Origin of the sequence: Microbacterium sp. HMH0099, assembly GCF_049384025.1 — a bacterium.
GTDB lineage: Bacteria > Actinomycetota > Actinomycetes > Actinomycetales > Microbacteriaceae > Microbacterium.
In genome coordinates this window covers 380,492-493,003 of the sequence record NZ_JBMRJR010000002.1, presented here as the reverse complement: position 1 = coordinate 493,003, position 112,512 = coordinate 380,492, and the positions used below count along the sequence as shown (strand labels likewise).

Sequence of the window (112,512 nt, the reverse complement as noted above, 5' to 3'; positions counted from 1 at the left end):
AGTCCGTCGCCGAGAGCCGCGACCGCGTGGTGTTCTCGCTCGGGTTCGGCCTCACCCGGCACGGGCGCGTCCTCAGCGACTTCGGCGACCTGTCCACCCCGGACGGCGAGCGACTGCTCACGGTCGGCATGACCCGCGCGCGGCGGTCGATGGTCATCGTCTCCTCTATCCGGCCGTCCGCGTTCGACGACGGTCGCCTGGAGCACGGCGCCGCGACGCTGATGGGCATCCTCGGCAACGTCGCGGCCCGCGGTCGCGAGAGCCGCCTCGAGGACCTCGCGGACCCGCTCACCCGCGCCCTCGCGCGCGAGCTGCGGCACCTCGGCGTGACCGTCGACGTCGACTACCGCGGTCTGCTCCCGCTCGTCGCGCGGTACAAGGGCAAGGCGGTCGTCGCCGAGAGCGATCCGGAGACGATCGGCGAGTCGCTGCGCGAGACCCTGCGCCTGCGCCCGCAGATCCTGCGCCGCCTGGGATGGCACTACGTGCGCGTCCACGCGTTCGACCTGTACAGCGACCCCGCGGGCGTCGCGGCCCGCATCGCGGAGCTCCTCGGCGTCGTCTCGGACGAGCCGCCGACGGGCGCGACGACCGAGCAGCTCGACCTCCCCGACTGAGGGACGATGAACGAGACTCCGGATGCCGCCCACCCGGGCGCTCCGTCCACGGCCGAGCCGAGCGCGTCCCCGTCCGACGCCGCGACGAGCGATCCCGTCCCCGGCGTCCCCGCCGCGCCCGACGACGCGTCGACGACCCCGCAGGGGCCGCGGCAGCGCGTCGTGAAGGTCGGGGGAGCGCGGCGTGCCCGCCTCCTCCCGGCACCCGGGACCAGCGCGGAGCCGGCACCGGCGGACGATCGCACGCGGGGGCGGCCGGTCACGCCCGTGGCATCCGGTCCCAACGACGACCGCTTGCGGCAGGACGTCCCCCCGCACTATTGATCGAGGGCCGCCCCGGGGATCCGATCCCGGGGCGGCCCTCGTCACCTCATGCGCGGGGCTGTCGCTCCAGCAGGTCGCGGATCTGCACGAGCAGCTCCTGCTCGGTGGGGAGCTTCGGCTCCTCCGCCTCCTTCTGCACGCCGGCGCGGGCGGCCGCGCGGGCCTTCCACCGGTTCATCGGGTAGACGAACACGAAGTAGACCACCAGGGCCACGGCGAAGAAGCTGACGATCGCCGACAGGAGCGCCGGCAGGGGGAACGTGACCTGCTGGCCGTAGATCCCCGTGATGGTCGGCCCGAGCGAGCCGTCCTCCGCCGGACGGTAGAACACCTCGATGAGTGGGGTGATGATGGAGCTGACGATGGCGTTGACGACGGCGGTGAACGCCGCGCCGATCACCACCGCGACCGCGAGGTCGATGACGTTCCCGCGGAGGATGAACTCCTTGAATCCCTTGATCATGCGCTGCACCCTTTCGTGCCGCGCCGACCGGGGCTCAGGATGCCGAGGACGACGCGGACGTCTTCGATTCCGACTTCGATGATGTCGAAGATGCGCTGCCGCTGCCACTGCTGCTGCTCAAGCCGGCGGCATCCGTCGTCTTCGATCCGCCGCGCGAGTCGGTGCGGTAGAAGCCCGAGCCGTTGAAGGTGACGCCGATCGAGCCGTATTGCTTGCGCAGCTCGCCCCCGCACTCGGGGCACTCGACGAGGGCGGCGTCGGAGAAGGACTGGACCGCGTCGAAGCGGTGACCGCACTGCTTGCAGGCGTAGGCGTACGTGGGCATCGGGTGATCCTTCGGGTGTTTTCAGGACGCGGCGTCGAGGGACATCGTGCGGGTGGGGGTCACGACGCCCGAGACGGGCTGGTCGTGCACATCGCGGGGGACGTCGTCCACGAGCTCCGAGTCGAAGATGACGGCGTAGACGGGCGGGCACTTCTCCATCGATCCGATGGTCTTGTCGAAGTAGCCGCGACCCCAGCCGAGCCGCATCCCGTGGCGGTCGACGGCGGCGGCGGGGATGACGAGGAGGTCGACGTCGTTGACGGCGATGGGTCCGAGCACGTCGCCGACCGGCTCGGGCACTCCGAAGAGCCCCTCGCCCACCTCGGAGTCGGGGGTCGCGACGGTCCAGTCGAGCAGGCCGTCCTCGCGGGTGATGGGCAGGAGGACCCGGATGCCGCGGGCGACGGCCCCCGTGATGAAGGCGCGGGTGCTCGGCTCGGTGGTCGTCGAGAGGTAGCAGGAGATGCTGCGGGCGCCGAGGCGATCCACGAGCGCGTCGAGCTGGGCGGTGATCCCCGCCTCGGCCGTCTCCCGCGCCTGCGCCGAGACGGTGTGGCGTCGTTCGCGCAGATCCGCGCGCAGCGCGCGCTTGGCCTGCTCGATGCTGTCCGGCATGGAGGTAAGTGTAATTGCGCGTCCCGACACCGCGGTGTCATACGGCAGCGCTAGGGTATCGCCATGCCCAACAAGCCCTTCAAGGCCGTGATTCCGGCCGCAGGACTCGGTACTCGCTTCCTTCCCGCCACCAAGGCGATGCCGAAAGAGATGCTCCCCGTCGTCGACAAGCCCGCCATCCAGTACGTCGTCGAGGAGGCGACCGGCGCCGGCATCGAGGACGTGCTGATCATCATCGGCCGCAACAAGAACAACATCGCGAACCACTTCGACTCCATGCCGGAGCTGGAGGCCAAGCTGCGCGAGAAGGGCGACAGTGACAAGCTCGCCAAGGTCGAGCACTCGTCCGACCTCGCCGACATCCACATGGTCCGGCAGGGTGAGCCCAAGGGCCTCGGCCACGCCGTCCTCCGCGCCCGCAGCCACGTGGGAGACCACCCGTTCGCCGTCCTGCTGGGCGACGACCTCATCGACGAGCGCGACCCGCTGCTGACGAAGATGATGTCGGAGTACGACAAGCGCGGCGCGACCGTCATCGCCCTCATGGAGGTCGACCCCGAGCACATCCACCTGTACGGCGTCGCCGCGGTCGAGGCGACCGAGGTGGACGACGTGGTCAAGGTCACGCAGCTCGTCGAGAAGCCCAAGGCCGAGGACGCCCCCTCGAACCTCGCCATCATCGGTCGCTACGTGCTCGGACCCGACGTGTTCGACATCCTCGAGCACACCGAGCCGGGCAAGGGTGGCGAGATCCAGCTGACCGACGCGCTCGAGGAGCTGGCGACGGGCGGCGGCGACGGCGGCGGCGTGTACGGCGTTGTCTTCCGCGGCCGGCGCTACGACACCGGCGACCGCGTCGACTACATCAAGGCGATCGTGCAGCTCGCGGCCGACCGCGACGACCTCGGTGCCGAGCTCCGTCCCTGGTTCAAGGAGTTCGCGGCGGGTCTCTGATCCGGCCCCGACGTTATGGATCTCTCCGTTCCGCGACGGCACGGTGAGGTGTCGATCCGCCTCATCCGCAACCGCGACGCCCGCATCCTGCAGCAGGAGCTGATCGACAACCGTGCGTGGCTCAAACGGTGGGAGGCGACGAACCCCGACGGGCCCGTGTCGTTCGACATGCGCCTCGGCGTCAAGCGCCTGCTGCAGCAGTTCCGCGACGGCCTCGGCGTCCCCCTCGTCATGGAGTGGGGCGACGAGGTCGCCGGGCAGCTGAACGTGTGGGGCGTCGCGCGCGGGTCGCTGTCGTCCGCGACGGTCGGGTACTGGGTCAGCGAGCGCTTCGCCGGTCGCAACATCACGACGATCGGCGTGGCCATGGCCACGGACATGTGCTTCACCGAGCTCAACCTGCACCGCATCGAGGTGTGCATCCGGCCCGAGAACCACGCCAGCCTGCGCGTCGTCGAGAAGCTCGGCTTCCGGTACGAAGGGCTCCGCCGCCGGTACATCCACATCGACGGCGACTGGCGCGACCACTACTCCTTCGCGCTCGTCCGCGAAGAGGTGCCGAACGGCGTGCTCGACCGGTGGGTGCGCGGGCAGGTGCCGCCCGACGCGGCGCGCGTGCCCCCGTCCGACCGCGTGTCCTGAGGCCTCGCGCGCGTCGGCCGGCGTTCCCCGCGCCGACAGGCGGCTTCGCGGCGGATTCGGCGGCGACACGCGGAGGGATGCCGAATGGTGACCCTCGCGTGACCTAACGTGGTGCCATGGGTGGGCAGGTTCTCGGCGGTGGGGTGATCGTCCTCGTCGCGGTCGCGCTGTGGTTGGTGTACCTCCTGCCGTCCTGGCAGAGCCGTCACCGGTTCACCTCCGCGGAGCGGAACGCCGTGCGACTCGGGCAGGCGCTGCGCGTCCTGGCGGAGACGTCCGAGACGCCCCGCGAGATCCACCTCGAGCTCACCGCCCGCACCGCCCACCAGCAGCAGAAGCTCGCGAAGCAGATCCAGGCGCAGAAGGCCGCGACCGAGCTCGCGGAGGCCAAGGCGCGCCTGGAGATCGCGCGGGTCGAGAGCGCCCGCGACCGCGACCTCGTCAAGGAGCAGCGCGCCGCCGACCTGGCCCTCGCGAAGGCGGAGCGTCAGGCCGCCGTCGAGTTGGCAAAGGCCGAGCGCGCCGCCGCGGCGGAGATCGCGAAGGTCGAGCGGGAGGCCGCCGTCGAGATCGCGAAGGCCGAGCGCGCCGCCGCCGCCGAGACGGCCAAGGCCGAGCGCGCCGCCGCCGTGGCCCACAAGCGCGCGGAGCACGCTCTCGCGGTGCAGCGTGCGCGCCGGGAGCGCGAGGCCGCCGCGGGCGGGCCCGAGACGCGCCGTGCTCGTGCCCGTCGCCGATTCCGTCTGACCCTCAGCACTCTCGCACTCGCGGGCGCCGTCGCCCTCGGCGTCGGGGTGACACTGAACGTCGCGGCCCTGATCCTCGTCGGTGGCGCCGTCGTCGTGGCATCCGGAAGCCTTCTCCAGCGCCTGTCGCGCGTCGCCCGCCGCACGGACGTCCGGCCCGTCGCGGTGGCCGCGCCGCGAGTCGCGACCCCCGTGCCGGACTTCGCCGTCGTCGCCACCCCCAAGCCCACGTGGACGCCGCGCGAGCTGCCGCGGCCCCTCGTGGCGTCGGCCGGGTCGCGCGCCGCTGCCGTGCTGGACGAGCAGGCCGCCCGCGAGGCCCTGCGCGCGGCTGCGCGCGAGCAGGCGGTCGCCCGGGACATCGCCGCCGCCGCGCCCACGCCGATCGAGACCGCGCGTCCGGCCGCCGCGTCGCCGTACGCGGGCATGGGCTACGTCGACGACGCCGAGATCGAGGACCACGTCCGCCGGCTGCTCGAGCGACGCGCCGCCACCGCCTGAGTGCCGCTGGGGCCGCGTCCGTCCGCGCTCCCGATCTCGCAGTTCTGCACGGTTCTCGCAGAATGCGCGGCTGACTCTGCGAGGTCTGCCTCTTTCTCCGAGTTCCGTGCGACGCCGGACCGCGGCACGCCCGGGGGGTGAACCGGTTGGGGGACGTCCCGCGGCCCGTGATAGTGTTGCGGGGTTGTCAGGGCCTGTGGCGCAGTTGGTAGCGCGCTTCGTTCGCAATGAAGAGGTCAGGGGTTCGAATCCCCTCAGGTCCACCAAATTGGTCTCTTTAGAACAAGTGACCTTGTAAGAGCCATTTGTTCGCGGCGCTTCTCCGTTAGGAGAGGCGCCGCTAGTGTTTTGGGTCGCAGTCACGATCGTGGCGAACGGCTCAGCTAGCTCGCCCTCCGCTCCCTCGTCGCGAGTGATGAGGATGCGCTTGAAGAAAGCTTGATTGAAGGTGCGCCGTAGAGAGTCTGGGGCGCGCACGTAGGCCTCATAGCAATTCTCAATCAGTGCCATCGCGTCATCGAGATTCTGTTCCAGCGCGTGAAACTCGGTTTGCAGGGCGTCGAGTCGATCGCTGATGACTGCCATCTCACGGTTGATGCGTTCCTGTTCATCCCGGTAGAGCTGGCTTGGGATTGTGCTCTCGAGGTGACCGTCGAGTAGCTTTTTGCTGCGCTCCATCAGGCGAGCCTGCTGGTTCAGAAGCTCTCTCTGGGTCCGCTTCGCTGCTTCGGATCCCTCTTCCAAGACGGTGCGTAGATGAGTCTCTGTTCGCTCTGCCGCCTCGGGGGTCAGCACGACGAGCTTGTACAGGGTCTCAATCTGTCGCTCGACCTCGTGGATGTTGACGGCGGACATCGTGCACTCGGTCCGCTTCTGGTGTCGACCGACGCAGACGAAGTACGGGTAGGTCGCACCAGAGCGGTTCGTCGAGTAGTGAATGATCAGACGGCTCTGGCACGGCCCACAGAAAACCGAACTCTTCAAGTAGTGGTTGTGAATGCGGGCCTTCTCGCCAGTCGATCGTGACTCGAGCATCTGCTGGCACTTCTGCCATGTCTTCTCATCGGTAAGCGGCTGGTGCCGCCCCGGATAGCTGACACCCTGGAACTTCACGATGCCCATGTAGTACGGGTTGGTGAGGATGTTGTAAAGCTGGCCTGGGGTGAGTGGGTGCGCAGCGCGCTTCGGCGTTGGGGGAGTGGCGAGCCCACGAGCGGTGAGTTCGTCCACGAGCTGCGTGATGGTGAAGTCTCCGGACGCGTAGGCGGTGAAGGCCCATCGCAGAAGCGGGGCACGGTCATCGTCGATGACTACGGTTCGGACTTCGCGACCCTCATCGTTGATCACCGCGCGGTTCTTGTATCCGATGGGCGCCTTGCCAGTGGTGCCACCCGTCTTTGCCTTCTGGCTCATGCCTTTGACGACTTCGTTGGCGAGGTTCCGAGAGTAGAACTCGGCGATCGAGCTCATGATGCCGTGAAGAAGCATTCCTGAGGGTGTCTCGTCGATGTTCTCGCTGACGGAAACGAGGCGCGCCTTTGCTTTCTGGATGGCCAGGTTGATCGCGACATCGTCCGCTCGACTCCGGGCGAGTCGGTCGACCTTGTGGACGATGACGAAGTCCACTTGGTGCTCAGCGATGAACGTCAACATTCTCTGCAGATCTGGGCGATCGGCGGACCTCGCGGACTCGCCGCGGTCGACAAACTCCTCGACGATCTCGGCGCCAAGTGAACCAGCCTTGCGTCGGTTCGCTTCTCGCTGTGCGGGCAGGCTGTACCCCTCGGGGTCGCCATCTCGTTCGGCTTGCTGACTCGTCGAAACCCGGAGATAGGACACGGCGGTGAGTTTTGTTGTATAGTGGCCCCGGGCGGGGCTGCGGTGTCGTACATGACTGCTCCTTTCTGGCCGCCAGTTGAGCGGACGCGGCCTCTTGATTTACGCTCACTTCACCTATTAAGTCGAGATGTGTGGCGATGTGGTTTTGTCATCGCTGACCTGCGAAAACCTTGACCATCCGAGGGCGCGCTCCGTCCTCGGGCGATGGAGCGTGGGGCCAGGCGGCTGGCTGCGCGTCTGGCCCCACGTGGTGACCTCACTGCTCCTCGAGTAGGAGAGTGGTGCCGTGTCGTTCGAGCACGCGTTGGTGCTTTCTGATGGCGGTCTTCTTGAATCCACGGTACGAGGGGCTCGGTACGATGAGGGTGTGTGCCGGGTGCTCCTTGAGGCAGTCGAGGATGTTGGCCAGGCGTGTTCGCTGGTCGCGGGGCGGGATGTCGCACAGGGTGATGAGCCGTCGAAGATGCAGGCCGTGGCGCTGGGCTTCGGCTTCTGCCATCTCGCACTGCTTATCGACCGTGAGGTATCCGTACCGTGCCGGCGATCGTCTGGTCGTCATGTTCTCGATGAGGATCAAGGCGGCGACCGCGCCGTCCCTCCTTTCTGAACCTGTCTCGTTGGTGTTGGTGATGCGCATGGTCGCCTCCTTTCATGAGGTCGGCCGGGGCCGCTGGGGCGTCTCCGGGTTGTTGTGTTGTTTCTCACCTGGGTGGGTGAGCTTGTGCCCGACCGCGCAGAGGGTCGGAAGTGTTACTTGTAGAAGATGTGCCACCAGCCGTCGAGGCGTATGGCGTCGTAGGTGGCGGCGATGCGTTCGTCGACCACGGCGTGGTTCCAGCGGAGGTGGTCGTCGGGGATGCCTTGCTCGTCCATCACGTTCTTGATGGCGTCGAGCCAGCCCAGGCCGTCGAGGACGTCGCGGCGAAATTCGGCGAAGTGTTCCCAGGCGTCGACGTAGGCGTCGTGGAAGGTCTCGTCGAGGTTGGCTGCGGCGATGTTGGTGTCGGGCAGCAGGAGGTATGCGGCGGCGCCTGCCCCGCTCTCTTTGACGAGGGCGAGGACGCGGAGGGCGTCGTCGGGGTCGCGGAGCGTGCCCAGCGAGCGGTCGACGGAGGCCTGGGCTTCTGGACCGAACCGGTCGTCGCCCCATTCCTGTTTCTCTGGTCTCTGGTCGGGTGGCGGTGGTGTTTCGGGGCTCATGGTTCCTCCTTTCGTGATTCGGTTGATGCGGTGTCGGCGATGGGGTCGATAGTGGTGGTGAGCTGGTCTGGGGTGATGATGGTAAACAGCTTGTGCGGCAGCTTCAGGTCAGCGTGGATCGCGCTTTGGAGGCGCTGTACGCGCCGCTGTTTGGGCACGACCCACAGCACCCGCGGGAACACGCCGTGCTCGGCTTGGGCGCGGCCGGTGGCCTTGTAGGCGGCGTAGACACGGCACTTGGCGAGGAGCACGGGCGTGCTTTCGGTGCCGCGGTCGATCTCGATGTACCAGTGGTCTTCAAACTCGGACGTGGCCAGGGTGGCAAACAGGTCGGGTTTGAGCATGGCGGTGGTGCCGTGGCTGGTGAGGAAGGTCCGCCAGGCTTCCGTCTCGACGAGCACAGCGGCGAGTTCGAGGTCGATGTTTCGGCTGAGCTCGTGGAGGGTGACGACGGTCTCGGTGACCTGGAGGTGGTGGTCGAGGAAGGCCGTTGTCGGGTCGCCGACGTGTCGGCGGGGAGCGCCGCGGGGCCTGGTGAGGCGTTCGCCGGCGACGTCGAGGTGCCAGATGAATCCGGCGGAGCCGTGGCGGATGCCGCCGATGCGTCGGTCGAGGCGAGCGACGAGGCGGCGCTCGAGGAGCCGGTCGAGGACGCGGAGGCAGGCCCTTGTGGCAGCGCTGCTGGTGGCATGAGCGGTGAAGTGCATGCGGCAGAGGTGTGTAGTGCTGGCGAACTTATGCGTGGAGAGGAAGCGGAGGATGGTCCAGTCCCTGGCGCTGAGGCTGCCTGCGATGTCCTGCAGGGCGCGTCGTCCAATGCCGCTCATGCTCGTGCCCTCCGCGGTACAGGGGATCCCGCCAGGGGCGGGATAGTCCGCAGCCGCAAGGTACCAACAGGGGCGGAACTACGCGGGACGAGGGTTTGTCTCGGCAACGTGACCGGACGGGCGACCCGACAGGCAGGCTTCTCTTCCAGGCGGGTCATTGCGGGCCTCGTTTCCGGCGTCCGAGGGGTTCGTCCTCGCTCTCTTCGTTGTTTGACGTGGTGATGTCGGGGTCGTCGAAGATGAGTGGAACTGCGCCGTTGGGCGCTTCGTCGGGTGCTTCGGGGTGTGGGCGGCCATAGCGGGCTTCGGCTTCGGCGGTGACTGCCTTGACAGAAGAGACGGCTTTGGGAGGTGGGAGGACTTGGGCGGAGAACCAGCCGGTGCGGGTGCCACCTGATTGCAGGCTGGTGTAGATCTCGTAGGGCGGGAGCTGGGTGAAGTCCTCGGCGTCGAGGCCGGTGATGCGAGCAGCCGAGCGGGCGTCGTCGTCCTCGAGGCCGAAGATGATCTTGTTCCTCGCGTTGTTGTCGATGGTGCGCATCAGCTTCTCCGGCATTTGCGACCGGTTTTGGTGTGCGAGGTGCCAGGCCGCGCCCAGGGAGCGGGATTGCTCAAGGGCTTCGCCGAGGTCGCCGATGTGGAGGAAGTGCTGGGCTTCGTCGATGTAGATCGACACGGGGGTGCGCTTCTCGAGCGGGACGGCTGCGCGGCCCAGGATGAGCTGCCAGAGCTGTGCGACGACGAGGGATCCGAGCAGGCTGGCGGCCTGCGTGCCCAGGAGCCCCTTGTTGAGGCTGACGACGAGGATGCGGGGCTTGACGAACAGGTCCGCGAGGTCGAACGCGGGACGGGTTTGTTCCAGCACCGCCCGCACACCGGGGCGGAGCAGGAATTGCCGGAGCCGGGTCATGACGGGTCCGACCGCGGCGGCTTGTTGGCCGGGGCTCTTGGCGTCGTACTGCGCCCAGAAGGACTGCAGCGTCGGGTCCGAGATCTGCGCGACGACCTTTCGTCGATAGACCGGGTCGGTCAGGAGCGTCGGCAGCACGGCCAGGCTCGCCTCGGGCGCGTACGTCAGAGTGATGAATGAGGCGTGCAGGGTATCTGCGGTCAGCGGGCCAAAGGCGCTCGGGAACAGACCGCGGAACAGATCGAGCATGATCTCCGCGACGAGCGGGCGCCGGTCCTCCATGCCGTGGCGGTCGAACCCGGCAAACGGGTTGATCCCGGCCGGGCGCTTCAACAGTGGGTCGATGATCGCGACGTGCCCAGTCCGCTTCTCCGGGACGACGCTGAGCACGTCCTGAGCGAGGTCGCGCTTGGGGTCGATGACGACAACTGAGCGACCGGCGTCGAGGTCGTTTCTGATCAGGTGGACGAATAGCGTGCTCTTCCCGGATCCAGTAGGCCCGTAGACGTGGGTGTGACGGAGCGCGTCGGACATGTCGATGCCGACGGCAGCGGTCGTGCCGGGGGCGGTCGAGACCGCGAACCTGCGACTTTTCGGCGCTCGGTAGGTCGCGGGCGGGGCGATGAGCTTCGGATGCCGACTCGGCAGACCGGGCAGGTCGTTGTCGCCGATCGGCCAGCCCAGCAGCGGCAGGAGTTCGTCGGGCGTCAGGCGAAGCGGTTGGCGCAGCGGGACTGTGCCGTCGTTGAGGCGGTCGGGGTTCTTGCTCGTGAGTGTCACGGTCGTGCCGCTGGACTGCATCGTCCGAAGCGCCGCGAGCAGGCCCAGCACGAGCAGGCGCCGCCGCACCGGTGACGGGGTAGTGACACCGATGCGGACGACTGCACGGAAACGGTACTGAGCCAGCTTGTCCTGCATCCGGCCCCGGATACCGGTCGGTGCGGGGCGCGCGCCCGTCAGGAGGAGGTCGGTGACGGTGAGCGTGGGGTCCACCGCCGAGGGGGACACCAGCTCGGGCGGGAGGGCGCGGCCGAGTACTACCTGCAGTACGAGGACGTCGCCGCGGTCTTTCGCTCCCGACAGTGCTCCCAGGATGGCCCGTAGCGTCTCAGTAGTGGCGTCGACGGAAAGACCGAGGTTGCGTTGTCGGATGCTGACCCGCCCGGCCCGGTCGATCACCGCCCGCGGGGTGACCGTCTCTGTGATGGCGACCCCGGGGACGAGGCGACGCAGCAGGCTCGCCGCGGAGGAGAGATCGACCCCTTCCCCACCGAGGAGGTATCGGGTCACGCCGGCCTCCGTTCTCACCTCAAACAGCAGCGGTCGTCGTGACTGGTCCGCGGCGAGGGCACGAAGAAACCCGGTCATGACGGCAGCGTCCAACGGGCGCGTCCAGTGCACTTCCCTCCACTCGATCAGCGGCTTCATGAACGCGCCTCCTCGTCCTCGACGGTTTCAGCGGGAGGCGACTTCGTCTCGTCATCGGTCTCCGCGGTCGTCGCGCGGGCCTGCATGGCGGCGTGCTCGAGGAGCGCGCGGGCGAGCTTGTTGTAGTCCGGCTGCTCGAGACGTTCACCGACCACGCGGATGCGGTATTCCCGTCTCGGGCGGCCACGCCCACGGCGGGGTTGCGAGGAGCGGCTCATGAGCGACCCCCTACCGAAGCCACCGGTCGCGCCGCCACCGCACCACCAGGACGGCGAACCAAATGATGATGGCGGCTGCGGCCAAGCCGATCAGCCACCAGACGATCTGCTGGAAGATCCAGACCGCCGCCCACAGCAGGATGCAGGCGAGTAACACTGCCCACGCGGCGGACACGAACCGGGCGACCGGTCCCTTCTCGGGCGACGACATGAACGAGCTCCTTCGCGGTGGTCGACGTGACGGGGATGATGATGTGCGCGAACTCAGGCATCGAGCGCCTCCTCGGCAGCGGCGAGGTTCTTCGCGTGTAGTCGGTCGCTCGGAACGGGATACCCGGGGACTCTGATGTCGGAGTCGACTTGATTGCCCCAGACATTCCACCCGGGAAACGGGCGGCGAGCGAACAATTCCAGATACGGGCCAGGACTCATGCGCATCACCATCTGATGCACTTCTTCCGGCTTATGGCTGTGCGCTTGACGTGGCAACATTGCGAATGACCGCTGCCCACGAAATTTGACCGGGAGCTTGCCCTTGACGCCGATGAGCAGCGTCTCGTGAGCGTGGCGGAAGTATTGACCGAGGCCCATTCGATCTTTACCCCAGACAAATTCGTCCTTGTATTCGAATCCCCAGGCGCGCATGACGTCCTCCGCGATGTACCGGGTGGCGGGGTAGCACCACAGGTAGAGATGGGCGTTGTCGGCGGCGAGGTTCTTCACTGGCATGGCCATGATGCGCTCCAGGCTCATCAGGTTGTAGTGCCCCTGAGCGCCGTGCTTTCCGAGTTGACCCGCCTGCCACGGCGGGTCGGCGATGATGCACGAGAACTTCTCGCCGGAGGAGACGAGGCCGGGCGGCGCGTTCTCCGAGGTGGTCGTGTTGATGTTGGTTGTGTTCATGGAAACCCTCCTTTCCAGCAGCCGAAGTGAAGAATGCGGGCACGCCGAACGTCGCTCCTAATGAGGACGTTTGAGGCGATCCGCGGGGGCTGCTGTCCATACTTATGACGGACGCGAATCGATTCGTAAAGCGTCCGGTCGGTCTGACTTGTGTTCCGTAAAGACGGATCTAAGAATTTGCCTGCGTTCAGGCGGTTTGGCCTCTTTTGTGAAGAGAACTCCAGGGCGGCGGAGACGGATGTCTCCGTCGCCCCGGGCTTCCCTCCCGTCGGGCTATTGGGGGAGCTCCCCGCGGTGCAGATAGGACTCGCGGATCATGGCTTTTCGTGCTTCGTGCGCGTCGGCACCGAGTTCAGCGGCGAGTTGCAGGATGGTCGCGCGGAGTTCTGCCTGCGTCCGGTCGAGTTCGGCCTCGATGCGGGCGCGCTTGGCATCTCGGCGGCGTTCGATCTGCTCGCCGATCCACCCGATCATGTCGGGCACCTTGTCGAGGAGGGCGAAGAATGCGAGGAGCGGTAGGCCGGCGAGAACCACGAGACCGAGGACCATGTCACGAGAACCTCGTGATCGTCCGCGCGGCGCCCATGGCGTAGGCGTCGACGATGTGCTTGTAGCGAGCCTCGCCGAGAGGGGCGACCTGGATGAGGTGGGTCTCCAGCGCCGACAGGCTCCCGACTTCGTTCAGTGCCAGCTCGGCAATGAATCCGCGGCCTTGCTCGACCATTGCCGCCACCACTGCGCGGGAGCGGACCTGGTCGATCTCGCGTCCCGTCTGGCGCTGGACCCGAGCGTTCATCTGCGCGAGGCCTGCGGCGGTGAATCCGGATCCCAGGGCGGACAACTCTTTGCTCGTTTCGAACATCAATGTCTCCTTCTGCTCCGACTCGGAGCATCTCGATCCCGATCGGAGGCGAGCCCGTCGCTGCCTCTCAAGGTCGGTACGTCGATTCGAGCAGACCTCAAATCCTTCGCAACACTTCGACCAGGTTGTTTTTGAGGAAAAGGAAAAACCCCGATGCCGTGCGGAATCGGGGGGAGGGTTGGCCGTGAGAATTACTCGATGGTTGTGGTGCGTGAGGTCACGAAGGTCTGGTGCGAAACGCCGCGAGAGCTTCGTGGTCGCCCCAGTGAGCGAGGGATCGTTCGATCCTGGCTGCTTCGTATGTGCCTTGAGCGAAGGCGGGATGCTCTATCACCGTGACGTGGGAGTCGAGTCGCGTGACGAACTCCAGCACAACACCGTATTCGCCAGCGCGCGGGTCGGGCTCGCGGCGAGGGAAGGCGCTGCCCGGCTCGGCGTACAGCTCATCGATGCCTTGCTGCTTGTTCTCCCCGTTCCACAACGCCACCGTGCAGATCACCACTCGGAGATAGATATCGTAAGTGGGGCAGTAGCGGGTTGCGTCGCCGTACGTAAGCCATGCAAGCAGCAGGTCCGCCAGGCACCGCACGAGACCTTCGTCGATGAGGGCATGCGCATAGTGCTCAGCGAATGCTTTCAGCGATGAGCACGCGTCTAGCTCTGTACCGGGATAGTGCATGAGGTACCCGTACATGTCGACAAAGTCACCGGCAATTTCGTCGCCATCGTTCTTGTCGTTGTGTTCTTCGGCCATGGGAGGCCTCCCTTCATTGGGGGCCAACCCAGCGCTATTTATATACGATTGAATGCATATTGTCAACTCCGCTGCGATACAATGCGCGAGTGCCAGACAACTCTTCGGTGTTCGACCCAGACGCCCTCGCGACAAGTTTCGGTGAATGGGTAAGTAATTTTCCGGATACCCCACTTTTTGTGACCGATCCAATCGTGGAGCATGCAGCAACGAAGTGGGGATTAAGTTCAGTCGCCGCGCGAGAAGTGTTACTGAACGAGCTATCCAAGATACTGAAGGGACCTGAACTCGAGAGTGCACACCTTCTCGCAGCGGGGTGGCTGCTTAACATGCGTGAAAGATCAATCGCGCAAATCCATCGCGATACAAATGGTGCTCTGTATTCCGGGCAAGAAGAAAAACTAGTGGAACAGCTCGCGAAGGGCAACAAGGGTGCGAGTCGCACGGTGGCGTACTACGTACTAAAGGCTCGAACTCAGCGCTGGGCGGGCAAGAATTTGAGGCACCCTCATACGGCTTTTCTATATAAACAAGGTGAAAGGCTAACTCCGCGCGCGCAAGAAGTTGCGGACTCGCTCCTGGTCGCTCTGTTAGCAGCGATTGATCAGCACGCAGAATCCAGGACCAAATCGGTGAGCACATCGAGCGGTGACGACCCCAAGCCGCGCGCGAGCAATTCTGCCCTCAGCGACCACGCTTCCCCGCCAGGCGAGCTCAGGACCTCAGATAGTCGGTCTGTCGATGAAGTCGACTCAGCGGCACCGGCTGCGAGCGAGTCGCCAATCTCGTTCAACTGGCGGCCCCTGACAAGATGGGTCGCCCCTGCCCTCACCGTGACCGCTGTGCTCACTAGCGGCTATGTAGCGTACGTCGGCGCCATGAATTCCCCTGGCTCTCAGATTGCTCTTCAGCCGGGAGCAACGTCTACGAGCATTCACACGTTCATCCCTGGTGCCGAGTACGCGCAGAGATTTGCGGAGACCCCGCAAGATCAAAGCATCTCAACATGCTGGAGTCGCTCCTACGTTTCCGCGCGACGGGATGCGCGACTGTGCGCGTACGGCGGCTCGTCTGGTGGCATCGTGCGCGACCCGTGTTTCACCTACCGAGACCAGGGCGTCGTCTGTGTCGACCCGCGGGATGTGTACGACCCTGCGGAGTCCACGCCAGGAGTCGTAGCCCGCGAACCCAACATCGTCGACGGACCCGCCTACCTCAAAGGAGGAGAGATCGTCGGAGCGGAGCAGGCCGATCAAACGGAGTACCCGTGGTCAATGAAGATCAGGGTCGGTGCGATTCCCGTCGACTACATCTGCGTTCCACTGCTTAGCCCCAATGCAAGTTTTTCCCGCGTCACGTTCACGTGCGAGGCCGGTGGGCCGGATCGTCCCATCGTCAGCATCGGCGACGATGAGTTCCGGTCGGGTCGTTGGTTGGTGGTCTCACCCCCGGGAGCAGTGCATGCCACCGCGCTCGACAGGAGCGCGCCGACCTGGACTGTAGAAGTCGCGGATCCGGGCACGAACACACTCACGACCGCCCCGGTGTTGGAGGCTTGGTTCTAGCTCTGATTCGGCAAGTCTCTTTGGGTCTTGGGTAGGGCAATTTGCTCAGCTCGAATCCCGTCTATACGAACGAAACTTGGACTGTTGAGCTCTCAGATCCGGCTACCGATTAGATCGCGACTGCCAACCTTGCGAACGCTTAGTTCTGGTGGTGTACGGCCCCGATGCCGGTGGGATGGACGAGTCGGGAACCCTGGCGTGTCAGCCGTCGCGGCGAAGGCTCATGTACAACATCAAGCACCCTGGGTGGGTGAGTGTTTGGAATGTGTAGGACTACGCGAAATCGCAACTCCATTTCGAGCGCGGATGGCTCGAAGTCGAGCAGGGAGTACACATGAAGCGCCGCCGCGTTGCCTACTCGGGCGGAGTGGTTAAGCGGCTTTCGCTCAGTAAGTCAGCTGGACACAGACCTAGGTCCGCCGCCAGACGCTCGACGGATCGGAGACTTAGGTTCCGTAGCCCCTGCTCGATTCCGCCGATATAGGTGCGGTGGTAACCCAGCTTCTCGGCGAACTGCTCCTGGCTGAGACCGAGCTTCTGTCGGTGGGCGCGTAGATTGCGTCCAAGCGTTCGTTGCAGGTCACCTTCCACTCTCCCAGCACAGTCTGATGCTACTTATCCATCTACAGACTTATAAGTCTCGCTCACGTGAGCTAGCCGCGCCGCCGCGCATCGCTGGCGACCTCAGACATCGCCGCCGCAAGCCGATCCGCGCTCTCGAGCGTGAGGCAGAAAGTTCGAGCCTGTTCAGCGCCGACGCCGATCAGGACGTAGGTGGTCTTGGCGCCCCAAGGGCGCTCAAGGCACACGTCGAAGGGTAGGGAAACTTCGACTCTCGGCCCCTCCGATTCGACGGGGCCGGCTAGCTCGCTGAGTTGCAGCTCGTGGCACGTGCTGAAGTGCCAGCGCTGGTGATCATCGCCCTGATGTTCGTGCTCAGCGACGCACCACGAGGGGCAGTGCTCCTCGTTCTCGCGCCCATGGCCGCGATCGTTCCCTGTCATGCGTGATCCCTCTCTCAACGCGGCCCGACGACGCATCGGTGCGGTCTCGAAATGTATTGCCGGAGCCGATCGCGGGGGAAGTCATCTGTCGAGGCGGATCTCATGGAGGCCGGGTCGATAGTCGACGGCCGCGCCCACCACGTGGAGTCGTCAGACCCGCGCGAGGCGCAGAAAGTGACGTCGCCGCAGATGTGGAGGGTGGCCGCTTGGTGTGCTACTTATAAGTAGCGCCTCGGCGCATCCGCAGCAATGACATATCCGATGGGACTTCTGATGCTCAAAAGCACGAGACGCGGGGGCCGTCTCCGCCCGCTCAATACCAATCCCGAAGGGAACAGCGGGCACCGCAACCTTCCAAGCCGTCGAGGTTCGAGGTGGGCAGCACGGCTTGCAGTGATTGCTGGCGGAGCGCTCCTCTTGGCGGGGTGTTCCGCGCCTGAGTCGGCGCCAGTTGACGATGGGTCCGTGGCGACACCGATCAGCTACCCCGTGCCGGATGGCTGCCCCAGCGGCAAGGAGCTTGGCCAAGCGTATGTCGATGACCCGGCATGGGCACGGGCCGTCAACGCAGACCTCCTCAGCGGGGAGCTTCGATCACCACTTCCTGCCGGCGGATGCGCCTACTTCGTCGGTGATGTCGGTGCGGCGAAGAACGGCGTCGACACGTATCAGCGGGTGATTGTGGCGTACTTCAATCTCGACACGCCTGGTCGGCTGACCCCGGGCGACCTCCGCGCGTGGGGTCTACAAGCTGGCGGTGTGCCGACTGAGCAAACAGACGCCGAAGGAAACCCCACAGGTGAGACCTCGGACACCAGCCTGACGCTGCCCGACAACTTCACCTACTTCAACAACGCGGGGGTGGGCTGGGTCGACGGCGTCACGACCATGCGCTATCGGGAGACACCGATTCCGGCTTTCACGCAGGGCTCCAGTGGCCAGGTCGAGTTCTACCTCAAAGCCGACCGCGCCAAGGCCATCGAAGAAGCATCGGTCACCGGTGGAACCGTCTCCGACGCCATGTCAGGCATCATCGCCATAGATACCTCGGCAACCGCTGTCACACTGACCGCCATCGACCCGACGACAGGGGCCACGACGGCGACTCGCACGTTCGAAGGCACGCAACCGGTGACGCCGCGCGTGAACATGGCGTCGTCGTACATCGCGCAGTAGGGCTTCTCACCCGACTTGACACGTGTTGCGGCCACCACGACCATCGCCGCCGACGACTCCACCCACGTCGGTTGGATTACGCAGGGTGGTCAGTTCGTCGACGTCACCCAGGCTGTGAGCGGCACTCAGTCCGATTTCTCGGACACCCTTCGGCACTCGTCGCCCGTGTTCGGCGCAGACGGCGCGTTCTACTACCTCGACGACGGCAGCGAAGAGGTCAAACGCATTCCCGCTAGCGCAACGTCCGCCGACGCACTCGCAGCCAGCGCACCCGAAACCGTCATGTCCGGTGTCGATGAGTCATTCTTCGTCTGGCCGAGCGGCACCGTCACTCCATGTAGCGCAACGTGCGCACCGCACAGTGAAGGGACACAGCCCGGGCCATTCGGACAAGGCGCGACCGTCAACGACTGGCTCGACCCGAACACCCTCATCTGCACCACGAACACGCTCACCGAGATCGATCTGTACGCCCCATACCCCGCGGGGTCGGACCCCATGTACAAGGGACGCTGGGCCTGCGGAGCCGAAGGTACCGACTTGAGCTTGCTTCCTGAGACGGAACGCGAGAACTGGAGTCCCGTCGGATCGTCCGATGGACAGACGGTCGCGTTCATCTCCTCGCCCGAGCCCGGGTCGGGAGCACCCGAACTGTTCACCATCGGGCGAGGGGGTGGCGATCCGAAGAAGCTCATCACCGACAAGTCCTTCGCTCGCACCGAGACCGGCTGGTTCGGATCGATCAACCGCGTCCAGCTACTCGACTGGCGGTGACGACGGGCACCCCGACCCGCTGACCAGCCACCACAACGACCCGAGGATCGTTTCCGATGAAGACAGATGAACTTGAACTCACCATCCCCAGGACGTTGAACGACGTTCGGGGCGCGCTGCAGCAGTCGCTGCAGCGCGTCCGTGCGAAGTCGATCGAGACGCTCGACTTCGGGAGCGACCCACTGGCCGCGCCCACCGAAGCCGCTGACATCCAGCTCGTCGTTTCCGGCCAGGGTCTCGTCGGCGGTGCATGGGGCATCCAGATTTTTGTCGTCGCCGATGACGCCGAATGCGACGTCCTGCTGATCGCACTCGGCGACGACGCGTTCACCCGCATCGTCAAGAGCGGCTTGCGGTACAGCTACTCGCTCAGCAAGAGCATTCAGATCCGAAACACCATCGCCGCGCACCTCCATTGAGACAAGGAACATCACCATGGACGACAAGTACGACAAGGTTCTTTTCAAGGCCGAACTCAGCGGCATCTCGAAGCTTACCGCCAACGAGCTTCATACCCTCAAGGTGCTCCTCAAAGAAGGCAGCGCAAGAGGCAACCGAGCCCGTCAACTTCTCAACGGCTAAGACATGTCCGCTCGGTGCAACTCCGTGAGGCAAGGTAAGTCATCAGCGTCCCACGGGCTTCTCGATCGAGTTCGGCGGTAGCGCTCATTTCTCATCGGACTGACCGGTCAGCCGGTAGAGAAACTGATAATTCACACGACATGGGCGAGATGCTGAGCAGGATAACCCATCTCCCAGAAAATCGATGAATTTCCGTGTACGATTTTCCCATCATGGCAATCAAGCACATCGCACAGATCACCGACGACCTCGACGGCACCGTTCTCGAGCAGGGTGAGGGAAAGCAGATCACCTTCTCCGTCGACGGCCGAGCCTACGAGATTGATCTCTCTGAGAGCAACGCAGACTCGTTCTATAAGGCGCTCGCGCCGTATATAGACGCTGCTCGTGTTACCAGCCACTCCAACTCGCGAGGAGGGCGTCAGCCGTCCCGTGCCAAGAGTGATGTGGATCTTGCGGCCGTCCGCGAGTGGGCGCGCGCGAATGGCCACACAGTGAGCGACCGCGGGCGCGTTCCGGCGACGATTGTGGAGGCTTACAAGTTAGCCACCGCCTGACGAAGACGCGTACAGAACGCCCCCTGCCTCATGAGCGGGGGTGTTCCGTATACGTGCCGAAATGAAGCTAGCCGCCGCTGAGGACTAGCCGGTTCTCGGCCATAAGAGAGGATCCTCGTTGGGTCTTCGGAGCAACCCACAGGGGGCGGCAACTCTCCACGAGGCAAGGTGCACAGCTCTGAGTGTCTGGGGTCGCAGTTACGGTCGATGAATGCAAACCTCAACATCACGAAAAAACCTTCGCTCTGTCTACGTTCCGTGGAATGGCCAAGTGCCGGTCGACCGCCGATCGTCGCAAGTGTTCGCCGTCGCCCGGGACTTGGCGTCCAAAGAGCGTCTGCCCGTGATGGGTATCGCGGCAACCAAGGATCAGTTGCCGGACGGATGGGGGAAGCTCCCGTACCGAACGCGGAAGTCCTCGGTGGCTGCACTCGACGGACCTGCAGTCCGGATTTACTTCTGGCCGTCGCTTGATGATCTCGCGTCGATGGCCCCGGCAAGCGCCGGCTTCGTGATCGTTCTCGAGTGGGAGGCAGGGGAGCTGGCCGGGTGGGCGAGACACAACCAAGCGCTGAACTTCGACACGCGCGAGGAACTCGTTCCCGCCCGGTCAGGCGGGGCGATGGAGCTTTACGAACGCATCGCTTGGAGCGGGAACAATGGATGGCGCGACGACTGGGGCAAGAGGGACGCCGTCAGCGACATGCGCAAGCTTCGTGACATGGACGAGTTCGACGCTCTCGATCTCGCCGGCTACATGATCGGACGGCGGGGAAACCGAGCGATCCGGCAGCTTCTGCATCTCGCTCGGGGTGTGTAAGGCGCGTTTGTCAGTGCAACGCTGAGGCCTAAAACCAGCTCATCACGTCGTCATCAGGCGCATTACGAAAGTAGTGACGTTCGAACGGCTGAGGCATCAGTGCTGCAGGCGACACGGGATCTTGCCTCGAACTGTTGAGCTGCGCGGGGCGCCACGCGCTTGCATTGCCTTCTACTGGTTCGACTGCGGTTCCGCCCATAATCACTCGATGTTCCTCGACGGCGCCGACCCATCCGGGAAACCTGTAGCTCATGCTGAAGATGACGACCTCATAAGGACCTTCGACCGAAGTGTCTCCCTGCGCCCACCCCGCGAGCTCCACCCATCGCCCCACTGTTTCAGTGCGGGAGACTTCAATTGTTCGCGACTCTCCTGGGGGAACGGCAAGGTCGAGTGGGCGTGTTGAGGGATCCGAATCGGACCGGTACTGCGCCTCCATAAATCTCGGGCCGTCGTTGATTACAGTGACCGTTCCCTTTGCCCGAAGAAGCTTCGAGGAGTCCCGTGGGAGCACATACTCGGTCTGAGTCACAAGGTCTCTGCTTCGGTCCTCAACAAAAATGGATGCGGGCGATTCGGCAGGGTCAAGGACTTCGGCATGGAGATACGCGGTGACCGTTACGCGTGGCATCTCGGCATCGATGTGCGCCTTCAGTGCATCGTCGCGGAGCGCTTCACCTTGACTCAACTCCGCACGGGCGACATCGACGGCGTCGATAGCCGCGCGGGTGCTCTGTCGGGTTTGCACCGCTTGCCACGCGACCACGGCCGCGCTGACCGCAGAGATGGCTGCGGCGATGATCGAGACGATGACCGATGCGCCTTCTAATGAGGTGCTGTTCACCCGCTAAGTCTGCCCGATAGTGCGTGGATGGCCCGGCCTAGCAGCAAGACTTTCCTTAGCTGCTTCGCTCGGCTTGGTCTCGTTGAGTCTTGTTGTTCGCTTCGTCTGCGGAATCGGTCGTCGCGTGGCGAGCGATCATGGTCTCCGTTGTGTCAGTAGGCTCGGTGAAATGGGGCTTCTGTGGTTTGTAGGCGCGGGAACTGTTGTGATGGGCATCGTGTGGGAAGCGCGCGTTATCAGAAAACACTTTGACTCGGACGTGAACGTCAGGCTCATGAAACCCGTTGGCTGGACCTTCGCGATAGCCGGCGCGGTCGCGAACGCCCTCGCCGCCTTCCTACCTCTTCCCGCCGCTGTTGTCTTCGGATTCACCCTCATCGGCGCATTCGTTGGTCTGTTTGGCTCTGGGCTGCTTGCTGTGCGAGGCGTCGCCGTAGTAAGTCGGAAGAAGCAGAGCAGGCCGACATGGTCTGTGGTCTTCGGCTTCGCGCTGAGCGCTGCGGGATTCATTGTGATGACCTACGACAACCTCGCGCCTTACATGTGACCTAGGCGACGGCTTCGCAGTGCGATCGGACGGTTGGCATTCCAAGCGTGTCGTCGTTCACTGGATACAGCGGGTGCTGCAGTTCAGTCCTGGTTCCCGCTCCACGGCTTCGTTGCCGGTATGCGGTCTTGGAGAGAACCATCCGAGTTCTCGGGCCGCACCCGTCAAGGAAGGTGACCCGCCCATGAGCGAGCCCAACACCACCACCCCACCCGCCTCAGCTGCGTCCGCGAACGGACTCGGCTACGGCCCGATCAAACCCCTTGCGGTCAGACTCAACGAGTCGACCCGCACCCAGCTGGACATCATCGCCCAGCTCAACGACCGGACCGTCACCGACGAAGTCCGCCTCGCCATCGAAGCCTGGATCGACAAGACCAAAGCCGACCCAGCCATCCAACGCCGCGCGAAAGATGTCCGCGACGAAATCGAACGCGAGGCAGCGGGCAAGCGCGACGCCATCGCCGCCATCTTCGACGCCACACCGGCGCCGAAGTCGCCGCGAACGCCGCCAAAGCCCCGGGACAGCTGACAGTTCCACCTCACCCGGGCGGCCGGCTCGAGCGACGTCCCACCCGAACGCTTGCTCGCCGGCCGCCCCGCACCCACTCGGCCGCGCCGCTTGCCCGACCTCGTTTGTGCTCTGCGATCCCACGAGAACCATCCCGGTTCCCGGTCGCACGCACAAAGGAGAAACACCACCATGGTGCAGGGCATCATCATTCCGGCAGACAACACCGCACCGCTCAAGACCGCCACGTTGGATTCTCTCCAGGACTACCAGCAGGCTGTCGGCGGCTGGACCGAAGCGGTCGACATCCCTGATCTCGGCGTCACGATGTACGTCAACGAAGAGGGACTCATCCGCGACCTGCCGTTCAACCGGCGCGCCACGTTCCTGTGGCGGTTCCACGTTCCGCAGGCCCGCGACGCACGTCTTGTCGGCGACGTCGCGGTCGTTGGTCTGACCAATGATGAGGGCGAGAACACGGAGCTACCGAGCGAACTCGCGCGCCGACTGCTCGAGCCTGGTGTCTACCGAGTCCGGACTCGCGAACGCGGCGAGAACCGGTGGCACGAGGAACCGATTGACCGTGACGACTACCTCGAGACGGTGGTCTGGGCGACGCTCCTGCGGGAGATGTCACCAGCTCTAGAAGTGCGGATCGAGCGCGTCGGCCGTGTCGAAAGCGAGAGCAATCATCCTTGACGAAGGGCGTGGTCATCATTGATGGCTGCCGCCCCTCTGCGTCGCCCCTCACAGACGTCGGTCCCATCGAACTCGGTGCGTCGATGGCGGTGGGCGCGTCACCGCTCTGAGTTGGGCGGCGTGTCTTCACCATGGTGTGAACTTCCCGTGATTTCATTCATTCATGCAGATCGAAGATCACGGCCCCGAGGCTACGATCGGCCGACTCGCGAACACTCTGGAGCTCTGTTTCCACGCGCTGTCGGAGGGAATCGCGCTCGCGGAGGAGGTTCACGCGCAGAACGGTTGGGATTCTCGCGCCGATCCGCAGATGTTCTCGCACCTCGTTCGGCGCGAGGCGTTGGACATCATCAAGGGTCAGAACCCGGAGGCCCGCGATGAGGACAATCTGGGTGCTGCTATGAGCGGTCTGCATCTGACGATCGGCGAGACCGACCAACTTCGAATTTGGCACGGATCGGGAGGGGAAGTGCGCGTACCCTCGACCGAGACCGGTCGCAGCTTCCTCAAGCAGGCTTCAAGCTCCGCCTTATACGTTCCCATTTTCGGGGTTCCGGAGATGCCATCGGAGTGTCACACGATCTTGCTGTGGGAACACAAGAACGGCACATTGAGTCGGTTCACACTGATCCGTCCGCTTGATGCGGAATCAGGTCATGTGGTCGCCGACTGGCGCGAGCCGTTGCTGCTCAGATTCAGTCACCACGTCGAAGACCTGGCCTACCGTCCTCGTCCGGCGGTTGGGCGGAAGGAGCTCCAAGGTTCATGATTTACGGGGCCAGATTGCGACAAGCGCGAGAGATGGCCCTGATGACGCAGGCGGAACTCGCCCGTGAAACGCAGATCGCTCAAGCGCACTTGTCGCGTGCTGAGCGAGACTCGTACGACCTGGGGCCGGACCGGCTGACGTTGTTGGCTGCGCATCTTGAGTTTCCGACGTCCTTCTTTTCAACGCCACAGGTGGTCGACTTCGGCCAACGACCAGTCCATTTCCGGTCGCAGGCAGGCATGTCGATGAAGCAGGCTGATCAGGCAACGCGCACAGGGGAGGTCGTAGCCGAAGCGGTGTGGCGGCTTGAGACTCAATTTGTAGGCCCACCGCTTCGGATGCCTATTGCTCAGCAGGATCCCGTCAGCGCGGCAGCTTCGGCGCGGTTGGCTCTTGGTCTCGGACAGGACGAGCCCGTCGGCGGGCTCCCGATTTTGCTCGAACGCATGGGTGTGACCGTCATCGGATTGCCTCTGCGCGCGATGCGTCGAGACGCCTTTTCGCTGTGGGTTGGGGACAAGCCCGTCATCGCACTTCTTCACACCGACGCGGGAGACAGGCAGCTCTGGTCAACCGCTCATGAGGTGGGACACCTCCTGCTCCACCGCGGTCTACCCGCAAATCGCGACATCGAATCATCCGCAGACGAATTCGCGCTTCAATTCCTCACCCCACCGAGCGTGTTGGATTCGGAGATGCCGGCTCATCCCACGATGAGTGATTTCGCCCTGCTCAAAAGGCGATGGGGCGTCTCAATCGCAGCCTTGATCCGCCTTGCGCGGCGTTTGGACCGGCTGACGCCAGAGCAGTACACCAGCCTGTTCAAACAGATGAGTGCGCGGGGCGAGCGCTTGCGCGAGCGAACATTCATTCCGCCGGTCAAGCCGCGGGGGTTGCGAGCTATGGCAGAACTCGCATACGGCGTTGCCCCGGCGTCGGGCCTGGCTGAGGAGAACCAGTGGTCGCTTCGGTTCACAGAGCGAGTACTCGAGCGGCACGCTCGAGCAGACGAGTTGCCCCTGAAGAAGCTGCCGGCGCGCCACGTGCGCGGGAATGTCACCAACATCAACGCGGCGAGGCGGGCACGGGCGAACCGTCATTCGGTCTGAGCGACCGCGGGTCTCTGCTGCGGCGTGGTCTTCGGGAGACGGGCATCGCTTGAGCCGGACCGCGGATCGACTCGCGAGCGGAACATACCGATCGTATGCACGCCTTGGACTTGCGTGGTGAGGAAGTCCGAGGCTTAGGCGCGCGGCTTAGGTAGCGTGGGGGTGTGACCTCACAGCCTGCCCGCGATGTGTTGATCGGCCAGCTCATCAAACGCGATCCGGTTCGCACGGAAGCGGACATCCAGGCCGACATCTATGGGCTACTCACTGTCGGCGACCTGAACATTGGCCTTGATCAGGCGCACATGGAGGCGCCCTCCGCGGACGGCACTCGGCGTCGTATTGATGTCGAGGTCGGGCAAGTAGCGATCGAAGTCAAGAAGGATCTTCGCAACCAAACGGTGCGGGCCGATGGCGAGTCTCAGCTGGAGGGTTACATCACGACACGAACCGAGCAGTCAGGCGCCCACTACTCAGGTGTCCTCACCGACGGCGTTCTCTGGCTGCTGTTCAATGTCGGTGCCGAGGGGCGTCGACTCGTCGCCGAACTGGACATGACGGGCAAGGAACCGCCTGTTCTCGTGGGATGGCTCGAAGCTGTCCTATCGACGCAGACACAGGTGAAGCCCACACCAGCTGAAATCGTCCGGCGACTCGGAGCCAACTCCCCGGCCCACCTCGTCGATGTCGCCGCATTCCGAGACCTCTATCAAGCGAATGCAGGCAACACAGAAGTTGCACTCAAGCGCGAACTATGGGCCAAGCTCCTTCGCACCGCTTTCGGGTCCGCGTTCGAAGACGACGAGGCCCTCTTCATCAACCACACCCTGCTCGTTCTCACCGCGGAGATCATCGCTCACGCCGCCCTCGGGTTCGACGTGAGTGCAAAGGGCGGAATCAGCGCCAAGCAGCTCAGCCTTGGCACTGAGTTCTCGAACGCACAGATCGTCGGTGTCGTGCAAGCGGACTTCTTCGACTGGCTCCTCGACGTCAAGGGCGGCGAAGAGCTCATCGCAAACGTCGCCCGACGGATAGCCCAGTTCAGCTGGGATCATGTCGAGCACGACGTACTGAAGCTCCTCTACGAATCCGTGATCGACACGAGTGACCGAAAGGCGCTGGGCGAGTATTACACGCCCGACTGGATGGCTCAAGCCATCGTCGACGCAAACGTAGACGCTCCTCTGACTCAACGTGTTGCAGATGTGGCATGCGGTTCGGGTACGTTCCTGTTCCACGCCATTCGCCGGTACCTCGCCGCAGCGGAGCAAGCCGGCATGTCGAACGGTGAGGCAATCAGCGGGGTGACGTCGCACGTCACCGGCATGGACGTCCATCCAGTGGCGGTCACCATTGCCCGCGTCACGTATTTGCTCGCCATCGGCGTGGAACGGCTCACCGCCGACGACCGTGGGCCACTCGTCGTGCCTGTTTACCTCGGTGACTCTCTGCAATGGGAACAGCAGGCAGACATCTTCGCCTCCGAAGAGCAGCTCACCATCGCAACATCAGGCGCCGACCTTGTGGAGGCTGGTGCGGCGCTCTTCCACGACGATCTCGTCTTCCCGAAGTCGGTCCTCCGGGACGCGACAAACTTCGATCGGCTCGTCAACGCGATGTCAGACAAGGCATCCGACACAAGCAACCGGACCAGTAAGACGGTGATCTCGCCGACACTTCGCCAGTTCGGCATCCCCGAGCAGGACATGGATGTCCTCGTCGCCACCTACGACACCATGCGCAGACTGCACGCCGATGGACGCGACAGCATCTGGGGCTACTACGTTCGTAATCTCGTTCGTCCCACATGGCTGTCCACGGACGACAACAAGGTTGATGTCCTAGTCGGCAACCCGCCCTGGTTGCGGTACGGGGCGATGACCGGCCCGATGCAGACGCGCTTCACCGCAATGCTCAAAGCTCGCGGCCTCATCACCGGCAGAGCTGGCGCCACCGGCAGGGACCTCGCGCCGCTGTTCGTTGTGCGGGCCACTGAGCTTTACCTGCGAGCAGGTGGCAGGTTTGCGATGATCGTTCCCCACGGAGTTCTCACTCGCCAACCGCACGCTGAGTTCCGTTCGGGGCGCTGGGGGAGCACCATTCTCGATCTGCGCGTGCAGTTTGGTCGCGCGTGGGACCTGCAGAAGGCCGCGACCGGATTCCCAAATCACGCAGCCGTCGTCGTCGGCAACCGCGGAACGACGTCTAAGGCGATGACCGCAGAGGTCGAGGCATGGTCGACGAAGGGCGCAAAGTCCGACGTCACATGGGATGAGATGCTCCCGCGTCTGACACGAGATGTCACCACGGTTGGGGTGACAAGCGAAGAAGACGCAGCAGCCACGTTCTCCATCTATCGCAAGAGGTTCCGTCAGGGGGCGGTCCTCGCGCCTCGAATGTTGACGTTCGTCGAGGAAGGCAGGTCGAGCCCGCTAGGAGCTGGTGCGGGGCGTGTCTCAGTCGTCTCCCGTAAGACGAACCAGGATAAGCCGCCGTGGAAGTCGCTGCCGGCGATCTCGAACGTAGTCGAGAAGACATTTGTCCGTCCTGTTCATCTCGGTGAGACCACGCTCCCATTCCGCACTAGGACGCCCCTGAAGGCGGTGCTACCGATCTCGCCAAAGACCGGAAAGCTTCTCTCATCCAACGAGATCGCTGAGCATGAAGGCCTCTCAAGCTGGTGGGTCGCGGCGGAGGAGATTTGGAACGCCAACAAGTCGGCGAACGACCCTGGTTCGTTCCTCGACCGCATTGACTACATCGGTCAGTTGAGCGCTCAGCTTCCTTCAGCGAGCCAGCGCGTTGTCTACACAAAGGCGGGCAACTCAATCGCCGCGGCGCGAGTTGCCGACCCCGACGCGATCATTGATCACATGTTGTACTGGGCGGCCGCAAACACGATAGATGAAGCACGCTACCTGGTCGGCATACTCAATTCGGCAGCCGTGCTCGAGAGAGTCAGACCGTTTATGGCCGTCGGTCTTTTCGGCCCCCGACACTTCGACAAGAACGTTTTCAGGGCCCGGATAATGCCCTACGACCCGACCAACACTTTGCACGTCGCGCTCGCCGAATCCGTGGGTAATGCTGAGGACGTAGCAAGTACGGTCGATACCTCGAGCGCTAAGACCTTCCAGGCCGCCCGCAAACTGGTCCGGTCCGAACTCGAGCGTCAGGATATACTTCGAGACATTGAGGATCTCGTTCTCAAAGTAGTTCCCGAGGTCACGGCCAACTCATCATCGCTTGCGTAGTTGTAACCTAGCCAGCAGTTTTTTGTACGTCATCTGCCGACACCTGGTTGTGGGCTAGAAAATTAGTCCGTACCTTCTCCCGGAGGTCATCGTCAGGTCGAGTGAGTTGACGGCGGCGCTTTTCAAGTCACGAACTGCTTTTTCATCTGTCGCATCTAGCTCGAACCGATCTGCGGCCTCGGGGCCCGGTGCCAGGCGAGTGAAGAGTAGATACGAGTGATCGTACGAGTCAAGACCGTTCTGCTCGGGGATTGGAAGGTTGATCTTATCCATCTCGTTGTTGCCGAAGCGCACTGATCGTTCCACGAATTGCGTGCCGGGCCGTCGCACTCGCATCTCAACCTTTCCGAAATTGTGGTTCTTGGGGACACGCGTGGACTCGAACCCGAAAAAGACGCGAGTACCTCTTGGGGTGTCTAGCTGGTTCCCCGGCTTTTGCGGCCCGCGGTTCTTCGATATGGTGCCGGTATCAATCCAGAGGTGTCTCGCGTTAGCAAGCTGAATGGTCAGTGAGCTCGACACGTCCGGACCTGCCGTAGGCCTGAGGTACTGTCGTGTGGCGGCGGTGCGTTCCTCTGGCGGTTTTCGGGGCCGCGGCTTCCCGCGATAGGCGTCACGGTACGCATCGCGGATATCGCACCAAGGTACAGAGGTCGCCCACGCGTCATCGAACCAGGCAATGGTGTTCCTCAATGTCTGGAGCTGGCGCCGCTCTGATCGTGAGGGACGGCTCGACCAAGACTGTCCAACGACGATCTCTGATCCGGTCGCGAGCGCACTGGCGGTGAGGTTGGCTGAGCCCACTACTGACGCGCAAGACTCGCTCCACGACGCGCCTCGAAAGATGAATGCTTTGGCATGGAAGGTCGACCGGGGCAATAAACTCGGAGACGCTAGAACCTGAGACGCATTGGGTATCCGGACTTCGGAGTTGGATAGCTGCGCGATCCGGTCCAATGCCTGGGGCTGAGTGATCCCGAAGTCGATGCTGACCAGGAATCTTTTTGAGGCGCGGTCCCATCGTGGGTTGGTGAGCGCGTCGTCCAGCAGTCGAACTCCGGCCGTGCTCGCGTAGGCGACCGCGACATCGACCATTGTGTAATCGTCCGCAGCTGAGGCGGCACGCGCCAGCGCTCTCAGTACAGCCTCAACTCGTCCGCTCGAGACATCTTGTGCGTGTATTGCGACGTGGTACCCCACCCGACCCCCGCTCTCTGGCTTGACGGGATGCGTGAACGCACCCGATGCTCGGGCCTAGCTTTTCAGCCCCCTGTCTCCGTGCGCCTAAGAGTGAGGCCCGGCGTGTCGCGCTTATCTCACGTCGCGCCTACAGTTCGTCAGGCATACGCTGCCCAAAGGGGTGTCGGTCCATATCCGAAGCATCCAAGCGGATGAGTCAGGCGGTTCTGTGTCCCGGTTGCGAGGGAGATCCCGGCCACCGGTTCGCAGTAGGTTGTCGGAGTGAGCGTCGCGAAGTATCACCACATCAACCCACAGTTCGTACTTCGCGGCTTCGCGGACGAAAACGAGCGAATCAGGACCATTCGTCTACCTGAACGGAAGGGCCGCACCTCGCTGGTTGAGAAGACAGGCGGCGAGAACCACCTGAACTCGATACCTGGCCATCCGAGTGGCTCCGATGTGTTTGAGAGGCGACTGGGTGAGGGTATCGAGTCCGAGACCGCGCTCCTGTTCGAACGCATCGACGAGGGCGACTGGCCGCTACCTCGCACCGACCGCGACACTCTCGCGGAGTTCATCGCATTACAGATGTTGCGCGGACCCGAGCGGCGCCGGCAGATGGAGTCGGCCGCGGGAGGGCTGTTCTCCAAAGCGGCGGGCCAATTGGGCCGAGAGAAGTTTGGAGAGTTGGCGTCGGATATCGTTGGGCGACCACTCAGCGAGGCAGATGTCGACGAGATGTGGTCTGCTGTCCTTGACCCCGGTGGCTTCCGGTTGCCGCAGACAGCTCGTGACCACATCGAATTGATGGGCGAGGCCACCGGCGAGATCGCTGGGTTCCTTGCGTGTCGTCCGTGGACATTAGTGCGGTTCACGGACCGCGCACTCATCACCAGCGACGCTCCCGTATCGCTGGTCGCCCACGAGCAGGCCGGTCCGTGGATGGGCGTTGGTGTCCGGGATGCCCGGCTCGTGCTGTACCCGATGACTCGGAGAATCGGTCTTGTCATGCGGAACCCGTTTGACGGCCGCTACTCAATCGACGACGACCTTGGCGCGCTCATAGAGAAAACGCGCTCGGGGCTTTTTGACGATCGGTCATTCGGGACCAAAGAAATCGAGAGGACGATGAATGCGTGTACGGCGGCCCACGCAGCGAGCAACATCTATCATCATCCCGACGACTCTCAGTTTGTCCCCTTCGATTTTCGGGAGAAGTAGAACGGTCCCGCGCCTGCGGTTGCCCGAACGCTTCGCCGACGCGCCGAATCCCCTGGCCCGCTTTCAAACGGACGCCATGCAGCCGGTGAAACGAATCTCCCAGCGCCCCCGCTCACATCCAAGGGCGTATCGCGTACCTGACGCCGCGTGAGTTACTCAATCAGTTTGCCACCGCAGCCGGACGCGGATCCGCCCAGTCGCTAGGGGGGGTTGCAACGATTCGCCACACCAGCCACCACACATAAAAGGGGTACGGAGAGCGCTCTTCTTCGTCGGAAATCTGGCCATGGGCTACGCGATGGCGAAGGTTGGGACCCCCTACATCGCCGAAAAGAGCGCGAAGCTCGAAAGCCAACGAGACCCCGAAGACCTGTTCGAGCTTCCCGGATTTGAGAAGCGAAGGCAGGCTGGTCTCGTCTTCTACTCCGTCGGCGTAGCGGCTGGTCCGATCGTCGATGGCCTTCAGCTGTTCGCGGACGAGGTGCTCGGTTTGCGGGATCAGGAGATGGAAGGCGGTGAAGAAGTCGCCCGTGAACCCGTAAAACAGTGCTGTTCCAACCGATGTCGTCCTGTCCTTGGGAGTCATGTCGCTCTGGGAGGCGATGTCGACGAAGTCCGAGTGGGACCAGTGCTGTGTTTCGTGGAGGTGCTGCCAGACCGGGTGCAGAAGCTGGGGGACGATCGTGTGGACGCGAAATTCGTGGCTGCGCATCATCTGGTGCCACACAGGGGAGGGGACCCCGAAGACCTGTTTCTTGCTGTTGCCGGTGACTGCGCTCACCCGGCCGTCCTTTTCGATGGTCCGGCGGGGTGTGTCGGTGAGAAGCGCGAAGTTCTTGCGGATGTTTTCTGCGTCGGCGAGCTCTGCTGCGTAGTCCGTGAGGTCGATGAGGCGCAGGAATATCGCTTGGGCATCGTCGTCCTTGGCGTTGGCGATCTGAGAGAGCGCATGATCCCGCGTGGCGCTCAGGTCGGGGAGCGGGGTGCTTCTACGAGTGCTGTGGGACACGATGATCTTCCCGGCGCCGCGGATGTCGGCAGTGAGTTCATTGCCGAGGTCTACGAGAGCCCGGACGGTGCGGGCTCGGATTGAGGTCCGTAGGTAGTTTCTGTGTGCACGGTGGAGAAGTTCCGACGCGTAGAAAGCGCTGTCGACACGAGCATCTGCGATGTGCCCTCGTGCTTCCTCCTGGAGCGTCAATGCAAGATCGAGCAGCAGGTCGTCTGAACGATCGCGATCTCCTGCGATGGCAGCCCATTCCGCTGCCTCCTCAAGCTCGATGGCGGACCGGCTGCTTCGTGCGGTGAATGAGAACTGGCAGGCTAGCCGTTTCGCATGGCGGTGGGTGCGTTTGTCCTCACGTAAGCGTCGACTGAATGAGATGTAGTGCAGATCCGGGAGGGGAGCGAAGATGAGCTCTACCACCCGGTCCTCAATCTGCTCCACCACCGCGCGATGCGCGGGACCAAAGCCTCCCAGCTCCAGGGCGCGGGTCACGAGGTCCATATCGCACGGCTTGAAGCCCGGTTCCGCTATAGCTTCTCGCAGGCTCTCCAGCATTGTCAGTGCTGCGTCCGCTCGCGCGCGCCCCGCGCTCCGTAGCGCGATCAAATCCAAGCATCGGACCCGTAGCCGCCAGCTGTCCGCGAGGGCGGCGAGGTTGATGACGATCCGCATATCGTCTGCAGTGAGATCTGCCGGGCCGATATCTCCGGGGAGCCACGGCCTGTAAGGCGCAGAACGATCCGAGGGGTTGAAAATGTAGTCCTCAATCGAGGTGGCAATCTTCTTCGCGCGCTGCGCATCAACGGCTTGGGGGCTCACGTCGGGTGCCGGCGATCGGTTGACGTCGCCGCGCCACCGCTCATCATCCGTCATGCGGTGAGAGTATCGCCAATATCACCAGGCGTGGTCGGCACCGGCACGCGGTTGGCCACGCTGTCAGAATCGATCTCGTTCCACTTTGTCGAGTTGCGAGACATGAAACGTTGATTCCCAGATCACGGACGGACTGCTCCACACGGTTTCGCGGGTGACCAGACGCATTGGGGGACAGGGTGATTCCGGCGAGTGAGCAGCATAGACCCCACTGACACCTTCGGAGGATGAATGCTTCGGAGTTGATGTCCCGAAAGACGGCGCAATCTCCGCCTGCTCGGCGGGACCATTGTTTCAGGGGACGCTACAGCATGTGTGCCTGGGTGTGACTCACCCCGGTACGATCGGCGCATGCCGCCGTACGAGCCGATGATCCCCGACAGTCAACGACTCGGGGCCTCACAGGCGTACGACGGTGCCCTCACGGCGCACGTGCTCGACGAGGACAACAAACTGCGAGGGCGCACAACCTGGCCGCTCGTCGACGACCAGCCCGGCAAAGCACACTCATCGTCTCGTGGAGGCTCATCGACTCGTCCGCTGACCAGTGAAGAGGAGGAACATATCGAGGAGATCGCGGCCCTCGTCAACACGCTCATCGTCGCTGGATCTCGTTCAAGCTCTTCGCAATGCTCCCGCGCAGTTTCAAGGAGTGCACGCCCGTGGCTGAGTACTCGCCGGACTGGGCCATCGTTTGAGACGTTCACGGTGCGGAGCGGCTATATCTGGTTCGGAAACCAAGGACGAGGCGATGGCCGCAACGAGTGACACCCAACAGAAGACGACCATGATCAAGGTCGTCTACTTCGACGAGGAGTCCGCATCGGACTACCTGGATATCTCGGCGGGCGGGAAGTCCGCCGCGACGAGCGAGAACGTCAAGAATCGCACCACGAACCTCCACAGTGAGGTCGAGACGCGGCTGGCGGCGAAGTTCAGTTGGCTGCCATTCCTGGGCGGCTCCGCGGAAGTCGGCGGTGGCGTCGACATTTCCAGTGCCGGGCAGAGCATTCTTCGCAAGACGCTGTCCAACACGATCTTGACGGACTACCTCGCGAAGGCCGATGAGGACCCCCGTGTGGTTCAGCTGCGGGACCTTCGCGTGTCCGCTTCGAAGGACTCAATGGCGTTCATGAAGATGTTCACGCCATACATGGTGTTGCTCAAGATGGACGACCTGCCCATTGATCTGGCGCGGATGGATGATGTTCTTGCCGGGGCGAAGGGCTACTACGAACTGCTGGGGGAAGCGCCCGACGGTTCCAAGCGCGTGCTCCGTTTCAATATCAGGGCCTTCCGAAACAACTACGGTCTCACCGATCTGGGCCGCATGCGACTCGTGTTCCACGGCATCCTCGTCGGGCAGACGGCAGAGGCCGCGCTCACAATGCAGGAAGAGATGTCCGGCGGCGCGGACGGGGCAACCGTGACGGCGGTTGAACTCGTGGACGGCGTCGACACACACGCCGAAGAACAGCTGGACGTTTACGACGTCATTCTCGCCGGGGTCGAGCATGCCGGGTGATACCACTGTCACCATCTACTACGGGCCACTGTCGTGGTTCAAGGAGCGGCTCGGGAAGAAGAAGCATTCGGGATTACTCGACATCGTATACGAGCGTGATGAGGCGAACCGTCGCCATACCCACGTCGTGGAGGGACAGGAATCGTCCACGCCCAACGCCCCGGCACGGAGGACCAAGCGTGTCGTGGCCGAGTCCAGCGACTACGCCAGTCTCAACGAGCACGTCATCACCAACTTCGCTGGCCTCATTCGCTCCATCAATCCCAACCACCTACTCCTGCACAACCCGCCGGCGAACATGCACGCTCAACTCGCCCGGGCCCTTCCGACCACGGTGGAGCGATACGACTATCCCGCGATGACGCGCGACACACTCGTCCAGTTCCGAGACGGCTTCTCCAGCCATCTCGTCGGTCAGGCGGCGGTCAAAGAATCGCTCTTGGCCGCGCTTTACCCGCTGACTACACTCAAGCGCACCAAGCCTGTAGTGCTGATGTTCTATGGGCCCTCGGGAGTCGGGAAGACCGAGACCGCCCATTTCGTTAACGGCCTCCTCGGCGGCACCCTCCTACGCAAGCAGTTCTCCATGTTTCATAACGACAAGTTCGCGTCGTATCTCTTCGGTGGCACCCATTCGGAATCGTCCTTTGCGCGAGACCTGCTCGACCGAGAATCCGGCGTGATCCTGATCGACGAGTTTGACAAGGCAAATTCGGTCTTCCACAGCGCCTTCTATCAACTCTTCGACGGCGGTGTCTTCGAGGACAAGAACTACAGCGTTCGAATCGGTCCCTCACTCATAATCTGCACCTCCAACTACGGCACTGAGGATGAGATCCGAAAGGCCCTCGGGGATGCCCTCTACTCCCGATTCGACTCGCTCGTGTACTTTAAGCCGCTCACCAAACCGGAGATCAAGCAGGTCATCGACCGGCTCGTCGACGATCGCTACGGACAGCTCTCACTAGATGAGCAAGCTCGACTCACGCCCACCGAACTCAAGTCGGTCCTGTACCCCCTGGCCGACACATCCGGGAATGTACGCAAGCTCGGAAAACTCGTCGAAGAGGTCATCTCCCTCGTCCTCGTTCGAGCAATCCTGAGCGAAGTGCCCGCCACCGACACGCCCAACACGAAGGACCGAGCATGACGAGCGACGTGACACTGCCGGACCCTGAACCGGCGGCCACCGCGGAGACCACCGGGTCGGACGATATGGAGTTCATCGATCCTCGGGCCCTCCTCGCCGACTGGGCGAATACCAACGACGAGTGGGTCCGTCTTCTGGTGGCGGAGGTCATCGGCACAGGACGCGCGGTTGGTGCGGGCACGATAGAGAAGGCGTACCAGCTGTTCCGGCAGGAGAAAGCACTCGACAAGCGTGAACTCCCGGTCGTCGCGCAACTCGAGGTCGAGGCGCGTCAGGACGAGTCGGCACCTCCGTTGATGGTGACGCGTCTGTCCGAGGTTCACGGCGTCAACGCACTGGTGCCCGGCGCCATCATCGAGCCACACGAGGGGCTGACCATCCTCTACGGAGAGAACGGAACCGGCAAGACGGGCTACTCCCGCATCCTGAAGGCTCTCGCGAACAGTCGCACAGCAGACACAATCTTGGGCAACATCGACTCCGAACTCGCCGAAGCCCAGTCCGCAAAGCTCGAGTACAAGCTCGGCGACGATACTCACACGTTGGACTGGACAGGGGACCGCGGAGTCCCACCCTTCACACGCATATCGATCTTCGACAGCCCCGCGGTGACCACCCACGTCGACGATGACCTCGACTATGTGTACACTCCAGCGTCGCTCGCGCTGTTCAATCACGTTACCGCCGCGATCCAGGCGGTCGCTGCTCACATTGACGCGGCCACCAGTGCACTCGGCACCGGAAGTACTGGTCTCCTGTCCCGCTTCCAACGCGGGTCGAGCGTTTACCCGCTGATCGAAACACTCGGCGCATCCACCGATCTCACCACCCTCAAGGATCGCGTTCAGGCAGGCGAGAGGGCCGACAATCAGGTCGATGTTCTCACCCAGGCGGTGGCGGCCCTGCGCGCGAACACGATCGGCACTCAGATCGCAGCGCTCAAGGCGGAGCAGCGAGTTCTCACCCAAGCCTCCGCCGCTGCCCAGGCGCTCCTCGCATTCGATGCGACCGGCTACAACGTTGCGCTGGTGAGGCGTGCGCAACTCTCGACCGACTACGACACCTTTCGCGGCGAACTCTTCGCCGCCGCTGATCTTCCCGCAGATCCCGACGACACTTGGGGCGCGTTCATCGAGGCAGGGGACACGTACCGGGATCACCTCGTGGCTATCGGGGCGCACGACTCGCAGCGATGCCTGTACTGCCGCCAGCCCCTGCAGGAACCCGCGCGTGACCTCCTCGCGCGCTACTCGACGTATCTCGAAGATAAAATCTCCTCGGACATCCACGCCACTGACACCACGTTGGCGGCCTACAAGCGTCAGGCCGCAGGCATCCCGGGTAACGAACTCCTCGCCACTCTCGAGCAATACCGAGGCGGAGACGAGAAGCCGTCCTACTTCGCGCACCTCGAAGCGATCGAACACGCACGAAGCGCACTCGCCACCTCCGCCGTGGACAGCACACCCGCTAGCACTAATATCACCGACGCCCTCGCCACTCCCAAGCGCGACGTCGAGTCTGCGCTCGAGGCCGTCGAGGCCAGCATTGCCACGCTGGAAACACAGCAGCAGAACCGGACACAAGCCCTCGCCGAGAAGCAGGCCGAACTGCTGGAGCTTACCGCTGCGGTCGAGTTGGGCAAGTCTTGGCCTCTGATCGAGGCGCAGGTCAATAACGCTAAAGAGGCCGACCGGCTCAAGACGCTAAAGCGCCCGCTGGCGTCGCTGGGTCGCGCCGTCACCGAGCTGGCCAAGACGGCGAGCGACCAGCTCATCAACCAGAGCTTCGACGCGCTCTTCCTTGAGGAGTGCGGCGCGCTGCGGACGCCGCCCCTCAAGATCCAGTTCGTCGGACGCGAGGGCAAGGCGCAGCGCCGCAAAGTCATGAGCGGGAAGCACAAGCCGTCGAAGGTGTTGTCTGAGGGGGAGCAAAAGGTTCTCGCGCTGGCAGACTTCCTGGCCGAGGCGAGACTGGCGGGCATCACCGCGCCCGTGATCTTCGATGACCCCGTGTCTAGCCTTGATCACCGTCGGATCAACGAGGTCGCTCAGCGCATCGCCCGGCTCGCCGAAGATAACCAGGTCATCGTTTTTACCCACGACATCCTGTTCGCCACGACGCTGCTCGGCCTCTTCGAGAAGTCAAAGCGTTGCGTCTACTTCCAGATCACAGACGAGGGCGGCAAGGGCAAGATTACGAAGGCGACGGGGCCGCGCTGGGACACGCTCAGCGGTATCCGCGCAAGGATCAATGAGACGATCCAAGCCGCCAAACAGGTCGATGGTGAAGCTCGTGACGCCCTCATTCGTGTGGGGTACGGAGCGTTGCGGTCGTGGTGCGAGGTGTTCACCGAGACTGAGCTCCTCCAGGGCGTGACTCAGCGATATCAGCCAAACGTCGGCATGACGCGGCTTTCGAACATCAACACAGACAAGCTCAACGAGATCATTCCGAAGGTGACCGACATCTTCGAGGAGGCCTGTCGATACATTGACGGCCACTCCCAGCCGCTTGTCACGCTCGGGGTAAGCCCTACTCTCGCCGGCCTCGAACTGCACTGGGCCGACCTCCAGCAGCTCAAGAAGGTCAACGAAGGCAAGGGTTGACGATCCCATGGTCGCCGCTCAGACCCGCTCCGTCTGTCGGGTGTCGCAGTGCCGCCCAACTTCTCACACGCGAGCCAGATAAATCTCGTTGTTCACCGACTCGTCCCGGACCGTGGCCGGTTGCCGTTCGACTGCTGCGTGACCGGTTTCGATCCGGACTGGTGGTGCGACGGCGCGGCACTTCGAGGCCGCGAGTACCTCTCAATTTCTCGCGACGGCGTCGAGTTGGCACGAGCGGAGCTTGACCCACAGTCCACAGATGTCGACGAATATACGGGACTTGATCTACCCGCAACAGTCGTCAAGATCGAGTTTTTCGAGGTGCGTAAACAGCTTCGTGGTCGAGGTGTCGGACGATGGGCCGTCGCCGCTCTGATCCAGCATTACGAAGGTCCATGGTTCACGGTCGCGGCCGTCACGGCTGCTGGTTTCTGGACCTCGATCGGATGGACGGAGGCGCGGCATGCGGCGCGGCCCTGTTCGTCGACAGCCCGGTACCTCTTCAATGCCAACGCATTGCCATCTCTAGACCATGGCAGCGATCTCTGAGCACGAATCGTCCGGGTTCGGCGATGCCTCCACCGCAGACCCTGGCCCTCGCGGCCTGACCAACCGCTGTCGCCTATCAGTGCAGCAGGCCCGAGGTCGACGAACGTGTGATTCTCGACCTGATTTCGCATCAGCGGCTCCGGAATTGCCGGAACGCTCGCCTTCGGGCCGTCTCCCGCCTCGAATGTCGGTGGCCGCAGATACCGTGAGTGTGTGAACGTTCTGCAACCAGAGATGATTCTGCGGCTAGAGATCCTCTCGACGATCGCCGCAATCGCCGGCGAGTCGTCGAACGGTGACGCCGGCGGTCGAGCATTGCTGGACCGGCTCCCCGATCGACTCGGCGTGACTGCTGGTGCGCTGGAGGATCACGTGCGCCTTCTTGAGCGGCAAGGTTACGTCAAAGGCGTGTTTACGATGGGCGGGCTCGCGGCCGTATTCATTCGGCCGCTCGGCAAGGATGCGGCCGCGCAGTTTGAAAGGCAGCGCCGAGACCCGGTGCGGCGTCTCGTCGCCGTCCGCGACGACGTTCTACGGTGGGCGTACATCTCCGCCGAGCTGAACGGTGTCCCGCCGGAGACAGGCGACTACCTTGACACCCGCGCGGGCTACCTCGGGATCCCCTACACCGACGCGGAGGTGGAAGGTGCCGCAAGACGCCTCCGTACTGCGGAACTCATCAGCGCGGGCTCATGGGAGCTAACCAACGCCGGGCGACAGCTGGTGGAGGACGAAAGGTCTGTTCGCGACATTGACCGCGGCGACGTCCATCACACCACGCACATCAACGGCAGCACCAACGTGTCGATTGCAAGCTCGCACGTCACGCAGACTGCACACGTGCAGCCCCAATGGGCCGATGAGGTCACACGGCTGCTCGGGGTTGTCGAGCAGGCAGCTGTCGCTCTCCCTGACGAAATCGCTGGAGTGGTCACATCGCTAGTCCAGCAAACGCGAGGTGGGGTGGAACGGAGCGACCCCTCTTTAGCCAAGCGCGCACTGAACCGGATCGCGGACGTCCTCAGCGACTCCGCCGCAGGCGCTCTTGGCGGTCACTTGGCCACTCAGATCCCACAGGTTCTCGCGATGATGGGATGACTGACTGTGCTGTCATCGCTCGATGTCATCGACGCGTTCCTCACGGTTCGAGGTGAGACGAATTTCGCGACCGTGCCCGGCAGGGAACTCGACGAGTTCGGCGAGCGTGTCAGAGAGTTCTCCAGCGCGCACACCCCGGCCCTGGATCCGAACGCGCATCCGATTTACCTCGGGGGATGGCCGTCAGCAAACTTCGCACTCCTCGGTGGCGACATGATCTTGTCGAGCCTGCTGTACAGCGGGCAGGTTCTCGTGAACGATCCCATTGCCGACTGGTTCGCTACGGAGCAATACCGGAATGAACACATGCTGGGCGCGCGGAGAGGTTACTGCCACCCCGAGGACAACATGGAAGCTCGGATGCACCGCACCCGGGCGTACCTCAACACCATTCTCCCCAGTTTGGAGGCAATGCGTCCGTTGATCGAAGCAGGCATCGTCGTTCCCGTCGCCAGTGAGAGCTTCTTCTTCCGCGAACGCGCCGCCATCGACACCCTCCGGCGCGGGGTGACAGAACGCATCACGATCAATCCCGTCGAGTACGCGCACCGTTTCGCCGCTGGCGCGATTGCCACCGATGGGAACATGCGAGGCTACTTTACGATGGCGCCAGATCCCGACCCAAGTGAGCAGATCCGACGCGCGATGGGACATGGCATCCGCTACTTTGCCCGCGAGTACGCTCTCGCCAGCGCTTACGGCGTCACCTACACGGCCCCGTTTGCGCACGAGCGTTTCCTCTGCGAAAAGGGCATCAGCCCCATCGTTGGAAGCTCTACGCGGGTAGTCGAAGCTGTGCTCCGCTCCGGGCTACCAGAGTTCCATGGACTCACTCCGCGACTGGTCCGTGATATTCACGACGACGATGCCTTCGCGGATTTCCGGGCGAGGCTGCACGAGGTCTATCAACACACTCCGACCGGCGACAGTGCTGAGACAGACGCCTACGTCCGCGACCAAGAGAACGCTCTGCTGCGCCCGCTCATCCAGCGGGGGGAAAGGGCCGCCTCCGGCGGCTTCATCAGTCGGCTCGGCGGCGCGCTCTCCGGGAACAAATGGGGGATCGCTGCAGCGCTGGCAGCTGACCTGACCATAGGCACCGTCGGTGCCGCGACCGCAATCAACGTCGGTGGCGCGTTTCTCGACGACGCCGTCCGTCGTCGTCGGAAGGGCCCCCACCGCATCTGGTCATCCCTGGTCCGCCATAACCGTTCTGTGAACACGGAGTTGACCCACGTGGCACACCTCCCTGCCAGCGTGGCCGGTGTCCAAAAAATGGAGCCGGTGGAGCCCGACACGACCAAAGTGGGCCCCTGGGGCATACCAGCCGCGCCGTCCATGAGTTACGTCGTCACCGCCGGGGAACTGATCTGGGATGCCGACCCGCGCAATCTTGTGGAACCTGTCGTTGACGAGGAGCAGCGCGCACGCCTCGGTGTGTACGGCCAATGCCGGTGCGGTAGCGGGCGCAAGCACAAATTCTGCTGCGCCGGTCTGCGCTGAATGCTCGGCAGTGAACGGTCACGATGTGACATGGAAGCGCGTTGCTCCTTGCGCCGCGAACGCGAGATTCGCGACCGACGCTGGTGTCTGAAATGGTCTCAACCGCTGAGCCGGGGTCCGTCAGGTAGCTGCGGCCTCGTAGGCACGGACACCGCCCTGCCACGCTCTTGCATTCATAGCCGGACCAAGAGAGGCGATGTGTTCTCAGAGCTGCCTGAGTTCATGCGTGCGGGTGGGGGCCGGGATTGGCGATCTGGATTACCTTCTTCACCGTCGCCGGATCTCGTTTCAACTGACGGGCAATCTCGGCATACGTCGCACCAGCCAGGTATAGCTCTCGAGCCTTCGCTCGCTCCGCTTCAGTGATAGTGCGTCGCATGATGACGCCAGCGGTAGTCAGGTGCTGGGCGACGGTGTAGCGATGGATCCCGTACTTCCGGGCGAGCTCGTAGATGCCGAGACCGGACTTGTAGTCCGTGACGAGTTGCTCTCGGAGAGCAGGGGTGACCTGCTTTAGCTGCCGCGTTCCCGGTGGAATGTAGCGGACAGGTCGACGCAGTATCGTGGCAAGCTCGCCCCGCCGCAGTGCCTCGCGGAGCACCGCTAGAGGCCGCGAATTACTCGAAAGCGCTTCGTTTACGGCCACATCGCACGGCGTCTCTCCTTCGGGAGGGGCGCCGTTCCTCTTTCCCGACGGCACGCGTCGTGCAGGCCGCGTGTGCCGGGCTCCGGAGTTCCCGGGCCGGCGCGCGATCACCGCGGCGGGCACCGGCGGAATGCGACGATTCTCCGGAGCCCGGCCCGCGCGCGCGCGGAGCGTCCGCCGCATCCGGCTCCGCCGTCAGCCCTTCCGCACCGCGGACGGGGATGCCACGGGCGGGGCGACCGCCGGGTCGGTGTCCCGCAGCCCCAGCCGCGCCGTGGGGACGCGAGCGGTCTCCGGCGCGAACAGGGCGGCGATGCCGGAGACGACGATGATGCCGATCGTGAACCCTGCGACCGTGCCCCAGTCGCGCTCGTGTCCGGGCGCCGAGATGAGACCCTGCGCGATGGCCGGAGTGAACCCCGCCAGCACGAGGCCGAGCATCAGGCTCACCGCCATGCCGGTGAACCGGACGCGGGCGGGGAACTGCTCGGGGAAGTAGGCCGGGTAGAGCGCGTTCGACAGGGTGTAGGCCACCCCGATCACGAAGACGCTCAGCACCCACACGAGGGTCAGGTCGGCGGCATCCACCGCTCGGAGGAGCGCGGGCACGCTCACCGCCTGCAGGACGAGCCCCGCGAGGAACACGGGTTTGCGGCCGATGCGGTCCGCGAGGGCGGCGGCCGGCGGGCCGACCACGACGGCGACGAGGTTGGCGACGGTGATGATCGTCAACAGGTCCTGGCGAGGGATGCCGACGACCGTCGTCCCGTAGGCGAGGACGAACATGTTGACCATCGTGTTCACGCCGGTGAAGAGCGTCATCAGGGTGACGCGGACCACGGTGAGACCGTGGTGCCGCAAGAGCTCCCAGAGCGGGATCTTGACGACGTCCTCGGTCTCGCGGGTCTCCTCGAAGATCTCCGGCTCCTCGAGATGACGGCGCAGCGCGATCGCCAGGGCGGTGACCAGGACCGAGGCCCAGAACGGGACGCGCCACCCCCACGACAACAGGTCGGCCTCCGGCAACGAGGCGATCGGGATGAACACGAGGCTCGAGATGACGATGCCGAACATGACGCCGCTCATCGTCCAGCTGGTGTAGAACGCGCGGCGGCCGTCGGGAGCATGCTCCATCGTGAGCGCGCTCGACCCGGGCGACTCGCCGCCGGCCGATGCGCCCTGGACGAGCCGGAGCATCACGACGAGGATCGGCGCGGCGACGCCGATCGACTCCCACGTCGGCAGGCACCCGACGAGGAAGGTCGCCACGCCCATGATCCCGAGACAGGCGAGCAGGGCCCGCTTGCGGCCGAAGCGGTCGCCGACGTGGCCCCACAGCACCGCGCCGAACGGCCGGGCGACGTAGGCGACGCCCACGGTCGAGAAGGACAGCAGCGTGCTCACGCCGGGCTCGCCCTCGGGGAAGAACAGCCGCGGGAAGATCAAGGCCGCCGCCGAGGCGAAGATGAAGAAGTCGTAGTACTCCAGGGCGCTGCCGACGAAGCCGGACACAGCGGCGACGCGGGCGTTGTTCTTCGGTCGGGGGAGGGGTGTCGTCATCGACATGGCTCTCGCTTTCACTCGGAGGGTCGGCGGTGACCCGAGGGCAGCCTGGCCGATCCGCCGAGGGGCCCGGAGACGGTCCGCCATGCTTCGGACCCGGGATGCCACGAGCCACCTGGCATGTATGCATGCCAGCCCCGAGGCGCATTCACCTCCGCCTTCATCCGCTCGCGGGACCGCTTCACCTGACTTCTCCGGGCGCGCGCCCCGCCGAGCATCCTCATATGACGTTCCATGACTGCGACGGCCCCGCGTTCACCCGGCGACCGTACGCTCGCATCGGCGACGACCCCCGTCCCCATCTCTCGAGGAGGCCCCCGCATGTCCACTTCGTCCATCGCCGAGCAGGTCGACGAGTTCAACGTCGGCTTCGAGGCGCAGATCGGGCCGCGCCTGTCGGCCGTCTTCTCCGGCGAGCAGAACGACCTGCGCGCCGCCGGCGTCCCCGCCGACGTGGTGTCGGTCGGCGATGAGGTCCCGGATGCCGCCGTCCTCACCCCCGAGGGCGCCTCGACGACGTTCCACGAGGTGCTCGCCGGCAAGACGAGCGTCGTGGTCTTCTACCGCGGCGCCTGGTGCCCCTACTGCAACATCACCCTCCGCACCTACCAGGAGAAGCTCGTCCCGGCGCTCCAGGAGCGCGGCGCCCAGCTCGTCGCCGTGTCGCCGCAGACCCCCGAGGGGTCGGCGCAGGCCGTCGAGAACGGCTCGCTCGACTTCGCCGTCGTCTCCGACCCGGCCAACGCCCTCGCGTCGTCCCTCGGCATCGTGACCGAGCCCAGCGCCGAGGCGCGCAGCGCCCACACCGAGCTCGGCTTCGACGTCGCCGACAGCAACGCCGACGACACCGCCGCCATCCCGTTCCCCACCGTCCTCGTCGTCGACGAGCAGGGCGTCGTCCGCTTCGTCGACATCAAGGTGGACTACACCACGCGCACCGAGCCGGAGGAGATCCTCGGCGCGGTGGACGCCCTCGCCGTCTGACGGACGCCACGACGCCCCGTCCTCCGGCTCCGTGGGGCCAGGAGGACGGGGCGTCGCTGATGTGGGTCGATCCTGCCGAGGTGTGACCACGACTGAACTGCGGTGGACGGTTGCGATCTACTTGTAGTAGTTGAGTCCCCAGCCAGCATTGAAGAACTCGCTGATCGGCGCGTAGAGGACGTACTTGCTGCATTCGCGGCCATCGGCGTCCCCGGTGCAACTCTTGGAGTAATCTCTGATGCCGCTGATCACTCCGAAGGCGTAACGACCTTCGTCCGTGGCGGAGGAGATGACTGGTCCGCCACTGTCACCCTGACCGGCGGCAGGAACCCCCGTCGTTTGCCGGGTCAACGCAAGATCGTTGTAGCAGGGGAGCCCGCCGCCATAGCAGGCTGTTATGTTGACTTCCTCAATGCCCGTGTTGTCACCTGTCAACACGCCGGGCACCATGTACTCGCTACCGCTTTTGACGTAGGCGGCGGTGTCGCCGTAAGGCTCGCCCGCGGCGCCGAGTCCTTCGGAGAAGCTGCCGATGCCCCATCCGGTGCCGGTTCCGTAAAACCAATCTCGTTCGATCAGATGGGCTGCGTTGTGGGGGCTGCCTTGCTTCCAGCCACGTACCTAGGGGCCGGTCGATCCACCACCTAGGGACCGGGTGAAATCCCGTGCTGCCCTCCACCGCGGTCTCCGGGGACGGGGTGAATTGGTTTGACGCCGGGCGGGAGCGCGCGTCTACCCTTGGTCCGTCCAAAGGAGGCGTCGATGGCACGATGGCGTCTCATGACACGTCGGACGGTGATCTTCTCCGCGGGGGCGGCGCTGGTCTGCGTTCTCGTCGGGTGCACGGCACCCGCGCCCCTCCCCGGGCCGACCGTGCCGCCGTCGGCGGTGGCCCTGAACGTCGCGGGTCCCGACACGGAAGGGATCTCCGCGTTCTCGGACGGGGGCACCCTCTACGTGCTCGCTCCCGCATCGTCCGGGTGCACCTGGTCCGGAACGCTCCGCCCGTTATCGGGCGTTCACGGGGCCGTCGAGGTCGAGCTCGACCAGGCGACGCCGGAGGTCTGTGCCGCGAACTTCTTCGAGCAATCCCTGGCGTTCGAGACCGGTGTCGACCTCGCGGCGGGCGACACCGTCTTCGTGCACGTCGATCAACAGTTAAGGCGCCTCGGGCCGGCCCGGGAATGACGGATGCCTCGCCCTGCGCTCTCTGAGAGCAGGGTGAGGCATCCGTCGTTCGTCAGCTCTCCGGGGGTGAGGCGGGCTGGGGCGTTGCCCCGGCGCGGCCGAGGCGGGCGTGCGAGCGGGAGTACGCGAAATAGATCGCGAACCCGAGCGCCAGCCAGATGAGGAACCGCAGCCAGGTCTCCACCGACAGGTTCAGCATCAGGTAGGTGCAGATCGCCGCGGACAGGATCGGCAGGACCGGGCTGAACGGCACGCGGAAGCCGCGCGGCAGGTCGGGACGCTTGCGGCGCAGCACGATGACACCGACCGAGACGAGCACGAACGCGGAGAGCGTCCCGATGTTGACCATCTCCTCCAGGATGCCGACGGGGGTGACGCCCGCCACCACCGCGACGATCGCGGTGACCACGATCGAGATGACCCACGGCGTCCGGAAGCGCGGGTGGACCTTCGCCAGGCCCTGCGGCAGCAGGCCGTCGCGCGACATCGCAAAGATGATGCGGGTCGCACCGATCATCAGGGTCAGCACGACGGTCGTGAGACCGGCGACCGCACCCGCCGCGATGATGGTGGCCATCCAGGTCTGCCCGTGGAAGGCGAAGGCGTTGGCGAGGGCGGCGCTCGGGTCGAGGTCCTGGTACGAGACCATCCCCGTCACGACGATGGCCACGGCGCAGTAGAGGACCGTGCAGATGACCAGCGACGCGATGATCCCGATCGGCAGGTCGCGCTGGGGGCGCTTGGTCTCCTCCGCCGTCGTCGCGACGACGTCGAACCCGATGTAGGCGAAGAACACGAGCGCGGCCCCCGCGAGGATGCCGCCGACGCCGAACGTCGCCGGCTCCAGGCCGGACAGGAACTGCAGCAGCGGCTGGGTCAGGTCGGATGCCGTCTCCGTCGGGGCGGACGGCGGCACGAAAGGCGTGTAATTCGCGGGATTCACGAACATGATGCCCGCAACGATCACGAAAAGGACGATGAAGAGCTTCACGGCGACCAGCGCCATGTTGACGCGGAGGGATTCCTTGATGCCGATCGTCATGAGACCACCGAGAACGAGGACGAGAAGGATCGCGGGAAGATCGACGACTCCGCCGGAGCTCACCGCTTGCGGCAGAACGACTCCGAGCTGCTCGAAGAACGCGCTCAGATAAGCGCTCCATCCCTGCGCGACGACACTCGCCCCGAGGAACATCTCGAGGATGAGATCCCACCCGATGATCCAGGCGAAGAGCTCGCCGAGGGATGCGTATGAGAATGTGTACGCCGACCCCGAGACGGGCACGGTCGAGGCGAATTCGGCATAACACATCGCGGCCAGCCCGCACGCGATCGCGGCGACGATGAAGCTGATGACGACGGCGGGGCCGGCGACCTCGTGGGCGGCGCGGCCCGTGAGCGTGAAGATACCGGCCCCGATGACGACGCCGACACCGAACACGGTGAGGTCGAGGGCGCTCAAGGACTTCTTGAGCCGGAACTCCGGATCGGTCGTGTCGGCGATGGACTGCTCCACCGATTTGGTCCGCAAAAGGCTCATGCGGCGCCCTCCTTGTCAGCGGCGTTCGGGAGGAACGCCATCCGGGAGGATAGTCCCGCCCGCCCGTCGATGCACACCGCTGCAGCGGCACGGTGGTGCGCCGGGGGAGGAACGCAGGCCGGGTGTAGGGTTTTGCGCACTATGGCAACCAAGCTCATCGCGCATCTGGTGGACGACCTCGACGGCACGGTCCTCGACGAAGGCGAGGGGACGCAGATGACGTTCTCCATCGACGGGCGCGATTACGAGATCGACCTCTCACGACGGAATGCCGACAAGTTCTACCGCGCTCTCACGCCTTTCGTCGATGCGGCACGGCCCGCCCGCTCGGCCGCCCCTTCCGGTCGTTCCGGAACGCGGGAGCCGCGAGGGAGCAGCGGTCTCGACCTCGGCGCCGTGCGCGAATGGGCGCGCGCCCAGGGAATGACCGTGAATGACCGCGGCCGTCTGCCCGCGACCGTGATCGAGGCGTATTCCGCCGCGAATTCCTGATCGCGCGGCTGCGTAATCCTCGGACTGTTTCGCGAATTGGACTGTTCTGACGGGTGATAAAGCGGGTGAATTCTATACCTGCGGCGGGGGAGTGCTTCTCAGGGGTGCATTTATCCCTATCATTGGTTACATGGCCAAGAAGCACATCACCCAGCTCATCGACGATCTCGATGGTTCCGTCCTCGATGAGGGGACCACGGTTCATTTCTCCCTCGAGGGCCGCGCCTACGAGATCGACCTTTCCGACGAGAATGCGAAGAAGCTCCGCGACGCATTCGAGCCCTTCGTCTCCGCCGGCCGCGCCGTCGGATCCGCCGGGGGCTCGACGCGCCGCCCGGGTCGTCCTCGCTCGGCAGGGTCGTCCCGTGACCTCGGCGCGGTCCGCGCGTGGGCCGAGGAGAACGGCCACCAGGTGAACTCGCGCGGCCGCATCCCCGCGAACATCCTCGAGGCCTACGACGCCGCGAACTGATCGCACAGCGAAGCGCCCGAACGTCCCCACAACGTCCGGGCGCTTCGTCGTCGGTCGACGTGGGCGGTGCCGCTGTCGACGTCCGGCTCAGACGAGCGCGGCGTTCGCGGCGCCGACGCTGAGGCGCTCGGCGGCGATACTCTCGGCCGCGGCGAGCGGAGTCACTCCTCGGCTCTCCGCCTCGTCGAAGACACGACGCACGGTGTCGCCGATCCCGGCCACGCGCCCCATGATCTCGTCACGACTGCCGAGCTGCTTCGCGACGAGATCGAGGTAGATGACACCGCCCGCGTTCACGACGAAGTCGGGCGCGTACAGGATGCCGCGACCCGCCAGCCGGTCGGCTCCCGACCGGTCGGCGAGCGGGTTGTTCGCCGGTCCGCAGACGGCGCGCGCGTCCAGCGCGTCGATGACCTCGTCGGTGAGGACCCCGCCGATGCCGGCCGGGACGAAGACGTCGGCCGAGACCAGGTGCGCCTCGCCCGGCTCGACCCAGGCCGCGCCCAGCTGAGCGGCGAGAGCGCGCTTGGCGGGGTTCACGTCCGTGACGGTCAGGGCGGCGTGCTCGGCGGTGAGACGCTCGGCGAGTCGGCTGCCGACCTGTCCCAGGCCGGCGATGGTGATCCGGCGGCCCGCCACGTCGCCGCTGCCCGTGACGCGCTCGAGCGTGGCGACGAGCGAGGCGTAGACGCCGAGGCTCGTGGGGCCGGCCGGCTCGCCCGAACCGCCGACGGCATCGGGGAGGCCGACGACGTGCGCCGTGCGCTCGCTGACGACAAGCATGTCGTCCGTGGTCGAGCCGACGTCCTCCGCCGTCCGGTACAGGCCGCCGAGGCTCTCGACGGCGTCGCCGAGATCGAGGAACGCGGCGCGACGACGGTCGGCATCCAGCTCGGTGCCGAGGGGCAGCCCGATGACGGCCTTCCCGCCGCCCGCGTCGAGCCCCGCGGCGGCGTTCTTCAACGTCATCGCCGCAGACAGCCGCAGTGCGTCGCCGAGGGCGTCGCTCCAGGTGGGATAGGTCCACAGACGGGCGCCGCCGAGGGCGGAGCCGAGCACCGAGGAGTGGAGGGCGACGGCGATGAACAGACCGCTGCGTCGTCCCGTGATCACCTCCACGCGCTCGTGGGAGAAATCGGGCAGGGGCAGGGCGTTGGTCATCGCGATCCTCGTGTTCGGCCGCCTTGTGGGCGGCTCTGCGGCGGTGCCGCGGCGTTGCGGCATCCATCGTCCATTCTGACGCGTCGCGTCGGCGCGCGCGAGTGGCCCCGGGGCCACCTGCGGCGCCCCGGGGCCACTCGGATGCACCGGCCTCGGCCGTGCAGCGCCGTCCGGTCTCGGTCGCGCGAGTGGCCCCGGGGCCACCTGCGGCGCCCCGGGGCCACTCGCATCCACCCGCGACGACCGTGCACAGCACCCGCGGCGCCCCGGGGCCCCTCGCATCCACCCGCGACGACCGAGCGCGCGAGCCGGCCACCGCCGCGCGCGTCAGGACCGCGGGGCGGACTCCAGCGCCGTCCGACACACCACGGCGGCTGCGGCCGACCACGCCTGCGGGCGGCAGGCGGCCGGGTACGGCGTGGGCACGGAGGACTGCGCGCGGGGGTCGCCGGAATGCAGCTCGGGCACGCGGAAGGCGAAGCCCTCGGCGGCATCCAGGAGTCCCTCGACCACCTGGCGGGCCGGAGCGTCCAGGCCCGCGCGCAGCATGCCGTGGACGGCGATGGCGGTGTCGTGCACCCACACGCTGCCCCCGTGGTACGACAGCGGCCAGTATCCCGCGGCGCCGGTGGACATCGTGCGGATGCCGTACCCGCTCGACATCGACGGGTCGAGGAGCAGCGTCGCGACGTGCGCCTCGTCGTCGGCGGACAGGATCCCCGTCCCGATCAGGTGTCCGATGTTGCTGGTGAGCGTGTCGACCGGGCGCTTGTCCCGGTCCAGCGCCACGGCGGGGTAGCGCCCCTCGGGGGTCTCCACCCAGTACGCGGCGGCGAAGCGCTCCCGCAGATCGGCCGCCCATTCCCGCCAGGTCGCCGCCTCGGTGGCATCCGCCGCATCTCCGAAGCGCTCGAGAAGGTCCGCGCCGGACAGGGCGGCCTCGTAGGCGTACGCCTGCACCTCGCACAGTGCGATCGGTCCGTCGGCGAGGCGGCCGTCGCGCCATTGGATGGAGTCGCCGGAGTCCTTCCAGCCCTGGTTCGCCAGGCCGGTGCCGAGGCGGTCGATGTAGTCGAGGAAGCCGTCCCCGTCGCTGTCGCCGCTGTCGCGGATCCAGCCGAGGGCGGCGCGGAGCGCGGGAAGGAGCTCGCGGACCTCCTCGTCCGGCATACCGGCACGCCAGGCGTCGGCGAGCAGGCAGATCCACAGGGGGGTCGAGTCGACGCTGCCGTAGTACTTCGGCGGCAGCACGATGCCCTCGCCCGGGATCTCCAGGGCCGACGCCCGCAGCTCGTGCAGGATCTTGCCGGGCTCCTGGGCGGTCTGCGCGTCGTCCTCGGTCGCCTGCAGCCGGGCGAGCACGCGGAGAGTGGATGCCGCGATCTCGCGGTCCAGGGGCAGGGCGAGGCGCGCGGCCCAGAGCGAGTCGCGGCCGAAGAGGGTGAAGAACCACGGCGCCCCGGCGGCGAAGAACTCGTCGCGCGGGTCCTCGGGCAGGACGAGACGCAGCGCGTCGAGATCGCCGAGCGCCCGCTCGAGCCACCGCGCGAGGCGGGGATCGGGGGCTGCGGCGGCGACGGCGGCGGCATCCCACCGCGGGGCGGCGGTGGCCCCGCCTACGACGAGGGCGTCGTCGTGAAGTGTGAGGGTGAAGCCGATCTCCGCGGTGCCGAACGCGGGGACGTCGACGTCCCAGCTCACCTCGATCCCGTCGGTTCCGGATGCCACCCGCCCGCGCGGCGCGACGAGCTCGAGGCCCTGCGCTCCGGCCGCGAGCCGGATCACGTCGTTCCCCGCGTCGGACGCGGCGGGGCGGGGGCGCGCGTGCCCGGACTTCACTTCGTGGAGCTGCGCGAACTCGGGGGTGAGCGTCAGGCGGAGGGTCGTCGACACGGGCTCGGCGACGCGGGAGCGCAGCGTCCACGTCTCGCTGACGCGGCCGTCGGCGACGCGGCGGTCGCGCAGCAGCCGCAGCTTCGGGTCGGGGGTGGGGTCGTCGAGGCCGCGCAGCAGACCGCCGAAGACGATGCGGGAAGGGCCGTCGGGGGCCGCGGAGATCCATTCGACGGCCGACCCGTCGCACGAGAGGGCCATCGCCCGGACGTGCCGGACGTCACCGTGGTACACCCCGTGCACGGCCGCGGAACCGATGTCGCCCGTGTGATCGGACCAGACCTGCGTCGGGGCGCGGAGGACGATGACGGCGTCGTTCAGCAGGGGCTGCAGGGGAGCGGGGTCGGAGGCGGTCTCGACGGACGAGACGGCGGGTGCGGTGGTCATGCGGCGGAGGCTCCTCGGGGGACGGTCGGGGCGGGACGGGAAAGCGGTGTCATTCCTTGACGGCTCCCTCGCTGGCGTTCATGATGCGCCGCTGGAAGATGAAGAACATCACGGCGACGGGGATGGTCATGATGGCCGCCGCGGCGAGCTTGATCGGGAACTGGCTGCCCTGGCTCAGCTGTCCGCTGGCCAGGGAGGCGACGCCCTTGGTCAGCGTGGTGAGCTCGGGCGACTGCGAGGCGATGACGAAGTGGCTGAGCTCGTTCCACGACCCCTGGAACGACAGGATGACGATCGTGATGAGGGCCGGCCGCGCCATCGGCAGGACGACGGACCAGAACACCCGGAACGTCCCCGCACCGTCGACACGAGCCTGCTCCTCCACCGACGGCGGGACGGACTCGAAGAAGTTCTTCATGATGAACACGCCGGCCGCGTCGACGAGCAGCGGCAGGATCATGCCCGCGTAGGAGTCGTAGATGCCGAGCTGGTTGATGACGAGGAACTTGGGGATCAGCAGCACCACCGCCGGGACGGCCATGACGGCGACGAGCGCCGCGAAGATGACGCTCCTTCCGCGGAACCGCAGGCGCGCGAGCGCGTATCCGGCGAGCGAGGCGAAGAACACGCGTCCGATCGTGACGAACACCGTCACGATCGCGGAGTTCGCGAACCAGACGGGGAAGTCCGAGTTGAGGAACAGCCGCTCGTAGGCGGCGACCGAGAACGGCTGCGCCACGAGGGAGACCGGGTCCGCCGCCGCCGAGGCGTCCGTCTTGAAGGACGTCGCCACCTGCACGAGGAAGGGATAGATGTAGATGAGCGCGAGCACGCACAGCAGCGCGTACAGCGCGATCTGCCAGCGCAGCGTCTTGGCCGGCATCCGGTGCTTCCGGGGTGCGCGGCGGGGTCCGTCCACGACCTGCTCGGCCAGGACGGTGGTCTGCGGGGATGCCGTGGCGGTCATCGTGCGCCTCCGTTCGTGCTCCGGACCTCGTACTGCCGCGCGCGGCGACGCGAGACGGGGCGGTCGCGCAGCACCCAGCGCTGCAGGATCGTCAGGGCGACGATGATCACGAAGAGCACGAAGGCGATGGCGGCGCCCTGGCCCCACTGCTGGGAGAGGAACGCGGACGAGTAGCTGAGATAGGCGGGGGTGAGCGTGGTCTTGCCGGGTCCGCCCTGCGTGCCGGTGTAGATCTGGTCGAACACCTGCCAGGTGCCGATGAGGCCGAGCGTCAGCACGGTGAACAGCACCGGCTTCAGCTGCGGCAGGGTCACCCGCCAGAAGCGCTGCCACCCGTTGGCGCCGTCCATCATCGCGGCCTCCATCACGTCGCCGCCGATGTTCTGCAGCCCGGCGATGAAGAGCAGCATGAACGTCCCGGAGGTCGTGAAGACCGCCATGAGGACGAAGGCCGACATCGCGACGGAGGGGCCGGCGAGCCAGTCCCACCACGAGACGCCCAGGAAGGTGTTGCCGGTGAGGGCGGCCGGACCGGTGGTGACGCCGACGGCGCCCAGCAGGTTGTGGACGACCCCGGACGGGTCGTTGAACCAGTTCGGCCCGTTCACGCCCAGCCACGACAGCACCTCGTTGACCGCGCCGGACGTGGAGAAGAGGAACAGCCAGAGGACCGTGATGGCGACGGAGCTCGTGACCGAGGGGAAGTAGAAGGCCGTGCGGAAGAACCCGCGTCCGCGCAGCACCGCGCGGTTGACGAGGACGGCGAGGAAGAGCGAGAGGGCGGTCTGCAGGGGCACCACCAGCAGGACGTACCAGGCGTTGTTGCGCAGCGCCGTGCCGAAGTCGCGCTCGGCGAGACCCCCGCCGGTGGTGACGGCGGCGTAGTTGTCGAGGCCGACGAAGTTCACGTTCGAGGAGAAGGGGCTCCCGCGACCGGTCCAGTCCGAGAAGCTCACCCACAGCGCCATCAGAACGGGGACGAGCAGGAAGATCCCGAGGATGATCAGCACGGGGGCGGTGAACAGCCAGCCGGCGGCGGCCTCGCCGCGCCGGATCCCCGCAGAGGGGGAGCCGGCGCGACGGGGCGCGGAGGTGAGAGCGCTCATGATGGTCCGCTTACGGGACGATCGCCTCGAGGTTGGACTGCACGCCCGTCAGGATCGACTGCGGGTCGCCGCTGCGCAGCGACTCGATCTGCGCGTTGAAGTCCGTGATCACGTCGGCGGCGCCGGCGAGGTTCGGCGGGAACTGCGCGTAGTCGGCGCCGGCGAGGAACGCCGACAGGTCGGGGTTGGCCTCGGTCCACGCGTCGGCGGCGGACTGGATGGACGGCATCGGGCCGAACGCCTCCGAGAACGCCAGCTGCTGGTCGGTGCCGGTCAGGTACTCGACGAGGGCGCGCGCGTCGTCCTGGTTCGCGCTGTCCGCGGCCAGGCCCCAGCAGTTGGTGAACTGCAGCGTGCCCTTGCCGCCGGGACCCTCGGGGAGCTCGGCGACGACGTAGTTCACGTCGGGGTAGTCGGCGGTCAGGGCGCCGGTGATCCAGTTGCCCTCGATGGTCATGGCCGCCGCCTGGGTGCCGAAGGCCTCGCCGCCCCAGCCCGCGCCGATGTCGGCGGCGAAGGCGAAGCTGCCGTTCTCGAGGTTGGTCTTGACGTACTGCAGGGCCTCCACGTTCTCGGCGCTGTCGGCCGTGGCCGCGCCGTCGGTGAGGAGGCCGCCGCCGGCCTGCGCCATGAACACGCCCAGGCGCTGGTACTCGGCGCCGAAGGCGAGGCCGACCTGGCCGTCGGTGGTGAGGCGCTGGGCGACGGATGCCAGCTCGTCCCAGGTCGTCGGGATGTCGGCATCCGTGAGTCCGGCCGCCGCCCACAGGTCGCTGTTGATGATGAGCGCCAGCGTGGAGAAGTCCTTCGGGGCGCAGTAAAAGGAGCCGTCGACGGTGAAGTTCTCGACGAGGGACGGGTAGAAGTCGTCCTTGTTGGCGAGGTCGTCGCCGTACGGGGCGATGAAGCCGTTCTCGGCGTAGCCGGCGAGGGCCTCGGGGGCGAGGTAGAACAGGTCCGGCGGCGAGCCGGCTGCGAAGCCCTGCGACAGCTGCTGCGGGAGGTCGTTGGCGACCTGGACCTGCGCGTCGACGCCGGACTCTTCGCTCCACGCGGCGACGGCCTCCTCGACCGCCTGCGTCTCGGCGTCGCCGGAGGAGCCGATCAGGACGCTGAGGGAGCCGCTGCCGCTCGCCTCGCCGCTGCCGGAGTCGTCGAAGCCCGACCCGCACGCGGTGAGGGTGAGGGCGCCGGTGGCCAGAAGCGCGCCGGCTCCGAGCCAGGTGCGCGCGATGTGCCGTGTCATGTGTCTCTCTCCTTCGATGAGGCATGCACCCCTCCGTGTGACGTCGGAGGGTCGCTGTTTGAACGTTCAAATAGCGATACGGTGAGAGTACGAACACCGAGCCCCGGATGTCAAGGCGGTGCCGCCGCCTACAATGACCGTCGACCCGAGGGAGGACGCGCATGGTCAAGGCCCCCACCGTCGACGACGTCGCCCGGGTCGCCGGCGTCTCCCGGCAGACGGTGTCCAACGTCGTCAACAGCCCCGACATCGTGCGGGAGGCCACGCGGATGCGCGTGGAGCAGGCCATCGCCGACCTCGGATACCGTCCCCACGCCGCCGCGCGCCGGCTCCGCACGCGCCGCAGCTCGACCATCGGCATCCACCTCGACCCCTACGCCGGCGGGATCTCCGGCGTCGTGCTCGACCGGTTCGTGCACGCCCTCACCGAGCGCGCCGGCGACCGCGACATGCGGGTCGTGCTCTACGCCGCCCGCACCCCCGAGGAGGAGATCGCCCGCCTCGGCGACCTGCTCGAGGGAGGGGAGGTGGATGCCGTCGTCGTCACGGGCACGTTCCACGGCGACCCCCGCACGGGCTGGCTCACGCAGCGGGGTCTGCCGTTCGTCTCGTTCGGGCGACCGTGGGGCGAGGACGACGTCGAGGCTCCCGCGCACCTGTGGGTCGACGTGGACGGTGCGGCGGGCACCCGCGCGGCGACGCGCCACGTGCTCGGGCTCGGATCCGGACGCGTGGCCTTCCTCGGCTGGCCGGCCGGCTCGGGCACCGGCGACGAGCGCGAGCGCGGCTGGCGCGAGGCGATCGCGGACGCCGGAGCGGCCGGGGTGCGGTGGACCATCGAGGAGAACGTCGCCGCCGCGCGCGACGTCGTCGCGGCCGGGCTCGCCCGCGACGCGGACGTCGACGCGATCGTCTGCGCGAGCGACTCCCTCGCCATCGGCGCGCACCTCGCCGTGTCGCTCGCCGGGCGGGAGGGACTGCCCATCGTGGGCTTCGACAACACGCCGGCGGTCGAGGCGCTCGGGATCTCGAGCGTGGAGCAGTTGCCCGAGCGGGTGGCATCCGGAGCCCTCGATCTGCTGATGGGCGAGAACGGGACGGTCGTCGCCCCGCGCGCCGCGACCGCGGGCGCCGCCCACGTCCTGGTCGAGCCGCGCCTCGTCGTGCGCTGACGGGACGGGGCCTCAGGCGGGGCGGCCGATGCGGCGCGACAGCTCGGCGGCCGAGGCCGTCGCGGCGGCGGCGAAACGCTCCGGGTCGGCGCGCACGACATCCGCCGGCCACGTCACCGCGATCGCGGCGGCCGGCCACCCCGCGTGGTCCCGCACGGCCGCGGCGACGGAGCGGAAGCCGGGGGTGACCTCCCCGTCCTCGACCGCGTACCCGGTCGCGCGGACCTCGCGCAGCAGATCGCGGAGGGCCCGCGGGCTCGCGGGCCCGCGACCGTGACGTTGCGTGAAGGCCGTGGCATCCGGGAACGACGCCCGCACCTGCTCCCGCGGGAGGGCCGCCAGCATCGCCACCCCCGTGGCGGTCAGGTGGGCGGGGAGTCGGACGCCCACGTCGGTCACCAGTGCGGGACGCCGGGGCGCGCGCTCCTCGACGATGTACAGCACGTCGCGCCCGGCCAGCACGGCGAGGTGCGCGGACTCCCCGACGCGGTCCGACAGGGCGGCGACCAGCGGACGTCCCAGCCGCGCGAGGGGCTGCTGACGCGCGTACCCGCCGCCGAGCTCGAACGCCGCGGTGCCCAGTCCCCAGCGGCGATCGCCCGGCAGGTGCACGACGTACCCGTGCTGTTCCAGCGTCGCGAGCAGGTGATACGTGCTGGACCGGGGGATCCCCAGCGCGGACGCGATCGTCTGCGCCGCGACGGGTCCCGGCTGCCGCGCGAGCAGCGAGAGGATCCGCAGCGTCTGATCGGCGGCGGGCACCTGGGGGCGCGGACTGTCTGGCATGACAGACACAGGATGCCAGAACACTGCGGTTCCGCGCCCGCGCACGCGGTGGAATCGGGGTATGAACAGCAGCGTCACCGTCGGAGCATCCCCCCTCACCCCGCGCGAGGTCGTCGCCGTCGCGAGAGAGGACGCGACGGTGCGGATGGATGCCACGGCCCTCCGCCGCGTCGCCGATACCCGCGCGCTGATCGAGGGGCTCGCCGACGACCCGCAGCCCCACTACGGCATCTCGACCGGCTTCGGCGCGCTGGCGACGACGTTCATCGCGGAGGACCGGCGGGCGCAGCTGCAGGCGAGTCTCATCCGCTCGCACGCCGCCGGCACCGGCGGGGAGGTCGAGCGCGAGGTCGTCCGCGCGCTCATGCTGCTGCGTCTGCAGACGCTCGCCACCGGACGGACGGGCGTGCGGCCGGTGGTCGTGGAGACCTACGCCGCCCTGCTCAACGCCGGCATCACGCCCGTCGTGCGCGAGTACGGCTCGCTCGGGTGCTCGGGGGATCTCGCCCCGCTGTCGCACGTCGCGCTCGCGGTCATGGGGGAGGGCGAGGTCCGCGACCGGGACGGCGCGCTCACGACCGCCGCCGCCGCGCTCGCCGTGGCCGGGATCGCTCCCGTCGCCCTCCGCGAGAAGGAGGGACTGGCCCTCATCAACGGCACCGACGGCATGCTCGGCATGCTGCTGCTCGCCCTCCACGACCTGGAGGTGCTCCTCACCACCGCGGACGCCGCCGCGGCCCTGTCGATCGAGTCGCAGCTGGGCAGCGACGCCGTCCTCGCGGCTGATCTCATGGCTCTGCGGCCGCAGCACGGACAGGCGGCATCCGCGGCCAACCTCCGGGCGTTCCTCGCCGGCTCGCCGATCGTGGCGAGCCACCGCGGACCCGAGTGCACGCGCGTCCAGGACGCCTACTCGCTGCGCTGCACACCCCAGGTCCACGGCGCCGCCCGCGACACCGCCGCCCACGCCGCCCTCGTCGCCGGCCGCGAGCTCGTCTCCGCCGTCGACAACCCCGTCGTCACGGTCGACGGGCGGGTCGAGTCGAACGGCAACTTCCACGGCGCGCCGGTGGCGTACGTGCTCGACTTCCTCGCGATCGCCGTGGCGGACGTGGCATCCATGTCCGAGAGGCGGACGGACCGCGCGCTGGACGTCGCCCGCAGCAACGGCCTGCCGCCGTTCCTCGCCGACGAGGTGGGCGTGGACAGCGGCCTCATGATCGCGCAGTATGCCGCCGCCGGCATCGTCTCAGAGCTGAAGCGTCTGGCCGCGCCCGCGTCCGTCGACTCCATCCCGTCCAGCGCCATGCAGGAGGACCACGTGTCGATGGGCTGGGGCGCCGCCCGCAAGCTGCGCCGGGCTCTGGACGGGCTCGCGCGCGTGCTGGCGATCGAGGTGATGACGGGATGCCGCGCCCTCGACCTGCGCGCCCCGCTCGCGCCCGCGCCGGTCACGGGAGCCGTGCGGGCGCTCGTCCGCACGCGGGTGGCCGGTCCCGGTCCCGACCGGTTCGTCTCTCCCGAGATCGAGGCGGTCGCGGAGCTCGTGGCCTCCGGCGCCGTCGCCCGCGCCGCCGTGGATGCGACCGCCGTGGACGCGACCGCCGCGGACCGGGAGGGAGCCGCTACGGCGTGATCAGCTCGAACTCGTCGGGCGGGGTGGCATCCACGTCGTCCCAGTCCCCGTCGTGCCACGTGAAGATCGCGACGGCGCACGTCACCATGCGCTCGTCGCGGTCGGCCAGCCGCGAGACGAGCGCGCTCATGCCGGGGTCGTGGGCGACCACCATCACCTCGGCGGCCCCCGTCGCCCGCGCGGCGTCGAGGATGGTGTCCGGGGCGGCGAGGTAGAGCTGCTCCTGGGTGACCACCTCGGTGTCGAAGGCGTCGGCGAACGCCGCGGCGGTCTGCTGCGCCCGGAGCGCCGAGCTGGCCAGCAGCACCTCCGGACGGACGCCCTTGCGCAGCACCGTCCGCGCGATCTCCGGTGCGTCCCGACGTCCGCGGTCGTTCAGCGGACGGTCGTGGTCGTCGAGGCCGTCGTCGGCCCAGTCGGACTTCGCGTGTCTGGCGAGCACCAGTTGGATCATCGTCGTCTCCCCGCAGGACCGGTTCGTCGGTGACGGACGACGCCGGGCGCACGGTGCGTGCGTCCGTCCCGGTGTCGGCCGTGGAATCGTCCCCACGATAGCGGCGCTGAGAAAAGGCGACGTCGAGGTGGCGCTCGACGGCTGTTCTCTGCCATAAGCGTCCTGTTCCGCGCCACCGGGAGCCTGTCGCGGACGATCGGCTCGTGTGCCGGGCGTCAGGCCGTGCCGACGTAAGCCCACGCGCGGGTGCCGCCGGCCAGCTGCACCGAGATACGGCGGTAGAGGGCGAGCTCGTACTCGTCCACGGCGTCCAGCTCCGCGATGGTGAGCGGGAGGACGGTGCCGAAGACGCGGTCGCGCGCGTCGCCGGTCGGGCGGATCACGGGCCGGGCGGGGGATGCGGAGGTCGGGTCCGCGGCATCCATCCACTCCAGCCGGAACCCGGGCAGGGCGTCCGGCTCGCCCGCGACGCGGCGCCCCAGGATGTCGAGTTGCACCTCCGGCCGCTGCAGCCCGCCGTAGGCGAAGACCGGCTCGGTCGCCGCCGCGGCGCTCATCCGAACACCAGGTGGGCCACGGTGAAGATGACGAGCCCGGCCAGCGCTCCCACGATGGTGCCGTTCAGGCGGATGTACTGCAGGTCGCGGCCGACCATGAGCTCGATCTTCTCCGTCGTCTCCTCCGCGTCCCAGCGCTCGACCGTGTCGGTGATGATCGAGGCGATGTCGTGGCGGTAGCGGCCGACGAGGAAGACGGCGGCGTCGGTGATCCAGCCGTCCACCCGCTTCTGGAGGGTCTCGTCGCGGCCGAGCCGCACGCCGATCTCCGCCAGGGCGGAGGAGGCGCGACGGCGGAGCGAGCTGTTCGGATCGGCCAGCGCCGTGAGGAGGCCGGCCTTGGCCGTGTTCCACGCCTCGGCGGCGAGCCGGCGCACCCGCGGGCTGTCGAACACCGCGGCCTTGGCCTCCTCGAGGCGCATCATCGTCCCCGGGTCGTGCTGCAGGTTGTCCGCGAGCCGCGCGAGGTAGCCGTCGATGGTGTCGCGGGCCGGGTGGCCGGGATCGGCGCGGACGGCGTCGACGAAGCCGACCGCCTCGCGGTACACCGTGTCATCCACCAGACGCAGGGCGAGACCCGGCACCCACGATGGCAGGCGGCGGGAGACCAGGCCCTGGAACTGCTCGCGGTTGTTCCCGAGCCAGGTCGCGATGTTGTCGAGCGCGAGGTCGACGGCGCCGTGGTGGGCCCCCGACTCGACGACCCGCTCGAGCCAGCCGCCGACGGACGGACCCCAGTCGGGCGAGAGCAGGTGCTCCCGCGCGAGGTCCTCGATGAGGCCCTGCACGTCGTCGTCGCTCAGCGCGCGCAGGATGCTGGAGGCGACCGTCGCCCCCTCGGCTGCGACGCGGTCGGCGTGCGCGGGCTGGGCGAGCCACGCGCCGGCCCGTGCCGAGAGGGGCGTGGACTCCAGCTTCGTGCGGACGACGTCGCCCTCGAGGAAGTTCGTCTCGACGAACTCGCCCAGCTGGGCTCCGATCTCGTCCTTCCGGCGGGGGATGATCGCCGTGTGCGGGATCGGCAGGCCGAGCGGATGCCGGAACAGCGCGGTCACCGCGAACCAGTCGGCGAGGGCCCCGACCATGCCGCCCTCGGCGGCGGCCCGGACGTACTGCAGCCACTCGACCTCGTTCTGGAAGGCGAAGGCGACGACGAAGACGACCGCCATTCCGATGAGGGCGCCCAGGGCGACGCCCTTCATGGTGCGGAGCGCGCGACGGCGTTCCTGGTCGGCGGGGCTCAGCAGGGCCGTGGGCGTCCGGGCCATCAGGCGACCGGTCCGAGCCACGCCGAGGCCGCCGTCGAATGGGCGGACTCGGGGTCGGACGGGTGGAACATCCCCGCGAGGACGTCGCGGTACAGGCGGCTGATCTCGCTGCCCGCGAAGTACGACGAGCCGCCGCCGACGAGGACCGCCTCGTCGACGACCTGCTTCGCCATCGTGACGGCGCGGTGCTTGACCCCCGCCACCAGCGAGAACCAGCGGCCACCGTGGTCGACGAGGCCGTCGACGTCGCCGGCGAGAACGGCCAGCTGCGGGGGGAGCGCGTCGTAGGCGAGGGCCATCTCGGCCACGCGCCAGCGGATGTCGGGGTCGTTCGCATACGTCGTGCCGGTCTTCTTCGACGTGCGCGTGGTGGCGGCGGTCACCGCGAGGTCGATCGCGCGGCGGGCGATGCCGGTGTAGACCGACGCCAGCAGGATCTCGAACACGGCGAAGATCCCGAACACGAGCGGGTCGGGCTGCGGCCCGGGCGGGAGTCGCCGCACCACCCGGTGGGCGGGGGCATGCGCTCCCCGCAGCTCGGTCGTGCGGCTCTGCGTGCCGCGCATGCCGAGGGTGTCCCAGTCGTCGCGGGCGACGACGTCGTCCCCGCGGTCGAGGAACGCGAACACCATCTGCGGTCCGTCCGGCGAGGTCGCGTCGAGTCCATGCACGCCGAGGTGGTCCCACACGGGGGAGAGGGAGGTGAAGATCTTCGTGCCGGTGAACCGGTATCCGCCCGCGCCGTCGGGGGCCGCGTCGGTGTCGCTGCCGAAGAGGACGAGGTCGTTCCCCGCCTCGCTGATGCCGAAGGCGAACACCTCGCCGCGCGCGGCGCCCTCCTGCACGAAGGCGAGGTCGTCGATGCCGCGGTCCCGCAGCACCTTCGCGACGCCGGTCCACACGAGGTGCATGTTCAGGGCGAGGGCGGTGGCCGGCGCGGCCCCCGCCAGCCGCTGCTGCAGCTGCGACGCTTCGGCGAGGGTCAGGCCGGCGCCGCCGCGGTCCGCGGGGACCAGGATGCCGAGGTACCCCGCCGCCCGCAGGTCGTCGAGATCGTCGGTGGGGAAGGTGTTCTCGCGGTCATGCACCGCGGCGCGCTCCCGGATGCGCGCGATGAGCTCGTCGGGCAGGAACTGCGCGGGATCGAACGGAGCGGTCATGGCATCCATTCTGTCCGCGGCCGCGGACATCGGGGCCGCGCGCTCCGGCGGGTCCGGATGTGTCGGGACGGCGATGCCGGCCGGGTCGGGCGGGGAGGGATGCCGTGGATTCGGACGAGTGCGCCGGAATCGGAGCGTCTGCCGTGTGGCATCCGATTCTGCGGCCTCGGTCCGATTCCGCGACGCGCGTTGCGGGCGGGGAGGGATGCCGCGACGGGCGGGGTCAGCGCAGGGCGTCGAGCAGCGCGGCGACGGTCTCGTCCGGCTTGTCGCGGTGCGGCGAGTGTCCCGCGCCCTCGACGACCGACATCGAGACGAGCGGGTTGCGCAGCACCTCCTGGGCGAGGGCGCCGGTGAAGATCGAATGCACCGCCGGGTCGGCGCCGATCACGTGCGTCGGCACGGTCAGTGTGGATGCCGCCGCGCGCGCGTCCCACTCGGAGTTCTGGTCGGTGGTCCGCTCGACCGCCCACCGGCTCGCGCGCAGCGTTGCGCGGGCCTTGAGCTCGACGTCGAGGGGATGCCAATGCGGGTGGGCCGCGCGGACCGCCTCCTGCCGCGGGTCGTCGAAGGCCTGCTCCAGTCCGACGCGCACGATGTCGCGGTCTTGCGCACCGATGTGGATGGCGGGATCGACGAGGACGAGGCGTCGCGTCCACGTGGGGTCCGCGGCGGCGGCCAGGGTCGCGGCCGCGCCGCCCAGCGAATGGCCGAGGACGGCGTCCCAGCCCACCCCCCGGTCGGGCCGCGCGGCGGCGAGGTCGGCGCCGTAGGCGGCGAGCGTGTAGTCGAGCGCCCGCGGGGCGTCGCCGTGCCCGCGCAGGTCGACAGCCACCGCGTGCCAGCCGGCGTCGGCCAGCGCGGTGCCGAAGCGCCACATGAGGGCGCCGTCCGAGCCGAGGCCGTGAGCGAGGAGGATCTGCGGGCCATCGGCGTCGCCCCAGCTGAGGCGGGGCAGGGTCACGGGAGCGGGCATCCCCTCATGCTAGATCCGCCGCCGGGCGCCGCTGGTCCGCGCCGTCTCGCCGAGAAACGCGCGCTGCACCGAGGAACGCCGGGTGACGGCGTTTCTCGATGCAGACCGCGTTCCTCGAACGAGGGGAGCGCTCCGCGGCGGCCCGCCGCGGACGAACCGCAGCGAGAATGGCTGCATGATCTCGACCGAGATGGCCCTGGCCCTGCGCGCGGCCGGACTGGTGTGGCATCCACGCTCCGGCGACCGGTTCCAGCTCGACGAGCCCGAGTTCGACGCCGACGTCTTCACCGTCAGCGAGATGACCGTCGAGCCGCGCGACTACCCGACGGGCCGCATCCTCGCGTTCAACGGGACGACCGAGTGGGCGCTGGACTCCGTCGCGACCGAGGACGCGCTGTGGCTGCCGTCCGAGGCGCAACTCCGCGAGCTGCTCCGCACGTCTTTCCGCGCGCTGCGCCGCCTCGCCGACACGCACGAGGTCGAGATCGCCGTCGGGGGAGCGACCCTCGTGTTCGAGCACCCGGAGCCGGCGGACGCCTACGCCCTGGCCGTGCTCGAGCTGCTCCGACGCATCCAGTGACCGGATGCCGCCCGGCGGCGGTCCCGCCTCGCGGTCGCTGCCGCGTCAGGTGATGGTGTGCACCGGCTCCGTGTCCGGGATGGGGCTGGCGTCGCGGTGGCGGAGGTCGGGGAACCCGCGGACGAAGACGGCCGACACGACCAGTCCGGCCGCGGCGAACGCCGCGGCGGCGATGTAGGCCCCCTGCGGGCCGATGCCGTCGATGAGCAGGCCCGCGATCGCCGAGCCGGCGGCCGCGCCGATCAGCTGGCCGGTGCCGATCCAGCCGTAGGCCTCGGCCGTCTCGCTGAAGCGGACGCTCGCCGAGGTCATCGCGAACATCACCGCGAGCGCGGGGGCGATGCCGGCGCCCGCGACGAGGAGGGTCGCGCCGAGCCACCAGGCGTTCAGCGACACGATCGTCAGGGACAGACCGAGGGCGACGATCGCGAACCGGCGGGCCATCGCCCACGGACCGATCGGGATGTGGCCGAACGACAGACCGCCGGCGAGGCTGCCGACCGCGAACACCGCGAGGATGAGTCCCGCCTCCAGGCCGCCGTGGTCGAACGTCGCGACGACGCCGGCCTCGACCGCCGCGCACGCGCCGATGAGGAGGAAGCCGGTCGCGGTGGCCAGGACGACCGGCGGCTTGGCCAGCACCGTGCCCAGCGCGCGACGGCTGCGGGGGATGCGGACCCGGCCGACCTCGGGGCTGAGGATGAACCACGCGCCGCCGCCGAGGAGGATCGCCACGACCAGCAGCAGTCCGGGGACGGTGCCCACCTGCGTGGCCACCAGGGTGATGAGCACCGGGGCGAGGACCCAGATGATCTCCTGCAGGGAGGCGTCCAGGGAGTAGAGGGGGGTGAGCTGCTTCGAGTTGACCATCTTGGGGTAGATGGTGCGGACCGCGGACTGGATCGGCGGCGTCGACAGCCCGGCCAGCAGACCGAGCGCCATGTAGAGGGGGAGGGCCATCTCGATGAGGGCGAGCGTCGCGATCGCGGCGGCGCACACGAGCAGCGTCGTGGTGAGCACGCGCCGCATGCCCCACACGCCCATCCAGCGGCTGGTGACGGGACCCGCGATGGCCTGCCCGATGCTCGTCGCCGCGAGGACAAGGCCCGCCGCGCCGTAAGAGCCGGTGACGTGCTCGATGTGCAGCAGCACCGCGAGGCTCGTCATGCCGTTGGGGAACCGCGCCGTCAACTGCGCGGCGATGATGCGCCCCACCCCGGGGGTGCGGAGGAGTTCGCGGTAGCCGGCCACCTGGCAACGGTACAGCCCGCCGCCGACACGCGTGGGCCGTGCCGGGGGCGCGCGCGGGCGCGGGTCCGGGCGTCGAGATCACGCGATCCCGCCGAGATCACACGCTCCGGTCGACCGGAGCGCGTGATGTCGCGCCGAACGTGTGATCTCGGCGACGCGCCGACGGCCGATGCGACACGCCGACGACACGCCGGCGCGCCGTTTCCACACCCTGTGCGATGTCGGAGCCCCCTCGTACCGTGCGACCTGTGGACGGAGGCGTCACCAGGGGTCGGGAACCGCGGAAACGCGGGCCTTCCGACGGCCGGGAAGGGAGGTCGAGCTGTGGATGAAATCGTGGACAACCTGTGTTGTACATGGGGATGGTCGTGCGAAAACCACACTCGTGTAACTACTACCCCTTGTGGTGCCATCGGATGTCCGCACCCATATGTAGTATTGAGGTCCCGGCGGGCCGAGCCCACCGGACGACAGGATTCCCAGGGGAGAGAGAACCGAAATGGCGATCACGGTCTACACCAAGCCCTCGTGCGTGCAGTGCACGGCGACGTACCGCGCACTGGACTCGAAGGGCATCGAGTACGAGGTCCTCGACCTCTCCGAGGACCCCGCTGCGCTCGAGCAGGTCAAGTCCCTCGGCTACCTGCAGGCCCCCGTCGTCATCACCGACGAGGACCACTGGTCGGGCTTCCGTCCCGACAAGATCGACGAGCTGGCCTCGCGTCTGGCCTGACTCCCGGACGGCTCGGAGGGCGTCCCCGTGAGCATCGATCTCCAGAACGCCCCCGGCGGCGTCGCGATGTCCGACACCACGTCTCCGCTCCTCGTCTTCTTCTCGAGCGTGTCCGGCAACACGGCGCGTTTCATCGAGAAGCTGGGGAAGCGGGCGGTGCGCATCCCGCTCCTGCCCTCCGAGCCCGCCCTGGTCGTCGACGAGCCCTTCGTCCTCGTCACTCCGACGTACGGAGGGGGAGAGGGGCGCGGCGTCGAGAAGGGCGCGGTGCCCAAGCAGGTCATCCGCTTCCTCAACGAGGAGCGGAACCGACGCAACATCCGCGGGGTCATCTCCGCGGGCAACACGAACTTCGGCGATTCCTTCTGTCTCGCCGGCGACATCATCAGCCGCAAGTGCTCCGTGCCGCACTTGTACCGGCTGGAAGTTTTCGGCACGCCAGACGACGTCGAGCGCGTCACCGAGGGATTGGAACGATGGTGGAAGTTGAGCTGAGCGACGTGGACTTCAAGACCGAGGCGCGATTCGAGGGCATGGACTACCACGCCCTCAACGCGATGCTGAACCTGTACGACGCGGACGGCCGTATCCAGTTCGACGCGGACAAGCGCGCTGCCCGGGAGTACTTCCTGCAGCACGTCAACCAGAACACCGTCTTCTTCCACTCGCTGAAGGAGCGTCTCGACTACCTCGTGGAGAAGGAGTACTACGAGCCGACGGTGCTCGCGGAGTATTCGATGGAGTTCATCCAGGAGCTGAACGACCGCGCCTACGGCAAGAAGTTCCGCTTCGAGACCTTCCTCGGCGCGTTCAAGTACTACACGAGCTACACGCTCAAGACCTTCGACGGCAAGCGCTACCTCGAGCGCTTCGAGGACCGCGTCGTCATGACCGCGCTCGCCCTGGCCGACGGCGACCAGCGCCTCGCGGTGCAGCTGGTCGACGAGATCATCTCGGGGCGCTTCCAGCCCGCCACCCCCACGTTCCTCAACGCCGGCAAGGCGCAGCGCGGCGAGCTCGTGTCGTGCTTCCTTCTGCGCATCGAGGACAACATGGAGTCGATCGCCCGCGGCATCAACTCGGCTCTGCAGCTGTCCAAGCGCGGCGGCGGCGTCGCCCTGCTGCTGTCGAACATCCGCGAGGCCGGTGCGCCGATCAAGCAGATCGAGAATCAGTCCAGCGGCATCATCCCCGTGATGAAGCTCCTCGAAGACAGCTTCAGCTACGCCAACCAGCTCGGCGCGCGTCAGGGCGCGGGCGCGGTGTACCTCAACGCGCACCACCCCGACATCCTCCGCTTCCTCGACACCAAGCGCGAGAACGCGGACGAGAAGATCCGCATCAAGACGCTCTCGCTCGGTGTGGTCGTGCCCGACATCACGTTCGAGCTCGCCAAGAACGGCGAGGACATGTACCTCTTCTCGCCCTACGACGTCGAGCGCGTCTACGGCGTGCCGTTCGGCGACATCTCGGTCACCGAGAAGTACCGCGAGATGGTCGACGACCCGCGCATCAAGAAGACCAAGATCAACGCGCGCGAGTTCTTCCAGACGCTCGCCGAGATCCAGTTCGAGTCGGGCTACCCGTACATCATGTTCGAGGACACGGTGAACAAGGCCAACCCGATCAAGGGCCGGATCAACATGTCGAACCTGTGCTCGGAGATCCTCCAGGTCAACACCCCGACGACCTACAACGAGGACCTCTCGTACTCGGGCATCGGCAAGGACATCTCCTGCAACCTCGGGTCGATGAACATCGCGCTGGCGATGGACGGCCGCGACCTCGGCCAGACCGTCGAGACCGCCATCCGCGCCCTCACCGCGGTCAGCGACCAGAGCCACATCGCCTCGGTCCGCTCGATCGAGGACGGCAACGACCGCTCGCACGCGATCGGCCTGGGTCAGATGAACCTCCACGGCTACCTCGCCCGCGAGCACGTGCACTACGGGTCCGAAGAGGGCATCGACTTCACGAACATCTACTTCTACACGGTGCTGTTCCACGCGCTGCGGGCCTCCAACCGCATCGCCATCGAGCGCGGCACGTCCTTCGACGGCTTCGCGGACTCCACCTACGCGTCGGGGGCGTTCTTCGACAAGTACCTCGAGCAGGCGTGGGAGCCGCAGACCGCCAAGGTGAAGGAGCTGTTCGCCGGCATCCAGGTCCCCACCCAGGACGATTGGCGCGAGCTCAAGGCATCCATCCAGCAGCACGGCATCTACAACCAGAACCTGCAGGCGGTGCCGCCGACCGGCTCGATCTCGTACATCAACAACTCGACGAGCTCGATCCACCCGATCGCGTCGAAGATCGAGATCCGCAAGGAAGGCAAGCTCGGTCGCGTCTACTACCCGGCGCCGTTCATGACGAACGAGAACCTCGAGTACTACCAGGACGCGTACGAGATCGGCTACGAGAAGGTCATCGACACGTACGCCGCCGCCACCCAGCACGTGGACCAGGGCCTGTCGCTGACGCTGTTCTTCAAGGACACCGTCACGACCCGCGACATCAACAAGGCGCAGATCTACGCCTGGCGCAAGGGCATCAAGACCATCTACTACATCCGTCTGCGTCAGCTGGCGCTCGAGGGCACCGACATGACCGAGTGCGTCTCGTGCATGCTCTGACCCGCTGATCCCGACTTTCGATAGAGGACACCATGGCTGAGAAGCTGCAGCTCCTGAACCACGTGCAGGCGATCAACTGGAACCGCATCCAGGACGACAAGGACCTCGAGGTCTGGAACCGTCTCGTCAACAACTTCTGGCTCCCCGAGAAGGTGCCGCTGTCCAACGACATCCAGTCGTGGAACACGCTCACCCCCGACGAGCAGACGCTGACCATGCGCGTGTTCACGGGTCTCACCCTGCTCGACACGATCCAGGGCACCGTCGGCGCCGTCTCGCTGATCCCGGATGCGCTCACCCCGCACGAGGAGGCCGTCTACACGAACATCGCGTTCATGGAGTCGGTGCACGCGAAGAGCTACTCGTCGATCTTCTCGACGCTGTGCTCGACGAAGGAGATCGACGAGGCGTTCCGCTGGTCCACCGAGAACGAGTTCCTTCAGAAGAAGGCTCGCATCGTCATGGACTACTACCGCGGCGACGACCCCCTCAAGCGCAAGGTCGCCTCGACGCTGCTCGAGTCGTTCCTGTTCTACTCGGGCTTCTACCTGCCGATGCACTGGTCGAGCCGCGCCAAGCTCACCAACACGGCCGACCTCATCCGCCTCATCATCCGCGACGAGGCCGTGCACGGGTACTACATCGGCTACAAGTTCCAGCGCGGTCTGGAGCAGGTCGACGAGGCCCGCCGCCAGGACCTGAAGGACTACACCTTCTCGCTGCTGTACGAGCTCTACGACAACGAGGTGCACTACACCCAGAGCCTGTACGACTCGGTCGGCCTGAGCGAGGACGTCAAGAAGTTCCTCCACTACAACGCCAACAAGGCGCTGATGAACCTCGGCTACGAGGCGATGTTCCCGTCGTCGGTCACCGACGTGAACCCGGCGATCCTGTCGGCCCTGTCGCCGAACGCCGACGAGAACCACGACTTCTTCAGCGGGTCGGGCTCGTCGTACGTCATCGGCAAGGCCGAGGCCACGGAGGACGAGGACTGGGACTTCTGAACCCCTCGATCACCGTGCGGATCTGATCCGCGCAGCGACCACGAGCCCCCGTCGCACCGCCCCTGTCAGGGGGCGGGCGCCGGGGGCTCGTCCGCGTTCCGCCCACCTCCGCGAGCGGCGCCGGCGCCCCGCATCGCCGCGGTCACGAGCCGCTCCACGTCGAGGTCGTCGAGGGGCACCTTGAGCACGAGCAGCCGGTGGTAGCAGGCGCCCCACAGCTGGTCGATCATGATGTCGATGTCGGCGTCCGCCGGAAGCTCTCCCTGCGCCTGCGCGGAGCGGAGGCGCTCGCGGGCCAGCTCCCGGCGGGGGAGTCCGTAGACGCGCGACCAGGTCTCCCCGAGATCCCGGTCCGTCTGCGCCGCGCCGATCAGCTCCGACACCGGCCCGGCGGCGCCGCCGTGCGTGAGCAGTCCGAGGAAGGCCGTCATCTGCGCGACCAGGTCCGCGTGGAGGTCTCCGGTGTCGGGGAAGCTCAGCAGCGTCTCGCTTTCGCGGTAGTAGGCCTCGGCGGCCAGGGCGGCCGGAGACGGCCACCACTTGTAGAGCGTCGTCTTGCTCGCTCCGGCCGCGTGGGCGATCCGCTCGAACGTGACCGCCCGCATGCCCTCCGCGATGAGCAGTCGGGCGGCAGCAGCGAGCACCTCCGCACGGACCTCCTCCGCCGGACGGCGTCCGCGTCCGCGCCGGAGTGCCGGTGTCGCGCTCATCGCGCCTCCTCTTGTGGACGGTGCGTTCATTTGCGATGCTACCGTCGTAAGTGAACAGGTCATTCATATTCTACCGGAGGAGATCATCATGAGCAGCAGCGCGGATCGTGTCGCCATCGTCACCGGCGGCTCCGGCGGCATCGGGCGCGCGAGCGCCGAACGGCTCGCCGCGGACGGCATGGCGGTCGTCGTCCACTACGCCGGCAACAAGGACCGGGCCGACGAGACGGTCGCCCGGGTCATGGATGCCGGTGGTCGCGCCGTCGCCGTCGGAGCGGACATCGCCGACGAGGCGCAGATGGCGGTGGTCTTCGACATGGCCGAGGAGCGGTTCGGCGGGGTGGACGTGCTCGTGCACACGGCCGGCATCATGATGCTGTCGCCGCTCGTCGACCTGGACCTCGACACCTTCGACCGCGTGCAGCGGACCAACGTGCGCGGGACGTTCGTCGCCGACCAGCTCGCCGCGCGGCGAATGCGCGCCGGTGGAGCGATCATCAACTTCTCGACCTCGGTGACGCGGCTGCAGATCCCCGGATACGGCGCGTACGCCGCGTCCAAGGGCGCCGTGGAGGCCTTGACGCTCATCCTCGCCCGCGAGCTCCGCGGGCGCGACGTGACGGTCAACGCCGTCTCGCCCGGCCCCACGGCGACCCCGCTGTTCTTCGAGGGCAAGAGCCCGGAGCAGATCGAGGGGATCGCGGCATCCACTCCGATGGGACGACTCGGCACCCCCGACGACATCGCCGAGACGGTGTCGTTCCTCGCCGGTCCTGCGCGATGGGTCAACGGCCAGGTGCTCTACGTCAACGGGGGCGCCGCCTGACGCCGGCCCCGGCGGACCGCGCCCGCGCGGGGAGCGTCAGCGCGGATCGCGTCCCAGGACCTCGGCGAGCACGTGGCGGGCGAAATCCGCCTCGCCGGGGGTCACGTTGGTCAGCATGATGAGTCCCTTCCACAACGTCCACCCCGCGCCGCGCGCCCAAGTCGCGTCGTCGAACCCGAGGGTGCGGCGGAACGTCGTCCGGGCGTGTCCACGGAACCTCGTCCACAGGATCACCGTGTCGCACGCCGGGTCGCCGACGGCGGAGCAGCCGAAGTCGATGACGGCGGTGAGACGGTGGTCGTCGTCGACGAGCAGGTTGCCGATGGCGACGTCGCCGTGGACCCAGACCGGCGGTCCCGTGAACGTCGCGTCGACCGCCTCCCGCCAGATCCCGCGAGCACGGTCGCGGTCCGATCTGTCGAGGAGAGCCAGTCGCGGCAACACCTGATCCTCCCACTGCGCGACGTCGCCCCCGCGGAACGCGCTGTGCAGCCCGGGAGCCGGACCGCCGTCGGCGTCCACCCGGCGCAGAGCGGCGAGGAACGACGCCAGCCCGTCGGCCAGGGCCACGTCGTCGGTCATCCGGGCGGCATCCGGCCGATGCCCGTCGATCCACTCGTAGACCGACCACGGTGCCGGGAAGAGGGCGGTCGCGCGACCGCGGCCCGCGACGACGGGGATCCGCAGGGGGAGCAGGGGAGCGAGCCGCGGCAGCCACCGCTGCTCCTTCTCGACCTGGGGGACGTAATCCGCATCGGCGGGAAGACGCACGAGGTGGTCCCGGCCGAGACGGAACGTGCGGTGGTCGTTCCCGGACTCGGGCACGGCCACCACGGGGTCCCCGCCCCACCGCGGGAACTCGGCGCGCACGAGCGCCGTGACGAGCGTCGGGTCGATGGCATCCCGTGGGGGGAAGGTCGCGCTCATCGCGCCAGGCTAGCCCGCGCCCACCTTCGCAACGTCATCACCGCGTTCTGAGCGGGGACCAGGACGGCCCCTGAGACCGAGCTCAGGGGCCGTCGGGCGTCCGGCGCTCTCAGGCGCCCGGGGCCCCGCCCCCGGGACCGCCGGCCAGGCCGGTGGCCGCCTGCTGCTCGACGCTGTCGGCGTAGTCGTTGGACGGGTCCCGGTAGATGGTGTGGACGTGCCCCCAGCCGGAGGTGGTGACGCCGGACACGTCGGCCCCGGCCGAGCCCTGCTGGGCCTGGAAGGCGATGTACACGTTCGGCCCCGAGATGGAGAAGTTGATGCCGTCGCCCGTGGTCATGTCGTACACCGTCTCGCCGGACCACGCGATCACGGTCTCGTCCAGCGGGGCCTCGATCTTCGCCAGGGCGTCGGCGGTGGTCCGCTCGTCGGCCATTCCCGCCCAGTTGGCGATGAGCTCCAGCAGCAGCTGCTTCTGCTCGTCGGTGAGGTCCGCGCCGGTCAGGCCCGCGCCGGTCTCGAAGTCGCACGTGTCGCCCGGCGCGCACATCGACACGTCGCCCGAGGTGAGGGTCGCCTGCTGCTCGGCGGTGAGGCTGTCGAAGAACGCGAAGGCGTCGGTGTAGATGCCCTCGAACGGCTGCACCTCCGTGCCGGAGTCGTCGGTGAAGTCGGCCGGCTGGACCCCGAGGTGGGTGGGCGCGAAGGTGATGGCATCCGTCGACCCGTCCAGAGTGGCGTTGATGCCGAGGTGGTGTCCGCCGAACTGGACCTCCCAGGCCGACGTGTCGGAGGGGTCGCCGAAGAAGGCGATGTGGTACTGACCCAGCACGTCCGCGTCCGTGGAGCTGGAGTACTCCGACAGGTAGGCATCACCGGCCATGATGTCGCTGACGGTCTGGTAGGCCTCGTCGCTCAGCAGCGCCTGGAGGACGGTGAGGGCGGCGGTCTTCTGCTCGTCCGTCAGGTCCGCGAGATTCAGACCCGCGCGCTCGACGAAGGTGATGGGAAGTTCGACCACGAGGTGGTCTTCGTCTCGTCGTCGTAGTCGTACAGGACGGCCTCGCGCTGCTCGTCGCTGAGGGTCGCGAGGAACGCCTCCGCCGCGGCGGCGGTGTCGGTGATGGTCTGCGTCGTCGTCGTGGCCGAGGTGCCCGTGGACGCGGTGGTGCTCGTCGACGCTGACGCGGAGGTCGTCGTCGAGGTCGTGGCGGCCGTCGTCGGCGTGGTGGTGGAGGCGCCCACGGCGCAGCCGGTCAGGGCCACCGACATGAGCACGACGCCGGCGGCGAAGGTCGCGAGGGGTCTGGTCCGGGTCGGGCGGGCGACCGGCGCGTCGGGGGCGGTCGAGGAGCGACGAAGGCGGGAGAGCAGGTTCGTGGTGTGCATGCCCATCATGATGGGAAGGGCTCCCAAACCGGGCCCTCAGCGAACCTTGGACGTTCCTATGAGGGTGGCCGCCCGCCTCGCCCACCGAGGCGTGCCGGGTGGGGGGACTCGACGAGCGTCGCGCGGAGGCGCCGACAGGAGCGCGTGTGAGAATGCTTCTCATGCACGCCCCCCGCGTCCTCCGCACCGCCGCCGCCGCCGTCCTCGTCGCCGCGCTCGCCGCCCTCGCGGGATGCGCGGAGGGGACGGCCACCCCGTTGCCGGAGCCCTCGGCGCAGACCCCGTCGGCGGACGGCGGGTCGACCGTCCCCGGGGAGGACGTCGCCCGCGCGCTGGGCGAGGTGGAGGCCGCTCACGACGTCACCGTCGGTGTCGCTGTCGTGGACGCCGACGGCGAGATCCTGTCGTACCGGGGCGATGAGCGGTTCGGATACGCCTCCACCCTCAAGGCGTTCGCCGCCGCCGCTCTCCTCGCCGTGAAGACGCCGGCGGAGCGCGCCGAGACGGTGACCTGGACGCAGGCGGAGGTGGATGCCGCCGGCTACTCGCCCGTGACCTCGATGCACGTCGGCGACGGTCTCACCCGCGACGAGCTGGCCGAGGCCGCGGTCCGCGACAGCGACAACACCGCGATGAACCTCGTGATGTCGTCGGTCGGTGGGCCGGCGGGTGTCGAGGACTTCCTGCGGGGGATCGGCGACGAGACGACACGGGTGACGGCGTTCGAGCCGCAGCTGAACGACGTGCGCCCGGGGTCGGAGGAGAATACGACGACGCCGGACGCCGCGGCATCCGCCCTCCGGGAGATCCTGGCGGGAGAGGCGCTCGCCGCAGAGGAGGCGGCGACCTGGCTCGAGTGGATGAGCGGGAACGCGACGGGGGACACCCTCATCCGCAGCGCCGCGCCCTCGGGGTGGACGGTCGCCGACAAGTCCGGCGGGGCGGGCGGCATCCGCAACGATGTCGCCGTCGTCACCTCTCCCGACGGGCGCCGGGTCTTCCTCGCGGTCCTGACGAGGACGAACGACCCGGACGCCTCCTACGACGACGCGGCCGTCGCCGACGCGGCCCGCGTCGTCTTCGACGCGCTCTGACGGCAGGGTCGGTGGGTCGACCCGCGTATGGGAAGGTCGACCCAGGAGACCCCCGAAGAGAGCGGACACGATGACTCGATTCCTCGCGGGCGGCCGGCTGGCCGTCCTGGTCCTGTCCGCGACGCTGCTCGGCGGCTGCGCGGGCACGGGCGGCGCGGACAGCGCCGGCACGGACACCGTCGCCGCGCCGCCGCCCGGGAGCGGCTTCGACTATCAGCTCGGGGGACCCTACGACCCGCCGGAGGGGGCGACCGTCGTCGTCCGTGATCGGACCGCCCCGCCCGCCGGCGCGGGCTACGACGTCTGCTACGTGAACGGCTTCCAGACGCAGCCCGACGCGTCCGCGGCGTTCGCCCGCGACCATCCCGACCTGCTCCTCCATGTCGACGGCGAGCCGCTGGTCGATCCGGGGTGGCCGGACGAGTACCTGTTCGACACCTCCAGGGCGGAGAACCGCCGTCGGCTGGCGGCGATCGTCGGTCCCTGGATCGAGGGATGCCGCGAGTCGGGCTTCGACGGGGTGGAGATCGACAACCTCGACGCGTTCCTCCGCTCAGAGGGGGCGACGACGGCATCCGACAACCTCGCCCTCGCCGAGGAGTACGCGCGCATCGCGCACGACGCGGGACTCGCCATCGCGCAGAAGAACACCCCGGACCTGTCCAGCGAGCTCCGCGCGGCCGGGTACGACTTCGCGGTGGCGGAGTCGTGTCGGGAGTTCGACGAATGCGCCGCCTACACCGAGGTGTACGCCACCGTGCTCGACATCGAGTACACCGACGAGCTCGGGGCCGGCGGGTTCGACGACTCCTGCGCCGAGCCCGGCCGGCCGTCGTCGATGATCCTCCGCGACCCGGAGCTCGTCACGCCCGAGGACCCCGCGTACCGCTACGCGTCCTGCGGGCGATAGGCGGGACGCGCGAAGGAGGGGCGGAACGGCATCCCTCCGTCCCGCCCCTCGCCGATGCGACTAGCGCGTCATCGGCAGGACCGCGCCGGATAGGCCGCGGACGTCTGCGTCGTCACGTTCTTGCCGTCGACCGTCGAGGTCGCCGTCACCGTGAGGGAGCCCGCCTCCACGGCCGACGCCCGGACGGTGAGCGATCCCGAGGTGCGGGCGCCCGGCGTGAGGGACCCGAGGTTCCGCGACCCGTACGGCGACGACAGGGTGACCGTCACAGGCGAGGTGCCGGTGTTCTGCACGGTGCCGACGAGGACGACCTTGCCGCTGACGCAGCGCGAGGCGGCGGTCGCCGAGAGGGCGGGCGTGACCGTGACGGTCGTCGTCACCGTCCGCAGGGCGGGCAGCACCTCCTCGTCGCGGGTCATGTCGAAGACCGGACGGCCGTCGGCCGCGTAATGGATGCGCACGATGCGGGTGTCCCGTCCGTCGCCCCCGACCCCGTCGCCCCAGGTGTGGTAGACGTACAGGTCGTTCCCGTCCTCGTCCGTGGTGACCGAGCCGTGCCCGGGACCCTGCTCGTAGGTGCGGTAGTCGGTCACCCCGGCGGGCATCGGCTCGCTCTTCAGCAGCGGCAGGTCGTACTTGTGCCAGCTGTCGATGTCGGTGAGGTCGCTGTCCTCGTCGGCCCAGGCGCCGCCGACGATGTACTTCGGGCTCACGCCGTCGCTGGAGTAGACGAGGGTGATCCGGCCGTCCCGCTGGATGGCGAACGCCCCCTCGGCGAGCCGCTCCTCGAACGACAGGCTCGGCACGATGATCGGCACCGGTTCGCCGACGACGCGCGTCGGCTGCGCCGGGTCGACCTTGGCGATCCAGGTGGCCGGGTCGCTCAGCGGCGCTCCGACCGGCGTGTAGCGCTGCGACCAGGCGTAGTACGCCGTGCCGCCGGACTCGAAGTACGTCATGTCGAGGCTGATGTTGCGTCCGAACTCCGCGCGGCCCAGCGGCGACGCGTCGGCCTTGGTGACAGCGCTCGGCTTCGACCAGTCGGCCGGGTTCGCCGGGTCGCCGCCGTCGCGCAGCTGCATGATGTGCGCCTGCACCGTGAACCACGCGCCGCCCTGCGTCGACTGGTCGTTGTCCGGGTTGAAGCACGGTGCGAACAGGATCGACAGCTTGCCGCCGATCTCGTGGATCTCGGGCGCCCAGTAGCATCCCGCGATGACCTTGCCCTCGGCCGTGCGGTCGCCGCGCGTGTTCCGGTTGAGCAGGTCGACCTCGATGGAGCGGCCGCCGTTGACGTCCGCGAGCGCGTCGACCGTGTCCGCGACGCGGATCGGCAGGTGCGCGGAGGCGATGTTGTTGTTGTTCGTGTCGTCGGTCGCGATGAAGAGGTACTTCACTTCGCCGTCGCGCTCGTAGCGGTACATCGTCGGGTCGGCCCGGTTGAAGGCGAAAGGCTCGGCGTACTCGCGCTGACGCACGGTCCCGCTGACGGTGTACGTACCCGGCGCCGCCGTGGCGAGACGGTCGAGGTCCGCCTGGTTCCAGTCGACGCCGCGCGTCGCGGTCGACCCGTCCGAGTACGCCAGGTCGGCCTTCGTTCCCGCGAACGTGGACGCCTCGCCCTGGCGCACCACCTGCGGCTTCACCGACACGGCGGTGTTGACGATCCGTCCCAGACGGGCGGTCAGCGACGTCGCCGTCGCCCCCGACACGGGGAGGGTCCCGGCGGGACGCGCGTCCGCGACCCGGGAGGCGAAGCCGGACAGGTCGGGGCTCGCGACGGTGATCGCCGAGCCGGACAGGACCGCGCCGCGGTTGCCCTCCGTGACGACCCACGAGCGCTTGCCGTCGTTCGAAGGCCAGAACGGCGCCGTGCGCAGCTCCGTGCGCGCGAGGTCGGTGACGGTCGTCGAGCGGGCTGCGCCGGCCGCGTCCCTCCACGAGACGAGGTAGCGCTTCTGGTCGGAGTCGTAGACGGCGCGGGGCTCGACGACGCCCGCGGTGGTGCCCAGGTCGAGCAGCCCCAGCTCGGTGAAGTCGGTCGCACCGGCATCCGTCGCCTTGAAGACGAGCGCGCTCGAGGTCTGCGTGCCGTCCGCGCCGCCACCCTGCTGGACGCGGGTCGCGATCACGCCGATCGTGCCGTCGGCGAACGTGAACAGCGACGGGTTCGCGATCCCGCGGTGGTCGATGCGGTCGACCGCGAAGAACTCGCCCTCGGCGAAGGCGATACCGCCGTTCTTGTACAGCGGGGTCGCGTCGGCGGGCGACGTCCCGAGCGCGAGATGCAGGCTGCGGGCGACCGAGTCGGTGTTCGCGTTGCGCTCGCCGGTGGGGGTGCGGGTGTACGACACGAGCTGGCGCCCGGTCTGCGAGCTCAGCACCGTGACCGCGAAGGTCTTCGTGACCGTCGTCGCGCTGACGCGCACCCGCGCGACCAGCTGGACGGTGCGGTCCGCGGCCGTGGTGTTGGTCAGGGTGTCGTTCGCGGGGGCGGTGCCGTCGGCGGTCCACGCGATCGGGTACCCCGCCACGGTGGGAAGGGTGGTCCCGGATGCCACGACGGGCGGGACCACGAGGGCTGTCCGCAGACGCGCGGCGGCGTCGGCCTCGGTGTCCGCGGCGACGGTGACGCTGGTGGCCGCGCCGGTCGCGCTCGCTCCGGCGAGCGTCGCGGTCGGGGTGAGGGTGACGACGGCGTCGGGGGAGCCGGCCGCGGGACGACGCACCGTGCCGTTCGCACCGACCACCGCGGGGTCGCTGCTGGCCCAGGAGATGGCGGATCCGCCCGCTCCGCGGGTGGGCAGGGCGATGTCGCCGGTCACGGGGCCGGAGACGGGGACCCGGACGGCCTCCGCGTCGGCCTGGACGATGGCGGTCGCGGTGGGGGCGGCATCCATCCGGACCTGCTCGGGGGTCAGGGCCTGGGCGTAGACGTGCACGTCGTCGAGGGCGCCCGCGAAGAACGGGTCGGGACCGTAGAAGGACTTGCCGAGCAGGCCGGAGAACGCGCTGGTCCCCACGGTGGCGGCTCCGGTCACGGCGGTCGGGGTCGTCTCGACGAGGGTGCCGTCGACATAGGTGGACACGCTGACGCCGCTGCGGAGCACGACGGCGACGTGGCTCCACCGGCCGACGTCCGCGGGGCCGGGCGCGGAGGCCCGCTGCTCGGACCCGCTCTTGACGGCGCCGATCAGGCGGCCGCCGCACTGGGGGGTCGTGAAGAGGTAGCGGTCGCTGGACTGGCCGAGCGTGTAGGCCCAGGCGCAGCTCTGGTTCCCGTCCCAGCGCATCCATGCCGACATGGTGACGTCGGTCGTCGCGGCGGTGGTGAGCCCGGGAGCGATCTCGACGAACGCGGCGGCCGACCCGGCGGCGCCGCCGGGGAGCTTCAGCGCACGGTCGGACCCGCCGCGGGGTCCGGTGACGGAGGTCGCGCCCGTCCCGCGGACGGTGCCCGGGTGCGACCCCGCCGCGTCGGCGATCGTCGCGCCGGCCGCGAGAGCGGAACCGGGGGAGGTGGATGCCGCGAAGTCGTACGACAGGATCGGGGTCGGCGCCTCGGCGGCGGCGGCGGGCAGGCCCGGGAGCGCGAGCAGGCCGAGGGTGGTGGCGGCCACGACGACGGCGGAGAGCGGCCGGCGGGAACGGGGGCGTGCGGTCGTCTTCATCGACGGTTCCTCTCGGTTCGGCGGTGAACCAGGTGCGAACAGCGGCAGGACGCGGGGGTGGTCGCTGCCGTCCGGCGGGGTGCCGCCGGGTCCGGCGCCTACGGTAGCGGGAAATGTTCCCGCTAACAAGAGATCGATCCGCGTCAGTGCCGTCGGCGCAGGGCCGCCGACGCGACCGCGACGACCGTGCCCACCGCGACCCCGATGACGGTCTCGAGCACGCGGTCGCGCAGCAGCAGCTCCGGGGGTGTCGGGGACGCGAGCGACACCATGAGGAGCGCGAGCGGCGTGATGAAGACCATCGCGATGCCGTAGTTGCGCCCGACGAACAGCTCCGCCCCGGCCTGCAGGGCGACGGCGATGAGGATGACCGCCCATGCCGGCAGGTGGAGCGCGAGCAGGCCGGCCGCGACGAGGACGCCCAGCAGCGTGCCCGTCAGTCGCTGCGCGCCGCGGATTAGCCGCGCCGTGACGTGCGCACCGCCGACGGCGGCGACCGCGCCCACCACGGCCCAGTACCAGTGGGTGCCGACCAGGAGCAGCCCGGCGACCCCGGCCAGGAGCGCGGCCACGCCGACGGTCGCCGTCATCTCCCAGGCCACGGGCCCGATCGCCAGGCGCGGCTTGGACCGCGGGGAGCGCAGGCCGCGGCGGGCCAGCGCGAAGACGACGGTGACGAGCAGGCACCACGCGACGCTCGTCGCGCCGACGACGAGCACCTCGGCGAGGGAGAGCGGGGTCGCGGGGAAGCTGGCGCACGCCCCGACGGCGAACACCGCGAACAGCGCGCCCGGAGGATGCCACTGCGCACGGTACGCGAACAGCGTCACGGCCGCCGCGACGACGGCGATGACCGCGACCGCAAGGAGGGGCGGCGTCGACACGAGGGAGAGGGTCGTCCCGATGAGCATGCACGCGAGGAGCACGACACCGGCGGTCGTCTGCATGCGGAGCCGGACGCGGGCGGGATCCTGCCGACCGTACAGCGCGGCGAAGGCGCCGAAGCTGGCATAGACGCTCAGGTCGAGGCGATCGATGAGGAGCAGGATCAGCAGCGGCACGGCGACGCTGACCGCCGCGCGCAGCGCGACGCGGTGATCGCCCTGGTGCGGACCGATGCGGAGGACCCCGGTCCAGACTCGACCCCGGGATGCTTCTGCCACCCCTCCACCCTACGCCGGTGCCCGCGCCGGCCCGTCGGCCGTGGTCGCCCCCGCGTTCCCCGGCGCCGTGAGGTGGCGCAGATGCTCGCCGACGGGGGCTTCGAGCGTGCATTCGCGGCGAGTCAGCGCGGTCTGTGCCCCGATGCCGTGAGTTGGCGCAGATGTACGGGCGCGGCTGCTGTGGGCGTGCATTTGCGACAAGTCAGCGCCGTAGTGAGGTGCGCGAGTGAGGCGGGCGGGGGAGGGGGCTGCGGCGGGGGATGTCGGGCGGGCAGGGGCGCGGGGCGGCGGGCGTCAAGGGGAGCGGCATCCCGGGTCCCGTCTGCTCGACTGGACCCATGGATGCCGAACGGGAGAAAGCCCCCATCGAGCCCGGGCCCGAGCCCGACACGTCCACGGCCGCGGACGGCGGCCAGTCGGACCCCACGGTGGAGGGCGACGACCTGCCGCGGGAGTGACGTCCTTCGACGTCGAACGGAGCCTGCTCGCGCGGCGGCGGCGCTCCGTAGGGTGGGAAGCCCCGACCCGCCCGAGGAGAGACGTGTTCCGCACGCCCCTGACCCTGTTCCGCACGCTCGCCATCGCCGAGGCCGTCTCCTGGACGCTGCTCATCGGCGGCCTGATCCTGAGGGCGACGGCCGACCTGTCCGTTGCGGTGTCGATCGGAGGCGGCATCCACGGCTTCGTCTTCCTCGCCTACGGGGCGACGGCCGTGCTCGTCGCTCTCAACCAGCGGTGGGGGATCGGGCCGACCGCGCTCGCCGTGGTCAGCGCGGTGATCCCGTACGCGACGATCCCGACCGAGATCTGGCTGCAGCGCAGCGGCCGACTGCGGGGATCGTGGCGTCGCGAGGAGAGCGACGATCCGCGCGACCGGCGGCCGGTGGACCGGCTGCTGCGCTTCTTCCTGCGTCGGCCCGGGGTGCTGGGTCTGCTCCTCGCCGCGGCCGTGGCGGTGGTGTTCGTCGTCCTGCTCGTCGTGGGCCCGCCCGGCGGCAAGGGCTGAGCCGCCCGGCGGCGTCGCGCGTCAGCGTCGCGTCGACACCGTCACCGTGAACTTGGCGTTCCGCGCCACCTGCCGCGTCGGCCCGACGAGGCGCTCCAGCGCGGGGCGGTAGCGCAGCGGAGAGTTCCAGACCGTCCACAGCTCGCCGCCCGACCGGAGCACCCGCGCGGCGTCGGCGAACAGCCGCGGGGCGACGTCCTCGGTGACGGCCGCTCCGACGTGGAACGGCGGGTTCAGCGCGATGAAGGTCGCACTGCCGTCCGCGCGCGACCGCAGCATGTCGTCGCGCACGACCTCGACCCGGTCGGCGACGTCGTTCGCGGCAGCGGTGGCGCGCGCGGAGGCGACCGCCGCGGCGGACTGGTCGCAGGCGACCACGCGCAGAGACGGATGCCGCCGGGCCAGCGTCGCGGCGACGATCCCGGTTCCGCAGGCCAGATCGATGGCTTCGGGTCCCGTCGGCGCGGGAAGGTGAGCGAGCAGCAGCCGCGTGCCGATGTCGATCGCGGCGCCGGCGAACGCGCCGCCGAACGCCCGGATCTCGAGGCCGTCCGCGCGAGCGGCATCCGGTTCCGGGTCGATCCCGTCGTGCGGGTCCCGCGCGAGGAGCACCCGGGACTTCTGCCGGGCATGCGTCACGTCGACGCGGTCGAACCGCCGGCGCAGCACGTCGTTCATGGCGACCGTCATGTGCTTGAGTCGGCCGCCGGCGACCACGACCACGGACGGATCGGCGTGCGCGGCGATGAGCCCGGCGATGTCGTCGAGCGCGCGGAGAGACCGGGGCAGGCGGAGCAGGACGGTCCGGGCGCCGGTCACGAGGTCGGCATCCAGGAGGGGGTGCGTTGCGAACGTGCCGTCCAGCCCGAGTGTCTCGGCATTGGCCGCCAGTGCGCGCTCCCCGGTGAGGGCGTCTTGATGGACCCGGATGCCACGCGCTCCCGCGTGCGCCGCGGCCAGGGTCAGCGCGCCGTAGCCGTCGCCGATGACGACGAGATCGCCGTCCTGCGCGGCGGCGCGGGACTCCGCCGACTCGTCGAGGATCAACCGGTCGGCGGCGTCGAAGGGCAGGAGGTCGGGGCCCTCGAGATCGGGGCGGCGACGGAGCGCGTCGAACGGGAAGGACACGTCGGATGCGGCTGCGGGGCAGCCGGAGGTCTTTACCGGGTGCCGAAGTGGAACGGCACGGCCAGCGCGGCCGCGACGAGCAGGACGCCCAGGGCGAACCACAGCGCCGGTGCGGCCAGCGAGAACGAGAGGCCGGTGAGCAGCATGCCGGCGAGGAACAGCACGAGAGAGATGATGAACATGAGGGGGTCCCTTCGGTCGTCCCAGGCTATCGTGCCCCGTCGGCGGCCTCGCGCACCGCGGCCCTCTCGCCGAGCGCCGCGTGCGCCCAGAGCGTGCTGCCGGCGACCGCGGCGGGCATGATCGCCACCGCCCCGAGCGGGACGAGGAAGCACAGCTGCGTCGCGACGCCGAAGCCGAGGGCGCGGGCGCGGTTGCGCCGGAGGAGTGACCGGCGGGCGCGGCGGTCCAGCCCGCGGGCGGAGAGGGCCCGCGAGGTCAGCTCGTCGGCGAGGAGCCACCCGGTGAGGACGATACCGACGGTCGCTCCGAGGACGCCGCCGACGAGGGGGACGAGTCCCACGAGCCAGGCGACGAGAGCGGCCAGGATGCCGCGGACCACCAGCCGTACGCTGTCTCCCGCCGCACGCCAGAACCCGTACTCCGTGTCCGGGACCTGCCCGGTGGCCGACTTCTCGGTGGCGCGCCAGATTCGGTCGTAGACGGGCTCGCCGACGGTCAGCGTCACCGCGGTGAAGGTGACCGCGACGATCAGGAGGGCCGCGCCGAAGGATGCGACGCCCACGGCGACCCGCAGCGCGTCCGACCAGAACGGCGCCCAGCTGTCGGCGAAGGGCGTCCAGTCGTCGACGACGTTCGACAGCGTGATGCCCCAGGCGACGAGCGCGCCGACGGCGACCAGACCGACGACCGCACCGGGGATGAGTCCGAGCGCCATCGCGCCTGGCGTGCGTCGCCACTGACCGAGGCCGCGGCCGAGCATCCCGGCACCGGCGAGGAATTCGCGCATGCGGTCAGTCTCGCAGAACGCGCCTCACCGCCCGGGGATCTGCTGCAGCGTCCACCGGTTCCCGTCGGGGTCCGCGAACGTGACGAAACGCCCCCACGCCTGCTCGTCGACGCCGTCGGCGACCGCACCGGCGTCCCGCAGCTGCGCGAGCGCCGCGTCGGCGTCCGGGACCACGACCTGGATCGTGTCCTGCTGCCCCGGCTGCAGCGTCAAGCCGAGTCCGGTGCCGAAGGCGATGGAGCACGCCGACCCGGGTGGGGTCATCTGCACGAAGCGCAGCTCGTCGTTCACTCGCTGGTCGTCGTCGGCGTGGAAGCCGATGCGTTCGTAGAACTCCTTCGCCCGGTCCACGTCCGACACCGGGACGAAGATGAGCTCGATCTTCCATTCCATGACGGTCCTCCCTCGTGTGCGGCCAGTATGCTCCGGGCCTCCGACATCGGACACCCCCCGGCGGGCCCGGATGGATGCCGGGCCGGTGGCATCCATCCGGGTCCGTGCTGTCGTGTCGGGGTCGTCGTCCGTGCCGTCGTGCGGAGTCCGGGCGCGACACGCCGTGGGGGTGGGCCCGGGAGGCGGCGTGTCGCCCGCGAGTCCGCAGGACGGCACGTCCCGCGACGGGCCGCGCCGCTGAAAGGATGGCGGAATGCGCCTCCGCACCACCTCGACGCAGCGGACCTACCGATACGTCCGTCTGGTCCTCGTCGGGGCCTCCGTGCTGCTGGCGGTCTCGGTCGCGGTCCAGTTCGTCGTCGGCGGGCCGCTGTCCTCCCTCAGCGCCGCGTACTACTCGCCGGCGGGGCCGGTGTTCGTGGGGAGCCTCTTCGCGGTCGCGGCCGCCCTCGTGGCGCTCTCGGGCCGGAGCCTCGAGCAGGGGCTGCTCGACGTCGCCGCGGTGCTCGCGCTCGTCGTGGCCGTGGTGCCGACCACCGTCGACGGGGACGCGTGTCCGGCGGGCGGACGCTGCGTCCCGCCCGAGGTCGTGCCGACCGTGGCGAACAACGCCGTCTCCGTGGCATCCGTCGTCGTCCTCGGAGCCGTCGCGGCGGCGATCCTGGCGCGGGTGCAGGGGACCGCGAGCCGGGGGGTCGCGATCACGATCGGTGTCATCCTGGCCCTGGTCGTCGGCGGCGCCCTGTGGGCTGCTTCGTCGCCGCAGGGGTTCCTCCTGGCGGCGCACACCGTCGCGGCCGTGGCGTTCTTCGCGCTCGTCGGGGCGGTCGCGGCGCTCGCCGCCCGACGTCCGCCGTCACCGGGACGACGCCCCCGCGGGGTGCGCGTCGCCTATGCAGTCGTGGCCGGCGGCATCCTCCTGACCCTGGTGCTGTTGCTCGTCGCGCTCGTGCTCGAGGGGACGGCCGTGGTGGACCTCCGCGGGTTCCCGGTGGTCCTCGTCGGGGAGGCGGCGGCGCTCCTCCTGTTCCTCGTGTTCTGGGTCGTGCAGACCGTCGAGCTGTGGGACGACGTGGACCCGCGCCTGGGTCCGGGAATACCGGCGGCATCGTCACGTTGAACTTGATACGTCGAGACTCAAGTAGCAAACTTGCGTCAGATCGACTCACGTATCACAGGAGACGAATTGCCCGAGAACCTCACCCCCGGCGCCGGCGACGACGGCGCCCAGTCGTTCGACGAGTTCCTCGCGCGCTACCTCGCGGGAGAGCGGGCGCGCGCCGAGCGCTCCATCGACCTCAGCCGCTTCTTGAGCGCGCGGACGCAGGAGGCCCTTCAGGCCGCCGGCCGCTACGCCCTCGGACGCGGCCAGCGCGAGCTCGACGCCCTGCACGTGCTGCACGTGCTCGTCGGCCAGTCGCCCGCCCGCGACGCCGTCACGCGTCTGGGCGCGGACCCGTCCGCCATCGCCCGCGCGGCGGAGAGTCGCCTGCCCGCCGCCGGTGCCGCCGCCGACGTCGACGGTGCCGTCGTCGCGGGCTCGGTTCAGCGTGCGCTGTTCCACGCCTTCCAGGTCGCCCGCGCCGCCGGATCGACCTACGTCGACCCCGACCACCTGTTCTTCGCCCTCGTGCTCGCGCAGGACGCCCCCGCCGGGCAGATCCTCGCGCAGGCCGGCGTCACCGCCGAGGCCCTGACCCAGGGGGTCCGAGAGACCGTCGTGGGCGGCGACGAGACGCTCGCGCCCGCCGAAGAGGCATCCACGACCCCGAACCTCGACCGCTTCGGCACCGACCTGACCGCCCGCGCGGCGGCCGGCGAGCTCGACCCGGTCATCGGGCGCGCGGACGAGATCGAGCAGACGATCGAGATCCTCAGCCGTCGCACGAAGAACAACCCCGTCCTGATCGGCGAGGCCGGCGTCGGCAAGACCGCCATCGTCGAGGGTCTCGCCCGGGCGATCGTGGCCGAGGAGGTCCCGGAGCAGCTGCGCGGCACGCGCGTCGTGTCGATCGACCTCGCCGCCATGCTCTCCGGCGCCCGCTACCGCGGCGACTTCGAGGAGCGCCTCACCCAGACGATGGACGAGATCGCCGCCCACAAGGGCTCGCTCGTCGTGTTCATCGACGAGGTGCACACGCTCGTCGGCGCCGGCGGCACCGGCGACGGCTCGATGGATGCCGGGAACATCCTCAAGCCCCGCCTCGCCCGCGGCGACCTCCACCTGGTGGGGGCCACCACCCTGAACGAGTACCGCACCATCGAGAAGGACCCCGCCCTCGAGCGCCGCCTGCAGCCGGTCCGCGTCGGCGAGCCGTCGATCCCGGATGCCGTGGAGATCCTGCGCGGCCTGCGCTCGGCCTACGAGGAGCACCACCAGGTGACCTACACCGACGACGCCCTGCGCGCGGCGGTGGAGCTGGGCGACCGCTACCTGCCCGACCGCGTCCTCCCGGACAAGGCCATCGACCTCATCGACCAGGCCGGCGCGCGGCTGCGGCTGCGCCTCGGCGCGAAGGTCGACGTGTCGGCCCTCGTCGCGCGGCTCGCGACGCTCGAGGCGGACAAGAACGCCGCGGTGTCCGCCGAGCACTACGAGGAGGCCTCGCGCATCCGCGACGAGATCGCCGACGTGCAGGTCCGGCTCGACAGCGCCACGTCCGCGCCGTCCGCCGGGGCGGTCGTCGACGAGCCCGAGATCGCCGCCGTCATCAGCCGGGCCACCGGCATCCCCGTCGCCCGCCTCACCGAGACGGAGCGCGGCCGCCTGGCGCAGCTGGAGGACGAGCTGCACGCGCGCGTCGTCGGACAGGACGACGCGGTGACCGCCGTGTCCAAGGCCGTCCGCCGCAACCGCACCGGTATGGGCGACGCCCGCCGCCCCGTCGGGTCGTTCCTCTTCCTCGGACCGACCGGCGTCGGCAAGACCGAGCTGGCCAAGGCCCTGGCGTCGTCGCTGTTCGACGACGAGGGCGCGGTCATCCGGTTCGACATGAGCGAGTTCGGCGAGCGCCACACCGTGTCGCGCCTGGTCGGCGCCCCTCCGGGATACGTCGGCTACGACGAGGCCGGACAGCTCACCGAGCGCGTCCGCCGCAACCCGTACGCGGTCGTCCTGTTCGACGAGATCGAGAAGGCCCACCCCGACGTGTTCAACCTGCTGCTGCAGGTGCTCGACGACGGACGCCTGACCGACGGACAGGGGCGCACGGTGGACTTCCGGAACACGGTGATCGTGATGACCTCGAACCTCGGCAGCGAGTTCCTGGCATCCCGCTCCGGAGCGATCGGCTTCACGACGACCGGACGCGACTTCGCCGACGACGACCTGCGCGACCGCGTCATGGGCAAGCTGCGGGAGGCGATGCGGCCGGAGTTCCTCAACCGCATCGACGACATCGTCATGTTCCGCAAGCTCGAGAAGGAGCAGCTGCGCGAGATCGTCCGGCTCATGCTCGGCGCGACGGCGCGACGGCTCGCCGCCCGCGAGGTGGGCCTCGAGGTCACCGAGGCCGCCGTCGACCGGCTGGCGGAGGTCGGCTACGAGCCCGAGTACGGCGCCCGGCCGCTGCGCCGGCTCATCCAGCGCGAGGTCGACGACCGCATCGCCGACCTGTTCGTCTCGGGCGAGCTCGCCGACGGGGGAGCGGTGACAGTGGATGCCACGGCCTCCGGCTTCGTCGTGACGGCGGGGTCGCGCGTCGAGGCGCTCGCCGCGTAGTCGCGGATCGCACGCCCCCGGGGTCTTCGGACCTCGGGGGCGTTTCCGTGCCCGGGGGCGTGTCGGGCTTCGGCGGGCCGTCGTCGTACTCCGGAGTTTCCGGGGCGGGTGTGCGGCTGTGGCGTGGCGGGCCGTCGCCGTACTCCTGAGTTTTCGGGGCGGGTGTGCGGCTGTGGCGTGGCGGGCCGTCGTCGTACTCCTGGGTTTGCGGGGCGGGGGTGCGGCTGTGGCGTGGCGGGCCGTCGCCGTACTCCTGAGTTTTCGGGGCGGGGGTGCGGCTGTGGCGTGGCGGGCCGTCGCCGTACTCCTGAGTTTTCGGGGCCGCAGGGCCGGGAACAGGCCGATTCGGGACCCGCGGCGCGAACTTTCCGGAGTTCGGCGAGGTCGGGTGGGGGGAGGCGGGGAGGGGGCGGCGGGACTTCTCCGGAGGTCGGCGAGGTGGAGCCGGACGGCGGGTCGCACACCGTCGCGCGGGCGCGCCAGGGGCTGACGCGATGTCGGTGGGGCGCGGCAGAGTGAAGGCATGAGTCGTATCGGCACGATCTTCAGCCCGTACCCGCATCCGCCCGAGGAGCTGCGCGACGCCGCGCGGGCCGCGGAGGACGCGGGGGTGGCCGAGCTGTGGCTGTGGGAGGACTGCTTCCGGTCCTCCGCGTGGGCGGCGGCCGCCGCGGCCCTCGCCGTCACCGACCACCTCCGCATCGGCGTCGGCATCGCCCCGCTCCCGCTGCGCAACGTCGCGGCCTCGGCCATGGAGGTCGCCACGATCGAGCGGATGTTCCCCGGACGCCTGCTGCCCGGATTCGGACACGGCGTGCAGGACTGGATGCGGCAGGTCGGCGCCAAGGCCGCCTCCCCGCTGACGCTCATGCAGGAGCAGCTGCCGGCGCTGCGCGCGCTGCTGGCCGGCGAGACCGTCACGACCGCGGGCCGCTACGTGCGGCTCCGCGACGTCGCGCTCGACTGGCCGCCCGCGGTCGCCCCCCGTGTCTACGCCGCCGCCGAGGGCCCGAAGACCCTGCGCCTCGCCGGGGCGGTGGCCGACGGCGTCGTGCTCGACAGCCGGCACACGATCGAGGAGGTCGCCGCCGCCGTCGACGAGGTGCACGCCGGTCGCCGCGAGGCCGGCCGCGAGGGGCGCGCCGACGTCGTCGCGTACGTGCTGACGGCGTTCGGGCCCGACGCCGAGGAGAGCGTCACCGCCCGCATGACGGACCGGCCGGATGCCGCCGAGCGTGCGCTGTTCGGATCGGTGTCCGCGGTGGCCGAGGGCGTCGCACGCTTCCACGCCGCGGGAGTCGACGACGTCGTCCTGCTCCCCACGGACGACGTCGACCTCGCCGCGTTCCTCTCCGCGGCGGGACAGGTGACCGTCGCGTCGCCCGACGCGGAGTCCGGGGCCGCCCGGGGTCCGTCCGACAGCCGGGCTCAGCCGACCGAGGGAGGCGTCGCGTGAGCCGGGGGACGGTGTCGCTCGGCGTCGCCGGCTCGCTCGGACCCGCCGCCATCGCGCAGATCGCGGTCGCCGCAGAGAAGGCCGGGTTCGACACCCTCTGGGTCAACGACACCCCCGACGGCGACGCCCTGGCAGCGCTCGCGGCCGCGGCGGAGGTCACCGGCCGCCTGCGCCTGGCCACCGGCGTCGTGCCCGTGGACCGTCGGTCCCCGTCGATGATCGCCGAGGAGGTGGCATCCCTTGGTCTGCCGACGGAACGGCTGACCCTCGGCATCGGCTCGGGCATCGCGCGCGAGGGCGCGCTGGGCCGGGTCCGCGAGGCCGTCGAGGTGCTGCACGACGCAGGGGTTCCGCGCGTGGTGGTCGGGGCGCTCGGCCCCAAGATGCGTCGCCTGGGCGCGACCGCGGCGGAGGGCGTGCTCCTGAACTGGGTGCCGCCGGTCGAGGCCGCGGCGCAGACCCGCGAGCTGAAGGCCCTGGCGTCGACCGCCCATGTCGCCGTGTACGTCCGCACCGCCATCGTGTCGGCCGCCCGCGCGCGGCTCGACGCCGAGACGGCGCGCTACGCCGCGTTCCCGAACTACGCGGCGAACTTCGCCCGGATGGGGGTGGATGCCGCGGCCACGACCATCCGCGACGTGACCGAGCTCGGCGACGCGCTGGAGGCCTACACCGGGGCCGCGGACGAGGTCGTGCTGCGCGCGATCGTGCCCGAGGACACGGTCGAGGCGTACGTCGACTTCGCCTGGCGCACTGCGCCCGCACCGCGCTGACCGACCCCGGGCGCACCGCGCCCGCACCGCGCTGACCGAGCCCCGGCGCACCGCGCCCGCACCGCACTGACGGAGCCCTGGCGCACCGCGCGCCGCCGCGCTGACCGAGCCCCGGCGCACCGCGCGCCGCCGACGAGGCCGCGAACCTGACAGGAAGAAACGAATCGTCACGGAATTTCTCGTGCGACGCCCCACGTTGTGAAATGTCGATGATGTCTTCCCCCCAGACCCCCGCCCCGGCCGCGCACACCGCGTGGATCGCCTCCCGTCGCGCGACCGTGACCGCCCCGCAGGGCGCCCTCGCCCTCGTCCTGACGCATTGGTCGGCCGCCGGTGCGCCTCCGGTGCCGGAGTCCGTCGCGCGCGAGGGGCATCCCGACGCCGCGCTGCTCACCCGCCTGCACCGCGAGGACATCGACTCCGGCGAGCCGCAGGAGGGCTACCGCATCTGGCGACAGGACTCTCCGGCGAACCTGGCGTTCGAAGGCATCGAGTACTACGACTACGACCCGTCCTGGGTGCTCCCCGGTCGCTTCGAGCTCGTCGACGAGGAGCGCGTCGTGCCGTTCGAGCACATCCGCGACGACGGCGCGACGCGGGCGCTCCCCGTCTCGGGGGACCTCGTCTTCGAGCGCGACGGGCAGGAGTTCCGGCTCGCGGCGTTCGACACCGCCTACGGCGGCTCCGCCAAGCTCCAGCTCGTGTTCGGCGACACGACGAACGGCGCCGAGAGCTACGGCGCCGGTCGCTTCCTCTTCCTCGACCGGCCGGCGTCCGAGCGCCCGCTCGTCCCCGGCGACGTCGTGGACCTCGAGATCGACTTCAACCGCGCGATCGTGCCGCCCTGCGGATTCTCCAGCCAGATGAACTGCCCGCTGCCGCCGCCCCAGAACCGGCTGCCCCTCCCCGTCCGCGCGGGGGAGAAGCGGGTCCGCTTCGCCGGCGATTTCCACCCCTGACACGGGCGGCGGCGCCGGCCCGATGAGGCCGTCAGCGCCCCCGCGGCCGCCCCCCGCGGCATCCATCCCGCCCCACCTCGCACACCCGCCGCGGAACGCCACCCGCGGCATCCACCCCGACACCCCCCGACACCCCCGACCACCCACCGACCTCGCCCACCCGGCCGCGCCACAGCACCCGCGCGGTTCTCGCACCGAAGGAAACGACGTGTCCTCACGCCTGCGCTCCACCCGTCTCGGCGCCGCCCTCGCGGCCTCCACCATCGGACTGCTCGTCCTCTCCGGCTGCGCGGCCGGCGGCGGCGACGCGAGCGGGGGCGGAGCGGACCCCTCGGCCGAGATCGTCGTCGGCTCGCAGAACGAGCCCACCAACCTCGACCAGATCTTCGGTGGCTCCTCCGGCGTCACCGAGGTCTTCACCGGCAACGTGTACGAGGGCCTGTTCCGGATCACGGACGACGCGGAGGTCGAGCCGCTGCTCGCCGCCGAGACCGAGGTCTCGGAGGACGGTCTCACCTACACGTTCACGCTGCAGGACGCGACGTTCCACTCCGGCAAGGAGCTGACGGCCGACGACGTCGTCTACAGCCTGGAGCGCTTCGTGGGCGAGGAATCGATCGCCGCACGCAAGCGTCAGCTCAGCGTCATCGACACCGTGACCGCCGTCGACGACTCCACGGTCGAGGTCACCCTCAGCCAGCCGTCGATCAGCTTCACCTACAACCTCGGCTACGTCTGGATCGTCGACTCCGAGGCCGGCGACCTCACCGCCACGGCCGACGGCACCGGACCGTACCAGCTCGACGACTACCGCAAGGGCGACTCGATCACCCTCGGCGTGTACCCCGACTACTGGGGGGACGCTCCCGCGAACGGCGGCGTCGTCTACCAGTACTACGCCGACCCGACGGCCCTGAACAACGCCCTGCTCACCGGTGCGGTCGACCTCGTGACGAGCCAGTCCAACCCCGACAGCCTCGGCGAGTTCGAGGACGCCGGCTTCCAGATCATCGAGGGCACCTCGACCACCAAGGAGATCCTCGCGTTCAACGACCGCGTCGAGCCGTTCAGCGACACCCGCGTCCGCAAGGCGATCTACTCGGCGATCGATCGGGAGAAGCTCCTGGATGCCATCTGGGACGGCCGCGGTCAGCTGATCGGGTCGATGGTCCCGCCGTCGGAGCCGTGGTACATCGACCTCGCCGACAACAACCCGTACGACCCCGCCCTCGCCGAAGAGTTGCTCTCCGAGGCCGGATACGCGGACGGCTTCACCTTCTCCGTCGCGACCCCGGACTCGGGCGTGCACTCGACGGTGGCGGAGTTCGTCGCCGCGGAGCTGGCCAAGGTCGGCATCACCGCGGACATCGAGATCATCACCGACGACCAGTGGTACCAGCAGGTCTACACGGACAAGGACTTCCAGGCGACGCTGCAGGGCCACGTCAACGACCGCGACATCAACTTCTACGGCAACCCCGACTTCTACTGGGGCTACGACAACGCCGACGTGCAGCGCTGGCTCACCGAGTCGGAGGCGGCCGGGAGCGTCGAGGAGCAGACCGAGCTCATCCGCCAGGTCAATCAGCAGATCTCCGACGACGCCGCGAGCGTGTGGCTCTACCTCAACCCCCAGCTGCGCGTCGCCGCCCCGGGTGTGACGGGCGTGCCCGAGAACGGCCTCAACTCGCTGTTCTACGTCAGCGGCATCCAGAAGGGCTGATCATCGGGCGTTATCTGCTCCGACGGACAGGATTGCTGCTGCTGGCGCTCGCGCTGGCGGTGGTGATCCTGTTCGTCGTGCTGCGCGTGCTCGGCAACCCGGTCTTCTCCCTCATCTCCGTGGGGGCGACCGACGCCGAGATCGCGGCGGCGGCCGCCCGCCTCGGCGTGGACCGGCCGCTGTGGCAGCAGTTCCTCGACTACGTCGGGCAGCTCGCCACCCTCGACCTCGGGCAGAGCTTCACGAACCGGCTGCCGGTCGGCGACGAGATCATCCGGCGCCTGAACGTCACGCTGCCGCTGACGCTGCTGTCGTTCCTCCTCTCGGTGGTCATCGCCGTGCCGGTCGGCTTCCTCGCCGCGTGGAAGTCGCGCACCTGGTACGGCAGCGCGTTCTCCGCGCTGTCGCAGCTGGGCGGGGCCGTCCCGGTGTTCTGGGTCGGCATCCTGCTGGTCGGTCTGCTCTCGTTGAACTGGCGCCTGTTCCCGGCCGGCGGCTTCCCGCGCCGCGACTGGGAGGATCCGGGTGCCGCCCTCTTCGCGCTGACCCTGCCCGTCGTCACGATCGCGATCGTCGCCGGCAGCGACCTGGCGCGGTACGTCCGCAGCGCCACCCTCGACGTTCTCGGGCAGCAGTACCTCCGCGCCGCCCGCGCGACGGGACAGGGCTTCGGCACGGCGCTGCGTCGTCACGGCATCCGCAACGCCGTGGTCCCGGTGATCTCGATCCTGGCCATCCAGCTGTCCACGACGTTCGTCGGCGCCGTCATCATCGAACGGGTCTTCGCTCTGCCCGGGCTCGGCGACATGCTCCTCGTCGCCATCCGCGAGCAGGACTTCCCGAGCGTCCAGGGGGTCATCCTGTTCTCCACCGCCCTCGTCCTCCTGCTCGGCTTCGTCGCCGACGTGGCGCAGCGCCTGATCGACCCGCGCCTGCGGGGGACGCTGTCGGGCAACCGGCGCGCGAAGGCGGTCGCATGAGCACCGCCGCCGTCGCCGTCGTCACCGAGCCGCGTGCGCCGCGCCGTGCCCGTCGCCGCTCGATCAACCTCGCCGTCGGGGCGGTGCTCTTCGGCCTGATCGCGGTCGTCGCGGTCGTCTCGCTGTTCTGGACGCCGTTCTCCCCCGAGGAGACCGGCGGCGGCCGGCTGCTGCCCCCGGGCGCCGAGCATTGGGCGGGGACCGACCGTCTCGGGCGCGACCTGTTCTCGCAGCTCATGGTCGGCGCCCGTCTGGCGATGCTCGTCGGCGTCGGGTCCGTGGCGATCGCCGCGGTGGTCGGGATCCTCGTCGGACTCGTCGCCGCGATCGCGGGGCCGCTCGTCGACGACGCGGTGTCGAGTCTGCTCGACATCGCCATCGCGTTCCCCACCCTCCTCCTGGCGATGCTGATCGTCGCGTGGCGGGGGACGTCGCTGGAGTCGGCGATCCTCGCCATCGGGCTCGCCGGCTCCGCCGTGGTGGCGCGCCTCACCCGCGTGACGGCGGTGCGCGTCCTCGGCCGCGACTTCGTCACCGCCGCGCGCACGTCGGGCACGGGGGTCGTCGGCATCGTCGGCCGGCACGTCCTGCCCAACGTGTGGCCCACCCTCATCGTCCCGCTCGCGCTGCAGTTCGGCGGGGCCGTGATCGCCGAGGCCTCCCTGTCGTACCTCGGTCTGGGCTCGCCCCCGCCGAACGCGTCCTGGGGGCGGATGCTGCAGGAGGCGCAGAGCACGGTGACCGTCGCTCCGACGGCGGCGTTGCTCCCCGGCATCCTGCTGGTCATGACGATCATCGGCATCAACCTGCTCGCCGACGGCGTGCGGGACGTCGCCGACCCCGCCTCGAGGAGCATCCGATGACCGCGCCGCTCCTGGACCTCGATGCGCTCGGCGTCGACCTCGACGACCGGTCGCTCGTCGAGGCGGTCACCGTGTCGATCGCGCCGGGCGAGCGCCTCGGCATCATCGGCGAGTCCGGCTCCGGCAAGTCCCTCACCGCCCTGGCCGCCCTCGGCCTCCTCGCGCACCCGCTCCGCGCCCGCGGGAGCGCCCGGATCAGCACCGGGGAGGGGACCGTGGATGCCGTGACGGCGCCGCAACGCCGACTCGATCGGGTCCGCGGTACGGTGCTCGGCGCGGTGTTCCAGGAGCCGCTCGCCTCGCTCGACCCGCTCATGCGGGTGGGCAAGCAGCTGACCTGGCCGCTCGCCCGGCATCGCGGACTCCGCGGAGATGCGCTGCGCCGTGCCGTGCTCGACGCCTTGGCCGACGTCCAGCTGCCCGAGCCGGAGCGCATCGCGCGGAGCTACATCCACGAGATCTCCGGCGGTCAACGTCAGCGTGTGGCCATCGCCCTCGCCCTCGCCGGCTCGCCGCGCCTGCTGATCGCGGACGAGCCGACGACCGCCCTCGACGTGACGGTGCAGGCCGGGGTGCTCGACCTGCTGCAGCGCGAGGTGTCGGAGCGCGGGATGGCGCTGCTGTTCATCAGCCACGACCTCCCCGTCGTCACCCGGATGACCGACCGCGTGCTCGTCATGAAGGACGGCCGGCAGGTGGAGGTCGCCGACACGGCCACGCTCGTCTCCGCGCCCGTCGATCCGTACACGCAGCAGCTCGTCGCGGCATCCCGTGCCCTCGACGACCTGCTGCCGGAGGGACCCCGATGACCGGCACCGCCGCGCCCATCCTGTCGCTCGAGAACATCGCGTTCGCCTACCGCAGCGGACGTCCGGTGCTGCACGACGTGTCGCTCGCGCTGGCACCGGGGGAGAGCGTCGGGCTCGTGGGCGAATCGGGGGCGGGCAAGACCTCGCTGCTGCGCGTCGCCCTGGGGCTGCAGGCACCGACCTCCGGCACCGTGCGCTTCGACGGGACGCCGCTGCCGACCGGGCGGCGCGCGGCGCTGCGGGACTACCGCCGCGCGGTGCAGCCGGTGTACCAGGACCCGTTCTCGTCGCTGGACCCCCGCATGACCGTCGGCGACTCGATCGCCGAGCCGCTGCGCTCGCTCGGCATCCCCGGCGACCGTCGGGCACGGGTGGCCGCGCTGCTGGCCGACGTGGGGCTCCCCGCCGACGCGGCCGGCCGCTACCCGGAGGCGTTCTCGGGCGGACAGCGGCAACGCATCGCGATCGCCCGCGCCCTCGCGCCCGAGCCGCGGCTGCTGCTGGCCGACGAGCCGGTGAGCGCCCTCGACACGAGCGTGCGCCTGCAGGTGATCGAGCTGTTCCAGCGGCTGGCGGCCGAGCGGGGCATCGGGATGCTGCTTGTCTCGCACGACCTCACCGTCGTCGCCGCCCTCTGCGCCCGCGTCGCCGTGCTCGAGGGCGGACGCCTGGTCGAAGAGGGGCCGACCGCGGACGTCCTGTCGCGGCCGGCGCACCCCTACACCGCCCGTCTCCTCTCGTCGGTGCCGCGCCTGCCGCGGTGACCGCGCCCGGCGCACCTGCCGCGGCGACGGGCCCGGGCGCCGGGGCGGTGCCGGCCGCTGCCGCGGTGACGACGCAGGCGCCGGCCGTGACGGGCCCGGGCGCCGGCCGTGGCGGCCCCGGGCGCGTCGGCGGATGGCAGACTGACCGGATGCCGCGCCGTCGAGGTCTCACCGTCCGTTCCGCTGCGCGAGGGGCGCTCGCACTGCTGCTCGTCGGGGCGGGGGTCTCGCACCTCACCTGGGGGCGGCGCGGGTACCGCATCGTCGTGCCGGGGTGGGCGACGCGGATGCTGCACACCGACAAGGACGCCGTCGTCGTGGCATCCGGTGCCCTCGAGATCCTGCTGGGGACCGCCCTGGTCGCGCTGCCTCGCGAGCGGGGACGAGTGGGCGCGGCGATCGCGGCGTTCTTCGTCGCGGTGTTCCCGGGCAACGTCCACCAGTGGCGGACGGGCCGCTCGGCGCCGGGCCTGAGCACCGACCGCGCCCGCTTCGTGCGCCTGTTCCTGCAGCCGGTCCTCGTGGCGTGGGCCGTCTGGGCGACACGTCGGGCCTGACGCCGCGGCGGTCGTCCGGTTCGGGGCGCGGGATGTGCACCGGGGCGGTCAGCGGTCGTCCCCGTGCACGAATCACGCCCCGAACGCCGGCGCGGCGCGTCAGGCGGCCTGGCCGAGCTCCAGGATGCCGCGCTTCAGAGCCGAGCGGGCGAGCACCTTGTAGCCGTGGTCGGGGAAGAACACCGTCAACCGGTCGTCCTCGACGCCCATGATCGTGCCCGAGCCGAACTCCTCGTGCTCGACCAAGGCGTCGATGGACAGACCGTCCTGGTCGTGCTCCGTCGCCGACGTGTCCGTGTCGGCGGCATCCGTCGCGTCGCACCGATCGCAGGATTCACAGCGCGCGGGGGAGTCGACGCCGAAGTACTCCAGCAGCGCCCGTCGGCGGCAGTGCACCGTCTCGGCGTAGCCCCGCATGATCTCGATGCGCGAGGTACGGATGCGCTCGTCGGCCTCGTCGCGCTCGCGCACCGCGGACACGGCGTCGCCCGCGGAGGCATCCGTCGCCGCCCGCACCCCGTCGGCGCCCGCCGCCGCCAGTCCGGTGGCGACCAGCTGGTTCAGCACGCGGCCGATCGCGCGGGTGCTGCGTCCGCCCTTCTCGGCGACCGCCTTGGCCCGCAGGGGGCCGTCCGCGGAGCGCAGGACATCCCACACCCCCGCGACGTCCGCCTTCCTGCTGTGCCCGCCGGCGAAGAAGGACCGCAGCGAGAAGTCCTCCGCACGGTAATGCAGGATCGCGCGCGCCGGCTGCCCGTCCCGGGCGGCGCGGCCGATCTCCTGCGCGTAGGAGTCGAGCGACTCGGTCACGTCGGCGTGCACGACCAGACGCACGTCCGGCTTGTCGACGCCCATTCCGAACGCCGAGGTCGCCACGACCACGTCGAGCTCGCCCGCGCTCCACGCGGCGTGCACCTCGTCCCGGCGCTTCTGCGCCATGCCGCCGTGGTAGGCCGCGGCGCGCCGTCCGTGCTCGACGAGCTCGGCGGCGTAAGCGTCGGTCTCCGTGCGGGTGGCGACGTACAGCAGGACGGCGCCCTCCTCGCCGAGGACGTCGTCGACGACCGCGCGGCGTTTCTCGTCGTCCTCCTCGTGTCGGCGGACGGCGAGATGGATCTCGGGCCGGTCCATGCCCCGCACCTCGAGGTGCGGGTCGCGCATGCGCAGGCTGGCGACGATGTCGTCGCGCACGGGACCGGATGCCGTCGCCGTCAGCGCCAGCACGGGCGGGTGGCCGAGCGCGTCGATCATGTCGCCGAGACGGGCGTAGTCCGGGCGGAAGTCGTGCCCCCACGCCGAGACGCAATGGGCCTCGTCGATGACGACGAGGCGCACGTCGGCGGCGACGAGACGGTCGAACACCTCGGGGTTCGCGAGCTGCTCCGGGGCGAGGAACGCATACACCGCGTCGCCGCCCTCGATGGCCTCCCAGGCGGCCTTCCGCGCCGCGGCGCGGGTGCGGGAGTTCAGGGCGACGGCGGCGGGCGCGTCGGGGGCGGCGTCGATGGAGTCGATCTGATCGCGCTGCAACGCCAGGAGCGGGGAGATCACGACGGTCGTCCCGCCCAGCTCGCAGCCGGCGATCTGGTACACGGCCGACTTGCCCGCGCCGGTGGGGAACACCACCAGCGTGTCCCGCCCGCCGACGACGGCGTCGATCGCCTCCGCCTGGCCGGGCAGCAGGTCGTCCCAGCCGAACACCTCGCGGGCGGTACGGGCGGACTGTTCGGCGGTGGCGGGAGCGTTCACGGGACCTCTTTCCTGGAGAGGGGTCCAGCACACTCCAGGCCTCCGACATCGGAATGGGGGTTGCGAGCACGCCGACGATCTGTTCTCGGCGGGGCCGGCCCGGGGCGGCATCCGTCCCTCCCCGAGCGGCGCGAGCGCAACCCGTCCGGGGATGTCGGAGGGGGATGCCAGGATGCCCTCATGCTCTTCGCCGAACTCGAGACCGCCCTGGTGGCCGTGGCCGGCACCCGCTCGCGCCTCGCGAAGGTCGACGCGCTCGCGGGTCTCGTCGGGCGGCTCGACGCGGACGAGATCGTGCCCGCGATCGGCCTGCTCACGGCGTCGCCGCGGCAGGGCCGGCTCGGCGTCGGGTGGCGCACCCTGTCCGCGCGCTCCGGCGAGCACGCCGGGACCCCGTCGCTGACGATCCTCGACGTGGATGCCGCCTTCTCGCGGCTCCTCGACATCGGCGGTGCCGGATCGGGGGCGGTGCGCGCCGCGGTGATCGACGATCTCGCCGGGCGGGCGACCGCCTCGGAGTGGGCCCTGCTCATCCGCATCATGACCGGGGAGCTGCGGACCGGTGCCCTCGAGGGGGTCCTGCTCGACGCGGTCGCGCGGGCGTCCGCGCGCGACGGGGCGGCGGTGCGGCGCGCGGCGATGCTGTCGGGCGACCTCGGCGAGACGGCGGTCGTCGCGCTCACCGGCACCGAGGACGATCTGGACGCCGTCGGCCTCGTCGTCGGACGCGGCGTGCAGCCCATGCTGGCCTCGACCGCGACGTCCGTGGCGGACGCCCTCGCGACGGCCGGCCGCGCGTCGATCGAGTACAAGCTCGACGGCGCCCGCGTGCAGGTGCACCGCAGCGGAGACGACGTACGCGTCTACACGCGCACGCTCGCCGACGTCACGCACCGGGTGCCCGAGATCGTGGAGGTCGCCCGCTCGCTGCCCGTGCACGACGTCATCCTCGACGGCGAGACGCTGTCGCTCGACGAGGACGGGGCACCTCGCCCGTTCCAGGACACGATGGCGCGGTTCGGCGCCGAGACCGCCCGCGAGATCGCCCTGCGCCCGTGGTTCTTCGACGTGCTGCACGTCGACGGGCGCGACCTCGTCGACGAGCCGCTCGAAGCACGGCAGGCCGAGCTGGAGCGGATCGCCGGCCCGTGGCGTATCCCGGCTTTGATCACGGACGATCCGGATGCCGCCGACGCCTTCGCCCGCGACGCCCTGGCGGCGGGGCACGAGGGGGTCATGGTCAAGGGCGTCGACGCCGCCTACACGGCCGGTCGTCGCGGCAAGAGCTGGCTCAAGGTCAAGCCGGTGCACACGTTCGACCTGGTCGTGCTCGGGCTCGAACGAGGCTCCGGCCGCCGGTCCGACTGGCTGTCCAACCTCCACCTCGGCGCGCGCGACCCCGAGGGGGTGTTCGGCGAGTCCGGCGGCTTCGTCATGGTCGGCAAGACGTTCAAGGGCCTGACCGACGAGCTGCTCCGGTGGCAGACCGACCACTTCGCCGAGCGCGCGAACGGGGCCGTGCCCGGTGGCATCCGGGTCACCCCCGACACCGTCGTCGAGATCGCCATCGACGGGGTGCAGCGCTCCGTGCGCTACCCGGGCGGTGTCGCGCTGCGTTTCGCGCGCGTCAAGGCGTACCGCTCCGACAAGACGGCCGCCGAGGCCGACACGATCAGCACGCTGCGGTCGCTCCTCCCGGGCGCTACCGCAGCCCCGATGGAAGGAGCGGACGCATGAGCCGTGCCCCCTGGCTCGACGGCGAGCTCGAGTACCGCAGCTTCGGCACCCCCGGGGCCCCGCGGGCCGTGTTCGTCCTGCGCACCGGCGCCGTCGCCACGACCGATCCCGACCCGCGCATCACCTCGGGTCACGACGTGCGCATCGTCGCGATCGGCCTGGACGCCCCCGAGCTCGAGGACCCGCCCGCCTTCGGCGGACAGACGCCGGCCGGTCTCACCGTCGACGCCCTCAAGGACCTGATGGAGCGCGAGGCGCCCGAGACCACGGTCGGCCTCGTCGGCGAGCGGTCCGCCGGTCCCATCGCCGTCCACCTCGCGGCGGCGATGGGAGCGCGGGTCGACCGGCTCGCGCTCGTCGGGGTGTTGAGCCCGAGCGACGCCCTGTCGCGCGACATGCAGACGCCCATGCTGGATGATCTGCCGGCGCGCACGCTCGTGCTCATCGGCGAGGGCGGGACACCGGATGCCGCCGACGCCGAGTGGTACCGGGACCGGATCCCGGCCGCGCAGGTCGAGGTGGTGGACGCCGGGCGGTACGACAACGCGCAGGGACAGGTCACGCTTAGCTCGGCATGGGAGACGGTGCTCGAGCACGTCGCTCCCGGCGCCGCGCGGCGGTAGCGGCGTCCGCCGGGCCGGCGGCCCGGCCCGACTGCTCCGTGACGGGCGTCGTCAGGACGGGCGGCGCACCTGCACGACGTTCGACTCCTCGTCCACCTCGGCGACGCCGGTCTGCGCCTTGAGGAAGTCGGAGAAGCTGCGGAAACCCAGCGCCTTCTCGCTGAACGACGGGTCGAGGCGCTTCATGAGGTCTTTTACAGCCGAGGCGTGCAGCCATTCGCCGTCGGCGCGCTCGGCCTCCAGCTGCATCGCCCGCTCGAGGAGGTTCACCGCGGGATCCTGCGACCGCTTGCGGGCGCGCGGACGCGACGGGGTGGTCTCCTTCTTCGTCTCGGCGAGGTTCGGGATGCCGGGGAGGGAGTCGTACGCGTCGAACCGGTCGCAGGCCGCGGCCAGCGACTTCGCCGTCGATCCGGCGACACCGACCCCGACGACGTAGCGGCCGAGTCTCTTGCATCGTTGCGCGAGCGGGACGTAGTCGCTGTCGCCGGCGACGATGACCACGTGCGTGAGGTCGGGGAGGCGGAACATGTCCTCGACCGTGTCCACGGCCAGGCGGATGTCGGCGCCGTTCTTGGCGTACGCGGCCGCAGGGAACAGCTGCACGAGGTCGACGGCGCGCGCGACGAGCTGCGAGCGGTACTCGGCGTTCACCGGCGCGGACCAGTCGGCGTACGCCCGCGTGAGCACGAGGGTGCCGAAGGATGCCGCGTAGTCGATGACGGCACCCACGTCGATCGTCGCCTTGGTCAGCCGTTCCGCGATCTCGGGATCCATCGGGTTCTCACCGATGCGCTGACGGTCGCGGGAGTAGGCGTTCCGGCCGTGGACGCGGTCGTACCAGGACATCACGATGTTGTCGAAGTCCAGATAGACGGCGACGCGGGCGGCGGGGGAGTCGGGCATGGCATCCATCCTCACCCGTCCCGGGACCGGCGTGCCAGTCCTCGGCCCGTCCCTGCGGCCGGCCGTCGTGCGGAGTCCGTCGACGACACGCCGTCTCCGGGGGAGCGGGCCGCGGCGTGTCGGCCCGATCTCCGCACGACGGTCAGCCCGCCCGGCCCCGCCGGACAGCCAGCCGGACGGCGGACCGGACTGCCCGGGAACGGGGAGGGCGGAGGGATGCCGCGGGCTCAGCGCCCGCCGGGGTAGGTCACGCCGATCTGACGGCGGACCTCGTCGAGCACGCCCATGATCGCGACGGTCTCGTCGAGGGGGAGGACGTCGCTGTCGCGCTGCCCCGCGGCCGCGAGACGCTCGGCGGCGAGGGCCTGGAACTGCATGCCGCGTCCCTCGATCTCGGTGCGGAACTCCTCGACGACCTCGCCGTCGGGCCGGACGACGCGGAACGACGTCGGGGTGTACCAGACGCGGTCGATCTCGATGCGGGCCTCGGTGCCGACGATCTGGGCCAGGTTCGTCCCGGCGCCGCGCGAGGACGACACGGTCGTCGAGACCGCTCCGCCCGGGTGGACGAACGCCGTCGCGACCTCCGCGTCGCTCCCCGCGTCGGACAGGCGGGCCAGCGCGGTGATCTGCTCCGGCAGCCCCAGCACGTCGACGGCGAAGGAGATGGGGTAGATGCCGAGGTCCAGGAGCGCCCCGCCCCCGAGCTCGAGGGCGTTGAGTCGGTGGGCCGGGTCGGTGGAGATCTTCTGCGTGTGGTCGGCCGACACGACGCGGATCTCGCCGAGGGTCCCGGCGGCGAGGATCTCGCGGATGCGCACCATGTGCGGGAGGTAGCGGGTCCACATCGCCTCCATGGCGAGCAGGCCCTTCTCGGCGGCGCGGTCGCGGATCAGCGCGGCCTCCTCGGCGTTCAGCGTGAACGGCTTCTCGACGAGGATGTGCTTGCCGTGGTCGAGGGCGAGCAGCGCATTGTCGACGTGGCCGGGGTGGGGCGTGGCGATGTAGACGATGTCGACGTCGGGGTCCGCGACGAGCTCCTCGTACGACCCGTGCGCGTGCGGGATGTCGTACTCCGCCGCGAACGCGCGGGCGCTGTCGAGGCGGCGCGAGCCGACGGCGACGACGTCGAGACCCGCGGTGCGCAGGTCGGAGGTGAAGGCGTGCGCGATGCCGCCCGTGGCGAGGATGCCCCAGTGCAGTCCAGTCATGGCAACGAGCGTAGCCGCCGGAACGGCCGGTCCGGCCCGGTCGAGGTGGCGCGACGGCGCGGAGGCGTTATTCTCGTGTGACCGGTCACGCAAGAGCGCGGGGCCGACGCGATGGAGCGGACGAATGAGCGACACCGAAACGCCGGACACGGGGCGTGCCCCGAGCATCCGCGACGTCGCCCGTCTCGCCGGAGTGTCGTACCAGACCGTCTCCCGCGTGATCAACAACAGCTCGCAGCTGCGCCCCGAGACCGCCGCCAAGGTGCGGTCGGCGATCGCGGAGCTGAAGTTCGTCCCGAACCAGGCGGCCCGCGCGCTCGCCAGCAGCCGCTCGCGTCTCATCGGCGTCCTCGGGCCGCGGGCGGCGACGTACGGCGTCGCGGCCATGATCCAGGCGGTCGAGTCCGCCGCGCGCGCGGCCGGCTACCGCCTGACGGTCACCAACCTCGCCACGAGCGACCCGGACGACGTGCGCGCCTCGATCGACCACCTCATGCAGCAGTCCGTCGAGGGGCTCATCGCGGTGGCCCCGCAGTCGCGTGTCGTGCCGATCCTCGACGAGATGCGCCTCCCGGTCCCGGTCCAGATCGTCTCCTCCACCGGCTCGGCCGGCGCGTCCTCCCACAACGACCAGGTCGCCGGCGCCCGGGCGGCCGTCCGCCATCTCGTGGAGCTGGGTCATCGTCGCATCCTCCACATCGCCGGCCCGCGCGACTGGCTGGAGGCCGAGCACCGCATGCGGGGCTATCTCCTGGAGATGGATGCCAGCGACCTCTCGATCCGACCGCCGGTCCTCGGCGACTGGACGGCGCAGTTCGGGTTCGAGGCCGGCCTGGAGCTGCTGCGCTTCGAGGACGCCACGGCCGTCTTCGCCGGCAACGACCACATGGCCCTCGGGTTCATGCACGCGGTGCGCGCCATCGGCCGCTCGGTGCCCGAGGACATCTCGGTCGTCGGCTTCGACGACGTGCCGGAGTCGGCCCACCTCTGGCCGCCGTTGACGACGGTCCGGCAGGACTTCCCGGGGATCGGCCACCGCGCCGTCACCGACCTGCTCGCCGCTCTCGGCGTGACGATCCCCGACCTGGAGGAGCAGCAGCCGGACCACCTGCGCCTGGTGGTGCGGTCCTCGACGGCGCCCCCGTCGCGCTGACTTCGTCACGTTTCGGCAACGGCGACACTCGCTACGCATCCGGACTTGACACTTCCGCGGGAATGGGGAGTAGCATCACACACACAATGTGAACGGTCACATGACGGTGACACATCAGCCGACGGGACTCGCTGCGGAGCGGATCCGTCGAGACGAAGACGTTTCGAACGACGCGGGACGCCCGAACGGGCCCGCGGTCTCCGACCGGCCTCGTTTCGCCCCGCCGAGCGATGCACCCTCATGACTCCGGGAACGCTGGCAACGGTGGACTCCGCGTGGAGGGACCGACACATCAACCCAACGAAGGGAACCAGAGTGAAGAAGCACAGCATGCTCACCATGGTCGCCGGGGCTGCCGTCCTCGCGCTCAGCCTCACGGGCTGCGGCGGCGACCGCAGCGGCGGCGGCGCAGCCGAGGGCGACGGCGAGTCGGGCGGCGTCATCGGCGTCGCGATGCCGACGCAGCAGTCGGAGCGCTGGATCGCGGACGGCAACAACGTCAAGTCGCAGCTCGAGGAGCTCGGCTACACCGTCGACCTGCAGTACGCCAACGACGACATCCCCACCCAGGTCTCGCAGATCGAGAACATGATCACCTCGGGCGCCAACGCCCTGATCATCGCCTCCATCGACGGCACCACCCTGACCGACGTCCTGCAGCAGGCCGCCGACCAGGACATCCCCGTCATCGCGTACGACCGTCTCATCAACGGCACCGAGAACGTCGACTACTACACGACCTTCGACAACTACCAGGTCGGCGTCCAGCAGGCCACGTCGCTGCTGACGGGCCTGGGCGTCCTGGACGAGTCGGGCAACGAGACCGGCGCCGCCGGTCCGTTCAACGTCGAGCTGTTCGCCGGTAGCCCCGACGACAACAACGCCACGTTCTTCTGGAACGGTGCCATCGACACCCTTCAGCCCTACCTGGACTCGGGTGTGCTGACGGTCCCGTCCGGTCAGACGGAGTTCGGCCAGGCCGCGATCCTCCGCTGGCTGCCCGAGACCGCGCAGGAGCGCATGGAGAACATCCTCACCGTCATCGGCGACACCAAGCTGAACGGTGTCCTGTCGCCCTACGACGGTCTGTCGATCGGCATCATCTCGGCCCTCACCTCGGGCGGCTACTCCGCCAGCGACCTCCCGGTCATCACCGGTCAGGACGCAGAGGTCGGCTCGATCAAGTCGATCATCGCCGGCGAGCAGTACTCGACGATCTTCAAGGACACCCGCGAGCTGGCCAAGCAGGCCGTCTCGATGGTGGACTCGATCCGCAAGGGCGAGGAGCCCGAGGTCAACGACACCGAGACCTACGACAACGGCGAGAAGGTCGTCCCCTCGTATCTGCTCGAGTCGACGATCGTGACGAAGGACAACTACAAGGAGATCCTCGTCGACAGCGGTTACTACTCCGAGGCCGACCTGGGCTGATCCCACCGGGAGGGCTCCGGCCCTCCCACCCGCCTCCGCCGCGGCCGAGACCCCTCGGTCGCGGCGGAGGCTCCCGCGAGTCCGCCGCGTGACGGACTCCTCTCCACCACCCCAGACCGGCCACGAGCCGGTCGACCAAGGAGGACCTCGTGAGCACCATCCTCGAGATGCGCTCGATCACCAAGGAGTTCCCCGGCGTCATCGCGCTCTCGGACGTGTCGCTGACCGTCGAGCGGGGATCCGTCCACGCCATCTGCGGCGAGAACGGCGCCGGCAAGTCCACTCTGATGAAGGTGCTGAGCGGTGTGTACCCCGCCGGCGACTACCGCGGCGAGATCGTCTTCGACGGTCAGACCGTCGAGTTCAAGGACATCCGCGACAGCGAAGCGGCCGGTATCGTCATCATCCACCAGGAGCTCGCGCTGAGCCCCTACCTCTCGATCGCGGAGAACATCTTCCTCGGCAACGAGATCACCCAGCGCGGCCTGATCGACTGGGATGCCACCAACCGGGAGGCATCCAAGCTCCTGGCCCGCGTGGGCCTGGGCGACAGCCCCGACGTCCCCGTGAACGAGATCGGCGTCGGCAAGCAGCAGCTGGTCGAGATCGCCAAGGCGCTGTCGAAGGACGTCAAACTCCTCATCCTCGACGAGCCGACCGCCGCCCTGAACGACGACGACTCGGCCCACCTGCTCGACCTGATCCGCCACCTCAAGGGGCAGGGGATCACGAGCATCATCATCAGCCACAAGCTCAACGAGATCCGCGCGATCGCCGACGAGGTCACGATCATCCGCGACGGTCGCACGATCGAGACCCTGGACGTCGCCACCGGCGGCACCAGCGAGGACCGCATCATCCGCGGCATGGTCGGTCGCGAGCTCGAGAACCGCTACCCGGACCGCGACGTCGAGATCGGCGAGGAGGTCCTGCGCATCGCGGACTGGACGGTCCACCACCCGACGGACGCCTCGCGCACCGTCATCCACGATGCGAACCTCACCGTCCGCGCGGGCGAGGTCGTGGGCATCGCGGGCCTCATGGGCGCCGGCCGCACCGAGCTCGCGATGAGCGTGTTCGGCAAGAGCTTCGGGTCGCGCATCTCCGGCGAGGTCTACATCCGCGGACAGAAGGCGGACACCTCCAGCGTCCCCGCGGCCATCCGCAGCGGACTGGCCTACGTGACCGAGGACCGCAAGGGCGCCGGGCTCAACCTCATCGACACCATCAAGCGGAACATCTCGCTCGCCGGCATGCGCAAGCTCGCCAAGGGCGGCTGGGTCGACGGTGACCAGGAGTACCTCGTCGCCAACCGGTACCGCCAGTCGATGAACATCAAGGCGCCGTCGGTGGACGTCGTGGTCGGCAAGCTCTCCGGCGGCAACCAGCAGAAGGTCGTGCTGTCGCAGTGGCTGTACTCCGACCCCGAGGTGCTCATCCTCGACGAGCCGACGCGCGGCATCGACGTCGGCGCCAAATACGAGATCTACACGATCATCAACTCTCTCGCGGCGCAGGGGAAGGGCGTGCTGGTGATCTCCTCGGAGCTCCCCGAGCTGCTCGGCATCTGCGACCGCATCTACACCCTCAGCGAGGGACACATCACCGGTCAGCTGCCCATCGAGGAAGCGACCCCCGAGGCCCTCATGGTGCTCATGACGAAGGAGAAGGAAGCCGACCATGTCAGCGCTTGACAACACCGCGACCCAGGCAGGTCCGGGCGGAACCCCCCGCGGTCCCGTCGGGGGCGCGCCCGGCGGCGCCGGGGGCATCATCCCCTTCCTCACCTCGCGTCTGCGCGAGATCGGCATCTTCATCGCCCTGATCGTGATCGTCCTGCTGTTCCAGGCGCTCACCGGCGGCCGTCTGCTCACCCCGGGCAACGTCTCGAACATCATCGTCCAGAACAGCTACATCCTGATCCTCGCGATCGGCATGGTGATGATCATCATCGCCGGCCACATCGACCTCTCGGTCGGCTCGGTCGCGGCGTTCGTCGGCGCCGTCTCCGGCGTGCTGATCGTCCAGTGGGGTCTGCCCTGGTGGCTCGGCATCACGCTGTCGCTGATCCTGGGCGCGGTGGTCGGCATGTGGCAGGGCTTCTGGGTGGCGTACGTGGGCATACCCGCGTTCATCGTGACCCTGGCGGGCATGCTCCTGTTCCGTGGTCTCACGCAGATGACCCTGGGCAACACCCAGATCACCCCCTTCCCGAGCGAGTACCGCCAGCTCGGCGGCGGCTACCTCTTCCCCGACCTGTTCCCGGCCTCGTCGTCCCCGGCGGAGTGGATCACCGTCGGCCTCGGTGTGCTGACGCTCGTGCTCTTCGTCGTGACCCAGGTGCGCCAGCGCGCCAAGCGCGCCGCTCTCGAGCTGCAGAACGAGCCCCAGGTCTGGTTCCTGTTCAAGATCATCGGCGGCGGCGCGCTCATCGCGTACCTCACGTACCTGCTGGGCGTCGCCCCGAACTCGCGCGGCACTCCGATCGTGCTCGTCGTCCTGGCCGTGCTCATCATCGGCTACTCGGTCGTCATGAGCCGCAGCGTCTTCGGTCGTCACATCTACGCCATCGGCGGCAACCGCACCGCGGCGAAGCTGTCGGGCATCAAGACCCGTCGCGTCGACTTCATGCTGTTCGTCAACATGGGCACGCTGGCCGCGCTCGCGGGCATCGTCTTCACGGGCCGCCTGAACTCGGCCGGTCCCGGTGCCGGAAACCTGTTCGAGCTGGATGCCATTGCTGCCGCGTTCATCGGTGGTGCGGCCGTGCAGGGCGGTGTGGGCCGCGTGGTCGGCGCCATCGCCGGTGGTCTGGTCATGGGTGTGCTGAACAACGGCATGTCGCTCATGGGCATCTCGACCGATGTGCAGCAGTTCATCAAGGGCCTCGTGCTCCTGCTCGCCGTCGCGTTCGACGTCTACAACAAGAACCGCACCCGCGGCTGAGCCGTCGCCGGCTCTCCCGGACGCCCCGTCGCTGCTGCGGCGGGGCGTCCGTCGTTCGCACGGGGCCCGGCGGGGCGGGGCGTCCCGTTGCCGCGGCCGGGTCCCGCCGCCGCGGTGGGGCACAATCGGGAGGGTGACCACGCCCTCCCGCCGCCGCACCGCCGCTCTCGTGGCGGGGCTCCTCGCCGTGGCGGCGCTGGCCGCGGGATGCACCTCCTCGACGGCGCGCACCACCGGGACCAGCGACGGCGCCGGCGTGATCGGCGTCGCACTGCCGCAGTCGGACGACGCCCAGTGGGCCCGCGCGGGCGAGGCCCTCCGGGACGAGCTCACCGGCCGCGGCTACCGCGTCGACGTCCAGTTCGCGGCGGGCGACGCCCGCACACAGGGCTCGCAGGTGCAGAACATGCTCACCAAGGGCGCGGACGCGGTGGTCGTCGCGCCCCTGTCCGTCGACGACCTGGACGTGGCCCTGCAGACGGCCGTCGCGGACGGCATCCCGATCGTGACCTTCGAACGCGCTCTCGCACTGCCGGGGGCGGGGTTCGCCGCCGCGGTGGATCCGGAGGCGCTCGGACGGGCGCAGGCCCAGGCGCTGCTGTCGGACCTCCCGGATGCCGCGACCGATGACGACGCGCCGTCGACACCGCCGCGCGTGGCCGTGCTGACCGGGGATGCCGAGGACGCGTGGGCGGTGCGCCGCTACGACGCGGCACGGGAAGTGCTGGATGCCGCCGTCGCCGACGGGCGCATCGAGATCGTCGCCGGGGCCACGCTCGACGACGCCGCGACGACGGGGGACGACGACGCCACCGCGGCCGAGAGGCGCACGCGGGCGCTGCTGGCCCCCGAGGAGACGGACGTCGCGGGCAGCGCCGAGGACACCGCCGCGGCCCCGACCGCCATCCTCGCCCTCACCGACGCCACGACCCGCGGCGTCGTCACCGCGCTCACCACGCCGCTGCCCGATGACGCGACCCCGTCGCCCTCGGCATCCGGAAGTCCCTCCTCCACGCCCACGGCCTCGCCGTCGCCCGGTCCCGACCTCGACGCGGAGCTCGCCGGGCAGGTGACCGTCGTCGGCTCCGGCGGCGACTTGGCGATTGTGCAGGCCCTCCGCGACGGGATCGTGGACGCGACGGTCTTCGTCGACCCGCGGGAGCTCGTGCCGTGGGCGGCCGATGCCGTGCAGGCGCTGCTGGACGGCGACGCCCCGCGCGTGGACGGCAGCGAGCCGGCGGGTCTCGACGGCGTCCCGTCCGCCACGGCCGGCGCGAGCGTGGTCCGTGCGCGCGACATCGAGAGCCTGCTGCTCGACACCGGCTGGCTGACGGCCGACGACCTGTCCTGAGCCGCGCGCGGCCCGGCATCCGCGTCGCGCCGCCTGGGGTGTGCCGGATTCGGAGAATCGCGCTGTTCTCGGACAATCTGGCCCGGAACATCCGATTCCGGCGCGGTTCTCCGATTCCGGAGGGATGCCGCGGGTGGCGGCATCCCTCCTCCCCGCCGTCGCGCCGTCGGAGATGTGCGCTGTTCTCGGACAATCTCGGCCGAATCGTCCGAATCCGGCGCGGTTCTCCGATTCCGGAGGGATGCCGCGGGTGGCGGCATCCCTCCTCCCCGCCGTCGCGCCGTCGGAGATGTGCGCTGTTCTCGGACAATCTCGGCCGGAACGTCCGATTCCGGCGCGGTTCTCCGATTCCGGGAGGGATGCCGCGGGCCCGCCGGCCGTTCGGGATAACCCGAATGCGCGCGGGGGCTGACCGGGCGGCGCCGCCCGACGGCCCGGCCTAGCGTGGTGGGCATGACAACGGCCCCCTTCCCCCCGCCGCCCGCGGACACCCTCGCCACGACGGCACGCCTCTCCGCGCCCTCGAGCTCCGCCGCGCCGGCCGGCTCCGACGCTCCGGCCGCGCCGTCCCGCCGCGCGCGTTTCGGCTCTCCCGCCCGCATCGCGGGGGCCGTCGCCCACCTCGCGGCACTCGGTCTGGTCGGACCGGTCGTCTTCACCGCGCTGTTCGGCCTGCTCAGCGCGGGACTCGGCCTGCTGCCCGCCCTGCTCGTCGGTGCCGTGCTGCTCGTGGGTCTCGTGTACGCGCTGTTCGGCGTCGCGTGGCTGGAGTACGCCCGCGTCGACGGGCTCTACGGCCTGGGGCTGCCCAGCCCGCGCATCCGACGCAGTGAGAAGTCCGGCTTCGGCGGATTCCTGCACACGATCTGGCTGCAGACGAAGGACGGCCGGCAGTGGCGCGGTGTCGCCTCGTTCGCGGCTGCGACCGTCATGGGGCTCGTCGTCCTCGTCGCCGCGGGTGCCGTCGCGTGGGGCCTCACGCTGCTGGTGGGCGCCGTGTTCGGCGGTCGTGGGGCGGGCGTCTTCGCCGGCATCCCACTCGGGGGCGTCGCCGCCCCGATCGCCGGCGTGCTGGCCGCCGTGATCGGCCTGGCCGTCATGGTGGGGCTCGGCGTCCTGCACGGGGTCGTCGCGCGCGGCATCCTGGTCCCCTCGCGCGAAGCGCAGCTCGAGGCGCAGGCGCGCACCTTCGACACCCGTCGCGCCGGGGCCGTCCGTGCCGCCGAGGTGGAGCGCACGCGCATCGAGCGCGACCTCCACGACGGGGTGCAGCCGCGACTCGTGTCCATCGGCATGACCCTCGGCCTCGCGCAGAACAAGATCGACGACGACCCGGAGGCCGCCAAGGCCCTCGTCGCCGAGGCGCACGCCTCCACCAAGTCGGCCATCACCGAGCTGCGGCAGCTGGCGCGCGGCATCCATGCGTCCGTCCTGGAGGACCGGGGACTGGATGCCGCCCTTTCGGCGCTCGCGTCGCGGTCGCACATCCCCGTGACGCTCGATGTGCGCCTCACCGGACGGTGCAGCCGGGCCGCGGAGGCCGCGGTGTACTTCTCCATCGCCGAGGCGCTGACGAACGCGGCGAAGCACTCCCACGCTGCCGCGTGCCGGGTGTCGGTGCGGGTGCGGGAGGACCAGACCCTGTGGGCCCGTGTCGAGGACGACGGACGGGGCGGCGCCCGCGTCGTGCCCGGCGGCGGGTTGGACGGCATCGTCAACCGCGTCACCGCGGCCGGCGGCAGCGCCCGCATCGACAGCCCGCAGGGTGGACCGACGTCGGTGGAGGTGACCGTCCCGTGCGCATCCTGATCTGCGAGGACTCCGTGCTGCTGCGCGAGGGGCTCGTGCGCCTGCTGGCCGATGACGGACACGAGGTCGTCGCCGCCCTGGCCGACGCGGACGGTCTCGACGAGGCGGTCGCCACCTCAGCTCCCGACCTGTGCATCCTCGACGTGCGCCTGCCGCCCACCTGGACCGACGAGGGCATCCGGGCGGCGATCGCCCTGCGGTCGCGGCATCCGGGGCTCGCCGTCCTGGTGCTGTCGCAGTACGTCGAGGAGCGCTACGCCAGCGACCTCATCGCCGACGGACAGGGGTCGCTCGGCTATCTGCTGAAGGACCGCGTCGCGGACGTCCGGGACTTCCTCGAGGCCGTAGCCCGGATCGCGGACGGGGCCACCGTGCTCGACCCCGAGGTCGTGGGCCAGCTGCTCACACGACGGCGCCGCGACCAGCGGCTGCAGAGCCTCACCGACCGCGAACGCGCCGTGCTCGCCCTCATCGCCGAAGGACGCTCGAACCAGGCGATCGCGCAGGCGCTGTTCGTCTCGGAGGCGAGCGTCGAGAAGTACATCACCGCCATCTTCACCAAGCTCGGCCTCGAGCAGGACGACACCGGCAACCGCCGCGTGATCGCCGCGCTCGTCCACCTGGGCCACGACACCACGGGAGCACCGTCATGACCGATCCCTCGCCCGACACCGCGGCGCCGTCCGAGCGCTCTTCTGCGGCCGCGTCCGAGCGAACCGCTCCGGCGGCGTCCGCGCGGCCGCGCACCGCGGCGCGCATCATCTCGATCGCGACCACGGTGCTGGGGGCGGCCGTCATCGCCGGCACGCTCGGCAGCACGGCGGTGTCCGCCGCCGCGGGGATGCGCGGGTCGGACGACACCCGCGTCGGCGTGGCCGGCGTCACCGACCTCGACGTCGACGTCGCCGGTGCCCGGCTGACGGTCGCGTTCGCCGACGTGGCCACCGCGCAGCTCACCGTCGACGGCGCGCGCGGTCGTTCGGACGACCGGGGGTCCGGTGTCCGCGGCCGCTCGGACGACCAGGGTGGTCCCGGCGACCGCGGCCGACGCGGCGGGAGCGCTGACGCGGCCCGCGAGGACGACGGGGACCGCGGCGGATGGCGCATGGAACGCGACGGGGACACGCTCGAGGTCACCTCGCCGGAGGGGACGTGGTTCGCCGCCGGGCCGCGGTCGGCCGCGACGCTCACCCTTCCCCTCGATCTGGCCGAGGGTGTGCTGGACGCGGAGTTCGACATCGGCGCCGGCAGTCTCGACCTGGCGGGGGAGTACCGCTCGCTGACGGTGGACGTCGCCGGGGGCCGCGTCGACGTCGACGGGACGGCGACGTCTCTCGACCTCACGGTGACCGGCGGTCAGGCGGCCGTCGCGCTCGCCGGCGTCGCCGAGGCCCGGATGGAGCTGGCCGGCGGGCGTCTGTCGGCCGCGCTCACCGGTGAGGCGCCCCGCCGCACCGACATCGAGCTCACGGCCGGGTCCGCGGACGTCCTCCTGCCCGACGAGTCCTACCGGGTGACCGTGGACGACGGAATGGGCGAGGTCGACGACCGGCTGCAGGCGGCGGACGCGGCCGCGGGCGCCCCGCGCGTGAACGTCTCGGCGACGTTCGGGTCGGTGGTGCTGCGGTCCTGAGCCGGCGTCGTGGATTCGGAGATTCGCGCTGTTCTCGGAGGATTTCGGGGGGAGTCTCCGAATCCGGCGCGGCTGTCCGAGTCTGGTGCGCGGGCGGCTGGTGCTGGGGCGGGGATGCCGGTGGGGTGGGTGGCATCCCTCGTCCTGACCGTGGCGGGAGGTTCACCGCCCGCGTGTGGGTGTCGTGGATTCGGAGATTCGCGCTGTTCTCGGAGGATTTCGGGGGGAGTCTCCGAATCCGGCGCGGCTGTCCGAGTC

At 68.9% G+C, this 112,512-nt stretch carries 109 protein-coding genes, 1 tRNA gene and 1 pseudogene (1 of these 111 running past the window's edge); 63 read left to right on the top strand and 48 right to left on the bottom strand.

Annotation, left to right across the window (positions count from 1 at the left end):
* Positions 1-617, top strand: partial view of an AAA family ATPase gene (locus ACO03V_RS06105; RefSeq protein WP_423137129.1) — the final stretch only. Its footprint begins 3,082 nt before the window's first position; only the last 617 of its 3,699 coding nucleotides appear in the window; its start codon lies off the left edge, out of view; the stop codon is at positions 615-617.
* 6 nt (positions 618-623) lie between these two features.
* On the top strand, positions 624-941 hold the full coding sequence (locus ACO03V_RS06100) for a hypothetical protein (protein WP_423136980.1): 318 nt from the start codon (positions 624-626) through the stop codon (positions 939-941).
* A 46-nt stretch (positions 942-987) separates the two neighbouring features.
* Here ACO03V_RS06100 and mscL read toward each other — a convergent pair whose 3' ends face one another.
* Genes mscL through ACO03V_RS06085 form a run of 3 tightly spaced genes read right to left on the bottom strand, consistent with a single transcriptional unit; the run spans position 988 to position 2,344 of the window.
* The gene (mscL, locus tag ACO03V_RS06095) at positions 988-1,404 is read right to left on the bottom strand and encodes a large conductance mechanosensitive channel protein MscL (RefSeq protein ID WP_367726258.1); all 417 of its coding nucleotides are present in this window, start codon (positions 1,402-1,404) and stop codon (positions 988-990) included.
* Between the two features lie 34 nt (positions 1,405-1,438).
* Entirely contained in the window at positions 1,439-1,729 is a 291-nt protein-coding gene (locus ACO03V_RS06090) for an FmdB family zinc ribbon protein (protein WP_423136979.1), read from the bottom strand.
* A 21-nt stretch (positions 1,730-1,750) separates the two neighbouring features.
* A complete protein-coding gene (locus tag ACO03V_RS06085; RefSeq protein ID WP_423136978.1) occupies positions 1,751-2,344 on the bottom strand; it encodes a 5-formyltetrahydrofolate cyclo-ligase in 594 nt (197 codons plus the stop codon).
* A gap of 63 nt (positions 2,345-2,407) precedes the next feature.
* On the opposite strand from ACO03V_RS06085, the gene galU reads away from it, so the two are divergent.
* From galU to ACO03V_RS06065, 4 genes are all read left to right on the top strand, one after another.
* Complete coding sequence (gene galU / locus ACO03V_RS06080; protein WP_367726261.1) at positions 2,408-3,298, top strand: UTP--glucose-1-phosphate uridylyltransferase GalU; 891 nt, start codon at positions 2,408-2,410, stop codon at positions 3,296-3,298.
* Between the two features lie 15 nt (positions 3,299-3,313).
* Positions 3,314-3,940: a GNAT family N-acetyltransferase gene (locus ACO03V_RS06075; protein ID WP_367726262.1), complete on the top strand. Its 627-nt coding sequence runs from the start codon at positions 3,314-3,316 to the stop codon at positions 3,938-3,940.
* Positions 3,941-4,056: 116 nt separating this feature from the next.
* On the top strand, positions 4,057-5,187 hold the full coding sequence (locus tag ACO03V_RS06070; RefSeq protein ID WP_423136977.1) for a large exoprotein: 1,131 nt from the start codon (positions 4,057-4,059) through the stop codon (positions 5,185-5,187).
* A gap of 190 nt (positions 5,188-5,377) precedes the next feature.
* Positions 5,378-5,453: transfer RNA gene (locus ACO03V_RS06065), tRNA-Ala, on the top strand.
* Positions 5,454-6,009: 556 nt separating this feature from the next.
* Here the strand turns inward: ACO03V_RS06065 and ACO03V_RS06060 are convergent.
* The 11 genes and pseudogenes from ACO03V_RS06060 to ACO03V_RS06010 form a co-directional block, all read right to left on the bottom strand.
* A pseudogene (locus ACO03V_RS06060) lies at positions 6,010-7,026 on the bottom strand (recombinase family protein); the annotation flags it as partial.
* 256 nt (positions 7,027-7,282) lie between these two features.
* Positions 7,283-7,663 carry a hypothetical protein gene (locus ACO03V_RS06055; protein ID WP_423136976.1) on the bottom strand — a complete coding sequence of 127 codons (381 nt, stop codon included), beginning with the start codon at positions 7,661-7,663 and terminating at the stop codon, positions 7,283-7,285.
* A 113-nt stretch (positions 7,664-7,776) separates the two neighbouring features.
* On the bottom strand, positions 7,777-8,226 hold the full coding sequence (locus tag ACO03V_RS06050) for a hypothetical protein (protein ID WP_423136975.1): 450 nt from the start codon (positions 8,224-8,226) through the stop codon (positions 7,777-7,779).
* The gene (locus ACO03V_RS06045) at positions 8,223-9,053 is read right to left on the bottom strand and encodes a replication-relaxation family protein (protein ID WP_423136974.1); all 831 of its coding nucleotides are present in this window, start codon (positions 9,051-9,053) and stop codon (positions 8,223-8,225) included. Before ACO03V_RS06045 ends, ACO03V_RS06050 begins: the two co-directional genes overlap by 4 nt.
* A 154-nt stretch (positions 9,054-9,207) precedes the next feature.
* Positions 9,208-11,391, bottom strand: coding sequence for a type IV secretory system conjugative DNA transfer family protein (locus ACO03V_RS06040; protein ID WP_423136973.1), 2,184 nt, complete (start codon positions 11,389-11,391; stop codon positions 9,208-9,210).
* Positions 11,388-11,546, bottom strand: a complete 159-nt coding sequence (locus tag ACO03V_RS06035) for a hypothetical protein (RefSeq protein ID WP_423136972.1) — start codon at positions 11,544-11,546, stop codon at positions 11,388-11,390. Before ACO03V_RS06035 ends, ACO03V_RS06040 begins: the two co-directional genes overlap by 4 nt.
* Before the next feature lie 73 nt (positions 11,547-11,619).
* Positions 11,620-11,820, bottom strand: coding sequence for a hypothetical protein (locus ACO03V_RS06030; protein WP_423136971.1), 201 nt, complete (start codon positions 11,818-11,820; stop codon positions 11,620-11,622).
* Between the two features lie 53 nt (positions 11,821-11,873).
* Positions 11,874-12,512 carry an MT-A70 family methyltransferase gene (locus ACO03V_RS06025; RefSeq protein ID WP_423136970.1) on the bottom strand — a complete coding sequence of 213 codons (639 nt, stop codon included), beginning with the start codon at positions 12,510-12,512 and terminating at the stop codon, positions 11,874-11,876.
* Between the two features lie 273 nt (positions 12,513-12,785).
* Positions 12,786-13,061 carry a hypothetical protein gene (locus ACO03V_RS06020; protein WP_423136969.1) on the bottom strand — a complete coding sequence of 92 codons (276 nt, stop codon included), beginning with the start codon at positions 13,059-13,061 and terminating at the stop codon, positions 12,786-12,788.
* Between the two features lies 1 nt (position 13,062).
* Positions 13,063-13,374: a hypothetical protein gene (locus tag ACO03V_RS06015; RefSeq protein ID WP_423136968.1), complete on the bottom strand. Its 312-nt coding sequence runs from the start codon at positions 13,372-13,374 to the stop codon at positions 13,063-13,065.
* A 217-nt stretch (positions 13,375-13,591) separates the two neighbouring features.
* A complete protein-coding gene (locus ACO03V_RS06010) occupies positions 13,592-14,128 on the bottom strand; it encodes a hypothetical protein (protein WP_423136967.1) in 537 nt (178 codons plus the stop codon).
* A gap of 89 nt (positions 14,129-14,217) precedes the next feature.
* On the opposite strand from ACO03V_RS06010, the gene ACO03V_RS06005 reads away from it, so the two are divergent.
* Entirely contained in the window at positions 14,218-15,693 is a 1,476-nt protein-coding gene (locus ACO03V_RS06005) for a hypothetical protein (RefSeq protein WP_423136966.1), read from the top strand.
* A gap of 354 nt (positions 15,694-16,047) precedes the next feature.
* Here the strand turns inward: ACO03V_RS06005 and ACO03V_RS06000 are convergent, their stop codons facing one another.
* Positions 16,048-16,284 carry a helix-turn-helix domain-containing protein gene (locus ACO03V_RS06000; RefSeq protein WP_423136965.1) on the bottom strand — a complete coding sequence of 79 codons (237 nt, stop codon included), beginning with the start codon at positions 16,282-16,284 and terminating at the stop codon, positions 16,048-16,050.
* Between the two features lie 62 nt (positions 16,285-16,346).
* Entirely contained in the window at positions 16,347-16,697 is a 351-nt protein-coding gene (locus tag ACO03V_RS05995) for a DUF6907 domain-containing protein (protein ID WP_423136964.1), read from the bottom strand.
* A gap of 465 nt (positions 16,698-17,162) precedes the next feature.
* On the opposite strand from ACO03V_RS05995, the gene ACO03V_RS05990 reads away from it, so the two are divergent.
* The 6 genes from ACO03V_RS05990 (at position 17,163) to ACO03V_RS05965 (ending at position 20,606) form a co-directional block, all read left to right on the top strand.
* Positions 17,163-17,873 (top strand): hypothetical protein, encoded by a 711-nt coding sequence (locus tag ACO03V_RS05990; RefSeq protein ID WP_423136963.1) that lies wholly within the window; start codon positions 17,163-17,165, stop codon positions 17,871-17,873.
* Between the two features lie 15 nt (positions 17,874-17,888).
* On the top strand, positions 17,889-18,647 hold the full coding sequence (locus ACO03V_RS05985; RefSeq protein WP_423136962.1) for a hypothetical protein: 759 nt from the start codon (positions 17,889-17,891) through the stop codon (positions 18,645-18,647).
* Positions 18,648-18,703: 56 nt separating this feature from the next.
* Positions 18,704-19,066, top strand: coding sequence for a hypothetical protein (locus ACO03V_RS05980; protein WP_423136961.1), 363 nt, complete (start codon positions 18,704-18,706; stop codon positions 19,064-19,066).
* Positions 19,067-19,082: 16 nt separating this feature from the next.
* The gene (locus ACO03V_RS05975; protein WP_423136960.1) at positions 19,083-19,229 is read left to right on the top strand and encodes a hypothetical protein; all 147 of its coding nucleotides are present in this window, start codon (positions 19,083-19,085) and stop codon (positions 19,227-19,229) included.
* 212 nt (positions 19,230-19,441) lie between these two features.
* On the top strand, positions 19,442-19,786 hold the full coding sequence (locus tag ACO03V_RS05970; RefSeq protein ID WP_423136959.1) for a histone-like nucleoid-structuring protein Lsr2: 345 nt from the start codon (positions 19,442-19,444) through the stop codon (positions 19,784-19,786).
* 271 nt (positions 19,787-20,057) lie between these two features.
* Positions 20,058-20,606 carry a hypothetical protein gene (locus tag ACO03V_RS05965; RefSeq protein WP_423136958.1) on the top strand — a complete coding sequence of 183 codons (549 nt, stop codon included), beginning with the start codon at positions 20,058-20,060 and terminating at the stop codon, positions 20,604-20,606.
* A gap of 28 nt (positions 20,607-20,634) precedes the next feature.
* Here ACO03V_RS05965 and ACO03V_RS05960 read toward each other — a convergent pair whose 3' ends face one another.
* A complete protein-coding gene (locus tag ACO03V_RS05960) occupies positions 20,635-21,450 on the bottom strand; it encodes a hypothetical protein (RefSeq protein ID WP_423136957.1) in 816 nt (271 codons plus the stop codon).
* 169 nt (positions 21,451-21,619) lie between these two features.
* Here ACO03V_RS05960 and ACO03V_RS05955 point away from each other — a divergent pair, with 169 nt between their 5' ends.
* The 6 genes from ACO03V_RS05955 to ACO03V_RS05930 all read left to right on the top strand — a co-directional run bounded on the left by ACO03V_RS05955 (position 21,620) and on the right by ACO03V_RS05930 (position 28,339).
* Positions 21,620-21,997, top strand: coding sequence for a hypothetical protein (locus tag ACO03V_RS05955; RefSeq protein WP_423136956.1), 378 nt, complete (start codon positions 21,620-21,622; stop codon positions 21,995-21,997).
* 184 nt (positions 21,998-22,181) lie between these two features.
* The gene (locus tag ACO03V_RS05950) at positions 22,182-22,529 is read left to right on the top strand and encodes a hypothetical protein (protein WP_423136955.1); all 348 of its coding nucleotides are present in this window, start codon (positions 22,182-22,184) and stop codon (positions 22,527-22,529) included.
* Positions 22,530-22,700: 171 nt separating this feature from the next.
* Positions 22,701-23,207 carry a DUF3846 domain-containing protein gene (locus tag ACO03V_RS05945; RefSeq protein ID WP_423136954.1) on the top strand — a complete coding sequence of 169 codons (507 nt, stop codon included), beginning with the start codon at positions 22,701-22,703 and terminating at the stop codon, positions 23,205-23,207.
* A 163-nt stretch (positions 23,208-23,370) separates the two neighbouring features.
* Entirely contained in the window at positions 23,371-23,976 is a 606-nt protein-coding gene (locus ACO03V_RS05940; protein WP_423136953.1) for a hypothetical protein, read from the top strand.
* Positions 23,973-25,085, top strand: a complete 1,113-nt coding sequence (locus ACO03V_RS05935) for an XRE family transcriptional regulator (RefSeq protein WP_423136952.1) — start codon at positions 23,973-23,975, stop codon at positions 25,083-25,085. The genes ACO03V_RS05940 and ACO03V_RS05935 overlap by 4 nt, the downstream gene beginning before the upstream one ends.
* Before the next feature lie 164 nt (positions 25,086-25,249).
* Complete coding sequence (locus ACO03V_RS05930) at positions 25,250-28,339, top strand: N-6 DNA methylase (protein WP_423136951.1); 3,090 nt, start codon at positions 25,250-25,252, stop codon at positions 28,337-28,339.
* A gap of 54 nt (positions 28,340-28,393) precedes the next feature.
* Here the strand turns inward: ACO03V_RS05930 and ACO03V_RS05925 are convergent, their stop codons facing one another.
* Positions 28,394-29,434, bottom strand: a complete 1,041-nt coding sequence (locus ACO03V_RS05925; RefSeq protein ID WP_423136950.1) for a hypothetical protein — start codon at positions 29,432-29,434, stop codon at positions 28,394-28,396.
* A 366-nt stretch (positions 29,435-29,800) separates the two neighbouring features.
* Between ACO03V_RS05925 and ACO03V_RS05920 the strand changes: the two genes are divergently transcribed.
* Entirely contained in the window at positions 29,801-30,742 is a 942-nt protein-coding gene (locus ACO03V_RS05920) for a DUF4238 domain-containing protein (RefSeq protein ID WP_423136949.1), read from the top strand.
* Positions 30,743-30,902: 160 nt separating this feature from the next.
* On the opposite strand, the gene ACO03V_RS05915 is transcribed toward ACO03V_RS05920, so the two are convergent.
* Positions 30,903-32,621, bottom strand: a complete 1,719-nt coding sequence (locus ACO03V_RS05915; protein ID WP_423136948.1) for a DUF4209 domain-containing protein — start codon at positions 32,619-32,621, stop codon at positions 30,903-30,905.
* A 608-nt stretch (positions 32,622-33,229) separates the two neighbouring features.
* Here ACO03V_RS05915 and ACO03V_RS05910 point away from each other — a divergent pair.
* The 7 genes from ACO03V_RS05910 (at position 33,230) to ACO03V_RS05880 (ending at position 41,055) form a co-directional block, all read left to right on the top strand.
* The gene (locus ACO03V_RS05910) at positions 33,230-33,319 is read left to right on the top strand and encodes a hypothetical protein (protein ID WP_423137128.1); all 90 of its coding nucleotides are present in this window, start codon (positions 33,230-33,232) and stop codon (positions 33,317-33,319) included.
* Positions 33,320-33,408: 89 nt separating this feature from the next.
* Entirely contained in the window at positions 33,409-34,146 is a 738-nt protein-coding gene (locus tag ACO03V_RS05905; protein WP_423136947.1) for a DUF6414 family protein, read from the top strand.
* Positions 34,136-35,296 carry an AAA family ATPase gene (locus tag ACO03V_RS05900; protein WP_423136946.1) on the top strand — a complete coding sequence of 387 codons (1,161 nt, stop codon included), beginning with the start codon at positions 34,136-34,138 and terminating at the stop codon, positions 35,294-35,296. The genes ACO03V_RS05905 and ACO03V_RS05900 overlap by 11 nt, the downstream gene beginning before the upstream one ends.
* On the top strand, positions 35,293-37,905 hold the full coding sequence (locus tag ACO03V_RS05895; RefSeq protein WP_423136945.1) for an AAA family ATPase: 2,613 nt from the start codon (positions 35,293-35,295) through the stop codon (positions 37,903-37,905). Before ACO03V_RS05900 ends, ACO03V_RS05895 begins: the two co-directional genes overlap by 4 nt.
* A gap of 138 nt (positions 37,906-38,043) precedes the next feature.
* Positions 38,044-38,454, top strand: coding sequence for a hypothetical protein (locus ACO03V_RS05890; RefSeq protein ID WP_423136944.1), 411 nt, complete (start codon positions 38,044-38,046; stop codon positions 38,452-38,454).
* Between the two features lie 213 nt (positions 38,455-38,667).
* The gene (locus ACO03V_RS05885) at positions 38,668-39,552 is read left to right on the top strand and encodes a hypothetical protein (RefSeq protein ID WP_423136943.1); all 885 of its coding nucleotides are present in this window, start codon (positions 38,668-38,670) and stop codon (positions 39,550-39,552) included.
* 6 nt (positions 39,553-39,558) lie between these two features.
* Entirely contained in the window at positions 39,559-41,055 is a 1,497-nt protein-coding gene (locus ACO03V_RS05880) for a hypothetical protein (protein WP_423136942.1), read from the top strand.
* Between the two features lie 220 nt (positions 41,056-41,275).
* Here the strand turns inward: ACO03V_RS05880 and ACO03V_RS05875 are convergent, their stop codons facing one another.
* Both ACO03V_RS05875 and ACO03V_RS05870 read right to left on the bottom strand, forming a co-directional pair.
* Positions 41,276-41,656: a helix-turn-helix domain-containing protein gene (locus tag ACO03V_RS05875; RefSeq protein WP_423136941.1), complete on the bottom strand. Its 381-nt coding sequence runs from the start codon at positions 41,654-41,656 to the stop codon at positions 41,276-41,278.
* Positions 41,657-41,896: 240 nt separating this feature from the next.
* The gene (locus tag ACO03V_RS05870; protein WP_423136940.1) at positions 41,897-43,261 is read right to left on the bottom strand and encodes an MFS transporter; all 1,365 of its coding nucleotides are present in this window, start codon (positions 43,259-43,261) and stop codon (positions 41,897-41,899) included.
* 324 nt (positions 43,262-43,585) lie between these two features.
* Here ACO03V_RS05870 and ACO03V_RS05865 point away from each other — a divergent pair, with 324 nt between their 5' ends.
* Positions 43,586-44,248 carry a peroxiredoxin-like family protein gene (locus ACO03V_RS05865; protein ID WP_367726265.1) on the top strand — a complete coding sequence of 221 codons (663 nt, stop codon included), beginning with the start codon at positions 43,586-43,588 and terminating at the stop codon, positions 44,246-44,248.
* Positions 44,249-44,365: 117 nt separating this feature from the next.
* Here ACO03V_RS05865 and ACO03V_RS05860 read toward each other — a convergent pair whose 3' ends face one another.
* Positions 44,366-44,695, bottom strand: coding sequence for a hypothetical protein (locus ACO03V_RS05860; protein WP_423136939.1), 330 nt, complete (start codon positions 44,693-44,695; stop codon positions 44,366-44,368).
* Between the two features lie 315 nt (positions 44,696-45,010).
* On the opposite strand from ACO03V_RS05860, the gene ACO03V_RS05855 reads away from it, so the two are divergent.
* Entirely contained in the window at positions 45,011-45,436 is a 426-nt protein-coding gene (locus ACO03V_RS05855; RefSeq protein WP_367726267.1) for a hypothetical protein, read from the top strand.
* Between the two features lie 52 nt (positions 45,437-45,488).
* On the opposite strand, the gene ACO03V_RS05850 is transcribed toward ACO03V_RS05855, so the two are convergent.
* Positions 45,489-46,976 carry an amino acid permease gene (locus ACO03V_RS05850; protein WP_423136938.1) on the bottom strand — a complete coding sequence of 496 codons (1,488 nt, stop codon included), beginning with the start codon at positions 46,974-46,976 and terminating at the stop codon, positions 45,489-45,491.
* 141 nt (positions 46,977-47,117) lie between these two features.
* On the opposite strand from ACO03V_RS05850, the gene ACO03V_RS05845 reads away from it, so the two are divergent.
* Positions 47,118-47,468, top strand: a complete 351-nt coding sequence (locus ACO03V_RS05845) for a histone-like nucleoid-structuring protein Lsr2 (protein WP_367726269.1) — start codon at positions 47,118-47,120, stop codon at positions 47,466-47,468.
* A gap of 130 nt (positions 47,469-47,598) precedes the next feature.
* Positions 47,599-47,940 (top strand): histone-like nucleoid-structuring protein Lsr2, encoded by a 342-nt coding sequence (locus ACO03V_RS05840; RefSeq protein WP_367726270.1) that lies wholly within the window; start codon positions 47,599-47,601, stop codon positions 47,938-47,940.
* 87 nt (positions 47,941-48,027) lie between these two features.
* On the opposite strand, the gene ACO03V_RS05835 is transcribed toward ACO03V_RS05840, so the two are convergent.
* From ACO03V_RS05835 to ACO03V_RS05815, 5 genes are all read right to left on the bottom strand, one after another.
* The gene (locus tag ACO03V_RS05835) at positions 48,028-49,101 is read right to left on the bottom strand and encodes a Glu/Leu/Phe/Val dehydrogenase dimerization domain-containing protein (RefSeq protein ID WP_423136937.1); all 1,074 of its coding nucleotides are present in this window, start codon (positions 49,099-49,101) and stop codon (positions 48,028-48,030) included.
* 327 nt (positions 49,102-49,428) lie between these two features.
* On the bottom strand, positions 49,429-51,381 hold the full coding sequence (locus tag ACO03V_RS05830) for a glycogen debranching N-terminal domain-containing protein (RefSeq protein ID WP_423136936.1): 1,953 nt from the start codon (positions 51,379-51,381) through the stop codon (positions 49,429-49,431).
* Positions 51,382-51,430: 49 nt separating this feature from the next.
* Positions 51,431-52,264, bottom strand: coding sequence for a carbohydrate ABC transporter permease (locus ACO03V_RS05825; protein ID WP_423137127.1), 834 nt, complete (start codon positions 52,262-52,264; stop codon positions 51,431-51,433).
* An 80-nt stretch (positions 52,265-52,344) separates the two neighbouring features.
* Positions 52,345-53,454, bottom strand: a complete 1,110-nt coding sequence (locus ACO03V_RS05820; protein ID WP_423136935.1) for a carbohydrate ABC transporter permease — start codon at positions 53,452-53,454, stop codon at positions 52,345-52,347.
* A gap of 10 nt (positions 53,455-53,464) precedes the next feature.
* Positions 53,465-54,700: a sugar ABC transporter substrate-binding protein gene (locus ACO03V_RS05815; protein ID WP_367726275.1), complete on the bottom strand. Its 1,236-nt coding sequence runs from the start codon at positions 54,698-54,700 to the stop codon at positions 53,465-53,467.
* Positions 54,701-54,861: 161 nt separating this feature from the next.
* Here ACO03V_RS05815 and ACO03V_RS05810 point away from each other — a divergent pair, with 161 nt between their 5' ends.
* A complete protein-coding gene (locus ACO03V_RS05810) occupies positions 54,862-55,872 on the top strand; it encodes a LacI family DNA-binding transcriptional regulator (RefSeq protein WP_367726276.1) in 1,011 nt (336 codons plus the stop codon).
* A gap of 12 nt (positions 55,873-55,884) precedes the next feature.
* On the opposite strand, the gene ACO03V_RS05805 is transcribed toward ACO03V_RS05810, so the two are convergent.
* A complete protein-coding gene (locus ACO03V_RS05805) occupies positions 55,885-56,658 on the bottom strand; it encodes an IclR family transcriptional regulator (RefSeq protein ID WP_367726277.1) in 774 nt (257 codons plus the stop codon).
* 61 nt (positions 56,659-56,719) lie between these two features.
* Between ACO03V_RS05805 and hutH the strand changes: the two genes are divergently transcribed.
* On the top strand, positions 56,720-58,294 hold the full coding sequence (gene hutH / locus ACO03V_RS05800) for a histidine ammonia-lyase (RefSeq protein WP_423136934.1): 1,575 nt from the start codon (positions 56,720-56,722) through the stop codon (positions 58,292-58,294).
* On the opposite strand, the gene ACO03V_RS05795 is transcribed toward hutH, so the two are convergent.
* The 5 genes from ACO03V_RS05795 to ACO03V_RS05775 form a co-directional block, all read right to left on the bottom strand.
* Positions 58,284-58,736 (bottom strand): SixA phosphatase family protein, encoded by a 453-nt coding sequence (locus ACO03V_RS05795; RefSeq protein ID WP_423136933.1) that lies wholly within the window; start codon positions 58,734-58,736, stop codon positions 58,284-58,286. The two genes, hutH and ACO03V_RS05795, sit on opposite strands and share 11 nt — an antisense overlap.
* Before the next feature lie 227 nt (positions 58,737-58,963).
* The gene (locus tag ACO03V_RS05790; RefSeq protein WP_423136932.1) at positions 58,964-59,305 is read right to left on the bottom strand and encodes a gamma-glutamylcyclotransferase family protein; all 342 of its coding nucleotides are present in this window, start codon (positions 59,303-59,305) and stop codon (positions 58,964-58,966) included.
* Positions 59,302-60,573, bottom strand: coding sequence for a DUF445 domain-containing protein (locus ACO03V_RS05785; protein ID WP_423136931.1), 1,272 nt, complete (start codon positions 60,571-60,573; stop codon positions 59,302-59,304). The genes ACO03V_RS05790 and ACO03V_RS05785 overlap by 4 nt, the downstream gene beginning before the upstream one ends.
* Positions 60,573-61,733, bottom strand: a complete 1,161-nt coding sequence (locus ACO03V_RS05780; protein WP_423136930.1) for an acyl-CoA dehydrogenase family protein — start codon at positions 61,731-61,733, stop codon at positions 60,573-60,575. The genes ACO03V_RS05785 and ACO03V_RS05780 overlap by 1 nt, the downstream gene beginning before the upstream one ends.
* Positions 61,734-61,956: 223 nt before the next feature.
* Entirely contained in the window at positions 61,957-62,709 is a 753-nt protein-coding gene (locus tag ACO03V_RS05775; protein ID WP_423136929.1) for an alpha/beta fold hydrolase, read from the bottom strand.
* A 175-nt stretch (positions 62,710-62,884) separates the two neighbouring features.
* Between ACO03V_RS05775 and ACO03V_RS05770 the strand changes: the two genes are divergently transcribed.
* Positions 62,885-63,289: a pilus assembly protein CpaE gene (locus tag ACO03V_RS05770; protein WP_367726284.1), complete on the top strand. Its 405-nt coding sequence runs from the start codon at positions 62,885-62,887 to the stop codon at positions 63,287-63,289.
* Positions 63,290-63,334: 45 nt separating this feature from the next.
* On the opposite strand, the gene ACO03V_RS05765 is transcribed toward ACO03V_RS05770, so the two are convergent.
* On the bottom strand, positions 63,335-64,540 hold the full coding sequence (locus ACO03V_RS05765; RefSeq protein WP_367726285.1) for an MFS transporter: 1,206 nt from the start codon (positions 64,538-64,540) through the stop codon (positions 63,335-63,337).
* A gap of 499 nt (positions 64,541-65,039) precedes the next feature.
* On the opposite strand from ACO03V_RS05765, the gene nrdH reads away from it, so the two are divergent.
* From nrdH to nrdF, 4 genes are all read left to right on the top strand, one after another.
* Entirely contained in the window at positions 65,040-65,273 is a 234-nt protein-coding gene (nrdH, locus tag ACO03V_RS05760; protein ID WP_367726286.1) for a glutaredoxin-like protein NrdH, read from the top strand.
* A 66-nt stretch (positions 65,274-65,339) separates the two neighbouring features.
* Entirely contained in the window at positions 65,340-65,768 is a 429-nt protein-coding gene (nrdI, locus tag ACO03V_RS05755) for a class Ib ribonucleoside-diphosphate reductase assembly flavoprotein NrdI (RefSeq protein ID WP_367727528.1), read from the top strand.
* Positions 65,750-67,906 (top strand): class 1b ribonucleoside-diphosphate reductase subunit alpha, encoded by a 2,157-nt coding sequence (gene nrdE, locus ACO03V_RS05750; RefSeq protein ID WP_423136928.1) that lies wholly within the window; start codon positions 65,750-65,752, stop codon positions 67,904-67,906. Before nrdI ends, nrdE begins: the two co-directional genes overlap by 19 nt.
* 32 nt (positions 67,907-67,938) lie before the next feature.
* Positions 67,939-68,913 carry a class 1b ribonucleoside-diphosphate reductase subunit beta gene (nrdF, locus tag ACO03V_RS05745; protein ID WP_367726288.1) on the top strand — a complete coding sequence of 325 codons (975 nt, stop codon included), beginning with the start codon at positions 67,939-67,941 and terminating at the stop codon, positions 68,911-68,913.
* A 65-nt stretch (positions 68,914-68,978) separates the two neighbouring features.
* On the opposite strand, the gene ACO03V_RS05740 is transcribed toward nrdF, so the two are convergent.
* Positions 68,979-69,623, bottom strand: a complete 645-nt coding sequence (locus ACO03V_RS05740) for a TetR/AcrR family transcriptional regulator C-terminal ligand-binding domain-containing protein (protein WP_423136927.1) — start codon at positions 69,621-69,623, stop codon at positions 68,979-68,981.
* Positions 69,624-69,711: 88 nt separating this feature from the next.
* On the opposite strand from ACO03V_RS05740, the gene ACO03V_RS05735 reads away from it, so the two are divergent.
* Positions 69,712-70,449: an SDR family oxidoreductase gene (locus tag ACO03V_RS05735; RefSeq protein ID WP_423136926.1), complete on the top strand. Its 738-nt coding sequence runs from the start codon at positions 69,712-69,714 to the stop codon at positions 70,447-70,449.
* 36 nt (positions 70,450-70,485) lie between these two features.
* Here the strand turns inward: ACO03V_RS05735 and ACO03V_RS05730 are convergent, their stop codons facing one another.
* The 3 genes from ACO03V_RS05730 to ACO03V_RS05720 form a co-directional block, all read right to left on the bottom strand.
* The gene (locus tag ACO03V_RS05730) at positions 70,486-71,376 is read right to left on the bottom strand and encodes an aminoglycoside phosphotransferase family protein (protein ID WP_423136925.1); all 891 of its coding nucleotides are present in this window, start codon (positions 71,374-71,376) and stop codon (positions 70,486-70,488) included.
* A gap of 109 nt (positions 71,377-71,485) precedes the next feature.
* Positions 71,486-72,397, bottom strand: coding sequence for a DUF3500 domain-containing protein (locus tag ACO03V_RS05725; RefSeq protein WP_423136924.1), 912 nt, complete (start codon positions 72,395-72,397; stop codon positions 71,486-71,488).
* Positions 72,355-72,765 (bottom strand): DUF3500 domain-containing protein, encoded by a 411-nt coding sequence (locus ACO03V_RS05720; RefSeq protein WP_423136923.1) that lies wholly within the window; start codon positions 72,763-72,765, stop codon positions 72,355-72,357. The genes ACO03V_RS05725 and ACO03V_RS05720 overlap by 43 nt, the downstream gene beginning before the upstream one ends.
* A gap of 161 nt (positions 72,766-72,926) precedes the next feature.
* Between ACO03V_RS05720 and bla the strand changes: the two genes are divergently transcribed.
* Both bla and ACO03V_RS05710 read left to right on the top strand, forming a co-directional pair.
* Positions 72,927-73,859 (top strand): class A beta-lactamase, encoded by a 933-nt coding sequence (gene bla / locus ACO03V_RS05715; RefSeq protein WP_423136922.1) that lies wholly within the window; start codon positions 72,927-72,929, stop codon positions 73,857-73,859.
* 70 nt (positions 73,860-73,929) lie between these two features.
* Positions 73,930-74,769: an endo alpha-1,4 polygalactosaminidase gene (locus tag ACO03V_RS05710; RefSeq protein ID WP_423136921.1), complete on the top strand. Its 840-nt coding sequence runs from the start codon at positions 73,930-73,932 to the stop codon at positions 74,767-74,769.
* Between the two features lie 68 nt (positions 74,770-74,837).
* Here the strand turns inward: ACO03V_RS05710 and ACO03V_RS05705 are convergent, their stop codons facing one another.
* Both ACO03V_RS05705 and ACO03V_RS05700 read right to left on the bottom strand, forming a co-directional pair.
* The gene (locus tag ACO03V_RS05705; RefSeq protein WP_423136920.1) at positions 74,838-78,440 is read right to left on the bottom strand and encodes a LamG-like jellyroll fold domain-containing protein; all 3,603 of its coding nucleotides are present in this window, start codon (positions 78,438-78,440) and stop codon (positions 74,838-74,840) included.
* A 143-nt stretch (positions 78,441-78,583) separates the two neighbouring features.
* Positions 78,584-79,603: an FUSC family protein gene (locus ACO03V_RS05700; protein WP_423136919.1), complete on the bottom strand. Its 1,020-nt coding sequence runs from the start codon at positions 79,601-79,603 to the stop codon at positions 78,584-78,586.
* 541 nt (positions 79,604-80,144) lie between these two features.
* Between ACO03V_RS05700 and ACO03V_RS05695 the strand changes: the two genes are divergently transcribed.
* Positions 80,145-80,609, top strand: a complete 465-nt coding sequence (locus tag ACO03V_RS05695) for a DUF3817 domain-containing protein (protein WP_367726297.1) — start codon at positions 80,145-80,147, stop codon at positions 80,607-80,609.
* Between the two features lie 21 nt (positions 80,610-80,630).
* Here the strand turns inward: ACO03V_RS05695 and ACO03V_RS05690 are convergent, their stop codons facing one another.
* The 4 genes from ACO03V_RS05690 to ACO03V_RS05675 are packed head-to-tail and all read right to left on the bottom strand — an operon-like array spanning position 80,631 to position 83,100.
* A complete protein-coding gene (locus ACO03V_RS05690; RefSeq protein ID WP_423136918.1) occupies positions 80,631-81,737 on the bottom strand; it encodes a class I SAM-dependent methyltransferase in 1,107 nt (368 codons plus the stop codon).
* Positions 81,738-81,769: 32 nt separating this feature from the next.
* A complete protein-coding gene (locus tag ACO03V_RS05685; protein ID WP_367726299.1) occupies positions 81,770-81,919 on the bottom strand; it encodes a hypothetical protein in 150 nt (49 codons plus the stop codon).
* A 26-nt stretch (positions 81,920-81,945) separates the two neighbouring features.
* Positions 81,946-82,707, bottom strand: a complete 762-nt coding sequence (locus ACO03V_RS05680) for an EI24 domain-containing protein (protein WP_423136917.1) — start codon at positions 82,705-82,707, stop codon at positions 81,946-81,948.
* A gap of 24 nt (positions 82,708-82,731) precedes the next feature.
* Positions 82,732-83,100 carry a VOC family protein gene (locus ACO03V_RS05675; RefSeq protein ID WP_423136916.1) on the bottom strand — a complete coding sequence of 123 codons (369 nt, stop codon included), beginning with the start codon at positions 83,098-83,100 and terminating at the stop codon, positions 82,732-82,734.
* A 253-nt stretch (positions 83,101-83,353) separates the two neighbouring features.
* Here ACO03V_RS05675 and ACO03V_RS05670 point away from each other — a divergent pair, with 253 nt between their 5' ends.
* The 11 genes from ACO03V_RS05670 to ACO03V_RS05620 all read left to right on the top strand — a co-directional run bounded on the left by ACO03V_RS05670 (position 83,354) and on the right by ACO03V_RS05620 (position 95,705).
* Complete coding sequence (locus ACO03V_RS05670) at positions 83,354-84,220, top strand: hypothetical protein (RefSeq protein ID WP_423136915.1); 867 nt, start codon at positions 83,354-83,356, stop codon at positions 84,218-84,220.
* A gap of 66 nt (positions 84,221-84,286) precedes the next feature.
* The gene (locus tag ACO03V_RS05665; RefSeq protein ID WP_423136914.1) at positions 84,287-86,821 is read left to right on the top strand and encodes an ATP-dependent Clp protease ATP-binding subunit; all 2,535 of its coding nucleotides are present in this window, start codon (positions 84,287-84,289) and stop codon (positions 86,819-86,821) included.
* A 523-nt stretch (positions 86,822-87,344) separates the two neighbouring features.
* The gene (locus ACO03V_RS05660) at positions 87,345-88,277 is read left to right on the top strand and encodes an LLM class flavin-dependent oxidoreductase (RefSeq protein ID WP_423136913.1); all 933 of its coding nucleotides are present in this window, start codon (positions 87,345-87,347) and stop codon (positions 88,275-88,277) included.
* Complete coding sequence (locus tag ACO03V_RS05655) at positions 88,274-89,050, top strand: LLM class flavin-dependent oxidoreductase (protein ID WP_423136912.1); 777 nt, start codon at positions 88,274-88,276, stop codon at positions 89,048-89,050. The genes ACO03V_RS05660 and ACO03V_RS05655 overlap by 4 nt, the downstream gene beginning before the upstream one ends.
* 212 nt (positions 89,051-89,262) lie before the next feature.
* Positions 89,263-90,009, top strand: a complete 747-nt coding sequence (locus ACO03V_RS05650; RefSeq protein WP_423136911.1) for a DUF1684 domain-containing protein — start codon at positions 89,263-89,265, stop codon at positions 90,007-90,009.
* A gap of 208 nt (positions 90,010-90,217) precedes the next feature.
* Entirely contained in the window at positions 90,218-91,732 is a 1,515-nt protein-coding gene (locus tag ACO03V_RS05645; protein ID WP_423136910.1) for an ABC transporter substrate-binding protein, read from the top strand.
* Between the two features lie 32 nt (positions 91,733-91,764).
* Entirely contained in the window at positions 91,765-92,712 is a 948-nt protein-coding gene (locus ACO03V_RS05640) for an ABC transporter permease (protein WP_423136909.1), read from the top strand.
* Complete coding sequence (locus ACO03V_RS05635) at positions 92,709-93,575, top strand: ABC transporter permease (RefSeq protein ID WP_423136908.1); 867 nt, start codon at positions 92,709-92,711, stop codon at positions 93,573-93,575. Before ACO03V_RS05640 ends, ACO03V_RS05635 begins: the two co-directional genes overlap by 4 nt.
* Positions 93,572-94,384 (top strand): ATP-binding cassette domain-containing protein, encoded by an 813-nt coding sequence (locus ACO03V_RS05630; protein ID WP_423136907.1) that lies wholly within the window; start codon positions 93,572-93,574, stop codon positions 94,382-94,384. The genes ACO03V_RS05635 and ACO03V_RS05630 overlap by 4 nt, the downstream gene beginning before the upstream one ends.
* On the top strand, positions 94,381-95,148 hold the full coding sequence (locus tag ACO03V_RS05625) for an ABC transporter ATP-binding protein (RefSeq protein ID WP_423136906.1): 768 nt from the start codon (positions 94,381-94,383) through the stop codon (positions 95,146-95,148). Before ACO03V_RS05630 ends, ACO03V_RS05625 begins: the two co-directional genes overlap by 4 nt.
* A 149-nt stretch (positions 95,149-95,297) precedes the next feature.
* The gene (locus ACO03V_RS05620; RefSeq protein ID WP_367726312.1) at positions 95,298-95,705 is read left to right on the top strand and encodes a DoxX family protein; all 408 of its coding nucleotides are present in this window, start codon (positions 95,298-95,300) and stop codon (positions 95,703-95,705) included.
* Between the two features lie 99 nt (positions 95,706-95,804).
* Here the strand turns inward: ACO03V_RS05620 and ACO03V_RS05615 are convergent, their stop codons facing one another.
* Positions 95,805-97,454, bottom strand: a complete 1,650-nt coding sequence (locus tag ACO03V_RS05615) for a RecQ family ATP-dependent DNA helicase (RefSeq protein ID WP_423136905.1) — start codon at positions 97,452-97,454, stop codon at positions 95,805-95,807.
* Between the two features lie 180 nt (positions 97,455-97,634).
* Here ACO03V_RS05615 and ACO03V_RS05610 point away from each other — a divergent pair, with 180 nt between their 5' ends.
* Both ACO03V_RS05610 and ACO03V_RS05605 read left to right on the top strand, forming a co-directional pair.
* Complete coding sequence (locus ACO03V_RS05610; RefSeq protein WP_423136904.1) at positions 97,635-99,191, top strand: ATP-dependent DNA ligase; 1,557 nt, start codon at positions 97,635-97,637, stop codon at positions 99,189-99,191.
* Positions 99,188-99,814 (top strand): alpha/beta fold hydrolase, encoded by a 627-nt coding sequence (locus ACO03V_RS05605; RefSeq protein WP_423136903.1) that lies wholly within the window; start codon positions 99,188-99,190, stop codon positions 99,812-99,814. The genes ACO03V_RS05610 and ACO03V_RS05605 overlap by 4 nt, the downstream gene beginning before the upstream one ends.
* Positions 99,815-99,865: 51 nt before the next feature.
* On the opposite strand, the gene ACO03V_RS05600 is transcribed toward ACO03V_RS05605, so the two are convergent.
* Positions 99,866-100,720: an NYN domain-containing protein gene (locus tag ACO03V_RS05600; protein ID WP_367726316.1), complete on the bottom strand. Its 855-nt coding sequence runs from the start codon at positions 100,718-100,720 to the stop codon at positions 99,866-99,868.
* A 227-nt stretch (positions 100,721-100,947) separates the two neighbouring features.
* A complete protein-coding gene (locus ACO03V_RS05595) occupies positions 100,948-101,931 on the bottom strand; it encodes a Gfo/Idh/MocA family protein (RefSeq protein ID WP_423136902.1) in 984 nt (327 codons plus the stop codon).
* A gap of 124 nt (positions 101,932-102,055) precedes the next feature.
* On the opposite strand from ACO03V_RS05595, the gene ACO03V_RS05590 reads away from it, so the two are divergent.
* The 8 genes from ACO03V_RS05590 (at position 102,056) to ACO03V_RS05555 (ending at position 112,254) form a co-directional block, all read left to right on the top strand.
* Complete coding sequence (locus ACO03V_RS05590) at positions 102,056-103,084, top strand: LacI family DNA-binding transcriptional regulator (protein ID WP_423136901.1); 1,029 nt, start codon at positions 102,056-102,058, stop codon at positions 103,082-103,084.
* A 330-nt stretch (positions 103,085-103,414) separates the two neighbouring features.
* The gene (chvE, locus tag ACO03V_RS05585) at positions 103,415-104,515 is read left to right on the top strand and encodes a multiple monosaccharide ABC transporter substrate-binding protein (protein ID WP_367726319.1); all 1,101 of its coding nucleotides are present in this window, start codon (positions 103,415-103,417) and stop codon (positions 104,513-104,515) included.
* A 167-nt stretch (positions 104,516-104,682) separates the two neighbouring features.
* Entirely contained in the window at positions 104,683-106,209 is a 1,527-nt protein-coding gene (gene mmsA / locus ACO03V_RS05580; protein WP_423137126.1) for a multiple monosaccharide ABC transporter ATP-binding protein, read from the top strand.
* Positions 106,196-107,461 (top strand): multiple monosaccharide ABC transporter permease, encoded by a 1,266-nt coding sequence (gene mmsB, locus ACO03V_RS05575; RefSeq protein WP_367726320.1) that lies wholly within the window; start codon positions 106,196-106,198, stop codon positions 107,459-107,461. Before mmsA ends, mmsB begins: the two co-directional genes overlap by 14 nt.
* A 133-nt stretch (positions 107,462-107,594) precedes the next feature.
* Positions 107,595-108,812: a substrate-binding domain-containing protein gene (locus ACO03V_RS05570; RefSeq protein ID WP_423136900.1), complete on the top strand. Its 1,218-nt coding sequence runs from the start codon at positions 107,595-107,597 to the stop codon at positions 108,810-108,812.
* A gap of 453 nt (positions 108,813-109,265) precedes the next feature.
* Positions 109,266-110,621: a histidine kinase gene (locus tag ACO03V_RS05565; RefSeq protein WP_423136899.1), complete on the top strand. Its 1,356-nt coding sequence runs from the start codon at positions 109,266-109,268 to the stop codon at positions 110,619-110,621.
* The gene (locus ACO03V_RS05560) at positions 110,609-111,274 is read left to right on the top strand and encodes a LuxR C-terminal-related transcriptional regulator (RefSeq protein ID WP_423136898.1); all 666 of its coding nucleotides are present in this window, start codon (positions 110,609-110,611) and stop codon (positions 111,272-111,274) included. The genes ACO03V_RS05565 and ACO03V_RS05560 overlap by 13 nt, the downstream gene beginning before the upstream one ends.
* Positions 111,271-112,254 carry a hypothetical protein gene (locus ACO03V_RS05555; RefSeq protein WP_423136897.1) on the top strand — a complete coding sequence of 328 codons (984 nt, stop codon included), beginning with the start codon at positions 111,271-111,273 and terminating at the stop codon, positions 112,252-112,254. Before ACO03V_RS05560 ends, ACO03V_RS05555 begins: the two co-directional genes overlap by 4 nt.
* Positions 112,255-112,512: the final 258 nt, after the last annotated feature.

Excerpts from the sequence above, each read along its gene's own strand:
- ACO03V_RS05780 (WP_423136930.1), bottom strand. The coding sequence starts at position 61,733 with ATGACCGCTCCGTTCGATCCCGCGCAGTTCCTGCCCGACGAGCTCATC.
- ACO03V_RS05980 (WP_423136961.1), top strand. The coding sequence starts at position 18,704 with ATGAAGACAGATGAACTTGAACTCACCATCCCCAGGACGTTGAACGAC.
- ACO03V_RS05720 (WP_423136923.1), bottom strand. The coding sequence starts at position 72,765 with ATGCACACCACGAACCTGCTCTCCCGCCTTCGTCGCTCCTCGACCGCC.
- bla (WP_423136922.1), top strand. The coding sequence starts at position 72,927 with ATGCACGCCCCCCGCGTCCTCCGCACCGCCGCCGCCGCCGTCCTCGTC.
- ACO03V_RS05835 (WP_423136937.1), bottom strand. The coding sequence starts at position 49,101 with ATGACCAACGCCCTGCCCCTGCCCGATTTCTCCCACGAGCGCGTGGAG.
- ACO03V_RS05785 (WP_423136931.1), bottom strand. The coding sequence starts at position 60,573 with ATGGCCCGGACGCCCACGGCCCTGCTGAGCCCCGCCGACCAGGAACGC.
- ACO03V_RS05925 (WP_423136950.1), bottom strand. The coding sequence starts at position 29,434 with ATGGTCGATGTCGCGGTCGCCTACGCGAGCACGGCCGGAGTTCGACTG.
- ACO03V_RS05680 (WP_423136917.1), bottom strand. The coding sequence starts at position 82,707 with ATGCGCGAATTCCTCGCCGGTGCCGGGATGCTCGGCCGCGGCCTCGGT.
- ACO03V_RS05740 (WP_423136927.1), bottom strand. The coding sequence starts at position 69,623 with ATGAGCGCGACACCGGCACTCCGGCGCGGACGCGGACGCCGTCCGGCG.
- ACO03V_RS05670 (WP_423136915.1), top strand. The coding sequence starts at position 83,354 with ATGCGCCTCCGCACCACCTCGACGCAGCGGACCTACCGATACGTCCGT.
- ACO03V_RS06020 (WP_423136969.1), bottom strand. The coding sequence starts at position 13,061 with ATGGTCCTCGGTCTCGTGGTTCTCGCCGGCCTACCGCTCCTCGCATTC.
- ACO03V_RS05600 (WP_367726316.1), bottom strand. The coding sequence starts at position 100,720 with ATGCCCGACTCCCCCGCCGCCCGCGTCGCCGTCTATCTGGACTTCGAC.
- ACO03V_RS05825 (WP_423137127.1), bottom strand. The coding sequence starts at position 52,264 with ATGCCGGCCAAGACGCTGCGCTGGCAGATCGCGCTGTACGCGCTGCTG.
- ACO03V_RS06070 (WP_423136977.1), top strand. The coding sequence starts at position 4,057 with ATGGGTGGGCAGGTTCTCGGCGGTGGGGTGATCGTCCTCGTCGCGGTC.
- chvE (WP_367726319.1), top strand. The coding sequence starts at position 103,415 with ATGCTCACCATGGTCGCCGGGGCTGCCGTCCTCGCGCTCAGCCTCACG.
- ACO03V_RS06090 (WP_423136979.1), bottom strand. The coding sequence starts at position 1,729 with ATGCCCACGTACGCCTACGCCTGCAAGCAGTGCGGTCACCGCTTCGAC.
- ACO03V_RS05770 (WP_367726284.1), top strand. The coding sequence starts at position 62,885 with ATGATCTCGACCGAGATGGCCCTGGCCCTGCGCGCGGCCGGACTGGTG.
- ACO03V_RS05630 (WP_423136907.1), top strand. The coding sequence starts at position 93,572 with ATGACCGCGCCGCTCCTGGACCTCGATGCGCTCGGCGTCGACCTCGAC.
- ACO03V_RS06055 (WP_423136976.1), bottom strand. The coding sequence starts at position 7,663 with ATGCGCATCACCAACACCAACGAGACAGGTTCAGAAAGGAGGGACGGC.
- ACO03V_RS05815 (WP_367726275.1), bottom strand. The coding sequence starts at position 54,700 with ATGACACGGCACATCGCGCGCACCTGGCTCGGAGCCGGCGCGCTTCTG.
- ACO03V_RS05620 (WP_367726312.1), top strand. The coding sequence starts at position 95,298 with ATGCCGCGCCGTCGAGGTCTCACCGTCCGTTCCGCTGCGCGAGGGGCG.
- ACO03V_RS05950 (WP_423136955.1), top strand. The coding sequence starts at position 22,182 with ATGAGCGAGCCCAACACCACCACCCCACCCGCCTCAGCTGCGTCCGCG.
- nrdH (WP_367726286.1), top strand. The coding sequence starts at position 65,040 with ATGGCGATCACGGTCTACACCAAGCCCTCGTGCGTGCAGTGCACGGCG.
- ACO03V_RS05730 (WP_423136925.1), bottom strand. The coding sequence starts at position 71,376 with ATGAGCGCGACCTTCCCCCCACGGGATGCCATCGACCCGACGCTCGTC.
- ACO03V_RS05840 (WP_367726270.1), top strand. The coding sequence starts at position 47,599 with ATGGCCAAGAAGCACATCACCCAGCTCATCGACGATCTCGATGGTTCC.
- mmsB (WP_367726320.1), top strand. The coding sequence starts at position 106,196 with ATGTCAGCGCTTGACAACACCGCGACCCAGGCAGGTCCGGGCGGAACC.
- ACO03V_RS05705 (WP_423136920.1), bottom strand. The coding sequence starts at position 78,440 with ATGAAGACGACCGCACGCCCCCGTTCCCGCCGGCCGCTCTCCGCCGTC.
- ACO03V_RS05970 (WP_423136959.1), top strand. The coding sequence starts at position 19,442 with ATGGCAATCAAGCACATCGCACAGATCACCGACGACCTCGACGGCACC.
- ACO03V_RS05775 (WP_423136929.1), bottom strand. The coding sequence starts at position 62,709 with ATGCCCGCTCCCGTGACCCTGCCCCGCCTCAGCTGGGGCGACGCCGAT.
- nrdF (WP_367726288.1), top strand. The coding sequence starts at position 67,939 with ATGGCTGAGAAGCTGCAGCTCCTGAACCACGTGCAGGCGATCAACTGG.
- ACO03V_RS06040 (WP_423136973.1), bottom strand. The coding sequence starts at position 11,391 with ATGAAGCCGCTGATCGAGTGGAGGGAAGTGCACTGGACGCGCCCGTTG.
- ACO03V_RS05660 (WP_423136913.1), top strand. The coding sequence starts at position 87,345 with ATGAGTCGTATCGGCACGATCTTCAGCCCGTACCCGCATCCGCCCGAG.
- ACO03V_RS05635 (WP_423136908.1), top strand. The coding sequence starts at position 92,709 with ATGAGCACCGCCGCCGTCGCCGTCGTCACCGAGCCGCGTGCGCCGCGC.
- nrdE (WP_423136928.1), top strand. The coding sequence starts at position 65,750 with ATGGTGGAAGTTGAGCTGAGCGACGTGGACTTCAAGACCGAGGCGCGA.
- ACO03V_RS05895 (WP_423136945.1), top strand. The coding sequence starts at position 35,293 with ATGACGAGCGACGTGACACTGCCGGACCCTGAACCGGCGGCCACCGCG.
- ACO03V_RS05945 (WP_423136954.1), top strand. The coding sequence starts at position 22,701 with ATGGTGCAGGGCATCATCATTCCGGCAGACAACACCGCACCGCTCAAG.
- ACO03V_RS05955 (WP_423136956.1), top strand. The coding sequence starts at position 21,620 with ATGGGGCTTCTGTGGTTTGTAGGCGCGGGAACTGTTGTGATGGGCATC.
- ACO03V_RS06085 (WP_423136978.1), bottom strand. The coding sequence starts at position 2,344 with ATGCCGGACAGCATCGAGCAGGCCAAGCGCGCGCTGCGCGCGGATCTG.
- galU (WP_367726261.1), top strand. The coding sequence starts at position 2,408 with ATGCCCAACAAGCCCTTCAAGGCCGTGATTCCGGCCGCAGGACTCGGT.
- mscL (WP_367726258.1), bottom strand. The coding sequence starts at position 1,404 with ATGATCAAGGGATTCAAGGAGTTCATCCTCCGCGGGAACGTCATCGAC.
- ACO03V_RS06025 (WP_423136970.1), bottom strand. The coding sequence starts at position 12,512 with ATGAACACAACCAACATCAACACGACCACCTCGGAGAACGCGCCGCCC.
- ACO03V_RS05940 (WP_423136953.1), top strand. The coding sequence starts at position 23,371 with ATGCAGATCGAAGATCACGGCCCCGAGGCTACGATCGGCCGACTCGCG.
- ACO03V_RS05905 (WP_423136947.1), top strand. The coding sequence starts at position 33,409 with ATGATCAAGGTCGTCTACTTCGACGAGGAGTCCGCATCGGACTACCTG.
- ACO03V_RS05625 (WP_423136906.1), top strand. The coding sequence starts at position 94,381 with ATGACCGGCACCGCCGCGCCCATCCTGTCGCTCGAGAACATCGCGTTC.
- nrdI (WP_367727528.1), top strand. The coding sequence starts at position 65,340 with ATGTCCGACACCACGTCTCCGCTCCTCGTCTTCTTCTCGAGCGTGTCC.
- ACO03V_RS05820 (WP_423136935.1), bottom strand. The coding sequence starts at position 53,454 with ATGAGCGCTCTCACCTCCGCGCCCCGTCGCGCCGGCTCCCCCTCTGCG.
- ACO03V_RS05735 (WP_423136926.1), top strand. The coding sequence starts at position 69,712 with ATGAGCAGCAGCGCGGATCGTGTCGCCATCGTCACCGGCGGCTCCGGC.
- ACO03V_RS05935 (WP_423136952.1), top strand. The coding sequence starts at position 23,973 with ATGATTTACGGGGCCAGATTGCGACAAGCGCGAGAGATGGCCCTGATG.
- ACO03V_RS06015 (WP_423136968.1), bottom strand. The coding sequence starts at position 13,374 with ATGTTCGAAACGAGCAAAGAGTTGTCCGCCCTGGGATCCGGATTCACC.
- ACO03V_RS05595 (WP_423136902.1), bottom strand. The coding sequence starts at position 101,931 with ATGACTGGACTGCACTGGGGCATCCTCGCCACGGGCGGCATCGCGCAC.
- ACO03V_RS06045 (WP_423136974.1), bottom strand. The coding sequence starts at position 9,053 with ATGAGCGGCATTGGACGACGCGCCCTGCAGGACATCGCAGGCAGCCTC.
- ACO03V_RS05915 (WP_423136948.1), bottom strand. The coding sequence starts at position 32,621 with ATGACGGATGATGAGCGGTGGCGCGGCGACGTCAACCGATCGCCGGCA.
- ACO03V_RS05810 (WP_367726276.1), top strand. The coding sequence starts at position 54,862 with ATGGTCAAGGCCCCCACCGTCGACGACGTCGCCCGGGTCGCCGGCGTC.
- ACO03V_RS05555 (WP_423136897.1), top strand. The coding sequence starts at position 111,271 with ATGACCGATCCCTCGCCCGACACCGCGGCGCCGTCCGAGCGCTCTTCT.
- ACO03V_RS05675 (WP_423136916.1), bottom strand. The coding sequence starts at position 83,100 with ATGGAATGGAAGATCGAGCTCATCTTCGTCCCGGTGTCGGACGTGGAC.
- ACO03V_RS06100 (WP_423136980.1), top strand. The coding sequence starts at position 624 with ATGAACGAGACTCCGGATGCCGCCCACCCGGGCGCTCCGTCCACGGCC.
- ACO03V_RS05830 (WP_423136936.1), bottom strand. The coding sequence starts at position 51,381 with ATGACCACCGCACCCGCCGTCTCGTCCGTCGAGACCGCCTCCGACCCC.
- hutH (WP_423136934.1), top strand. The coding sequence starts at position 56,720 with ATGAACAGCAGCGTCACCGTCGGAGCATCCCCCCTCACCCCGCGCGAG.
- ACO03V_RS05790 (WP_423136932.1), bottom strand. The coding sequence starts at position 59,305 with ATGAGCGCCGCGGCGGCGACCGAGCCGGTCTTCGCCTACGGCGGGCTG.
- ACO03V_RS05900 (WP_423136946.1), top strand. The coding sequence starts at position 34,136 with ATGCCGGGTGATACCACTGTCACCATCTACTACGGGCCACTGTCGTGG.
- ACO03V_RS06030 (WP_423136971.1), bottom strand. The coding sequence starts at position 11,820 with ATGTCGTCGCCCGAGAAGGGACCGGTCGCCCGGTTCGTGTCCGCCGCG.
- ACO03V_RS05710 (WP_423136921.1), top strand. The coding sequence starts at position 73,930 with ATGACTCGATTCCTCGCGGGCGGCCGGCTGGCCGTCCTGGTCCTGTCC.
- ACO03V_RS05605 (WP_423136903.1), top strand. The coding sequence starts at position 99,188 with ATGAGCCGTGCCCCCTGGCTCGACGGCGAGCTCGAGTACCGCAGCTTC.
- ACO03V_RS05850 (WP_423136938.1), bottom strand. The coding sequence starts at position 46,976 with ATGAGCCTTTTGCGGACCAAATCGGTGGAGCAGTCCATCGCCGACACG.
- ACO03V_RS05590 (WP_423136901.1), top strand. The coding sequence starts at position 102,056 with ATGAGCGACACCGAAACGCCGGACACGGGGCGTGCCCCGAGCATCCGC.
- ACO03V_RS05845 (WP_367726269.1), top strand. The coding sequence starts at position 47,118 with ATGGCAACCAAGCTCATCGCGCATCTGGTGGACGACCTCGACGGCACG.
- mmsA (WP_423137126.1), top strand. The coding sequence starts at position 104,683 with ATGCGCTCGATCACCAAGGAGTTCCCCGGCGTCATCGCGCTCTCGGAC.
- ACO03V_RS06010 (WP_423136967.1), bottom strand. The coding sequence starts at position 14,128 with ATGGCCGAAGAACACAACGACAAGAACGATGGCGACGAAATTGCCGGT.
- ACO03V_RS05610 (WP_423136904.1), top strand. The coding sequence starts at position 97,635 with ATGCTCTTCGCCGAACTCGAGACCGCCCTGGTGGCCGTGGCCGGCACC.
- ACO03V_RS05565 (WP_423136899.1), top strand. The coding sequence starts at position 109,266 with ATGACAACGGCCCCCTTCCCCCCGCCGCCCGCGGACACCCTCGCCACG.
- ACO03V_RS05870 (WP_423136940.1), bottom strand. The coding sequence starts at position 43,261 with ATGACGACACCCCTCCCCCGACCGAAGAACAACGCCCGCGTCGCCGCT.
- ACO03V_RS05975 (WP_423136960.1), top strand. The coding sequence starts at position 19,083 with ATGGACGACAAGTACGACAAGGTTCTTTTCAAGGCCGAACTCAGCGGC.
- ACO03V_RS06075 (WP_367726262.1), top strand. The coding sequence starts at position 3,314 with ATGGATCTCTCCGTTCCGCGACGGCACGGTGAGGTGTCGATCCGCCTC.
- ACO03V_RS05855 (WP_367726267.1), top strand. The coding sequence starts at position 45,011 with ATGGCACGATGGCGTCTCATGACACGTCGGACGGTGATCTTCTCCGCG.
- ACO03V_RS05865 (WP_367726265.1), top strand. The coding sequence starts at position 43,586 with ATGTCCACTTCGTCCATCGCCGAGCAGGTCGACGAGTTCAACGTCGGC.
- ACO03V_RS05805 (WP_367726277.1), bottom strand. The coding sequence starts at position 56,658 with ATGCCAGACAGTCCGCGCCCCCAGGTGCCCGCCGCCGATCAGACGCTG.
- ACO03V_RS06050 (WP_423136975.1), bottom strand. The coding sequence starts at position 8,226 with ATGAGCCCCGAAACACCACCGCCACCCGACCAGAGACCAGAGAAACAG.
- ACO03V_RS05995 (WP_423136964.1), bottom strand. The coding sequence starts at position 16,697 with ATGACAGGGAACGATCGCGGCCATGGGCGCGAGAACGAGGAGCACTGC.
- ACO03V_RS05685 (WP_367726299.1), bottom strand. The coding sequence starts at position 81,919 with ATGTTCATCATCTCTCTCGTGCTGTTCCTCGCCGGCATGCTGCTCACC.
- ACO03V_RS05650 (WP_423136911.1), top strand. The coding sequence starts at position 89,263 with ATGTCTTCCCCCCAGACCCCCGCCCCGGCCGCGCACACCGCGTGGATC.